This is a genomic window from Acinetobacter sp. TAC-1 (genome assembly GCF_029025845.1).
GTDB classification, from domain to species: Bacteria; Pseudomonadota; Gammaproteobacteria; order Pseudomonadales; family Moraxellaceae; genus Acinetobacter; species Acinetobacter guillouiae.
The window spans coordinates 1,556,361-1,669,874 of the sequence record NZ_CP118892.1; the positions used below are offsets into that span (position 1 = coordinate 1,556,361).

General features: G+C 37.6%; 132 protein-coding genes and 1 riboswitch (2 of these 133 running past the window's edge). Of the genes, 85 read left to right on the forward strand and 47 right to left on the reverse strand.

Annotation, left to right across the window (positions count from 1 at the left end; translation table 11 throughout):
- From PYV58_RS07140 to PYV58_RS07175, 8 genes are all read left to right on the forward strand, one after another.
- Positions 1-178, forward strand: the 3' portion of a protein-coding gene (locus PYV58_RS07140) for a LysR family transcriptional regulator (RefSeq protein WP_004724679.1). Its footprint begins 737 nt before the window's first position; 178 of the gene's 915 nt are visible here — the last part of the coding sequence; its start codon lies beyond the left edge, outside the window; the stop codon is at positions 176-178.
- Positions 179-659: 481 nt separating this feature from the next.
- A riboswitch (guanidine-I (ykkC/yxkD leader) is annotated at positions 660-761 on the forward strand.
- A 30-nt stretch (positions 762-791) separates the two neighbouring features.
- Entirely contained in the window at positions 792-1,547 is a 756-nt protein-coding gene (locus tag PYV58_RS07145) for an urea amidolyase associated protein UAAP1 (protein WP_034611830.1), read from the forward strand.
- 11 nt (positions 1,548-1,558) lie between these two features.
- Entirely contained in the window at positions 1,559-2,227 is a 669-nt protein-coding gene (locus tag PYV58_RS07150; RefSeq protein ID WP_034611826.1) for an urea amidolyase associated protein UAAP2, read from the forward strand.
- Between the two features lie 2 nt (positions 2,228-2,229).
- The gene (uca, locus tag PYV58_RS07155; protein WP_034611824.1) at positions 2,230-5,835 is read left to right on the forward strand and encodes an urea carboxylase; all 3,606 of its coding nucleotides are present in this window, start codon (positions 2,230-2,232) and stop codon (positions 5,833-5,835) included.
- A 331-nt stretch (positions 5,836-6,166) separates the two neighbouring features.
- Positions 6,167-6,292, forward strand: coding sequence for a hypothetical protein (locus PYV58_RS07160; protein WP_264673503.1), 126 nt, complete (start codon positions 6,167-6,169; stop codon positions 6,290-6,292).
- A 4-nt stretch (positions 6,293-6,296) separates the two neighbouring features.
- Positions 6,297-6,731, forward strand: coding sequence for a transcriptional regulator (locus tag PYV58_RS07165; protein WP_034611820.1), 435 nt, complete (start codon positions 6,297-6,299; stop codon positions 6,729-6,731).
- A gap of 12 nt (positions 6,732-6,743) precedes the next feature.
- Entirely contained in the window at positions 6,744-8,555 is a 1,812-nt protein-coding gene (gene atzF, locus PYV58_RS07170) for an allophanate hydrolase (protein ID WP_275059736.1), read from the forward strand.
- The gene (locus PYV58_RS07175; RefSeq protein ID WP_004822748.1) at positions 8,552-9,574 is read left to right on the forward strand and encodes an ABC transporter substrate-binding protein; all 1,023 of its coding nucleotides are present in this window, start codon (positions 8,552-8,554) and stop codon (positions 9,572-9,574) included. The genes atzF and PYV58_RS07175 overlap by 4 nt, the downstream gene beginning before the upstream one ends.
- Before the next feature lie 259 nt (positions 9,575-9,833).
- Here PYV58_RS07175 and PYV58_RS07180 read toward each other — a convergent pair whose 3' ends face one another.
- From PYV58_RS07180 to PYV58_RS07205, 6 genes are all read right to left on the reverse strand, one after another.
- Positions 9,834-10,163, reverse strand: coding sequence for a multidrug efflux SMR transporter (locus tag PYV58_RS07180; RefSeq protein WP_034611815.1), 330 nt, complete (start codon positions 10,161-10,163; stop codon positions 9,834-9,836).
- A 16-nt stretch (positions 10,164-10,179) separates the two neighbouring features.
- Entirely contained in the window at positions 10,180-11,067 is an 888-nt protein-coding gene (locus PYV58_RS07185; protein WP_034611812.1) for a hypothetical protein, read from the reverse strand.
- Positions 11,064-12,068: a 2OG-Fe(II) oxygenase family protein gene (locus tag PYV58_RS07190; RefSeq protein ID WP_034611809.1), complete on the reverse strand. Its 1,005-nt coding sequence runs from the start codon at positions 12,066-12,068 to the stop codon at positions 11,064-11,066. Before PYV58_RS07190 ends, PYV58_RS07185 begins: the two co-directional genes overlap by 4 nt.
- A 77-nt stretch (positions 12,069-12,145) precedes the next feature.
- Positions 12,146-13,027: an ABC transporter ATP-binding protein gene (locus tag PYV58_RS07195; RefSeq protein ID WP_034611805.1), complete on the reverse strand. Its 882-nt coding sequence runs from the start codon at positions 13,025-13,027 to the stop codon at positions 12,146-12,148.
- Positions 13,027-13,971 (reverse strand): ABC transporter permease, encoded by a 945-nt coding sequence (locus PYV58_RS07200; protein WP_034611802.1) that lies wholly within the window; start codon positions 13,969-13,971, stop codon positions 13,027-13,029. Before PYV58_RS07200 ends, PYV58_RS07195 begins: the two co-directional genes overlap by 1 nt.
- Positions 13,972-14,422: 451 nt before the next feature.
- Entirely contained in the window at positions 14,423-14,656 is a 234-nt protein-coding gene (locus PYV58_RS07205; RefSeq protein ID WP_004724652.1) for a hypothetical protein, read from the reverse strand.
- Positions 14,657-14,933: 277 nt separating this feature from the next.
- Between PYV58_RS07205 and umuD the strand changes: the two genes are divergently transcribed.
- The 9 genes from umuD (at position 14,934) to PYV58_RS07250 (ending at position 23,636) form a co-directional block, all read left to right on the forward strand.
- A complete protein-coding gene (gene umuD, locus PYV58_RS07210; RefSeq protein WP_004822739.1) occupies positions 14,934-15,545 on the forward strand; it encodes a translesion error-prone DNA polymerase V autoproteolytic subunit in 612 nt (203 codons plus the stop codon).
- A gap of 351 nt (positions 15,546-15,896) precedes the next feature.
- Complete coding sequence (gene rutD / locus PYV58_RS07215) at positions 15,897-16,697, forward strand: pyrimidine utilization protein D (RefSeq protein WP_034611800.1); 801 nt, start codon at positions 15,897-15,899, stop codon at positions 16,695-16,697.
- 731 nt (positions 16,698-17,428) lie between these two features.
- Positions 17,429-18,544 carry a pyrimidine utilization protein A gene (rutA, locus tag PYV58_RS07220; protein WP_034611798.1) on the forward strand — a complete coding sequence of 372 codons (1,116 nt, stop codon included), beginning with the start codon at positions 17,429-17,431 and terminating at the stop codon, positions 18,542-18,544.
- Positions 18,545-18,549: 5 nt separating this feature from the next.
- Positions 18,550-19,326, forward strand: a complete 777-nt coding sequence (gene rutB / locus PYV58_RS07225; RefSeq protein ID WP_155768675.1) for a pyrimidine utilization protein B — start codon at positions 18,550-18,552, stop codon at positions 19,324-19,326.
- Between the two features lie 88 nt (positions 19,327-19,414).
- Positions 19,415-19,798, forward strand: coding sequence for a pyrimidine utilization protein C (gene rutC, locus PYV58_RS07230; RefSeq protein ID WP_034611794.1), 384 nt, complete (start codon positions 19,415-19,417; stop codon positions 19,796-19,798).
- Between the two features lie 91 nt (positions 19,799-19,889).
- The gene (gene rutF, locus PYV58_RS07235; protein WP_081407363.1) at positions 19,890-20,459 is read left to right on the forward strand and encodes an NADH-dependent FMN reductase RutF; all 570 of its coding nucleotides are present in this window, start codon (positions 19,890-19,892) and stop codon (positions 20,457-20,459) included.
- Between the two features lie 24 nt (positions 20,460-20,483).
- Positions 20,484-21,842 carry a pyrimidine utilization transport protein G gene (gene rutG, locus PYV58_RS07240; RefSeq protein ID WP_034611791.1) on the forward strand — a complete coding sequence of 453 codons (1,359 nt, stop codon included), beginning with the start codon at positions 20,484-20,486 and terminating at the stop codon, positions 21,840-21,842.
- Between the two features lie 474 nt (positions 21,843-22,316).
- Positions 22,317-22,556 (forward strand): hypothetical protein, encoded by a 240-nt coding sequence (locus PYV58_RS07245; RefSeq protein WP_004724636.1) that lies wholly within the window; start codon positions 22,317-22,319, stop codon positions 22,554-22,556.
- A gap of 327 nt (positions 22,557-22,883) precedes the next feature.
- On the forward strand, positions 22,884-23,636 hold the full coding sequence (locus tag PYV58_RS07250; protein ID WP_034611789.1) for a class II aldolase/adducin family protein: 753 nt from the start codon (positions 22,884-22,886) through the stop codon (positions 23,634-23,636).
- Positions 23,637-23,718: 82 nt separating this feature from the next.
- Here the strand turns inward: PYV58_RS07250 and PYV58_RS07255 are convergent, their stop codons facing one another.
- Both PYV58_RS07255 and PYV58_RS07260 read right to left on the reverse strand, forming a co-directional pair.
- Positions 23,719-24,408 (reverse strand): pirin family protein, encoded by a 690-nt coding sequence (locus tag PYV58_RS07255; protein ID WP_034611787.1) that lies wholly within the window; start codon positions 24,406-24,408, stop codon positions 23,719-23,721.
- Positions 24,409-24,581: 173 nt separating this feature from the next.
- Positions 24,582-25,811 (reverse strand): L,D-transpeptidase family protein, encoded by a 1,230-nt coding sequence (locus tag PYV58_RS07260; protein WP_034611785.1) that lies wholly within the window; start codon positions 25,809-25,811, stop codon positions 24,582-24,584.
- 275 nt (positions 25,812-26,086) lie between these two features.
- Here PYV58_RS07260 and hemE point away from each other — a divergent pair, with 275 nt between their 5' ends.
- From hemE to PYV58_RS07280, 4 genes are all read left to right on the forward strand, one after another.
- Entirely contained in the window at positions 26,087-27,160 is a 1,074-nt protein-coding gene (gene hemE, locus PYV58_RS07265; RefSeq protein WP_275059737.1) for a uroporphyrinogen decarboxylase, read from the forward strand.
- Positions 27,161-27,181: 21 nt separating this feature from the next.
- Positions 27,182-27,988, forward strand: coding sequence for a DUF817 family protein (locus PYV58_RS07270; protein WP_034611783.1), 807 nt, complete (start codon positions 27,182-27,184; stop codon positions 27,986-27,988).
- A 143-nt stretch (positions 27,989-28,131) separates the two neighbouring features.
- The gene (locus PYV58_RS07275; RefSeq protein ID WP_004822723.1) at positions 28,132-28,602 is read left to right on the forward strand and encodes a DUF3015 family protein; all 471 of its coding nucleotides are present in this window, start codon (positions 28,132-28,134) and stop codon (positions 28,600-28,602) included.
- Positions 28,603-28,771: 169 nt separating this feature from the next.
- Positions 28,772-30,718, forward strand: coding sequence for a DUF4105 domain-containing protein (locus tag PYV58_RS07280; protein ID WP_034611782.1), 1,947 nt, complete (start codon positions 28,772-28,774; stop codon positions 30,716-30,718).
- Between the two features lie 101 nt (positions 30,719-30,819).
- Here the strand turns inward: PYV58_RS07280 and PYV58_RS07285 are convergent, their stop codons facing one another.
- Positions 30,820-31,653 (reverse strand): hypothetical protein, encoded by an 834-nt coding sequence (locus tag PYV58_RS07285; protein ID WP_034611780.1) that lies wholly within the window; start codon positions 31,651-31,653, stop codon positions 30,820-30,822.
- 309 nt (positions 31,654-31,962) lie between these two features.
- Here PYV58_RS07285 and eat point away from each other — a divergent pair, with 309 nt between their 5' ends.
- The 4 genes from eat to PYV58_RS07305 all read left to right on the forward strand — a co-directional run bounded on the left by eat (position 31,963) and on the right by PYV58_RS07305 (position 36,951).
- Positions 31,963-33,393 carry an ethanolamine permease gene (eat, locus tag PYV58_RS07290; protein WP_004822717.1) on the forward strand — a complete coding sequence of 477 codons (1,431 nt, stop codon included), beginning with the start codon at positions 31,963-31,965 and terminating at the stop codon, positions 33,391-33,393.
- 2 nt (positions 33,394-33,395) lie between these two features.
- On the forward strand, positions 33,396-34,778 hold the full coding sequence (locus PYV58_RS07295) for an ethanolamine ammonia-lyase subunit EutB (RefSeq protein WP_004724618.1): 1,383 nt from the start codon (positions 33,396-33,398) through the stop codon (positions 34,776-34,778).
- 15 nt (positions 34,779-34,793) lie between these two features.
- The gene (gene eutC, locus PYV58_RS07300) at positions 34,794-35,609 is read left to right on the forward strand and encodes an ethanolamine ammonia-lyase subunit EutC (protein WP_034611778.1); all 816 of its coding nucleotides are present in this window, start codon (positions 34,794-34,796) and stop codon (positions 35,607-35,609) included.
- A gap of 472 nt (positions 35,610-36,081) precedes the next feature.
- Complete coding sequence (locus PYV58_RS07305) at positions 36,082-36,951, forward strand: metal-dependent hydrolase (protein ID WP_004724615.1); 870 nt, start codon at positions 36,082-36,084, stop codon at positions 36,949-36,951.
- A gap of 170 nt (positions 36,952-37,121) precedes the next feature.
- Here the strand turns inward: PYV58_RS07305 and PYV58_RS07310 are convergent, their stop codons facing one another.
- From PYV58_RS07310 to PYV58_RS07395, 18 genes are all read right to left on the reverse strand, one after another.
- Positions 37,122-37,868: a hypothetical protein gene (locus PYV58_RS07310; RefSeq protein ID WP_034611775.1), complete on the reverse strand. Its 747-nt coding sequence runs from the start codon at positions 37,866-37,868 to the stop codon at positions 37,122-37,124.
- Positions 37,869-38,026: 158 nt separating this feature from the next.
- The gene (locus PYV58_RS07315; RefSeq protein ID WP_034611772.1) at positions 38,027-38,386 is read right to left on the reverse strand and encodes a cupin domain-containing protein; all 360 of its coding nucleotides are present in this window, start codon (positions 38,384-38,386) and stop codon (positions 38,027-38,029) included.
- Between the two features lie 76 nt (positions 38,387-38,462).
- On the reverse strand, positions 38,463-39,011 hold the full coding sequence (gene folE, locus PYV58_RS07320; protein ID WP_171064926.1) for a GTP cyclohydrolase I FolE: 549 nt from the start codon (positions 39,009-39,011) through the stop codon (positions 38,463-38,465).
- Between the two features lie 126 nt (positions 39,012-39,137).
- Entirely contained in the window at positions 39,138-39,839 is a 702-nt protein-coding gene (locus PYV58_RS07325; protein WP_034611770.1) for a Smr/MutS family protein, read from the reverse strand.
- 192 nt (positions 39,840-40,031) lie between these two features.
- The gene (trpC, locus tag PYV58_RS07330; protein ID WP_034611768.1) at positions 40,032-40,838 is read right to left on the reverse strand and encodes an indole-3-glycerol phosphate synthase TrpC; all 807 of its coding nucleotides are present in this window, start codon (positions 40,836-40,838) and stop codon (positions 40,032-40,034) included.
- Positions 40,839-40,856: 18 nt separating this feature from the next.
- Complete coding sequence (trpD, locus tag PYV58_RS07335) at positions 40,857-41,903, reverse strand: anthranilate phosphoribosyltransferase (RefSeq protein WP_004724601.1); 1,047 nt, start codon at positions 41,901-41,903, stop codon at positions 40,857-40,859.
- Between the two features lie 18 nt (positions 41,904-41,921).
- The gene (locus PYV58_RS07340; RefSeq protein WP_004724599.1) at positions 41,922-42,506 is read right to left on the reverse strand and encodes an aminodeoxychorismate/anthranilate synthase component II; all 585 of its coding nucleotides are present in this window, start codon (positions 42,504-42,506) and stop codon (positions 41,922-41,924) included.
- 122 nt (positions 42,507-42,628) lie between these two features.
- Entirely contained in the window at positions 42,629-42,901 is a 273-nt protein-coding gene (locus PYV58_RS07345) for a hypothetical protein (RefSeq protein WP_096735538.1), read from the reverse strand.
- Between the two features lie 169 nt (positions 42,902-43,070).
- Positions 43,071-43,613, reverse strand: coding sequence for a DNA translocase FtsK (locus tag PYV58_RS07350; RefSeq protein WP_275059738.1), 543 nt, complete (start codon positions 43,611-43,613; stop codon positions 43,071-43,073).
- Between the two features lie 49 nt (positions 43,614-43,662).
- Positions 43,663-44,280 carry a lambda exonuclease family protein gene (locus PYV58_RS07355; protein WP_275059739.1) on the reverse strand — a complete coding sequence of 206 codons (618 nt, stop codon included), beginning with the start codon at positions 44,278-44,280 and terminating at the stop codon, positions 43,663-43,665.
- Positions 44,258-45,070 (reverse strand): phage recombination protein Bet, encoded by an 813-nt coding sequence (gene bet / locus PYV58_RS07360; protein ID WP_275059831.1) that lies wholly within the window; start codon positions 45,068-45,070, stop codon positions 44,258-44,260. Before bet ends, PYV58_RS07355 begins: the two co-directional genes overlap by 23 nt.
- A 61-nt stretch (positions 45,071-45,131) precedes the next feature.
- Positions 45,132-45,584: a hypothetical protein gene (locus PYV58_RS07365; RefSeq protein WP_275059740.1), complete on the reverse strand. Its 453-nt coding sequence runs from the start codon at positions 45,582-45,584 to the stop codon at positions 45,132-45,134.
- A complete protein-coding gene (locus tag PYV58_RS07370; RefSeq protein WP_275059741.1) occupies positions 45,581-45,976 on the reverse strand; it encodes a hypothetical protein in 396 nt (131 codons plus the stop codon). Before PYV58_RS07370 ends, PYV58_RS07365 begins: the two co-directional genes overlap by 4 nt.
- Positions 45,977-45,988: 12 nt before the next feature.
- Positions 45,989-46,300 carry a hypothetical protein gene (locus PYV58_RS07375; protein ID WP_275059742.1) on the reverse strand — a complete coding sequence of 104 codons (312 nt, stop codon included), beginning with the start codon at positions 46,298-46,300 and terminating at the stop codon, positions 45,989-45,991.
- 3 nt (positions 46,301-46,303) lie between these two features.
- Positions 46,304-46,450 (reverse strand): hypothetical protein, encoded by a 147-nt coding sequence (locus PYV58_RS07380; RefSeq protein WP_004725032.1) that lies wholly within the window; start codon positions 46,448-46,450, stop codon positions 46,304-46,306.
- Between the two features lie 203 nt (positions 46,451-46,653).
- Positions 46,654-47,157 carry a hypothetical protein gene (locus PYV58_RS07385; protein ID WP_275059743.1) on the reverse strand — a complete coding sequence of 168 codons (504 nt, stop codon included), beginning with the start codon at positions 47,155-47,157 and terminating at the stop codon, positions 46,654-46,656.
- Between the two features lie 2 nt (positions 47,158-47,159).
- Positions 47,160-48,164, reverse strand: coding sequence for a hypothetical protein (locus PYV58_RS07390; protein WP_275059744.1), 1,005 nt, complete (start codon positions 48,162-48,164; stop codon positions 47,160-47,162).
- Positions 48,165-48,214: 50 nt separating this feature from the next.
- Complete coding sequence (locus tag PYV58_RS07395) at positions 48,215-48,883, reverse strand: LexA family transcriptional regulator (RefSeq protein ID WP_275059745.1); 669 nt, start codon at positions 48,881-48,883, stop codon at positions 48,215-48,217.
- A gap of 102 nt (positions 48,884-48,985) precedes the next feature.
- On the opposite strand from PYV58_RS07395, the gene PYV58_RS07400 reads away from it, so the two are divergent.
- The 47 genes from PYV58_RS07400 (at position 48,986) to PYV58_RS07630 (ending at position 81,245) form a co-directional block, all read left to right on the forward strand.
- The gene (locus PYV58_RS07400) at positions 48,986-49,174 is read left to right on the forward strand and encodes a hypothetical protein (RefSeq protein WP_275059746.1); all 189 of its coding nucleotides are present in this window, start codon (positions 48,986-48,988) and stop codon (positions 49,172-49,174) included.
- A gap of 8 nt (positions 49,175-49,182) precedes the next feature.
- Positions 49,183-49,503, forward strand: a complete 321-nt coding sequence (locus tag PYV58_RS07405; protein WP_151752088.1) for a helix-turn-helix transcriptional regulator — start codon at positions 49,183-49,185, stop codon at positions 49,501-49,503.
- A gap of 57 nt (positions 49,504-49,560) precedes the next feature.
- Positions 49,561-50,460, forward strand: coding sequence for a hypothetical protein (locus PYV58_RS07410; protein ID WP_275059747.1), 900 nt, complete (start codon positions 49,561-49,563; stop codon positions 50,458-50,460).
- The gene (locus PYV58_RS07415) at positions 50,457-51,107 is read left to right on the forward strand and encodes a hypothetical protein (protein ID WP_275059748.1); all 651 of its coding nucleotides are present in this window, start codon (positions 50,457-50,459) and stop codon (positions 51,105-51,107) included. Before PYV58_RS07410 ends, PYV58_RS07415 begins: the two co-directional genes overlap by 4 nt.
- Positions 51,104-51,856 carry an ATP-binding protein gene (locus PYV58_RS07420; protein ID WP_275059749.1) on the forward strand — a complete coding sequence of 251 codons (753 nt, stop codon included), beginning with the start codon at positions 51,104-51,106 and terminating at the stop codon, positions 51,854-51,856. Before PYV58_RS07415 ends, PYV58_RS07420 begins: the two co-directional genes overlap by 4 nt.
- Positions 51,853-52,251, forward strand: a complete 399-nt coding sequence (locus tag PYV58_RS07425) for a hypothetical protein (protein ID WP_275059750.1) — start codon at positions 51,853-51,855, stop codon at positions 52,249-52,251. The genes PYV58_RS07420 and PYV58_RS07425 overlap by 4 nt, the downstream gene beginning before the upstream one ends.
- Positions 52,248-52,499, forward strand: a complete 252-nt coding sequence (locus PYV58_RS07430; RefSeq protein WP_275059751.1) for a winged helix-turn-helix domain-containing protein — start codon at positions 52,248-52,250, stop codon at positions 52,497-52,499. Before PYV58_RS07425 ends, PYV58_RS07430 begins: the two co-directional genes overlap by 4 nt.
- Entirely contained in the window at positions 52,496-52,969 is a 474-nt protein-coding gene (locus PYV58_RS07435; RefSeq protein ID WP_275059752.1) for a hypothetical protein, read from the forward strand. The genes PYV58_RS07430 and PYV58_RS07435 overlap by 4 nt, the downstream gene beginning before the upstream one ends.
- On the forward strand, positions 52,966-53,196 hold the full coding sequence (locus PYV58_RS07440) for a hypothetical protein (RefSeq protein WP_275059753.1): 231 nt from the start codon (positions 52,966-52,968) through the stop codon (positions 53,194-53,196). Before PYV58_RS07435 ends, PYV58_RS07440 begins: the two co-directional genes overlap by 4 nt.
- Positions 53,189-53,572, forward strand: a complete 384-nt coding sequence (locus tag PYV58_RS07445; protein WP_275059754.1) for a hypothetical protein — start codon at positions 53,189-53,191, stop codon at positions 53,570-53,572. The genes PYV58_RS07440 and PYV58_RS07445 overlap by 8 nt, the downstream gene beginning before the upstream one ends.
- Positions 53,562-53,942, forward strand: a complete 381-nt coding sequence (locus PYV58_RS07450; protein ID WP_275059755.1) for an HNH endonuclease signature motif containing protein — start codon at positions 53,562-53,564, stop codon at positions 53,940-53,942. The genes PYV58_RS07445 and PYV58_RS07450 overlap by 11 nt, the downstream gene beginning before the upstream one ends.
- Entirely contained in the window at positions 53,929-54,324 is a 396-nt protein-coding gene (locus tag PYV58_RS07455) for a hypothetical protein (RefSeq protein WP_010117779.1), read from the forward strand. Before PYV58_RS07450 ends, PYV58_RS07455 begins: the two co-directional genes overlap by 14 nt.
- A gap of 9 nt (positions 54,325-54,333) precedes the next feature.
- Complete coding sequence (locus PYV58_RS07460; protein WP_275059756.1) at positions 54,334-54,768, forward strand: hypothetical protein; 435 nt, start codon at positions 54,334-54,336, stop codon at positions 54,766-54,768.
- 94 nt (positions 54,769-54,862) lie between these two features.
- Positions 54,863-55,435, forward strand: coding sequence for a GIY-YIG nuclease family protein (locus tag PYV58_RS07465; RefSeq protein ID WP_275059757.1), 573 nt, complete (start codon positions 54,863-54,865; stop codon positions 55,433-55,435).
- A gap of 259 nt (positions 55,436-55,694) precedes the next feature.
- Positions 55,695-55,886: a hypothetical protein gene (locus PYV58_RS07470; protein ID WP_275059758.1), complete on the forward strand. Its 192-nt coding sequence runs from the start codon at positions 55,695-55,697 to the stop codon at positions 55,884-55,886.
- 273 nt (positions 55,887-56,159) lie between these two features.
- On the forward strand, positions 56,160-56,375 hold the full coding sequence (locus PYV58_RS07475; RefSeq protein WP_275059759.1) for a hypothetical protein: 216 nt from the start codon (positions 56,160-56,162) through the stop codon (positions 56,373-56,375).
- A 57-nt stretch (positions 56,376-56,432) separates the two neighbouring features.
- Complete coding sequence (locus PYV58_RS07480; RefSeq protein ID WP_275059760.1) at positions 56,433-56,639, forward strand: hypothetical protein; 207 nt, start codon at positions 56,433-56,435, stop codon at positions 56,637-56,639.
- 57 nt (positions 56,640-56,696) lie between these two features.
- The gene (locus PYV58_RS07485; RefSeq protein WP_275059761.1) at positions 56,697-56,894 is read left to right on the forward strand and encodes a hypothetical protein; all 198 of its coding nucleotides are present in this window, start codon (positions 56,697-56,699) and stop codon (positions 56,892-56,894) included.
- Complete coding sequence (locus PYV58_RS07490; RefSeq protein ID WP_275059762.1) at positions 56,894-57,064, forward strand: hypothetical protein; 171 nt, start codon at positions 56,894-56,896, stop codon at positions 57,062-57,064. Before PYV58_RS07485 ends, PYV58_RS07490 begins: the two co-directional genes overlap by 1 nt.
- A 177-nt stretch (positions 57,065-57,241) precedes the next feature.
- A complete protein-coding gene (locus tag PYV58_RS07495; RefSeq protein WP_275059763.1) occupies positions 57,242-57,499 on the forward strand; it encodes a hypothetical protein in 258 nt (85 codons plus the stop codon).
- 306 nt (positions 57,500-57,805) lie between these two features.
- Positions 57,806-58,294 carry a terminase small subunit gene (locus PYV58_RS07500; RefSeq protein WP_275059764.1) on the forward strand — a complete coding sequence of 163 codons (489 nt, stop codon included), beginning with the start codon at positions 57,806-57,808 and terminating at the stop codon, positions 58,292-58,294.
- 12 nt (positions 58,295-58,306) lie between these two features.
- A complete protein-coding gene (locus PYV58_RS07505; protein WP_275059765.1) occupies positions 58,307-59,554 on the forward strand; it encodes a PBSX family phage terminase large subunit in 1,248 nt (415 codons plus the stop codon).
- Positions 59,555-59,561: 7 nt separating this feature from the next.
- Positions 59,562-61,019 carry a DUF935 family protein gene (locus PYV58_RS07510; RefSeq protein ID WP_275059766.1) on the forward strand — a complete coding sequence of 486 codons (1,458 nt, stop codon included), beginning with the start codon at positions 59,562-59,564 and terminating at the stop codon, positions 61,017-61,019.
- A 5-nt stretch (positions 61,020-61,024) separates the two neighbouring features.
- Positions 61,025-62,269, forward strand: coding sequence for a phage minor head protein (locus PYV58_RS07515; protein ID WP_275059767.1), 1,245 nt, complete (start codon positions 61,025-61,027; stop codon positions 62,267-62,269).
- Between the two features lie 55 nt (positions 62,270-62,324).
- Positions 62,325-63,239 carry a hypothetical protein gene (locus PYV58_RS07520; RefSeq protein WP_275059768.1) on the forward strand — a complete coding sequence of 305 codons (915 nt, stop codon included), beginning with the start codon at positions 62,325-62,327 and terminating at the stop codon, positions 63,237-63,239.
- Between the two features lie 12 nt (positions 63,240-63,251).
- Complete coding sequence (locus tag PYV58_RS07525; RefSeq protein WP_275059769.1) at positions 63,252-63,608, forward strand: hypothetical protein; 357 nt, start codon at positions 63,252-63,254, stop codon at positions 63,606-63,608.
- 9 nt (positions 63,609-63,617) lie between these two features.
- Positions 63,618-64,598, forward strand: a complete 981-nt coding sequence (locus tag PYV58_RS07530) for a major capsid protein (RefSeq protein WP_275059770.1) — start codon at positions 63,618-63,620, stop codon at positions 64,596-64,598.
- 8 nt (positions 64,599-64,606) lie between these two features.
- Entirely contained in the window at positions 64,607-65,041 is a 435-nt protein-coding gene (locus tag PYV58_RS07535; protein WP_275059771.1) for a DUF1320 domain-containing protein, read from the forward strand.
- Positions 65,042-65,043: 2 nt separating this feature from the next.
- Positions 65,044-65,544: a phage virion morphogenesis protein gene (locus PYV58_RS07540; protein WP_275059772.1), complete on the forward strand. Its 501-nt coding sequence runs from the start codon at positions 65,044-65,046 to the stop codon at positions 65,542-65,544.
- Positions 65,531-65,986: a hypothetical protein gene (locus PYV58_RS07545; protein ID WP_275059773.1), complete on the forward strand. Its 456-nt coding sequence runs from the start codon at positions 65,531-65,533 to the stop codon at positions 65,984-65,986. Before PYV58_RS07540 ends, PYV58_RS07545 begins: the two co-directional genes overlap by 14 nt.
- A 2-nt stretch (positions 65,987-65,988) precedes the next feature.
- The gene (locus PYV58_RS07550) at positions 65,989-66,153 is read left to right on the forward strand and encodes a hypothetical protein (protein ID WP_275059835.1); all 165 of its coding nucleotides are present in this window, start codon (positions 65,989-65,991) and stop codon (positions 66,151-66,153) included.
- A complete protein-coding gene (locus tag PYV58_RS07555) occupies positions 66,146-66,880 on the forward strand; it encodes a hypothetical protein (protein ID WP_275059774.1) in 735 nt (244 codons plus the stop codon). The genes PYV58_RS07550 and PYV58_RS07555 overlap by 8 nt, the downstream gene beginning before the upstream one ends.
- A gap of 63 nt (positions 66,881-66,943) precedes the next feature.
- A complete protein-coding gene (locus tag PYV58_RS07560; protein WP_275059775.1) occupies positions 66,944-67,498 on the forward strand; it encodes a hypothetical protein in 555 nt (184 codons plus the stop codon).
- A gap of 59 nt (positions 67,499-67,557) precedes the next feature.
- Entirely contained in the window at positions 67,558-67,842 is a 285-nt protein-coding gene (locus PYV58_RS07565; protein WP_275059776.1) for a hypothetical protein, read from the forward strand.
- Positions 67,843-67,844: 2 nt separating this feature from the next.
- Positions 67,845-68,396 (forward strand): hypothetical protein, encoded by a 552-nt coding sequence (locus PYV58_RS07570; RefSeq protein ID WP_275059777.1) that lies wholly within the window; start codon positions 67,845-67,847, stop codon positions 68,394-68,396.
- 163 nt (positions 68,397-68,559) lie between these two features.
- On the forward strand, positions 68,560-71,673 hold the full coding sequence (locus tag PYV58_RS07575; protein ID WP_275059778.1) for a tape measure protein: 3,114 nt from the start codon (positions 68,560-68,562) through the stop codon (positions 71,671-71,673).
- A 3-nt stretch (positions 71,674-71,676) separates the two neighbouring features.
- Positions 71,677-72,090 carry a hypothetical protein gene (locus PYV58_RS07580; RefSeq protein ID WP_034614464.1) on the forward strand — a complete coding sequence of 138 codons (414 nt, stop codon included), beginning with the start codon at positions 71,677-71,679 and terminating at the stop codon, positions 72,088-72,090.
- Positions 72,080-74,044: a hypothetical protein gene (locus tag PYV58_RS07585; RefSeq protein ID WP_275059779.1), complete on the forward strand. Its 1,965-nt coding sequence runs from the start codon at positions 72,080-72,082 to the stop codon at positions 74,042-74,044. The genes PYV58_RS07580 and PYV58_RS07585 overlap by 11 nt, the downstream gene beginning before the upstream one ends.
- Before the next feature lie 11 nt (positions 74,045-74,055).
- Positions 74,056-75,672, forward strand: coding sequence for a hypothetical protein (locus tag PYV58_RS07590; protein WP_275059780.1), 1,617 nt, complete (start codon positions 74,056-74,058; stop codon positions 75,670-75,672).
- 48 nt (positions 75,673-75,720) lie between these two features.
- Positions 75,721-76,932 carry a hypothetical protein gene (locus tag PYV58_RS07595; RefSeq protein WP_275059781.1) on the forward strand — a complete coding sequence of 404 codons (1,212 nt, stop codon included), beginning with the start codon at positions 75,721-75,723 and terminating at the stop codon, positions 76,930-76,932.
- On the forward strand, positions 76,925-77,284 hold the full coding sequence (locus PYV58_RS07600) for a carboxypeptidase regulatory-like domain-containing protein (protein WP_275059782.1): 360 nt from the start codon (positions 76,925-76,927) through the stop codon (positions 77,282-77,284). The genes PYV58_RS07595 and PYV58_RS07600 overlap by 8 nt, the downstream gene beginning before the upstream one ends.
- On the forward strand, positions 77,281-77,682 hold the full coding sequence (locus tag PYV58_RS07605) for a hypothetical protein (RefSeq protein ID WP_275059783.1): 402 nt from the start codon (positions 77,281-77,283) through the stop codon (positions 77,680-77,682). The genes PYV58_RS07600 and PYV58_RS07605 overlap by 4 nt, the downstream gene beginning before the upstream one ends.
- Positions 77,683-77,698: 16 nt before the next feature.
- Entirely contained in the window at positions 77,699-79,708 is a 2,010-nt protein-coding gene (locus PYV58_RS07610; RefSeq protein WP_275059784.1) for a hypothetical protein, read from the forward strand.
- Positions 79,701-79,931 (forward strand): hypothetical protein, encoded by a 231-nt coding sequence (locus tag PYV58_RS07615; protein ID WP_275059785.1) that lies wholly within the window; start codon positions 79,701-79,703, stop codon positions 79,929-79,931. The genes PYV58_RS07610 and PYV58_RS07615 overlap by 8 nt, the downstream gene beginning before the upstream one ends.
- 60 nt (positions 79,932-79,991) lie before the next feature.
- On the forward strand, positions 79,992-80,255 hold the full coding sequence (locus PYV58_RS07620; RefSeq protein WP_275059786.1) for a holin: 264 nt from the start codon (positions 79,992-79,994) through the stop codon (positions 80,253-80,255).
- The gene (locus PYV58_RS07625) at positions 80,239-80,745 is read left to right on the forward strand and encodes a lysozyme (protein ID WP_275059787.1); all 507 of its coding nucleotides are present in this window, start codon (positions 80,239-80,241) and stop codon (positions 80,743-80,745) included. Before PYV58_RS07620 ends, PYV58_RS07625 begins: the two co-directional genes overlap by 17 nt.
- The gene (locus PYV58_RS07630; protein WP_275059788.1) at positions 80,742-81,245 is read left to right on the forward strand and encodes a hypothetical protein; all 504 of its coding nucleotides are present in this window, start codon (positions 80,742-80,744) and stop codon (positions 81,243-81,245) included. The genes PYV58_RS07625 and PYV58_RS07630 overlap by 4 nt, the downstream gene beginning before the upstream one ends.
- A 61-nt stretch (positions 81,246-81,306) precedes the next feature.
- Here PYV58_RS07630 and PYV58_RS07635 read toward each other — a convergent pair whose 3' ends face one another.
- From PYV58_RS07635 to PYV58_RS07655, 5 genes are all read right to left on the reverse strand, one after another.
- Positions 81,307-81,612 carry a hypothetical protein gene (locus PYV58_RS07635; protein WP_275059789.1) on the reverse strand — a complete coding sequence of 102 codons (306 nt, stop codon included), beginning with the start codon at positions 81,610-81,612 and terminating at the stop codon, positions 81,307-81,309.
- 370 nt (positions 81,613-81,982) lie between these two features.
- Positions 81,983-82,771 carry a hypothetical protein gene (locus tag PYV58_RS07640; RefSeq protein WP_275059790.1) on the reverse strand — a complete coding sequence of 263 codons (789 nt, stop codon included), beginning with the start codon at positions 82,769-82,771 and terminating at the stop codon, positions 81,983-81,985.
- Between the two features lie 37 nt (positions 82,772-82,808).
- Positions 82,809-84,095: a Y-family DNA polymerase gene (locus tag PYV58_RS07645; protein WP_275059791.1), complete on the reverse strand. Its 1,287-nt coding sequence runs from the start codon at positions 84,093-84,095 to the stop codon at positions 82,809-82,811.
- 148 nt (positions 84,096-84,243) lie between these two features.
- Complete coding sequence (locus tag PYV58_RS07650; protein WP_275059792.1) at positions 84,244-84,963, reverse strand: hypothetical protein; 720 nt, start codon at positions 84,961-84,963, stop codon at positions 84,244-84,246.
- Entirely contained in the window at positions 84,960-86,183 is a 1,224-nt protein-coding gene (locus PYV58_RS07655) for a tyrosine-type recombinase/integrase (RefSeq protein WP_275059793.1), read from the reverse strand. Before PYV58_RS07655 ends, PYV58_RS07650 begins: the two co-directional genes overlap by 4 nt.
- A gap of 1,484 nt (positions 86,184-87,667) precedes the next feature.
- Between PYV58_RS07655 and PYV58_RS07660 the strand changes: the two genes are divergently transcribed.
- The 7 genes from PYV58_RS07660 (at position 87,668) to glnA (ending at position 94,235) form a co-directional block, all read left to right on the forward strand.
- Complete coding sequence (locus PYV58_RS07660) at positions 87,668-88,453, forward strand: hypothetical protein (protein ID WP_034611763.1); 786 nt, start codon at positions 87,668-87,670, stop codon at positions 88,451-88,453.
- Between the two features lie 142 nt (positions 88,454-88,595).
- Positions 88,596-88,877: a hypothetical protein gene (locus tag PYV58_RS07665; RefSeq protein ID WP_034611761.1), complete on the forward strand. Its 282-nt coding sequence runs from the start codon at positions 88,596-88,598 to the stop codon at positions 88,875-88,877.
- 162 nt (positions 88,878-89,039) lie between these two features.
- Positions 89,040-89,399 (forward strand): hypothetical protein, encoded by a 360-nt coding sequence (locus PYV58_RS07670; protein ID WP_034611759.1) that lies wholly within the window; start codon positions 89,040-89,042, stop codon positions 89,397-89,399.
- 116 nt (positions 89,400-89,515) lie between these two features.
- Complete coding sequence (locus PYV58_RS07675) at positions 89,516-90,157, forward strand: TonB family protein (RefSeq protein WP_034611757.1); 642 nt, start codon at positions 89,516-89,518, stop codon at positions 90,155-90,157.
- Positions 90,158-90,766: 609 nt separating this feature from the next.
- On the forward strand, positions 90,767-91,708 hold the full coding sequence (locus tag PYV58_RS07680; RefSeq protein ID WP_034611755.1) for a hypothetical protein: 942 nt from the start codon (positions 90,767-90,769) through the stop codon (positions 91,706-91,708).
- A 135-nt stretch (positions 91,709-91,843) separates the two neighbouring features.
- A complete protein-coding gene (locus tag PYV58_RS07685) occupies positions 91,844-92,377 on the forward strand; it encodes an ATP/GTP-binding protein (RefSeq protein WP_004724559.1) in 534 nt (177 codons plus the stop codon).
- 442 nt (positions 92,378-92,819) lie between these two features.
- Positions 92,820-94,235, forward strand: a complete 1,416-nt coding sequence (gene glnA / locus PYV58_RS07690; RefSeq protein WP_016539490.1) for a type I glutamate--ammonia ligase — start codon at positions 92,820-92,822, stop codon at positions 94,233-94,235.
- Between the two features lie 200 nt (positions 94,236-94,435).
- Here the strand turns inward: glnA and PYV58_RS07695 are convergent, their stop codons facing one another.
- The 5 genes from PYV58_RS07695 to PYV58_RS07715 all read right to left on the reverse strand — a co-directional run bounded on the left by PYV58_RS07695 (position 94,436) and on the right by PYV58_RS07715 (position 97,783).
- Complete coding sequence (locus PYV58_RS07695; RefSeq protein WP_004724554.1) at positions 94,436-94,843, reverse strand: DUF3106 domain-containing protein; 408 nt, start codon at positions 94,841-94,843, stop codon at positions 94,436-94,438.
- The gene (locus tag PYV58_RS07700) at positions 94,833-95,159 is read right to left on the reverse strand and encodes a hypothetical protein (protein WP_004822689.1); all 327 of its coding nucleotides are present in this window, start codon (positions 95,157-95,159) and stop codon (positions 94,833-94,835) included. Before PYV58_RS07700 ends, PYV58_RS07695 begins: the two co-directional genes overlap by 11 nt.
- Positions 95,152-95,766 (reverse strand): RNA polymerase sigma factor, encoded by a 615-nt coding sequence (locus PYV58_RS07705; protein WP_034611753.1) that lies wholly within the window; start codon positions 95,764-95,766, stop codon positions 95,152-95,154. Before PYV58_RS07705 ends, PYV58_RS07700 begins: the two co-directional genes overlap by 8 nt.
- Before the next feature lie 155 nt (positions 95,767-95,921).
- A complete protein-coding gene (locus PYV58_RS07710; protein WP_004822686.1) occupies positions 95,922-96,698 on the reverse strand; it encodes an RNA methyltransferase in 777 nt (258 codons plus the stop codon).
- A gap of 110 nt (positions 96,699-96,808) precedes the next feature.
- A complete protein-coding gene (locus PYV58_RS07715; protein ID WP_034611751.1) occupies positions 96,809-97,783 on the reverse strand; it encodes a class 1 fructose-bisphosphatase in 975 nt (324 codons plus the stop codon).
- A gap of 175 nt (positions 97,784-97,958) precedes the next feature.
- On the opposite strand from PYV58_RS07715, the gene PYV58_RS07720 reads away from it, so the two are divergent.
- The gene (locus tag PYV58_RS07720) at positions 97,959-98,144 is read left to right on the forward strand and encodes an NF038105 family protein (RefSeq protein ID WP_004724542.1); all 186 of its coding nucleotides are present in this window, start codon (positions 97,959-97,961) and stop codon (positions 98,142-98,144) included.
- Positions 98,145-98,223: 79 nt separating this feature from the next.
- Entirely contained in the window at positions 98,224-98,829 is a 606-nt protein-coding gene (locus tag PYV58_RS07725) for an SMI1/KNR4 family protein (RefSeq protein ID WP_034611749.1), read from the forward strand.
- 161 nt (positions 98,830-98,990) lie between these two features.
- On the opposite strand, the gene pal is transcribed toward PYV58_RS07725, so the two are convergent.
- From pal to PYV58_RS07765, 8 genes are all read right to left on the reverse strand, one after another.
- Positions 98,991-99,560 (reverse strand): peptidoglycan-associated lipoprotein Pal, encoded by a 570-nt coding sequence (pal, locus tag PYV58_RS07730; protein WP_034611747.1) that lies wholly within the window; start codon positions 99,558-99,560, stop codon positions 98,991-98,993.
- Positions 99,561-99,611: 51 nt separating this feature from the next.
- Complete coding sequence (gene tolB / locus PYV58_RS07735; protein WP_004724537.1) at positions 99,612-100,895, reverse strand: Tol-Pal system beta propeller repeat protein TolB; 1,284 nt, start codon at positions 100,893-100,895, stop codon at positions 99,612-99,614.
- 277 nt (positions 100,896-101,172) lie between these two features.
- Positions 101,173-101,619: a hypothetical protein gene (locus PYV58_RS07740; protein WP_034611744.1), complete on the reverse strand. Its 447-nt coding sequence runs from the start codon at positions 101,617-101,619 to the stop codon at positions 101,173-101,175.
- A gap of 67 nt (positions 101,620-101,686) precedes the next feature.
- Entirely contained in the window at positions 101,687-103,009 is a 1,323-nt protein-coding gene (gene tolA, locus PYV58_RS07745; RefSeq protein WP_034611742.1) for a cell envelope integrity protein TolA, read from the reverse strand.
- Positions 103,010-103,012: 3 nt separating this feature from the next.
- Positions 103,013-103,462: a protein TolR gene (gene tolR / locus PYV58_RS07750; RefSeq protein WP_004724530.1), complete on the reverse strand. Its 450-nt coding sequence runs from the start codon at positions 103,460-103,462 to the stop codon at positions 103,013-103,015.
- Positions 103,462-104,160, reverse strand: a complete 699-nt coding sequence (gene tolQ / locus PYV58_RS07755) for a protein TolQ (protein WP_004724528.1) — start codon at positions 104,158-104,160, stop codon at positions 103,462-103,464. Before tolQ ends, tolR begins: the two co-directional genes overlap by 1 nt.
- A 24-nt stretch (positions 104,161-104,184) precedes the next feature.
- On the reverse strand, positions 104,185-104,592 hold the full coding sequence (gene ybgC / locus PYV58_RS07760) for a tol-pal system-associated acyl-CoA thioesterase (protein ID WP_004724526.1): 408 nt from the start codon (positions 104,590-104,592) through the stop codon (positions 104,185-104,187).
- Positions 104,593-105,161: 569 nt separating this feature from the next.
- Positions 105,162-105,332, reverse strand: a complete 171-nt coding sequence (locus PYV58_RS07765) for a hypothetical protein (protein ID WP_155768674.1) — start codon at positions 105,330-105,332, stop codon at positions 105,162-105,164.
- A 59-nt stretch (positions 105,333-105,391) separates the two neighbouring features.
- On the opposite strand from PYV58_RS07765, the gene PYV58_RS07770 reads away from it, so the two are divergent.
- The 3 genes from PYV58_RS07770 to PYV58_RS07780 all read left to right on the forward strand — a co-directional run bounded on the left by PYV58_RS07770 (position 105,392) and on the right by PYV58_RS07780 (position 107,958).
- Positions 105,392-105,703, forward strand: coding sequence for a hypothetical protein (locus PYV58_RS07770; protein WP_034611739.1), 312 nt, complete (start codon positions 105,392-105,394; stop codon positions 105,701-105,703).
- 1,447 nt (positions 105,704-107,150) lie between these two features.
- Positions 107,151-107,399: a YrhB domain-containing protein gene (locus PYV58_RS07775; RefSeq protein ID WP_034611732.1), complete on the forward strand. Its 249-nt coding sequence runs from the start codon at positions 107,151-107,153 to the stop codon at positions 107,397-107,399.
- A gap of 34 nt (positions 107,400-107,433) precedes the next feature.
- Positions 107,434-107,958 (forward strand): tetratricopeptide repeat protein, encoded by a 525-nt coding sequence (locus tag PYV58_RS07780; protein WP_034611730.1) that lies wholly within the window; start codon positions 107,434-107,436, stop codon positions 107,956-107,958.
- Between the two features lie 216 nt (positions 107,959-108,174).
- Here the strand turns inward: PYV58_RS07780 and PYV58_RS07785 are convergent, their stop codons facing one another.
- Together PYV58_RS07785 and PYV58_RS07790 are read right to left on the reverse strand one after the other, a co-directional pair.
- Positions 108,175-108,744 (reverse strand): hypothetical protein, encoded by a 570-nt coding sequence (locus tag PYV58_RS07785; protein WP_034611728.1) that lies wholly within the window; start codon positions 108,742-108,744, stop codon positions 108,175-108,177.
- 558 nt (positions 108,745-109,302) lie between these two features.
- Positions 109,303-110,712: a TIGR00366 family protein gene (locus PYV58_RS07790; protein WP_034611725.1), complete on the reverse strand. Its 1,410-nt coding sequence runs from the start codon at positions 110,710-110,712 to the stop codon at positions 109,303-109,305.
- Positions 110,713-111,535: 823 nt separating this feature from the next.
- Here PYV58_RS07790 and PYV58_RS07795 point away from each other — a divergent pair.
- Positions 111,536-113,514, forward strand: partial view of a TonB-dependent receptor gene (locus PYV58_RS07795; protein ID WP_034611723.1) — the 5' portion only. Its footprint extends 214 nt past the window's final position; 1,979 of the gene's 2,193 nt are visible here — the first part of the coding sequence; the start codon lies at positions 111,536-111,538; its stop codon lies beyond the right edge, outside the window.

Here is a 113,514-nt window from a genome sequence, read left to right on the forward strand (position 1 = left end):
CAATGAATATGAGCAAAAGGGCTGGGTGGTTTCTCGCCGTTTAGATTGTGTCGCGCCTGAAGGTTTACGTCGAACCTTATATGCAGGTTATCGTGTAGAAGAAAAAGAAAAAGATTATTTTGATGGCTTTCTCAAGCAATTGGATAAATTCTCGAAAAAAAGAGCAACGTATTACTAAAATGTATTATTAATGAGTCATCGTGTAGTACCTACTTGCTAAGTACGATGAATCATTTTAGCACGCGCTGACTCAGGCTGGTTTTGGCCTGAATCAGTGCGTGTTTCTTATAGTGTGTTTCCGCTATATTCCTGAATTATCTTCTTAAGCAGAATATGAGCAAAAACAAAGCTTGGCTTTGTTTGCAGCGCAAGGTTTGGCATGCCCTACGCCAACCTATCGACGAACTTAAATATTTTTGCGCTGTGTTGTTTCTTCGACACGTTTCTTTTAGAAAAGGATTTTATTAGAGATGACTTTCAATTAGAGATCGTTTTATTTAGAACGGATTTTTATTTGGCGCATCGCCATTTTTTAGCTCATTAATAACTCATTTTTGCTTTCTATGTCCTGAAATGCACTCTTATCGCACAAAATTAGTATTACTAAAGCCTAAAAACGTAATACTCAATTGGCACATCCTTTGCATCAAATAAAATTATAAAAAGTGATCTAGGGTTCCGATACTTGTCTAAAAGAGTATGTCTGGACCGAGAGTTCGCGGTTCGAAAGAACTACACGGAGGGATAAAAGCCCGGGAGGAAGTCAATAAACTATCCGAACAGGAGTGGCTATGCATACGACAAATTATCATGATCAACAGGTCATTTGGTCTGAAAAGTTACCCGGTGGACATCACTGGTCAGGTCGCATTCCCAAAGGAAGCGTACTACGATTTAAAGCGTTATCTGCCGATGCCAATGTCTCTTTATTTTGTGTGAATGCCCATGACAGACTTGAGCGTTTTAATATGCCAGATAGTTTAAAAGGGCAACATACTGCTTTTTTAACTCAAGGTCATGTGTTGTATTCCGATTTGGGGCGGGTTATGGCCTCAATTATTCATGATGATCATGGCTGGAATGACGCTTTGTGTGGTCCAAGTCGTCCAGAACAAATCCAAGCTACTTTTGGAATAAAGACATTCCAAGATGCCCGAAATCAAATGATTCAAAATGGTCTAGATGGTTTGCTGATTGAAATGAGCAAATATTCACTTGGGCAAATCGACCTCAGCGCAACAGTGAATTTATTTTCAAAAGTGACCCCAGATGATGCGGGTGCATTGTCTTATATTGGCTCAGACAATACTGGGCAAATCATTGAACTGCGTTTTGAAATGGATTGTTTTGTATTCTTATCGGCTGCACCGCATGGCTTAGATCATTCAGCGCAATATGCCCCCGCTGATATAGAAATGGGTCTTTTTACCGCATTGCCCTTAACGGAAAACGATATTTGTCGAGACTCATGTCCGCAAAATCAACGTGCATTTGACAATAACCAGCGTTATTACGCGCTGAGTTCATCTCACAACACACGCATTTAAGGACAATCAGCATGAGCATTTTAACTTCAATCGAAAAACCTATTTTAGATCAAGCCTTGTTAAATGAAGTGTGTCCTGCGGGTGAAGCATGGATGGGCGAAGTAAAAAAAGGCCAATATTTCCGTATAGTTGATTTAGAAGGCAATCAAGCCGTCGATACCTTATTTATTTCAGCAGAAAACCCAGCAGAACGTTATAGCGCAACAGATACTCTGGCCATTAATCAACATGTTTACCTTGAAAAAGGGACAACCTTATACAGTAATTTAGGTCGTGCAATTGCGGTGATTGTCGATGATAACTGTGGTCGTCATGACACCTTAGGCGGTGCCTGTTCATGTGAAAGTAATACGGTTCGCTATGCACATAACACCTATCCGATGCACAGTTGCCGTAATAATTTTATGTATGCATTAGCCAAGCATCCGATTGCACAAAAACATCAGTTAAACGTTCGGCACATCGGCCCCAATATTAATTTCTTTATGAATGTGCCTGTCAGCTCGGATGGCCATTTAACCTTTGCTGATGGTATTTCTGCTGCTGGCAAATATGTGGAAATTCAAGCTGAGATGGATTTAATCGTACTGATTTCAAATTGCCCGCAATTAAATAACCCATGTAATGGCTATAACCCAACGAAAATTCAATTGCTGGTACACAACGGTATGGGAGCATAAATATGTTTAAAAAAGTTCTTATTGCCAATCGTGGTGCAATCGCTTGTCGTGTGATTCGTACACTTAAAAAACTTGGCATTGCTTCCGTTGCTGTTTATTCAGAAGCTGATCAGGATTCTTTACATGTGACTTTAGCCGACGAGGCATTTTGTATTGGTGCTGCACCAGCACAACAAAGTTATTTAAATATTGAAAAAATTCTTGAAATTGCCAAGCAAACTGGTGCTGAAGCAATCCATCCGGGTTATGGTTTTTTGTCTGAAAATGCGGAGTTTTGTGACCTATGTGAAAATCAGGGTATTGCCTTTATAGGGCCAACCTCAAGCCAAATGCTGGATTTTGGTCTAAAACATACGGCGCGCGAACTGGCGATTAAAAGCCAAGTGCCACTATTGCCGGGGAGTTCTTTGCTTTCAGGTGAACCAGAAGCAATCACCGAAGCAGCACGTATTGGCTATCCTGTGATGTTAAAAAGTACCGCGGGTGGTGGTGGTATCGGTATGCGTTTGGTTTGGGATGAAGCTGAACTCAAAGACGCTTATCAAACCGTTTCGTATTTGGCCCAAGCTAACTTTAAAGATGCAGGTTTGTACTTAGAAAAATTTGTGCAGCATGCTCGACATATTGAAGTACAAATTTTTGGTGATGGAAAAGGGCAGGTGTTGGCTTTAGGAGAACGTGACTGTTCTGTACAACGTCGTAATCAAAAAGTCATAGAAGAAACACCCGCACCGCATTTAACCGATGAGCAACGTGACTATATTCAAACTGTCGCGATTCAACTTATGCAATCTGTGAATTATCGTTCAGCAGGTACGGTTGAGTTTGTGATGGATACTGAAACCGAGCAGTTCTATTTCTTAGAGGTGAATACCCGTCTGCAAGTTGAGCATGGTGTGACGGAACAAGTCTATGCTGTAGATCTGGTTGAATGGATGGTGACTTTGGCCAGTGGTGATTGGACAGCACCCACTGAAAAATTAGCGTCAAAAGGACATTCGATTCAAGTTCGTTTATATGCGGAAGATCCGATTAAACAATTTCAACCCAGCGCAGGCTTACTGACCTATGTGCAATTTGATCAGAATGCACGGGTCGAAACATGGGTCGAAACCGGTTCAAATGTATCTTCATTTTATGATCCTATGCTTGCCAAAATCATTGTGACGGCGTCAGATCGAGGTGCGGCGATTCAAGCCATGCAATCTAGTCTGGCAGATACACAGATTGCAGGAATTGAAACCAATCTGGAATACCTACAAAATATTATTGCGGGTGAGGTGTTTAATTCAGGGACACAAACCACACGCTTCTTGAATAGCTTTGTATGGAAAACCCAAAAAATTGAGGTTTTACAATCGGGCATTCAAACCGCAATTCAGGACATTACTGGTCGGTTAGGGTACTGGGATGTGGGTGTACCACCATCCGGTGCAATTGATCCTTTAAGTTTAAATGTCGCCAACCAACTTTTAGGCAATCCATATAATACTTCTGGATTGGAATGTACCTTACAAGGGCCAAGTTTAAAGTTTCATTGTGATAGTCAAATTGTGATTACTGGCGGTGACATGCCATCTAAACTGGATGGCGTACTGGTTCCAATGTGGCAAACCGTAAATGTTAAAAAAGGTCAGGTGTTAAAGTGTGGAACAATGAGCACTGGATGCCGAAGCTATATTGGGATCAAAGGTGGTTTCCATGTTCCCGAATATTTAGGATCAAAAGCAACTTTTACACTGGGACAGTTTGGTGGGCATGCAGGGCGTAATTTATTAATAGGGGATATGCTTGCGATTACTGAATATTCATCTGATCAAAGCAAAAGTTTAGCCGCAGATCAAATCCCTAAATTTGCGCGTCATTGGGAAATTGCAGTGATGTATGGTCCGCATGGCGCACCAGATTTCTTTACCAAAAACGATATTGATAGATTTTTTAGTAACCAGTTTGAGATTCACTATAATTCCAGTCGTACCGGTATTCGCTTGATTGGCCCAAAACCTGAGTGGGCACGTGAAGATGGCGGTGAAGCAGGTTTACATCCATCAAATATTCATGATAATGCTTATGCAATTGGTGCGATTGATTTTACAGGCGACATGCCGATCATCTTAGGGCCTGATGGTCCAAGCTTAGGTGGTTTTGTTTGTCCAGCAGTGGTGATTCATTCTGAACTTTGGAAAATTGGTCAGCTTAAAGCAGGCGATAAAGTTAAATTTATTCCTGTCAGTTATGCGCAAGCAAAAGCCTTGGATCAAACATATCATCAAAGTGTTATTTCTTCTGACACAGATGAGGTGAATTTTAATCCTATTTTCCACGCGGAAAATGACACATTAGAAAATGCTGTTTTAGCTACACGCGTAGCACAAGCAGATTTACCGAGTGTGACTTACCGACCCGCGGGGAATAGCTATTTATTAGTTGAATATGGTGATCTGGTTTTAGACTTAAATCTACGATTCCGTATTCATGCTTTGATGCAATGGGTAAAAGAGCAGAATATCCACGGAATTATTGATCTGACTCCGGGGATTCGTTCATTACAAATTCATTTTGATTCAATTCAAATTGATCAACTTGAGCTCTTGGAAAAACTTCAACACGCGGAAGCGGAACTGCCTGATATACACAATATGCAAGTGCCTTCACGGACCGTGTATTTGCCACTGGCATGGGAAGATTCACAAACCCAATTGGCGACTGAACGTTATACACAAATTGTCCGTCCTGATGCACCGTGGTGCCCTGATAATATCGAGTTTATTCGTCGTATCAATGGCCTAGCATCAAAGCAAGCGGTAAAAGATGTGGTCTATAGTGCCAATTATCTAGTCATGGGATTGGGTGATGTCTATTTAGGCGCACCCGTTGCCACACCACTTGATCCGCGTCAGCGTTTGGTCACAACAAAATATAACCCTGCACGGACTTGGACACCAGAAAATGCTGTTGGTATCGGTGGGGCATATATGTGTGTTTATGGTATGGAAGGTCCTGGGGGCTATCAATTTGTGGGACGTACTACACAAATGTGGAGTCGCTATCGTAAAAATGCCAATTTTGAAACTGGCAAGCCGTGGTTATTACGCTTCTTTGATCAGGTTAAATTTTATGAGGTTTCAGAAGCAGAATTGCTACAGATGCGCGAAGATTTTAAAGCAGGGCGTTTGCAACTGCGTATTGAAGACGGTGTGCTTAATCTGAAAGAATACAATGATTTCCTTGCTGCAAATCAAGACAGTATTCGGGCTTTTAAACAGACCCAACAAGCCAACTTTGAAGCAGAGCGCCGTCGTTGGCATGCCGCAGGTTTACAAGAATATGTATCTGAAAGTTTAGATACTGTAGAGGATGGTGAAGCGGTCAGTATTCCCGAAGGTGGTTGTGCAGTTGAATCACATATGCCAGGTTCAATTTGGAAAATCGAATGTGCTTCTGGAGATATTGTTGAAGAAGGTGCAACCCTTGCGGTGATTGAAGCGATGAAAATTGAAATTCCGATTGTTGCACCTGAACGGATGAAGGTAGAAGCCATCACCATTGAAAAAGGCCAGACGGTTAAGACTGGACAAGTGTTGTTTACCTTGGCACCTGTAGCCTGATAAAAATCAATAAAGGAGCATCAGTGATGATGCTCCTTTTCTGTTTTAAACATAGATTAAATTTTTTCTATTTGCTTTACAGCCATAATTCGATGAAGTGTTATAAGTTATAAAGACTTAGCCGATTAAAATTAAAATAGCAAAGGCTTTACTGTAAAACCTATATAACGCTTCGCGCTATGCTTGTGCATTTAATTTATTTTTGCCCAAAAATCATCCATAAATACATGCTAAAACCAGCAAAAACTTGGTTAAAAACTGGCACATTTTCTGCATTGTTATAGCAGTAATACAAAAACCGAATTTGGTAATACTGAGATGGAGTTGTGCTATGAATCAGGTCAAAACAACAGTTAAAAAAACACATCCGCTTAAAGCATTTTTTGTTGATTTATTCAGTGTACGCGCAGGCCTGTATATCAAACAAAATACTTCTGTTAACAAGGTAAAAGGATAAGTTTGTGGCTAAACAAAAGTTGGCTCGAATCAGCATTACTGTACCTGAAGCAACGCTAAATGCACTCGATCAGAAAATTGTTGATCAGCACTACGAAAGTCGCTCTCAAGCGATTGTTGACATGATCAATAAACACCTGATTGCGGAAAAGGCACAGGCAAATGAAGTCATGGTCGGCACTTTGACCATTCTTTATGATGCAGGACAAATGCCGCTTCGAAATCAACTGATTGATTTACAACAACAGTTTTTAACACAAGTGATCAGTTCACTGCATATTCAACTTGATCAACAAAAAATCTTACAAGTCATGCTGATGCAAGGGGCAAGTTCTGAGCTTCGGCATATAAGCCAACAATTTACAGCACTCAAGGGTGTGATCAAAGGGCATCTGGAGCTGATGGATGCTGTGATGCCACCAATTCTGCAAAATGATTAAATCGGGAGTAGAGTGATGCAAGACTTATGGACGATCCAAGACTGGCAAAAGGCATATACCAGTCAGCAAATCAAGATTGAGAGTTTAATCGATTATGTTAAAACCATTCACAATGACGATCATGCTTGGATTGAAATCGCATCTGCCACGCAAATTCAGGTACAAATCGAAGCGTTAAAACAGCAAGATATAGCTGATTTACCTTTATACGGTGTGCCATTTGCTGTTAAAGACAATATCGATGTCGCAGGGTTCCATACCACCGCTGCGTGTAAAGACGTTGAATATTTAGCAACCACTGATGCTGTGGTGATTGCCAAGTTAAAAAAAGCTGGTGCTGTGGTGATTGGAAAAACTAACCTTGACCAGTTTGCAACGGGATTGGTTGGGGTACGTTCACCTTATGGTGCGGTCAAAAATAGTTTTAATCCAGAATATATCAGCGGTGGTTCAAGCTCTGGTTCATCGGTTGCGGTTGCAAATGGTATGGTGCCATTTAGCTTAGGGACCGATACAGCAGGTTCGGGTCGCGTGCCAGCAGGGCATAACAATATTGTTGGTCTTAAACCGACCAAAGGCTGGTTTTCAACCACAGGCTTAATGCCTGCTTGTAGAACAATTGATGTAATTTCTATCTTTGCATTGAGCAGTGACGATGCTTGGACGGTTGCCAGTGTTATGCAAGGTTATGATGAAACAGATGAATATTCACGCACTCACCCCGCCAATGTTCCGACTCAGTTTTCTAAAGGGAAAATTGCCATACCCGCACAGCTTGAGTTTTATGGCGATAGCGAAACTGAAAAAGCTTTCGCAATCGCTGTAGAAAGAATTCGATCACTCGGCTATGAAGTTGAAAGCATTGATTTTACGAATTTTAATGCACTTGCCAAAGCACTCTATAACGAGGCTTGGGTTGCTGAACGAACAGTAGCGGTCGAAAAAGTGGTAACACGCGAACAAGCACATCCTGTTATCGCTGAAATCATTGCCCAAGCAGATAGCTTTAGCGCCACCGATGCACTTCAAGCTGAATATAAACGCGCTGTATTGGCTCGAAAAATTAATTTGGCTTTACAAGGCTATGATGCATTGATGGTACCGACCTCACCCACGATTTATTCTATTGCTGATGTTGAAGCTGACCCCATCATAAAGAACTCACACATGGGGGCTTATACCAACTTTGTTAATTTTGCCGATTTAGCTGCAATAGCATTGCCCAATACAATTCGCGCAGATGGTTTACCCAGTGGAGTGACTTTTATCGCGCCTGCTTGGCACGATCAAGCTTTGGCAAATTTTGCCCAAAAATGGCAAGCACTGACTGCGCTTGCATTGGGGAAATCTCAGCAGCATTATCAAAAAACGCTTGAGATTACTTCGAAAAATTCAGTCAAGTTAGCGGTAGTGGGCGCACATTTAACAGCGATGCCACTTAATTTTCAGCTCACTACACGCCAAGGGACTTTATTAAACAAAACCTATACCGCTAAAAATTACAAATTATTTGCTTTGAAAAATACCAGTCCAGCAAAACCCGGTCTGCAATCTGATGCAACAGGAACGTCTATTGAAGTTGAGGTTTGGGATATTCCATTGGCAAATTTTGGGGCAATCGTTGCAGAGGTTCCAGCGCCGTTGGGAATCGGTAATGTACAACTTGAAGATGGTAGTTGGGTTAAAGGTTTTATCTGCGAGGGCTATGCAATCAATGACGCTATAGATATCAGTCATTTTGGGGGGTGGCGTGCATATATACAGTCGCTAAATCAAACCAATAAACAATTTAAAGGCGAAAAAACAGGGGGCGTTTCTGTATGATCCATAAATCTTTATTATCAGTATCACTATTGTCTGCGATGTTGTTCGCTGGTTGTGACAACACAGCAAAAATTCCAGAAGCGAAAGAAGCTACTCAAGCTTCAGCAAATGCGAAAGCAATCACCATCGGTTATAGTGATTGGCCCGGTTTTGTGGCATGGCAGGTTGCGATTGAAAAGGGCTGGTTAAAAGAAGCTGGTCTCAATGTTGAGTTTAAATGGTTTGATTATTCAGCATCACTCTCAGCCTTTTCAGCCAATCAATTAGATGCAGTATTTGTCACCAATGGCGATAACTTGGTGACGGCGTCAGGTGGTACCCAAGGCATGATGATTATGGCGACGGACTATTCTGCAGGCAATGATGTGATTATTGCCAAAGATGGGATCAATAGTATTCAGGATTTAAAAGGTAAATCTGTTGGCGTTGAAAAAGGTCTGGTCGATCATTTGCTCCTTGCAACAGCAATGTCAGATCAAAAAATCCCAATCAATGAAATCAAATTGGTCAATTCTGCGACCAATCAATTACCGCAAGTCCTATCCAGCCCCGATGTTTCAGCGATTGCAGTATGGCAACCTGTAGCCAGTCAGGCATTGAAAGCGGTTGCAGGATCAAAAATCATTTATACCTCGAAGGATAAACCCGGTTTAATTTATGACACCTTGACCGTAAATATGAGTCATTTAACTGCACATAAAGATGAATGGAAAAAGATCCTTCAAGTGTGGGACAAGACGGTGAAATACATCAATGATCCTGCGACTCATGCAGATGCTGTAAAAATTATGGCAATTCGTTCTGGGGTCGATCCAAAACAATACGAAACGATGGTGAATGGTACCCATTTACTTGATTTGGAAGCCAATCAAAAAGTCTTTAGTAAAGGCAATGGCTTTGATTCGATCTATGGCTCGTCGTATCACGTCAATAAATTTAACGTGGAAAATGGGATTTATAAAACTGAACAAAATGTCGATGGTCTGATTTATCCAACATTGTTACAAGAGTTGAAATAACGTTTTTTCAAAGAGTTGAATAGTTTGAAAATAGCCTAAGCATGTCTTGGGCTATTTTATTTTAGCTGCAAAAGTTTTATATAGAGCATAGAGATTAATCGCAAACTTTAAACAGATTTGAATGCTAGAGCCGCATAAGAAACTAAACAAATTTTAAAATTTTAACTTTAGTAGATTTGATAAAAAAATCAGCAAGTTAAGTTTAAATTGAATAACAAGGGCATCACTTCAATCACATTAAAATATAAATATCTATTGATTATATTTCTGTGCTTTTTGAAAAAAGATGAATAATTAAAATTCCAATAATCATAAATACCAAACCGATGATTGCAGCTAAATCTAAGTGTTGTTTGTAGTAAAAGAAGCCGACTAAAGACACTAAAATAATACCTGCACCCGACCAAAGCGCATAAGTAATACCAACAGGAATCGTTTTCATGGTCAGTGATAAAAAATAAATGGCAATCGCATATCCGATCACGGTGATGATCGATGCAGACAACTGACTAAAACCATCAGATGCTTTCATGGCAGAAGTCGCGATGACTTCTGCCACAATAGCAATGATTAAATATAAAAAAGACATTGCTTGGAAATATTCCTTATAAGGCTATTTTTGCATGATAGAAAAGGTGATTTTCTTCATGATCAAGCCAACTTTGGCTAGCAGTTGAAGTACCCGTCAGTGTTGTAAAGCAAAAATCTGGGTGAAATATATCGAGTGTGAAATATAAACGGCAATGTTCACCATCAATAATTCGCTGTTGTACCAGTGTGTTGTGATCAAGCTGTTGGAAATTTTCAAGATCAATCTTGCTTCCAACTTTGTTGGTGACGGTACTAAGATCAATGATCTGTTGATCAAAACTGATCGAAACCTCATAGTCTTGGATAGCTTCTAGACTGATCTGTTGCTTTGAAATAGCGTCTGTTAACGTCTCAGCAGATTTTAAAGCCTGTTGTATATCGGGATGTCGAGACTTGGCAAAGGCAATAAAATGATCACAAAGGATCAAGCCGCCATCCGTAGGATAACTGGTATTTAACTCAGTATTTTCAATTTTAAATAAACGTAAGCCAAGATATATGCCACGAGTCGCTTGTTGACGCCAATCCTCAACATAAGCATGGCTCGGTGAAAACTCGAGTATGGCATTGCCAATCGAATACAATTTTGCGGGTTCGGGCCATTGCACATGATTTTGATAATTACTGCTGAGACGCCATGAAAGCAATTGATTTTGAGCATCCCAAAGGGTATCGCCAACCCAACCTTGTCGTTCTAAAACGGGTGTTGATTGAGAGTCTTTTAAGCGTAAATCAATGGTAAATGTCTTGGATTGAAACCAATAGACGAGGGTGTTTTCATCGGTTAAACCATTGGCAAAGGTAATGCTCTTACGGCGAAAAGCACCCAATAAATATTGGGGCAATAAGCAGGTTGAGTCATCTGTTGGTTTAAGTTGCGTACAGAGGTCTAATAAGTTCATTTCGACTCCTCATTTTGGCTTAAACCAAATGAATAAAGCGGGCGGGCATTTTCAAGTTGAATTTCGCCCCGTGCCACTTTTTCTTTGAGATACTGAAAGGTTTGTGCGGTTTGATTAAAAAGATGTTCACCACCTTTTAAAGGCGCATATTGTGCAGGCTGATCTTTGATTAAAGGCTGAATTACATAGTCATAATCACAAGAGAAGAAAAACGGGAATGAATAGCGTTCTTCAGCCACTTTTTTTACACGATGTTTGGTTGCTAAATATCGGCCATTGGATAAAATTTCCATCATATCGCCAATATTCATGACCAATGTATTTTCAAGTAGGGGGATATCAATCCATTGCCCCGTTTTATCAAGCACTTGTAATCCGGGCGCTGTGGGTAAGAGCAAAGTAAAACATTCATAATCGGTATGCGCACCGATACCTTCTTTATCCTGAATTTCAGGATGGTAAGGATAATGAATCAGGCGAAGTTGGCTGGGAGCTTTGGAAATATGTGCATCAAAATAATGCTCATCTAGACCGAGTGCCAATGCAAAACTTTGGAAAATTTCATGCCCAACCGCTTTGATATGCTGATAATAGGCAGAGACTTGCTGCTTAAATATCGGGTCATCAGGCCACTGTGTTGGGCCAACCAAGGGGCGACGATCTGCTTGGCTCTGGTGATCATAATTGACATCATAGGCCTCTTTGAGATCATAACTTGTTTCAACAAAGCGTTCTTCACCGATCGGCACATAACCACTATGATTTTCTGATAAGCCAATATAATGCTGCATCTTAATGGCAGTATCTTGGGCAAAGTATTGCTGGGCAGTGTGATAAAGCTTTTGAAATAACTCAGGTTTAAATTGTTCTCCTGTTAAATATAAGAAACCAACATCTTTACATGCCTGATCTAAAGCGTGTGCGACCGTGAGTCGATCTTGAAGCTCAGGGCTGGAGAGTAGAGAAATGTCCACAAGCGGTAAAACATATGTGTTTGACATGAATATCACCAAGGTTGGCCGTCCAACAAAGAATTTAGCGATTTGGGTCGTCCCAAATGCTCTAAAAATCCGTCTGCTTATTGACCTGTACTGACTTGGGTCATACGCGGTATTTTGGGTAAGTCTTGTAGTGATGGATCAAGCTCATCTTCCTGAGCATGGACCAACTGATCCACTCGCGCTCTTAAATGTTGAAAAGCGAGCGTTGCCATAAGATCTAATGAACGCGGGCGTGGTAAATCTACTTCAATAATTTCTTTAATTTCACCGGGATTGGCTTTTAACGCGACAATACGGTCAGCTAATAAAATAGCTTCATCCATATCATGCGTAACAAAAATAATCGTGATATCAATGTTTTGCCATAAATCCATTAAGTGCTTTTGCATCTTCTGGCGGGTATGCGGGTCAAGCGCACCAAAAGGTTCATCCATCAATAAGATTTTTGGTTCATTAACCAAAGCTCGTGCAATAGCAACGCGCTGTTTCATTCCACCTGAAAGTTGATGTGGATATTGGTTTTCGTATTTGTCTAAGCCAATAATATTGATCCATTCTCGTGCATGGGCTTCCGCAGTCATTTGGCTGGCACCTTTCATTCGTGGGCCGAACATGACGTTTTCTTTAACCGTTTTCCAAGGAAATAGGGTGTATCCCTGAAATACCATGCCACGTTCAGGGCTTGGGCCTGTAATAGCTTCGCCATCGACCAAGATCTCACCACTATGGTATGGATCTAAACCTGCAATCACTCGGCTTAAGGTTGATTTTCCACAACCTGATGGACCGATCACACAAATAAATTCACGCTTATGGATTTTAAGATCCAGTTGATTTAAAACGGTTCGTTCAGTTTTACCATGTTTAAATACTTGACTGAGTCGTTTGGCCTCTAAGATGACAGGGCGTGCATAAATTTTTTGAAAATATTCAGCTGAATTAAAAGTTGAGTCATTCATTATTTTGCCCCTGCTTTCCATGCGAACATACGCTCGCCCAATTTCATTAATAACACATCGCAAACCAGTCCAATCACCCCGATAATCAAGATCGCAGCATAGACATTGTCAAAGTTTTGATAGCGTGCTTGTTGGGTAATAAACCATGTAATACCCGAGGTCGTACCAATCAATTCAGAGACAATCAAATAGGTCCACGCCCAACCTAGCAAGACACGTAAATCACGGTAAATATCTGGAAAAGCCGCAGGAATCACCACATTGAATAGGCTTCTAAGCTTATTGGTTCCAAGGGTATAGCCCGCTTCGATTAAGCCTTTATCGACCATACGGGTAGTATTGGCAATAATTAGGATTTGTTGAAATAGCGTTCCAATTACAATAATCGCAATCTTAGGTGCATCATTGATTCCGAGAATGGCAACAGCAAGCGCACCGAATGCAGGTGCAGGTAAATAACGGAAAAATTCAACAAAAGGTTCTGTAAGTAGCGATATTTTTTGTGAGAAACCACAAAGGATCCCCAGCGGAATACCAAAAATTGAAGAGATTAAAAAAGCGGAAAAAACGATTTTAATACTGTGCCATAAGCTTTGATGAAACCATGGTGTATCTGGTTGTTCTGGCGGTGTGGTAAATGCAGTGACCAAGGCTTTAGCCACTTCATGTGGTGCAGGTAAGTAAATGGGATTAACTAAAATACCTTGTGGTGGTGCAGAATGGTGATCAACCGCATTTTGTGCCTCACTATAGAACACACTTTTTTCAACACGGCTGCCAACTTGAAAATACGAGACACTACCAGAATTTGTAATTTGCACTTGAGGGTGCCAAATAAAAGGTAAATAACTGACCGCACACCAGAGCAAAATAGGGATCAGAAAAGAACACAAGCTCAGTAATAGCTTGTTCTTTTGACCAATTTCCTTTGCGACATAACCCATATTTACCGCCCTCATTTTAGCTTGAGTATTACGATTATTGAAAAACGTAATATTTATTAAGCAAAATAAGTGCCATGAATAAACAGGAGGGATTGGATTGATCTGCGTATTTCAGCAGCTCGTGAATACGAGGTGATCAATGATCTTTATAAGTGACTGATAAAGCGCTCAGTAGGGGCTCAACAAAAGGGCAAGATAATCAAGAAACGGATAAAGCAGGAATAACGAAAAAGGAATAATCAAACAAAAGATCATGGGTGGTAAGCAGTTGATTCACAAGTTCAGTGCTTAAGACAAACATCTAAATGCAATCGATAGCATGATCAATTGAAAATTAAATCGTCGTTGTATCGAGGGGAATACAACGACATTTTAATCACGAAATACATATCAAATCATAAACTTCAGTTGAATATTTAAGCAGATCCAATTTTATTAGGTTGGCATCCGCTTAAAGTGGAAGAGGTTCTAAACCTTTGACAATATCACTAAATTCAGAACCATTGAGCCAAAATGATTTCTTTAAAAATAATGTGGTCATGATACTTTCAGCGATATCGCTATTGGTATTTTCACAAAATAAACCATACTGGCTGCCTAACACATTATTGTCTTCAATCAAACGAATATAGTAAGCATGTTGTTCGTCTGCATAACCAAGAATTGCATCACGTTGAGTCGCCATTTTTATGTCTCCACATAGAAAATCAATCAATTAAGTGCTTAAGTGGGATCAGAGAACTTATTCAAAAATATCAATAAATTAACAAGATGTCTGTATTCTAAATTATTGATTTATGATAAGTATATTGATTATCTTTGTCGTCCTTGTTCAAATAGATGTATCAAAACTGATCGATAGAGTTATTGTTATTCAAAAAAAACTTGCCGTCAACTTGAATTTGTAACTTTTTCAAGCTATATTGATTTTACAGGCTTTTATGAAGCATATAGGATAAATAATGTCTAAGAAAGTAGAATTTGAACACGGAGGTGCGAGAGCCAATGCTGGGCGTAAGGCACAGTTTAGTGAGCCGACCAAAGTCATCCGTGTCCCAGAGTCACAAGTAGATTTTATCAAAAACTGGTTACTGAAAAATTTCAAAAACGGCCAGCTCAGTGATTTAAGCTCTAGCATAAATATCCAGACCATTCAGCCTAAGAATGATAAGGTTTATCAGATTCCGCTTGCGACAGAACGAGTCGCTGCTGGCGTGCCATTTTCTGTTCAAGATAGCATAGAACAATCATTGGATATGAATGAATATTTAATTCGAAATGAGAGTTCTACCTTTATTGTTAAAGCAAATTCGCTTTCAATGTTGGATGTTGGTATAGATATTGAAGACCCCTTGATTGTAGATCGTAGCATTTCTGCGAAATCTGGCGATATTGTCATTGCCCGTATTGATAATGATTTTACCGTGAAGCGCTTGATGATTGACAAGCAGTTTGATCCACCGAAAGTTTGGTTAAAAGCTGAGAATCCAGAATTTAAAAATATTTATATTGAAGAAGGGCAAGAATTTGAAATTTGGGGCGTTGTAACTTATAACTTAAAACGGATGCGTTGATTGAAACAATCTATACGGATAAGGCTGAAAGTCTTTGCTATTTTAAAGCAACATTCTTGTTGCTTTTTTTATGATACATTTAAAAGATTTGATTCAATGTCCAAATTTTAATAGGTAGGTCTATGTTTGGGATGTCGAATTATTTGAAAAAGATTCATTTCATCAAAAGTCTTTTTAGTTTTATGTCAAAAATATGCTGATGTTATGTTGAGCGTGTAAACGAATAGGATAAAAAAATCCGAACGTTAACATTCTTTATCAAAAGCCTCAAAAAAACCAACCTAAACATAACAAGTATTCGGCATATTTTTTGCTGTTATTAAATGAACAAATTAATAGAATGGTAAAACAATGAGCTATCGAATTTTTCCTTGTGTTACTCAGCAAGATGCTGAGATTGTCGTTTTATCTTCAGGTTTAGGTGGGCACGCCTCATTTTGGCAACCACAAATTGAAACGTTAACCCAATATTTTCAAGTACTTGTTTATGATCAAGAAGGTTGCCATGCGGATTCTGATGCATTGCCAACATCATACTCAATCAAAAATATGGCAAAACAAATTCTCGATATTCTGCATCAACAACAGATCAAACAATGCCATTTTATTGGACATGCTTTGGGCGCGGTCATCGGGGCAGAATTGGCGGTCTTGGTTCAGAACACAGATATATCATTAACCAGTCTTACTTTTATTAATGCTTGGGATGCGCTTGATCCGCATACACAGAAGTGTTTTCAGGCACGTATGACTTTATTAGAAAATGTAGGTGTTGAAGCTTATATACGGGTACAAGCTTTATTCCTATATCCGCCTGCCTATATTTCAAAACATATTCAAAAAATTCAGGATATTGAAAATTCTGGATTTGATGATTTTCCACCGATCAACAATGTATTGGTACGTATGAATGCATTGATGAATTTTAAAATTTTACCTGAACATGTCGCAGCTTTGGCGAAAACAGATGTGTATTATATTGCCAACAAAGATGATTTTTTAGTGCCATATCAAAAGAGCATCGATCTTAAAAAAGCATTGGGACATGGCGTATTGACACTGTTGGAAACAGGAGCACATGCATCCTCAGTAACGGAGAGTAAGACATTCAATCAGATTTTAATTCAAAATTTAGTAGAAGAGGTTTTATAAACCACAACCTAAATATGGATTCACATCAATAGGTCTTAGTAACCAGTCTCTCAATCGCTGGTTAGATAAGGAAACTAGCGCTGAACAAATTCAGTAGATTTATGATGTAGTAAAAATGGGGCCTATTTCTGCCAATCGTTGTCCTGTACGATTTATATTTTTTGACGATATTCTAGGTCAAAGTAAGATGAAAGCCAGTGCTTTCTTTAGAAAATGAAAGTTAGGAAAAAGCATAACAGCTGCTAATAGGATTATTAATATTGGTTATGGTGATCATAAAGAATATATGCAAGATTGCCTCGATTAGCTGTTGAGGATGCTTATAAAATATTATAAATATTGATTTTGTTATAGCTTTAATTGCGGTTTAAATTTTGATTTTTATTGGGTTATTTATTGTATTGAAATACTGGTTTATTAAAAGCCGATTGTTATTCCATCGAACCGCATTTTTATGCGGTTTTTTATTTTTTGTTAAATCAGATTTTAGAATTTTCAATGATCTAAAATGATGCATTTATGCACTATTTTAGTTTAATTTTTTTGCTTAAGAAATTCATAAATTTTACCAAAAGGTAAAATAAAAAATAATAATTAAAATTTTATCAATAAAAACAATGGTCTAAATTTAGTGGCATGCAGTATGCATTATTAATAATTATAATCTGAGTGAATTTTTAAATTTTTAATCAGATTTTTTTAGAATGTTTTTTGTCCAGTGAGGTTTAGCTATGAAAATTGGTGTGTTTTGTCCGATTGGAAATAATGGCTGGTTGCTTTCAGAAAATGCACCGCAATATAAGCCAACATTTGAGTTAAATAAACAGATTGTACAACGTGCAGAGCATTATGGTTTTGACTTTGCATTGTCGATGATTAAATTGCGTGGTTTCGGTGGTAAAACTGAATTTTGGGATTATAACTTAGAAACTTTTACATTAATGGCGGGTTTAGCTGCCGTCACCAGCAAAATTAAAATTTTTGCGACAGCCGCAACTTTGGTGATGCCACCAGCCATCGTGGCACGTATGGCATCTACGATTGATTCAATTTCAAATGGACGGTTTGGGCTAAATGTTGTGACGGGTTGGCAACCTCCAGAATATACCCAGATGGGGCTATGGCCAGGGAATGATTATTTCTCTAAACGTTATGATTATTTATCTGAATATGTCGAAATTTTACGTGAACTTTGGGCAACAGGAACATCTGATTTTAAAGGTGAGTTTTTCCAAATGGAGGATTGCCAAGTTAAGCCTAAGCCACAAGCTGATATGAAAATTATTTGTGCAGGCCAGTCAGATGCGGGCTTAGCATTCTCAGCAAAATATGCAGATTATAATTTTGTCTTTGGCAAAGGGTTAAATACACCAACCGCCTACGCTGAAATTAATGACCGTTTAAAAGTACATACCGACCAAACTGGAAGAGATGTACAAACCTATGTGCTGTTTATGGTGATTGCCGCAGAGACAGATCAACACGCCATGGCGAAATGGGAGAGCTATAACCAAGGCGCAGATCTAGAGGCGATTAATTGGTTAATGAACCAAGGCGGCAAAGATCAAACATCGGGTACAGATACCAATATTCGTCAAATGGCTTCAAGTGTTTCACCCGTCAATATCAACATGGGAACAATCGTTGGTTCTTATGAAAATGTAGCCAAGATGCTGGATGAAATTTCTACAATTCAAGGTACAGAAGGGATTCTTTTAACTTTTGATGATTTTATACAAGGGGTTGAGGATTTTGGACAACGTATTCAGCCGTTGATGACTTGTCGTGAGGAGGTTGTTGCAAGCTATCAAAAACCAGCTCAACCCGTTTTGGAGAAAAGCGCATGACTATGATGAATGACGCTAAAGCTGTAGAACATCTAGTCTGTACAGATTTTACCGCACATGCTGGAACCGGCAGAGTCTTAAAAGCAGAACCAGAATCAATTCAGCTTGCACCAGAACAAACGGCGCTTATCGTGATTGATATGCAAAATGCTTATACCTCAATCGGTGGTTATTTAGATTTGGCTGGTTTTGATGTTTCAGCCACTCAACCTGTGGTCGCCAATATTAAAAAAAGCATTGATGCAGCACATACCGCAGGCATCCAAGTGATCTATTTTCAAAACGGATGGGATGAGCAATATGTAGAAGCAGGTGGCCTAGGTTCTCCCAACTTTCATAAATCCAATGCCTTAAAAACCATGCGTAAAAACCCTGACTTACAAGGCAAGTTATTGGCAAAAGGGGGGTGGGATTTTGCATTAATTGATGAGTTAAGGCCTCAAGCTCAAGACATTGTGATCGAGAAACCACGCTATAGCGGTTTTTTTAATACGGCGCTGGACAGCATTTTACGTGCTCGTGGCATCCGAAATTTAGTTTTCGTTGGGATTGCCACCAATGTTTGTGTGGAATCAACCCTCAGAGATGGTTTTTTCTTGGAATACTTTGGTGTGGCGCTTAAAGATGCATGTTATCAAGCGGGTCCTCCAGCAGCGCAAGAGGCAGCCTTATATAACATTCAAACTTTTTTTGGATGGGTGTCTGACACAGCGTCATTTATAAAGACATTTAATACTCAACAGGCACAGCCAAATCACCTCACTTTCAGTCGAACGGCTTAATGGTTTTCAACAGGTTAAGTGTCTTGTGCCTTCTCTAGTATTGAAGTCTATGGCGAAGATGCTTTCAGGAAAAATAAAGGAATTCAAAATGTCGAAACAAGTTGTGATCCCAGCAGGTACGGCTAAGCCCCTTGCACCTTATGTGCCAGCAACCAAAGCAGACAATATTGTTTATGTCTCAGGTACGTTGGCTTTTGATGAAAATAATGATGTGGTGTGTGTCGGTGATGCCGCAGGGCAAACCCGGCATATTTTAGAAACCATTAAAAGCGTCATCGAAACTGCAGGTGGGACGATGGATGATGTTACGTTTAATTCAATATTCGTCAAAGATTGGGCGGATTATGCCGCAGTAAATGTGGTCTATGCTGAATATTTTCCCAATGATAAACCCGCTCGATATTGTATACAGGTCGGACTGGTTAAACCTGAAGCCTTAGTAGAAATTGCATCTGTAGCACATGTGGGATAGAGCATGTCTAGATTTGTCTATGCGTTTTAATCATTTTTTTCAAAAAGAATTTTAACCTCGATGAACATTTGCGCATTGGGGTGGGAGCGTCATGATGCAAATGATCAAACAGGAAAGTGCACTTGCTGGTGAAATAATTGAGTTTAACACGCCGTGTGAAGCCAATGTCCATTTAGAAATCGATCAAGCTATCTTTAGACAAGGTATGTCTAATCTGGGTGCAGCGGTCAATGTGATCACCACCAAAGGTGATGCAGGGCAGGCCGGTTTTACTGCATCTGCAGTGTGCAGTGTAACGGATTCACCTCCAACCTTATTGGTATGTCTCAATCGGGCTGCTTCGGTATATCACATTTTTTCTGAAAATAAAGTTTTGTGTGTCAATACATTGGGTTCAAATCAAGCCGAATTATCGAATCTCTTTGGTGGCAAAACACCGATGCAACAGAGGTTTGCACAAGCTGAATGGAGTGAACTGGTGACGGGTTCTCCCGTGTTAGATAACGCCCTAATCTCATTTGATTGTGAAGTGGTATCCAGTCAAGTGGTCGGCAGCCATGATGTATTGTTTTGTCAGGTCAAAGCAATTCGTCACAACCCAAGTTTAAATGCGCTTCTATATTTCAAACGCAGTTACTGTGAACCTCAAAATGTATGTTGATCTCTCAATATGGGGACTTAGAAAATGGCGACAAAAGAACCATGGTTTACATCATTTAAACCATACACAGGAAATTTAGATCAAACCCCTGTGCAAATTGATGAATATTTACCTGTCGGAAAAAGTATCGTTTTGGGCTTGCAACATGCATTTGCAATGTTTGGTGCAACAGTTCTCGCACCTTTGCTGATGGGCTTTGATCCCAATTTAACTATATTTATCACGGGTATCGGCACAATTTTATTCTTCTTGATGACGGGTGGAAGAATGCCGAGTTATCTCGGATCGAGTTTTGCATTTATCGGTGCTGTTGCAGCTGCAACGGGCTATGCAGGTGTGGGGTCAAATCCGAATATTGCCTTGGCTTTGGGGGGGACCATCGCTTGTGGTTTGCTGTATGCCGCGATTGGTTTAATTGTCATGAAGACGGGAACGGGTTGGATTGAAAAGTTGATGCCACCGATTGTTACGGGGGCAATCGTGATGATCATTGGACTAAATTTGGCACCCGTCACCATTAAAAGTGTTTCAGCAAATTCATTTGATACTTGGATGGCAATTCTAACCATTCTGTGTATCAGTGCGATTGCTGTATTTACCCGAGGCATGATGCGTCGCTTATTATTGTTGTTGGGTTTGGTCTGTGCATATGTCTTATATTTTATCCTTGCCAATGTAATGGGCTTTGGTAAAGCTATCGATTTTGCAGTCATCAGCAATGCTGCATGGTTAGGCCTACCACATTTTGTTGCACCTACGTTTAATGCCAATGCCATGCTGTTAATTGCGCCTGTGGCAATAATTCTTGTCGCTGAAAATTTAGGTCATTTTAAAGCAGTATCTGCAATGACGGGTCGTGATTTATCACCTTATATTGGACGTGCTTTTTTTGCCGATGGTGTATGTACCAGTTTATCAGCTTCTGTTGGTGGGACAGGGATGACCACCTATGCTGAAAATATTGGGGTTATGGCTGTCACTAAAATTTATTCAACTACTGTCTTTGTGATTGCTGGGATCTTTGCCATTTTGTTGGGCTTATCACCTAAGTTTGGAGCTGTGATCAGTACTATTCCTGTGGCGCTTTTAGGTGGTGCTTCAATTGTGGTGTTTGGTTTAATCACAGTGGCTGGTGCAAAGATTTGGATTGATAACAAAATTGATTTCACTAAAAACAGTAGCTTAATTATTGCGGCGGTCAGCTTGATCATGGGGGCAGGTAATTTTAGTGTACATATTGGTTCATTTGATCTCGGTGGAATCGGTACAGCAACTTTGGCCGCAATTTTATTAAATCTATTTTTAAATCGTGGAGAAAACCAGCCCGATGAGATCAAGCTAGAATCAAGTGATGCTGCAAAGTCCATATCACAGTCTTCTTAAGGCGAAGGGATAAGATTGTGACTTCAAATGATTAAACAGCAGATTTTACCGTGAAAAGGGTGGCATTTATTGGTTGTGGGGAATGGGATTGCGTATGACATCTCATTGAGCAAAATTTTGTACACGAGTGAAGGTATGAAATCGTGATTTTGCAAAGGTCAATCACATGCACAAAAATTGGGACGCTAGCAGTGAGTTTGTAAGAAGCGCTACAAGCAGAGGTGGGTTTTCCTTGTTTGACTATAAGTACGAGAACAGCATATAGGGGATGAATTCAAGCTTTAATATTGCAATTTTAAAGCGATTGTCGGGGGAAATTCTGATTCATATTTATGGATGAAATTTATACAGATATTACGAGTTTTTATGGTGATGCCCTATGCGACAAATTTTGTCGCATAGGGCATTTTTCTATCTAGCATTTAATTCTCCAATAAATATAATAGAACCTGTAAGCACGATGAGATTTAAAATATGAAAGACTGGATTAAGATACGCGAAATTTTAAAAAACATTCAAAATCGACAAAATAAAAATCAGGCTATTTACTTAGTCGGTATGGTCGACTTAAACGAACTGGATATTTCATGGTTGATTGATGAAGACTATATTGAAATTGATGATGCTATTTCTTACTTAGACAATAGAGATATTGTTTTTATTAAGGATTTAACTTTTAAGGGTAAGAAATTGCTCTATCAGCTCAGTATTTAAATCTATTTTTTATAACAACGAAAGAGGGCGTTTTATAACAATAATGAAGAATTAAAATAAATAATAATTTAATTTTTTAATTTAATAAAAATAAATAAAAGATAAAGCTTTATTATAATAATTTAATAAGTATAAATAATAATAAAAAATATGATAATTAATAATTTTAATCCAAATCAATATTCAATTATTGGTTTGGATTTTTTATATTCTGTAACTCCAAAATTGATGCTTTAGTCGCCATTCACGAATTAAAACTTGTTAATTTGTTGAACTCTCGTTAAAAGTAATGATGTTTTATACATTGGCAATAAAAAGGATTTTAGGATGAAACGTCCAAAGCATATTGATAAGGCTGAATGGGAAGCACGTTGTCAGTTGGCAGCACTATATCGTTTAATTGCACACTATAGAATGACCGATTTGATTGATACCCATATCAGTTTACGTGTCCCGCATGAGCCTGATCATTTTCTGATTAACCGCTATGGTGTGACATTTGATCAGATGAAAGCATCAGATTTGGTGAAGATTGATCATGAAGGGAATATTGTGGCCGATTATGACCAAGGGAAAATGGTCAATGTTGCAGGTTTCGTTATTCATTCTGCCTTGCACCATGCCAAAGATGATATTCACTGTGTTATTCATACCCATACGGCAGATGGGATTGCGGTGTCTGCACAAGAAAAAGGTTTATTACCTTTGTCGCAACATGCACTGAAATTTTATAATAATATTGCTTATCATGAATATGAGGGCATCGCTTTTTCCACCACAGAGCGAGAGCGTTTGGTTGAGGATTTAGGCAATTATCGTTGCATGATTTTACGTAATCATGGTTTGTTAGCCACTGGTAATAGTATTGCAAGAGCATTTCATGAAATTTATTTTTTAGAACGGGCTTGTCAAGTTCAGATCAAAGCCATGAGCAGCTCAAAACTGCATTATCCGAGTAAGCAAATATGTGAATATACGGTCAAGCAATTTGAAAGTGATGCTGCTGAACCAATTATTCAGGCCGCTTGGAATGCTGCTTTATCATTGATTAAAGCTCAGAAAAAAGATTATTGTGCTTAAACACTGCTGCTAACTTATTCAATAAGCTCGACATAAAAAAACCTCCATATATTACATACGGAGGTTTTTTATTGCATACGGATTAGCTGTTTAGATCAAACCAAATAAATTGGCTATCTTCATGTGCAGTAAGTGTTGAATCTTCGTCAAATAAATAAGCATCACCTGCTTTAACGACTTGACCGGCAATATCAATCTCACCTTCGATCACATGTACATAGTTAAATTTTTGGGTTGCTTTCACTTCAAGTGTGTGACCTTTTTCCAAATATGCCGCTTTAATTTCAGCATCTTGACGAATATGCATCGGCGCATTGTCATTTGGACCCACAATCAATTGCCATTCATTAGGTGATTTTTTAGGATCACGTTCAATTTGTTGATAATTCGGTTCAGCATCTTGAACATTTGGAATCACCCAAATTTGTAGCATATGAACGGCTTCATCACCTTGGTTGATTTCACTGTGTTGTACACCTGTACCTGCACTCATCACTTGCCATTCACCCGCATGGATATGACGTTCATTCCCCATACTGTCTTTGTGTGAAATGGTACCTTTAAGTACACAGGTCAAAATTTCCATATTGTCATGTGGGTGAGTACCGAAACCTTTATGTGCTGCAATGGTATCGTCATTGATTACACGTAAAGAACCAACACCCATATATTTAGGATCGTACCAGCTACCAAAAGAGAAACTATGTTTGGTGTCTAACCAACCCATTTTTACGTGACCACGGTTTTCGCTGTGATGTAAAAAAGTATTCATCTCAAGTCTCCAATTCTTTATTTTTTAACATGAGTAAATATTAATATTTAAGTAATTGGGATGAAATAGCAAAATAGCAACATGTTGTTTTGTTTTTGGAACGATAAGGTTTTTAGCTTTTGCAATAAAAAACCAGTGTATGCACACTGGTTTTCATTTCATCAAGTATAAGATTATTCTAAGAATTTAACCGTTACACCCGATTTAACTTTTTTACCTAAGTCATTGGCATCCCAGTTGGTCAAACGAATACAACCATGTGAAGCTGTTTTCGAAATTGCAGATGGGTTTGGCGTACCATGGATACCAAATGATTTCTTACTCAAGCCAATCCAGATGTTGCCTACAGGGGCATTTGGACCAGGTGGTAATGATAATGGTTTTAAGTTTTTGCCTTGTACAAAGTTACTTGGCGAGTAACTATACCAAGGGTTGCGAGCAACACCGGTAACTTTATACGTTCCTGTTGGCGATGGCGTATCAGAACTACCAATTGTGGCAGGGAATGAGCCGACCATTTGGTTTTGCGCATTAAATAAATACAATTGTTTCGCACCTTTATGCGCCACAATTAAATGGATATTTTCAGGCAATTCGTTACGGATATTGGTGACAACGATTTTTTCACCAACTTTGTTAAATGTTGCTTTAGGATTAAGTTTCTTTAAGAACTCTTCATCCATATGGAATTTTTCACCCAACATTTCGGTGACACGGGTGTAGTACAAACCTGGCATTTTTGCTTGTAAAGCATAATCACGCGGAATTGATTTTGCATAAGGACCTTTTAGATCTTCAGCCGTTATCGTGTATTCCACAAAAGCAGGTTTATTGCCTTGTTGAGACACTAATGCATCCCAAGTTTCTTTGGTCAGCTCACCTGTCGGTTTAATACCATTCATTTGTTGGAATGAAGCAATGGCTTTCAGCGTATTCATACCGCTTGAACCATCAATTGCACCAGGTGAAGCATGTGCATTATTTAACATGACATGGGCACGGGCATAGACAGGGAATTGACCCTTGCCAATATTTTCGTACCATTGTGCATTGTTGATCCCATCCAAAGTCCATGATGCTTTCGGTGCATTGGGATTGCTTGCCGTTTTTGCAGTCGTGGTCTGTGGAGACGATGGGGCAATAGCAGTACCTGAGTTTTTATCCTCAGTTTTTTCTAAATTTTGTAGCGTGTTTGCAGCTTTGTCTAAGTCTTGTTGCTCTTGCTGGCTTATCTGTGTTTCTACACTTGAAGCAGAACTGTCAATAGCAAGTGGATCAATAGGATCTTCAACGGGAGCAGCAACTTTTTTAGGCGTTAGAGGTTGCTCAGCTGTAGATGCAGCAAAAGCTGTACCTGTTAATAAACAGCTTAAACTCAAAGCAAGAATTGAGCGAACGAACATGTAGATCAACCTTAAGAATTATTCATAATTTATGACTAAAAATCTGTGTAAGTATTGCAGAAATTATAAGGTGTTGCAGTATTTGTTTTGTGTTAATCATTTTTTTCTATAGACATTTTCTCTGTCAGCTGGTTTTGTTTTATTTTCGTATACCAAACGAAATTTAAATCAAAGCAAGCAAATAAAACTTTATTGAGAAAAATTTTCTAGAAATGGTTATGTAGCAGGCCTTTTTGCTATGATGGGGCGAATTTAATTTTTGATTGGGAAAGTAAATGACGACCTTAAAAAATGATCGTTTTCTACGTGCCTTATTGCGTGAACCTGTAGATACGACTCCGGTTTGGATGATGCGTCAGGCTGGGCGTTATTTACCAGAATATCGTGAAACACGTGCGAAAGCAGGTGATTTTCTTTCTCTTTGTAAAAATACAGAATTTGCTTGTGAAGTGACTTTACAGCCTTTGCGCCGTTATGAGCTTGATGCCGCAATTCTATTTTCAGACATTTTGACTGTTCCCGATGCTTTGGGTTTAGGACTTTATTTTGAAACAGGTGAAGGTCCTAAATTCCATAAAACAGTTCGTACTGAACAGGATGTGGCAAATTTACCCAAATTCGATGCCAAATCTGATCTGGCTTATGTCATGAATGCGGTTTCAACCATTCGTTCAGCTTTGGGTGGTCAGGTGCCTTTAATTGGTTTTTCGGGTAGTCCGTGGACCTTGGCAACCTACATGGTGGAAGGTGGTTCAAGCAAAGACTTCCGTTTTACCAAACAGATGATGTATGCACAACCTGAAGTTTTACATGCTTTATTAGATCGTTTAGCCGATGCTGTAATTGACTATTTAAATGCTCAAATTGAGGCTGGTGCTCAAGCTGTACAAATTTTTGATAGCTGGGGTGGCGCATTGGCGCATCGTGAATATCTAGAATTTTCACTCAAATATATGCAGAAAATTGTTGCAGGATTAAAACGAGAGCATGAAGGGCGCAAAGTACCTGTGATCTTATTTACCAAAGGCGGTGGTCAATGGTTAGAGCCAATGATTGCAACAGGTGCAGATGCATTTGGCTTAGATTGGACAACCCCGTTAAACGTGGCGCGCCAAACCGTTAATGGACGTGCAGCGCTACAAGGAAATTTAGATCCAGCAACATTGTATGGTTTAGCTGATTCTATTGAAAAAGCAACCAAAGCCATGTTGGATGATGCTTATGCCAATGGTGAGAAAACAGGTTATATTGCCAACTTAGGTCATGGTATTACCCAATGGGTTGACCCTGAAAAACCAAAAGCATTTATTGACACTGTACACCAATACAGTGCCAAATACTTAGGTTAACTTATTGTTGTAAATGCATTTATGATCTATTTTAAATCATTATATGAATTTCTATTTAAGGCAGCATCGGCTGCCTTATTTGGTATTTTATTGCTGATTGCATTTGTCATTACGGCAAAGATGGGTAGCCATGAATTTTATGGTTTGTTTCGTTATGACTGCTTATTGTTTTATGCGTTGATCATTCAAGCCTGCTTATTGTATTTAAGACTAGAATCCTGGGCAGAAGCGAAAGTTATTGCTTTATTTCATATCATGGCCATGGGGATGGAAATATTTTTAACACACCCGCAAATTGCTTCTTGGCAATATCCGCAACCTGCCGTTTTTAAGCTTTTGACCGTGCCTTTATTTGCAGGATTTATGTATTCGGCAGTCGGTAGTTTTTTTGCACGTTCACTGCGTTTGTATCAGGTTTCATTTTTAAATTTGCCCAGTTTTGCCAATATGTTGAGTCTGGCACTATTGTCATATATCAATTTTATGAGCAAATTCTTTATTCCAGATTTTCGAAATGTACTGTTCATTTGGAGTGTAGTGATTTTTTGGAAAACAAAAATTCGTTTTAAACTACAACAGCATGAATTTCAGCTTCCGATGTTACCTGTATTGGTTGTTTTGGCATTTATAATTTGGGTTGCTGAAAATATTAGCACTTTTAATAAAATTTGGTTGTATCCAAGTCAAGTAGATGCATGGCATATGGTGGGGTGGGGTAAGCTAGGCTCGTGGTATTTACTGTTACTTTTAAGTCTGGTTTTGGTGCTTAAGATTCTTGGAGATCGTAATAAAAAGGGTGAATGGTCACTAAAAAAGTACAATAAATAATTTCGTAATTGTCACATTTAGATTTGCATATCTGAATTTATGTGATAAATCTAAATAGGTGTAATCAAACTTACACATAATGGAAAATAACAATTTACATATGTTGAATTAAAACAATGCATATGAAAATTCTGGAGAATTATATGTTAAAAAAAATCGCTTTGGCTGCTGTATTGGCTGCGGGTTCAAGTGTTGCTATGGCTGATCCAGATGTGGGTTGTGGTGTAGGTTCACAAGTTTGGGCTGGTCAATCTGGAAAAGTACCGAAAATTTTAGCGGCGACCACCAATGGTCTTTTTACTAACCAATTATTAGGTATTACGTTTGGTACTTTAGGTTGTAATGGCAATGGTAAAGTGACTGCGCAAGTTGTGACCTTTACCAATGAAAACTCAGAAGCACTTGCACGTGATATGGCTGTAGGTCAAGGTGAAAGCCTAAACGTACTTGCTTCATTGTTAAATGTTAAAGATGCAGATAAAGCACGTTTCAATGCTGTAGCGAAGTCAAACTTTGCAAGTATTTATTCAGCAGAAAATCAAAATTCTCTACAAGTATTAGCGTCACTTCAACAAGTGATGGCAAAAGACGAAGTGTTAAAAGCTTACGTTTAATTGCGTCAAAAACCCTGCCTTGTTGCAGGGTTTTTTTATTTAAATTTTATCAAATATACATTATTGAGAAATGAATCGAACATGAGTGAACATTGAGCGAACTCTTGTATTGAGCTGACATTTCTTAATTGCGCAGTTTTATAATATATCTATATAAATTGATGATTGAATGAAATATTTAGCACTTAGTTTAAGCTTACTCAGTTCATTGTTTACCGTTCATTTACATGCGGAATCCGCTTTAGAGAATCAGCACGCATTAGAAAATGCGTTAAAACTGGCGCAACAAAAACAATTAGCCGGTCATATCACCTGGAAACGCTTACTTTATGCAGAAGATGCCTCTGCTAAAGATTTAAATCACCATAACACTAGTCATAAAAGCACAAACCAAAGTGAAGTCAGTTATTCAGGTTATTTTTTTGCTCAAGATGGTCGCCAGAACATCCAAAATGAAATGAATGCAGATATCATTGCACTGTTTCAAGTCGCCGCTGCCAATCAATCCATTCGTTGTAAATTTCCTGCACGTAGCCAATGGTTGATACAACAACTAAATATTTCACAACAACAATTACCTGTTGTGTCCTGTCCTGAGTTTGATCAATGGTATGGACAAATCAAACCCTACCAAGTGACCTTGATTTATGCGACTGATTTTATGGGCAATCCAAGCTCAATGTTTGGACATACCTTGCTTCGTCTTGATCCTAAAGATCAAAAACAGCTCAACTTAGTTTCTTATGCTGTGAATTATGCAGCCACAGTAAACAGCGATGACAATTGGTCTTATGCATGGAAAGGGTTAGTTGGGAAATATCCTGGTGAATATTCTTTAATGCCTTATTATCGCAAAGTGAAAGAATATGGTGATTTTGAAAGCCGTGATCTTTGGGAATATGAACTCAATTTAAATCCTGAAGAGACCGCTTTTTTGGTAAAACATATTTGGGAAATGCAAAAGGTCAGTTTTCCTTATTATTTTGTCAGTGATAATTGTGCCTATCGTTTATTGGGGTTGATTGATTTAGTCCGTCCACGCTCGAATTTACGCAAGCAATTTACATATGCAGCGATCCCAATTGAAACCATTAAAGCCGTAGAGCAACAGGGATTAGTAAGAGAAGCGGTATATCGTCCAGCGTTAGAAACACAATTAAATTCACAGGCCAAACAACATGGTCATGCATTGGCAAAAAAAGCCCATGCAATTGCAGTATTAGAACCACAACAGATGCAAGCGGCTATCGCTGGTTATGATGATCAAGATCGTGCAAAAATATTAGAAATGGCCTATGACGATTTATATTTACAATTCGTTGCTCGTCAGGTCGATGCAAGCTTTACTCAACCGCGTTTTAGACAACTGCTAGGCTTACGTAGTCAAATCCCTATAGAGAAACAGCGTTTAGCACCTGTGCGTCCGAAAGTTGATCCAGTTAATGGACATGATTCACGTAAGTGGTCCGTGGAAGCAGGTGAGGTTCAGGGTGAAAAATTTGTACAAATTGGTCATCGTCAGGCCTATCACGAACTAAAAGATCCGCAGGGCGGCTTCCGTACAGGCACGCAATTGTTGTTTCTGGACGGTGCTGCGCAATGGCGAGATGATCGGCTTAAACTCGAACATCTCGATGTATTAACAGTAAACTCTTATAACCCCATCACCCCGTTTAAAATGCCAATAACCTGGGGTTTTACTTTAGGCTGGCAGCAAGAAGCCATTCAAAATGGACAATTTAGTGACCAGCAACAACATGGCGTAGTCAGTGCAAAAGCCCAATCTGGTTATACACTTGCAGATGATGATCGTAAGCATCTTTGTTATGCAGAACTACAAACACAGCTTCAAGCAGGTAGATCATTGGATAAAGGCTGGCGCGTTGGACTGGGACCAACATTAGGCTGCCAAAATGTATGGTCAGATCGTTTAAACAGTATTGTTCAAGTCGAATTACCCTATTGGCAAGATTCAAGTGAGTGGAATTTACGTATCCAGAGCACACTGCAATATTCGCTTAATCGTCAAAATTCATTAAACGTCAATTGGGAGTACCAACAACAAAACCAACTTGATTGGCAAAAAATTGGTTTAGGCTTTGTACATTATTTTTAAAGGTAGATCTGACAAATCGGATTTTAGAATGTTATTTCGAGAGTAGGGCTTTGAGAATGACATGTTGAGATAAGTATTAATCGATCGCAAGCCAAGGATGTTTATACAAGTAGATTATTGATCCTCATACTTAGAATCTGCTGCCAATTGTTTAGAAAAGGGCTTTTGGTTTTTATAAAGAAATGGCCTTGGTAGAGTTGTTTGACTGTATCAAGATAACCCGCATCGACAGCATCTTCCAACTCTTTAAAATCCGCATGAATTTCTGCCTGTATCTGATAAGTTCTTGCACAGATTAATTCACCCACCTTATTTTTTAAATAAGAAATCTCAGATTTAAGCGTATTTAAGCTGATCTGTTCATCGCCATAGAGATAAATATGTAGCTGTTCTAGGGTTAAGCCCAAAGGATTTAGAATTAAAATACAGATGATTTCAAACTGCCGTGGCGTTAAAAGGATCGACTGATCATTGATCATTATTTTCTGTGGGACTGAAAATGCATGGATAGTTAAACGATTAAAGGGCTGTGTATATAATTTTTGTGCAATGATCTCTGCACATTGCGTAACGGCCAATTGTCCAAAAATATTTGCTTGATTTAAGCTGTGAAATAAAACCACTTCACCACATGCTTCCCCTGATGTTAAATCAAGAATAGGCGCACTATAAATATAGTGATCTGGCTTTGTTTCCAAATTCTGATCTTGCTGGAATCCTGTGAATGGATCTGTATTGGCGGAACACCACAGTAGATTTTTTTGCAGATCTCTAATTTGTATAACAACAGCAGCGAGCAGCGCTGTGTTGAGTAAATCCTGCTGACATTGAATCAGTGCCAATTGTAAAGCTTGCTGGGAACGTGAGTTTGCTTGAGTAGGGTGCAAATTTTCATTTTTGATTATTGGCTTTTTAGCATGTGGTTTTGAGTCCATCGCATAATCCATTTATGCATATATACTAAATAATATCTTAAATTAAATAAACAAATAACAAAGTAAATAAAATATATAAATTTCATTATTTTTCTTTTAATTATTCAATTTTCAATAACTTTTTCCGATTCTCTAGTTTGGTGCTATTCAACTTTTCTCCTACCTTTGTTTGGTAGATTCATTTAAAAGCAGTTTTTAACAACTGATAAGACGTGATGTTCATGGGATTGAACAAAAAACATTGACGTCATCCAAGGAAAGGCACTTTTTTTGCTTATACAAAAGAAGGCAAATTAAAAAGGAACGATGATGGACGCTCGAAATGAACAATCAACTATCGTAAAAACAGAAGATTCCAAAGAATATTTTGCTCAACGAGAATTAAAAAAGGGTGCTGTTGGCTGGTTACTCTTGGTCGGTTTAGGGGTTGCCTATGTGATTTCAGGTGACTTTGCTGGATGGAACTTTGGTATCGCTCAAGGCGGTTGGGGCGGTATGTTTGTCGCAGTGATTTTTGCTGCGATTATGTATCTATGTATATGCCTCTCAATGTCAGAAATGTCGACCATGCTCCCAACAGCAGGTGGTGGATACAGTTTTGCCCGTATGGCTTTTGGACCATTTGGTGGTTATTTAACAGGAACAGCGATTCTGATCGAATACGCTATCGCTCCAGCAGCAATCGCGACCTTTATTGGTGCATATTGTGAATCCTTATTTGGAGTTGGCGGATGGTTAATTTATTTAATCTGTTATTTGGTTTTTATGGGGATTCATTTAAAAGGTGCAGGTGAAGCACTTAAAATCATGTTTGTGATTACTGCGATCGCAGTGGTTGCAGTGGTGGTGTTCCTTGTTGCGATGATTCCTCATTTTAACAGTGCTAATCTATTCGATATTGCAGTTGATTCATCTAAAGCCGGTGCGAGTAGCTTTTTACCCCAAGGTTATTTAGGGATCTGGGCAGCAGTTCCGTATGCAATCTGGTTTTTCCTTGCTGTAGAAGGCGTTCCTTTAGCTGCTGAAGAGGCCAAAAATCCAGCACAATCATTACCACGTGGTTTGATTGGTGCGATGTTGATCTTGGCTGCTTTTGCCATCTTGATTTTAATATTGAGTGCGGGTGCAGCAGGTGCAAGTGTACTTAAAGATTCAGGTGCACCTTTGGTGGATGCACTGGTTAAAGTATATGGGCACGGCATGTTGGCGAACTTTGTAAATTTTGTTGGCTTGGCTGGTTTAATCGCGAGCTTCTTCTCGATTATCTATGCCTATTCGCGGCAAATTTTTGCACTTTCTCGTGCAGGTTATTTACCGACGTCTTTATCATTGACCAACAAAAATAAATCGCCATATTTAGCCGTGATTATTCCAGGGATTATTGGCTTCTTATTGTCATTAACCAAACAGGGAGATTTACTGATTTTGATTGCGGTATTTGGTGCGACGATTTCTTATGTTTTAATGATGATGGCGCATATCAAATTACGTATTTCACAACCTGATGTATATCGTCCATATCGAACACCCGGTGGTATTTTTACTTCCAGTATTGCGTTGATCTTATCAATTGTCGCCGTGGTTGCGGGTTTCCTTGTTGATCCTAAAGTCTGGTTTATCGCTTTGGGTATCTATGTGGTCTTCATTGTTTATTTTCTTGTTTATAGTCGTCATCATCTGATTTCAGGCACACCAGAAGAAGAATTTGCCAGCATTAAGGCAGCAGAACAGGAATTATAATTATGAGTTATCGTTATAGCGTTGCTCAGCAACAATATATTTTCCAAGATTTAAAGACCTTAATGGCTAAGGCAACCCCATTACGTTCTGGTGATGAGTTGGCCGGTGTTGCAGCCAGTAATGCAACGGAACGTGTGGCAGCACAGATGGCTTTGGCAGAAGTCCCATTAAAAACTTTTTTAAATGAAACAGTCATCGACTATGACAAAGATGATATTACGCGTTTAATTATTGATGAACATCGTGCTGATTTATTTGCGCCAATTGCGCACTTTACTGTAGGTGATTTTCGAAATTGGTTGCTGAGTGAAGATGCAACTTCTGAAAAATTGGCCAATTTAGCCAAGGGTTTAACGCCAGAGATGGTTGCTGCTGTGAGTAAAATTATGCGTAATCAGGATTTAATTCTGGTTGCAAGTAAATGTGAAGTGGTGACACAATTTCGCAATACGATTGGTTTAAAAGGCCATTTATCAACCCGCTTACAACCGAATCATCCAACCGATGATGTATTGGGTATTTCGGCCAGCTTATTGGATGGCTTGATGTATGGTAATGGTGATGCTGTGATTGGGATTAATCCAGCCACAGACAACTTACATAATTTGTCGGAATTGTTAAAGTTACTTGACCATATTATCCAAGAATATGAAATTCCCACTCAATCTTGTGTGTTAACCCATATCAGTTCTGGGATTCAACTTGCAGAACGTAATATTCCAATTGATTTAATGTTCCAATCCATTGCGGGTACGCAATTGGCCAATGAAGGCTTTGGTGTTACCTTGGATTTACTTCAGGAAGGATATGAGGCGACTTTAGCACTTAATCGAGGGACAATTGGTCAAAATGTCATGTATTTTGAAACTGGACAGGGCAGTGCCTTATCCAGTAATGCGCATCATGGTGTGGACCAGCAAACCATTGAAGCACGAGCCTATGCCGTGGCACGTAAATACAATCCATTATTGGTCAATACTGTGGTTGGGTTTATCGGTCCAGAGTATTTGTATGACGGGAAACAGATTATTCGTGCAGGGTTAGAAGATCATTTCTGTGGCAAATTACTCGGTGTACCTATGGGTTGTGATATTTGTTATACCAACCATGCCGACGCAGATCAAAATGATATGGATGTGTTACTCACGCTATTTGGTGCTGCGGGAATTAACTTTATCATGGGAATTCCAGGTTCGGATGATGTAATGTTGAATTATCAAACCACATCATTCCATGATGCCTTATATTTACGTCAGTTAATGGGATTAAAACCGGCCCCTGAGTTCTCGGCTTGGTTAGATCAGCAAGGAATTTTGCACCAAGAACAACGGCAAATTCATTGGCCAAGCAGTATGCCAAAAAACTTTGCTAAATTATTATCATAAAAAGGAGAGTAAACCATGAAGCTCTCAAAACTTGAAACTTTTCCAAATGGTTTTCATGAAGATCCTTGGCATAAGTTAAAACAATATACTGATGCCCGAATTGCGATGGGAAGAGTAGGATGTAGCATTCCAACTCAGGAATTGCTTAAGTTTCAACTCTCGCATGCACAGGCCAAAGATGCTGTTTTTCACCAATTAGATACTGAAAATATGCAAGCTCGGCTTAGAGATTTAAAATTTGAAAGTCTCATTGTGGAAAGTAAAGCAACCGACAAAGAAGTATATTTAAAGCGCCCTGATTTGGGCCGTGAGTTATCGGAACAGGCTCAAACTCAACTCACGACTTATGTGCAACAGCACCCACAGCAATATGATGTATGTATCGTGGTTGGTGATGGCTTATCTGCACGAGCAATAGAAGAGAATGCCATTGCCTATATCGATTCCTTACGTGAACATATTGATGCTGAGGGCTGGAAACTGGCGCCGATTGTGCTTGCAACTGGGAGTCGTGTGGCATTAGGCGATGAAGTGGCACAAAGTTTTAATGCACCCTTATTGATTATGTTGATTGGCGAACGGCCTGGTCTAAGCTCACCTGACAGTATGGGGGTGTATTACACTTGGAAAGCGCGAAAAGGCAGTATGGATTCAAGCCGGAACTGTATTTCCAATGTACGACCTGCAGGGCTGAGTATTCAAATTGCCACACAGCGTTTAATGGCGTTGATGCGGAATTCATTTAAATTACAACTTTCAGGGGTCGATTTAAAAGATGACCACGTTGTTCCATTACAAAGCGATGAGCATCCTAAAAAATTATTATTCTAACGGCTAAATTTTTATATCTTGAACAAAGCAGTGCCTTGATGTTTAAGGCATTGCTTTGTAAATACTAGAGTATTTGTTCAAGCTTAAGTGTTGTGAAAACCTTTAAGTTTAAAAAATAAATCAAAAAACTAAATGTATTTCTCTGAAATATCTTACATTTAATTTCTGTTATGACTCGGCGTTTTTTATTGAATATGCTTGATGCAGCATTTCAGCAAAGCCTATTTTTGAACTGAAAAAGGCATTTGAACGACCCACTTTTTGCTCAATTTAGATCATGATGTTGATGGTATCGCAAGCATATATCGACATGCTTTGAGAGACTTATTCAATCAAAATATCATGAAATAGAGATGCAATGACATGTAAATGAGTCGAAATGACCTATGGAATTATACCCAGTTAAGTAAAATTCTAATAAGCGCACCAGCTAAATTAAAAAAATGATAATCAGCCAGAGGCAGGATCAACCATGGGCATTTTAAAAAAATTTATTAAATCGAGTGTGTATCATGAGCCATTACCTATTCGCCGTGATGTTAGATTTAATCTACCTGCAGAGCGAATCGCAGATTGGCATACCGCCGCAGGTCCAATTTTTACCGCATTGCTAAATACTTTTTCTATTGTCTTGCCTATTGGCGAACGCTTCTTTATTGATGCGGTAAGGGCACATCGTGATTTAGTCCAAGACCCAGAATTACAAAAAGCGGTGACGGCTTTTATTGGTCAAGAAGCAATGCATGGACGTGAGCATGAAGAATATAACCAAGCCTTATTTGCACGCTCACCGATTGCACCAAAATTTGAAGCATTGGTTTTAGAGATTTTTGGTCTGCTTAAACAACACTTACCTGCATATTTTTGGCTCAGTGGAACAATTGCATTAGAACATTTTACCGCTTTATTGGCAGATTCTGTATTACGGACACCTGAGTTATTTGAAGGGGCTGAAGAACATTATGCCAATATCTGGCGTTGGCATGCTTTTGAAGAAACAGAACATAAAGCCGTGGCTTTTGATGTATGGAATACTGCAATGGGGCATGGTCCTTATGCCTATGCTGTTCGTAGTTTTGGATTGGTGGTCGCAACGATTGTGTTCTGGGGCTTAGTGATCCCTGTATTCTTGACCATTGTTAAAGGAGAAGGGAAGTTAAGCGATTTATCCAGCTGGAAAAAGACCTATCATTATACCTTTGGCGGCATTGGTGTATTGAGAAAGCAATTGGGAAATTATATCGATTATTTCCGTCCAAACTTCCATCCGTGGGACCATGAGAACCGTCAATACATGCAACAAATGGAACAATTGATTTATCAATTGGCTGAAAAAAAATAATCAAATATCATATTTAAAGGATTGGCTGTGTGTTTGTGATATATCGCACAGCACATGATTTTGAACAGCTTATCGAGCAGTTCATCATGGTGATTTGCTCGACTAGCTTTAAATCTGTATGAATTAGAAAAAACTTGAGAAAAATGATTCAGCTCAATCATTGATACAAACTATTTAAATAATTTGCCTGCTTGCGAAAGGATCTTTTTGCCTTTTTGAGTGACTTCTAATGTGACATCTGGTGTTTCACTTGCACCTAAAACATGACGATAAACCACATATTGATATGTACCACTGTTAAAAATGTAGTGGTGATTGCCGCCTGAACCATCCATTTCAACACGACCTTGATTTAAAATCAGATCAGGTTTTGTCGCTTGCGACTGTTTTGTTCCCCAAGATGCATAACGGTATTTACCATTGGGCATAGCATCTATACGCACTTGAAATTTGGCGGTTTTAAACTGTAATTCAGGTGTTTTAAAATTTTTAAGTGATGAATGTAATTGAATTTTCTGTTGTGAAATCAATTGCGCTTTATATTTTTGTTCAGCATCACTACTGTAGTTGATGGCTTTAATTTTATGACCATCTAACCATAGTGTGCCACCATTGAGCATCACACCATGCCAACCCATACTTTCCCATTGTGATGGTTTTGAGTTGGCAATCTCTTGAATAAGTTGAGTATCAAACACTTGGTTAAAGCGTTGTTTCATCTGGGTTGCATTGGCAATACTTGGGATGGGTTCTTCACGATGTAAGGGGTAGGTAATGTTGTTTGAAATCGCGGTGATATTTTTATTTTTAAATAATTTAATGACACTTTGCACATCTTTTAATTCGTTGGCATTTAGATTGTCGGCAAAGGCGCTAGTGGCAGTTAACGCTGAAATCAAGATCAGTAAATTTTTCATTTAAAATAATGGTATAAGGCTGAGATAATTTAAATCATATAGTTTTAAGTGGACAGTAAGTGAGTGTTTTACAAATATAAGCTATAAGAAAGCAAAAAATATAAAAAAGCTTATATTTGAACCCGCTGATCATCAAAAAAGTCACAAGTTTTACTGGCTTAAACTTCAACCACAACAAAATATTTTTTAACTGCTTCAAGCACTTCAAATGTACCGATAAATGAAGGTGGGATAATTCCTGCTTCACCAGCTTTAATTTCTACAAATGATGATGTGTTTTTATCATGCAAACGTACAGAACCTTCAATCACCTGAAAAAATTCTTGTTTATTGTCTGCAAATTGAATATCCCATGCACCGACTTCGCATTGCCAAATACCACAATTCATATTGGGATGTTCATACAAATTTTGTGTGAGTCGTTTTGGATTTCCTTTAACCAATCGTTCAGCACGAGGATAATCGATAGTGGTTTCACTGTGCGTTAAACCATGACCTACCAACCAAATTAAAGACATTGTAAAACCCTATCGTAAAATAAAGCCTCAATAAAATGAGGCTTTGATATTTATATTGCTTACTGAATGATCAGTCTTAATGTGCTTCAGGCACGGCAGATAAAAACTCACGACGTGCTTCTTTATCTGTTTTAAAATCACCGACAAATGACACGGTACGTGTGGTCGATTCTTGTTTGCTGACACCACGCATCATCATACACATGTGCGCTGAATCAATGACCACGGCAACACCACGTGCTTGAGTAACTTCAGCCACTGCATCTGCAATTTGCTTGGTCAACTGTTCTTGAATCTGTAAACGGCGAGCAAACATTTCTGTGATACGAGCAAATTTAGACAGTCCTAAAACATTGCCAGAAGGGAGATAGGCAATATGTACACGACCATGAAAAGGCAATAAATGATGCTCACATAACGAATAAAATTCGATATTCTTTACCAAGACCATTTCATCATTATCAGAAGGGAAGACCGCATTATTGGTCACTTCTTCCAGCGTTTTGCTATAGCCAGACGTCAAGTACGAAAAAGCTTTAGCCGCACGCATAGGCGTATCTTTCAGACCAGGACGGTCTAAGTCCTCGCCAACGGCAGTTAAAATATTCGCGTAGGATTGCTGCATAGACATAAAACGTGTTCACTTATACGGTTTGAACAAGGACGGCATTGTATCAGAAAAATGAATAATATTTTCTAATTACAAGATAAACCGACACTTAAGAGAGTTTTGATCATTTAAAACAAATGATCATGGATTTCCATTTGATTTTGGATTTCTTTCAGCACGTTTCAGTAAAACCAAAACTGCGCCTGTGCCACCTTGTTTTTCAGGAGCACTGACAAAAGCTAAAACATCACGATGTTGACGAAGCCAGCCGTTCACATAAGTTTTGAGTATGGCTTCTGGACCTTTGCCATGGACAATTTTAATGACATTTTGGTTTTCATCTTTTGCCATTTGAATGATTTGCAATACAGCAGAGCGTGCTTCTTCAACAGTACAACCATGTAAATCAACAGCTTCAAACCAGCGTAGATTACCAGCTTTTAAGTCTTCAAAAACTTTATGTTGTAGTGTTGCGATGCGATAGCTTAAAGCCGCCTGACTTGCAACAGGATTTAAAATCGCTTGAGTATCTGACAATTCTGCATCATTAATTTCAAATGCACCTTCAGCCGCCGCGCGTTTGGCAAGGGTTTTTGCATCTGGTTTTTTGCGCAAATCACTACGCTCGATTTTGGCAATATTGCCGTTATCGAGTTTGGTTACACCGCCGAGTGCGGTTTTAAACAAATCAGCATCATCTAACTCTTCAGGTGCTGTTACTTGTGCATTCTTACTTTCAGGTTGCACTGCAACTTTTGAAGAATGCGGAGGAGTGATTTGTTTTTTGAATTGTTTTAATAAATCAAGCTGTGATTTAGAGAATGTGGAATCAGATTTACTCATAATTGCAAAAAACAGTAAATGGACGGTATTAGGCGCTCAGTATAGTCTGAATCTTGTCAAATTTGAACTGAATTGAATTCACACAGTTATATCTGCGTTGATCGTGACTTGAATGTTGGGAGTTGAAAAATTTATAGGGGTGATTGGGGAAATATGAAAACAGGGTGAGCGAACTCACCCTTTGACTTTTAATTACACTGTTTCAGGCAGACCAAACAACGCATTAAATGCATGATCAGGGCGTGGTTGCTTCATAAAGCTTTCACCCACAAGGAACGAATGAATATCGTGTTCTTGCATCATGCGCACATCATCTGGTGTTGCAATACCACTTTCAGTGATCAGTAAACGTGATGGTGGAAGTAACTTCTTCAAACGCAATGAGGTACTTAAATCGACATCAAAGGTTTTTAAATTACGGTTATTCACACCCAGTAAACAACGCTCTGAAAGTTGCAATGCACGTTCCAGTTCAGCTTCATCATGAACTTCAACCAAAACATCAAGGTTCTGCTCAAATGCGGTCTTTGACATTTCTTCAAGTTGTTGATCTGACAAACAAGCCACAATCAATAAAATACAGTCGGCATGTAAAGCACGCGCTTCGATAACGCCGTAAGGATTAATCAAAAAATCTTTACGTAGCGCAGGTAATTCACAGTGACTACGGGCGATCTGAATATTTTCATCAGCGCCTTGAAAGAAATCTAAATCTGTTAAAACAGATAAGCAGGCTGCACCGGCTTGCTGGTATTGTTGAGCAATTTCAGCAGGGTTAAAATTTTCACGAATGACCCCTTTTGATGGTGAGGCTTTCTTAATTTCAGCAATCACACCTGGGCGTTTACTGTATAAAGATTTTGCAAAACCACGCACAGGTGTTGCAGCTTGGGCAAGCGCCTCAACATCGTTTAAACTACGTTGTTTTAAACGTTGAGCAAATTCTTCGTATTTACGATCAACAATTTTACCCAACATTGTATTGGCAATATCCACCATGATAACGTCCTCTAATCCTTAAGCTTCATACTCTTTGAGTGTTTTGGTAAATTCAGACAAAATGCCCATTTTTTCTAAAGCTTGCCCACCATAGATAATATCATGTGCTAAAGCGACACCTTGTTTATAACTCTTGGTCAGACCTGAAACATAGATACCAGCACCTGCATTTAATGCCAGCATACTGGCTGCTTTTTCACCTTTTGCTGATTTCTTCTTACCGAGCGCGTCTTTGATTAATGCTAAGCTCTCAGCAGCACTATCAACAGAAAGACCAGTTAAGGTTTGAGATTCAATATCTACATCTTCTGGCTGAATCATCCATTCCGTGATTTCACCATTTTTTAATTCAGCAACATAAGTCGAGGAAGCCAAACTGATTTCATCTAAGCCATCTTTAGAATGAACCACCATGACGTGTTCAGCCCCCAGTTGTTTTAAAACTTCGGCCAGTGGACGACACAATTCTGTTGAAAATACACCAATCACATAGCGACGTACCCCAGCCGGATTCGTAAGCGGGCCAAGGAGATTAAAAATACTACGGAAGCCCAATTCTTTACGTGGGCCAGCCGCATATTTCATCGCTTTATGATGGTTTGGGGCAAATAAGAAACCAACCCCCATTTCACGGATGCATCGTTCTGTCTGGTGCATATTTAGATCAAGGTTAATCCCGGCCTGTTCTAAAAGATCAGACGAGCCTGATTTAGAAGAAACACCACGATTTCCATGTTTTGCAATAGTTGCACCTGCTGCCGCAATAACAAATGAAGAGGCAGTAGAGACGTTAAATAGGTTTTGTCCATCACCACCCGTGCCAACAATATCAATTAAATGCGGGATATCCCCCACATCAATTTTAATTGCAAACTCACGCATTACACGTGCGGCAGCGGTGATTTCGTCAATACTTTCACCTTTTAAACGAAGTCCCATCATAAATGCACCAATTTGGGCATCTGTGGCTTCACCACGCATAATGGTACGCATCACTTCCTCCATTTGAGGTTGAGTGAGTTCGATATTTTTAGTGATGTTATTTAAAGCTTGTTGAATATTCATTATCTTGTACTACGCATATTAAGCATAAATTTCTAAAAAGTTTTTAAAGATCTGATGACCATGTTGACTCAGAATGGATTCTGGATGGAACTGCACGCCTTCAATTGGCAATGTCTTATGTTTGACACCCATGATTTCTTCGATAGAACCATCTGCTTCATTGGTCCAGCAAGTGACTTCCAGACACTCAGGCACACTGGCTTGATCAATCACGAGTGAATGATAACGTGTTGCTGAAAATGGAGAAGGCAAGTTGCTGAAGATCCCTTGGTCACTATGATACATGTCAGATAAACGACCATGCATCACCGTTTTGGCACGCACAATTTCGCCGCCAAAAGCCTGACCAATCGCTTGGTGACCTAGGCACACACCGAGTGTTGGAATTTTTCCTGCAAAATGCTGAATTGCAGGGATAGAAATTCCTGCTTCAGAGGGTGAGCAAGGACCAGGACCGATCACTAAGTACTTTGGTTGCCATCGTTCGATATCCTCTAAGGTCACGGCATCATTGCGAACAACTTTAACGTCTTGGTTTAACTCGCCAAAATATTGGACAATGTTATACGTAAAGCTATCGTAATTATCGATCATTAGAAGCATATCAAACTTAACCTTTTGAAATATATCGCTTAATGTGTAGACTGGGTGTGAAGTTACTCACAATGTTACTCACTTTGCTAAGTGTCTATTTAAACAACAGCTTTTACAAAAAAAGCCGCTATCTAAGCGGCTACTTTAGCAGATTTTTTACATTTTGTGGCTACAGCTTCATTAACATAGCTATTTAGCCAAAAACTTAGCACACCATCCTTTTGTGGAGGGGTTAGGACGCCATTATTTATTCGATCCCAAAGGGTGGGTTCTGAATAGCCCATTCGTTGCGCAAACTCCTTCACGCTTACTCTGCGTTCATCCTTAATCGATAAAGATCGCTTTAATTCTTGCATCTCATTGAATATGGCTTGAAGCAGGTCATTGTCTCTTTCTGATTTCATTCAACCTTCCTCCTTTTCTTCTTTAATTTCCTCAAGCTGATAATATGAAGTACAAGCACAGCGCGGGCAGACCAGATCCGTAACTCCATATCCAAATTTTTTACTCGGCACTGATGTTCGCTCACTATGAAGATGTTTATTTCTGCATCTGCAGCATTTAACTAAATAATCAGTCATGACTTTGCTCCTGTGCTTCAATCATTGCTTGCTTGGCTTCATCATAGGTTTTAAAGATTTTAAATTTTCTAGATGTTCCATAGGTGGTTTCAATTTCACACCAAACACCATAAAACTTCTCTTTGGTTAACTCGGCTTGGGTGTATTTGTTCACAACCATTACTTCGCCTTCATCTAAACCATCACCAAGGTTGTCTAGATCTGCCTCATAGGTGCAAAAGTTCTCAGGCTCACTGTCATCTTGGTAAAAAGTGGAGATGTTTTCGGTCGGCACCAAAACAAACCCTTCAGGGGTGGCTTGGGATTTGACCTCTTGTAATTCCTTCCACAACTCATGCATTTCTTCAGGGTAAACATCACGACGACCAGATGCAGACATCGGGCTTACAATAAACTCGCTCTGCATACGATCTACAGCCGATGCCGCACGACAATAACCCCAGTTAAGTTTACGCTGAATGTTTGAAACACTACCGCTCAAACTTTTTCTGACTACTGCTACTGCTTTTTGGTAATCTTCTTCTTTAATATCCATCACAACCACCACGCCATTTGCCAAAGTTGAAAGTAAAGTTTTAGGAGGGTCATGCTGCGAGCTCCTTTTTATTAAGCTGAATAAAGGCGCTATCAATTACCCGGTTAAAAGCAATAACTGAGTTTTCAACACCTTGAATATCCAAATCTTTCGCATAAATACGCTTAATGAAAAGCTGCAAATGCTCAGGAAGTCGTGGATCGTAACTCACAAAATCACACCACTCGCGACGAGTGCAGGCCAATTGCCAAGTGATTTGTGGGATGTGTTCTTCTGGAACTTCTTGCATCAAAATCGTATTTAAATGCGTTGTGGTAGAAGGGCACTTAATCTCAAGTTGCCCATTTTTCCCAACCAATCCATCTGGACTGGCGCCACTCATTTTGATAGCAGGGTGATCTATTAAACCAACATCAGTGACAAATGATCCTGTTTCATTCTCATAAGCAATTACAGCAAATTGCTCTTGATCAATACCCCATTGCATCGGACCAGTGGTTTTGGTTTCTTCCTGAACACCTGTAAGGCGCTCAGAAAGAATAGTTAATGCTAAAGCGTTGTAGCACTTGCCTTTAGATGGTTTTGCGCCCATGTCTTTGATGCGTGATGCGGTAATTTTTCCGCATCGTTGAGCGTGCCAATCATCATTCCGCTGCAGAGTGTTCATAAACTTCCCCTTGTGGTTGATCGGCTTTTTGTGCAGCAGCCTTTAAAGATTCTTTATGCATGGTCCAGAAGTGTGAGCGACATTTACCTTTTGGTAATTCTGCATAACCAGTCTCAAGAGCTTCCATTCCTTCAAATGCCAATTCACGCATATTGTTTAAATGTGCTTCTTCAAACTCTTGATAACCATCGGGAATCAAATCGCCCGTTTCACCCTGAACAGTGCGAACTGTGCCACCATCTTGAATTCGTTCTGCTTCGTCCTGGTCATAAATTCCAACAAAGCCAAAGGCTAAACGTGCACATTGAATAGTCGCTTTGTGTCGTAAAAAACGAGAAGGGTGTGACTGCCATGGGCCAACCACATCGCCATATTTTCCTTTAAATGGTGGGCGATAGCATTCAGCCAAATATTCACGCACTACAGTTGGTCGCTCACGATCTTTTCGGTAAATAATGCAATCCACCCATTCAGGTGCAGCAACCTTTGCACCTTCCATGGTGACCATATTTTCAGAGTATTTAAATTCCAAGCCATCAAAATTAGGGCTACTATTTACGATGCGCGACCAGCCATCAACACCAACAACAGGGATTATCCCTTTATTTTTATCAGGGAAAGCATATATTTCTTTGGTCCACGGATTAAGCTTATATTGGCCTGCAACGATCAACAAAGAAGCCATTTGAGCGTCTGAAATTTCTTTATCACCATTATTAAAAGCAGTAGCAATTAATGTATTTTTTAATTCAACTGGATCAACATTACCAAGGCCTAAAAGATCTGCCATTTGAGTGATTTGAGCCGTTACAATCGTGCTGTGTTGTATAGGTGCATTCATCTTCTAATCCTTAATCTGTATAAGCTATAAACGAAAAGCGGTTTTCAGTAATCCACTCAAAGCGACCACCAAAAGTCCCATCAATTTCTTTTCTTAATTGTGTTCGATCCATTCCACGCGGATAGGCACCAATTTTTTTCATTGAGCTGTTCGAGTGTGATTCTGTTCTGTATTCAACTTTGTCAAATTCAACAGATCGATCATTTAACTGACTTAGGAATTCTTCACGTTTTTTCTTGAGTTCCTTATACCAATCAGATGGTTCTACTGGTGATTGTTGCGCTGGCTCAATTTCAGCTCTTGATTTCCAATCACACGTATCACACTGAACTTCACAATGGCAGTAGCTACAAGGTGCGCTGATGTGACAGCTACAACCTTGAGCATCGGTATCTTTAACAATGGTTCCTTGGCAACCATTACGACCACATGTGTCTTCTTCGCAAACTCCGTAATCACTCATGATTGCACCTGCTTTAATTCATTTACTTTTTCTTCTTCAAAATGCGCCTTAAGCATTTCGTTAAGTGCGTAAACTTGACTATTTGTCAATGCAAATTGAAGTCCATGAGCTGCCAAAATATCATCATAATCTTCAACAATAGGGCGGTGCCAGGTAGCCACTTCAAGCAAGTCATAATCCACATCAACATCGTTTTGTGGATCACTTGTATTGTTCCAAGCAAGCGAACTTCTTGTTTGATTTGCTTCAACAACAGCGGAAACATAACAATCACTGTAGTTTGGTACAATCAGCGAGAAGTAGACTTTTGAGTCTTGAATAACAAACTCATCAGCAACTACAAGATTTTGAAACGTAGGTGCTTCAGGAGCGTAATTAGAAAGCATATTCATTGTTGTGGCTCCTTAAACGCTAGAAATCTGGCAGTTATTTGGAAGTTGAGCTTGTAGCCGCTCAGGTACGTTCCCGATACACCAAAGATTATTTGTTGTTAATTCCTTGGATTGATATTGGATTTTAAGAAGTCGACCACCATGACCAAGCGATTTACCTTGAGTGTTTTCAACAAAACCGCCATCAACGTAAGCAACATTATTAAAAACATATACTTGTTGATCTTTACGAATAAAATGAAAACAAGAATTACACATTGATTCAGTTTTATTTGTGAACCAAGGATCATCAAATTCAATCTGGCAATTAGAGCAAATTTTCACAACTCACCCCCTTACCAAAGCGATATAGAACATCGCACCGATCAAAAAGATGATGATTGAGCCAAGGAGTAAGCTTTGAGCCTTATCCCATAAGCGACGATTCGAAATCTGTTCGATCGTCAGTAGACGTTGTGGTTTTTTGTGTGACATAATATTCTCACTCTTTGAGTAAAAGCACATTAGATTTAGCGGTCGGTGTGCTTTTTTGTTTTTGATGAGATTTATATTAACTATGGTTAATTTATTAGTCAAGAGAAAAGTTAACAATGGTTAACCTTTTTATTAATTGTAGTTTATGCTTTAATAGACAAAAGAAAACCCACACTGGGTGGGTTGGTTGGAGGTTGTTAGTATTACTTGTTGCTTAAAACTTTTGCTTTGGACTCTCTAGCATCCTTGCGATCTTTTAAGCTTTTTTCCAACATTGATATCTCTTTAAGATCACACCAAGCTAAGTAAAAGCTATAAATAGATGTAAATCCTACAGCTAGTATCAATGCCAACAAGTGCTTATCTGACAATAAGTTCAAAGTGCTTAAAACAAACATCACAAAAACAATCAGTACAAAAAGAATTGCCACATAAAGAGATGACTTACTTCTTATATCAACATTTGAGGTTAAACGATCTCTTTCTGATTGGTTTAAACCATCAAGTTTCAATGCATCCAACATCCCCTTATAAGCAAGATATATTTGGCTAAGAGGGAGTAGTAAAACAAATGAAAATTGAGTCAAACTCACATCAATATTTATGGTTAAAAAACTAAAAATTAGAGATAAAATTAAAAAAAGAGCTACTAGCACCAAGGCAATAAACCTAGGATTGTTGTAAAACTTTGAGTAGCGCTTGCTCATAGCTAATCACCAAAATTAATATTGGTTGTCATCCAATTATACAGCTGAACTTTAAGCCCGTCGTTATAAACTTTATTATTGATTGTTTCAACAGAAATCTTTCCGCTCATTTTTAAGTTGTCAGCTGTCACCTTTGTCCCATCCTCAAGAGTGATAACATAGTCATCATTATGCCTCATTGAAGATGCAACAGTATCAATTACTTTCTGTCCACTTTTGGAAGTTTTTCGATTATATGTAAGTGTAAGTTTTAATTTTAAATTTGCATCATCAAGGCTCTCTTCAAACTTCAAGCTGTCTAGATCCACACCGAAAGCTGTCTTTAAAACATCTATAACATTGTCTTCGATTTTATAATCAATTTTAGCTGGCACATTGGATTCAACATGATGTATTGGCTGTAGTTCAGTAGAACCAATCCCAGATGAGATAGAAATCGTTTTAGCAGGTGTAGATTCTAATTTTTCTTTAATTGCTGGGTTTGGTGCATCCTTTAAAATTAAGGCACTGTTATTAGGGAGTGCTTTTGCAGCTTCGCCCAAAAGCCAGCCCAAATATGATTCCAAAGTTCTAGCAGTTAGTGATCTTGATTGAATAATCGCAACATGATTATCAATAACACCGAAATACAAAACACTGTCTATAAACTCTTTTCTCTTAATCTCCTCCTGAGAATCACTTTCATCATCAGGCAAATCTTCAGTAAGATAGGTCTTTATAGGGAATTCCGTGGCATTATCATTATCAATTTTCAAAACAGCTTGAGCCTTTCCTGACTCAATAATAATTAACTCTCCAAAAAACATTGATTGATGAGAGCTTGCATGGTTTATAAGTATAAAATCATCTTGTGTCGCAGACACAAATTGCTGCCGATTTTTAGCTTTACTATAAAATGAATCCACTTCTAAAAGTTGCGCCTTTAATAACTGGCCCAAATTGGCACCCTTTAAAAAATCAACTTTTTTATAGTGTACAGTTTTTTCTTTAGTAGTTGTCTTGCTCATTACTTCCCCCTCCACCCGATCATTCTAAGGACTGCGTCGGGTTCGCAGTTTTATACTTCTCTGTTGTGCCGAACAACCACACCAATAATTGAAATATCTATTTGCAATGAATTTAGTGTTGGGAAGTCTGGGTTTAAAGGCACTAATTCAATAATATCAACACCAAATTCATTAACCCCAATTACTCTATACTTTTTAAAAGTTGTTCTTGCTACACCATGTTGAATTTCCTGAGCAATAACAAGTGAACCGGGTTTAGCTTCCAATGACCCATCAACAACCAATTCATCACCTGGCATAAAAGTTGGCGACATACTCAAGCCTTCAACTTTCAAGGAAAATACACATTCAGGTTTCGCGCCAATATATGTGGTCCATGAAGAGCCGATAGGATTTATTCCGTCGTAACCCACATCATGAAAGAGCCCTGCTTGCACATAATCCAATAACGGTATTTCTCTCAAAGGCGTGCTAATAAATGAGACATTACTTTCATGCTCAACAGAATTAACTTGTTTATTATCTCGTCCAAATAACAACCAATCATCAGTTACGCCTAAAAACTTTGCAATAACTTTTAAATTTTCAGCGGTGGGAACACTTACACCATCAAGCCACTTTTTAGCAGAAACAGGAGACTTCTTTGTAGCTCTTGCCAGATCAGCAGCTCTTAAATTTTTTTCTTCAAGCTTTTGTTTAATACGAGCATGTAAAGACATAAAAAATCCCCAAAAGATTAACTAATGTTAATACGAACTATTGAAACTATGGTTAACAAGTGTTAAATTTGGTTTATTAACCATAGTTAACTTGGTGTATCCGTGAAAATTAACGATTTAATGAATTACCACGATTGCAAGAATCGAAAAGAACTATCCCAAAAAATTGGATATTCAACTGTCACACTTTGGAAGTGGGAGAAATTTGGAATTCCTCTCACAACACAAGCTGTTTTGCAAATTAAAACAAATGGGAAGCTTAAAGCTGACCAACAAGCCTTAGTCGCTTAGGAACCACCATGAGCAAATTATTAATTGAGGAGAGTGCAAGCGCTAGCAATAACGCATCGCTCATTTTGAAAGCAATCAATTCGTGCAATCAGGGTGATGTAGCTAAACACCTAGGGGTGGATGCAAGCACTTTATCTAGAATGAAAAATGATAAGAAATCCAATAACTTGACTGATCTTGAATTTTTAGCAGGTCTATTGAGCGCCATTGGATTAAAGGTGGTGAATGCGAATGATGTTTATTGTTCACCTGAAATGGCAGAAGCAACAAGAGTGATGTTGGCTCATGCATTTACATCACCTGAGTACATGCGGATCTTATTTAAATAAAAACCGCTTCTACGGCAATAGAAACGGTCTGTAATTCATAACTAGATGGAAATGAATATGAAATCAAATTTAGCACATGAACCGCCAGAGCCGCAAGGCGTGTTGGTTTCATTTCCAAAGAAAGAGCGACAAGCTATGTCAGAGAAATTCTCACAAGGCTATGTGCAATCAAGCCAGCTTTACAGAAAGGAGGTCTATCCATTTCTTAGTGATGCAGCACGTCATGTTTATTTTGAACTTGAAAACCGTATTAATGGATTTCAAAAAGATTCTGATTTCGTGAGCTACAGCCAGTTGCAAGGCAATGCTGAATTAGAAGGGGCTAGAGTTGTTGCTCGTGCTTCAATTTCTAAAGGCTTAAAAGAGCTAATTGAGCATGGTGTAATTACAGTTTTAGCAACAGGAAAAAAGGGTAATAAATACCAAATCAATGAAGTCTCATTACTTGGCAAGCAGTACACTAAAAAGACTAGTTCACCTACTGAACTAGTTCACGTAGTAGACCAATCTAGTCTAGCTAGTAGACCGCAACTAGTTCACGTAGTAGACACACAAAAGAAAGATTTAAAGAAATATATTAAAGAAACACACACAATAGAAAATTCGCCTGAAATTCTCGACGATTCTTGGAAACCAAATCTTACTTTCTTAAAAACAATTTTGGTTCAAACAAAATTCAGTCAACAAACAGATCAGATTTTATCACTCACTGATTTCGATTTTCACTTGGGTAATTTCAATGCGCATTGGGAAAACAAAATCAATTTGACTGAAAACCAACGTACAAGAAAATTTGCTGCATGGTTGATTCAAGAATTTGAAAAACATTTGAACAAGGCTGAGCGAGCAACAAAGCAGACAGCCAAGCCAAATCTAAACGTCAACGATGCTTGGGATAATATCCCTCAATTCACTGGTCAAGTAGAGCATGTTGAAATACCTGAGGACTTCATATGAAAAACAGATTTTATCTGCCCTCATCTCATGGGAATCTTGGTTCAAATATGGTGTTTCATCGTCATGAAGGTAGAGGGTATTCAAGCGACTTGGATCAAGCACATGTATACACACTTGAAGAAGCTCAACAGGAGTGGGACTACGGTGATGAAGCTCCAGTATCAGCTGATCATATTGATTCAATGGCTGTTTGGAAGGTGGATCATCAATATATTCCAAACGAAACTCAATCTTTCAATGATATTCACAACACTTACGTTGCATTCAAAAAAGGGATGTGGGATGGAAATGATGTTTATTGGTTAAATACTGATAAATGCAATATATCGACTGACTTTGATAGTGCATCAGTTTTTGGCTATCCAATAGCTAAAAAATTAGACTCAAGTTATGTGGTTATACCATTCAACCTTGCTGACAAGGCTAAGCGTCGTACCTTTGATTTTATAAAATTAAATAAGCGCACCATGATTCAAGGCGCTGGGTTGCGTATGCCTGAAATTGTAAAAAAACAACGTCGCAGAGTTAACAATCCTATGACTCGTTTTAATTGTCCATCATGCGGTCGTATCTCATGGCAAGACAATCCTTATGACTTTATGGGGTGTTGTAATGTTCGGTGTGATGAGTGGGGTATGCACATATGAATGCTATGACCTCAATGGAATTTCAAAAGGTAAGTGCTTACTGCGCTGAACACAATTTTCAAAAGGTACAAGCAGGACCAAATCAAATTTGCCCAATATGTGCCAAAGCTTATGTAGATCAAGTGAACCAAGATCATCACAAAGAAGTTCACAAGATGGTTCGTGATAATCATTTTGCAGGTGCAATGATTCCTGATCGTCATCGAGATTCAGGATTTAAAAATTACAACGTAAATCCAGCATTACCAGGGCAAGAAAACGCTTTATCTCAAAGTGTGGCTTTTGCCAAGTTAATGATTGCAGGTGATAAGCGCAATTTCATCATGTCGGGCAAAACCGGGACAGGAAAAACTCATCTGAGTTGTGCAACGGCTAGAACACTTCTGAACAAGGGTATTTACGTACGCTACATCACAAGTGAAGTGATGGCTCAGAAGATCATGAACGCATGGGATAGAGACACTAAAGATCAATCAGAGCAATCATTGATTTATGAGTTCACTCAGTACGATTTACTCATTCTTGATGAATATGGATTGCATGATCGTGAGAAGCGCAAAGAGCTTGTTCATAAGGTTTTGTACGCTCGTTATGACGCAATGAAATCAACAATGCTGATATCAAATTTCACTCTCAAACAACTCAAAGAAGACTTGGGTGATCGTCTGTGGTCAAGATTCCAACAGGGCGGTTTAACTCTAGTTGAGTGCAATTGGGGTGATCAACGGATGCAAGGGGAGCAGGTATGAATGCGGTTGAGTTAGTAATTAAATTTATACAGCGTCATGGATTTGAAGACACTAAAAAGATTATTGAAAGCATTGATCTTGAGATGACTCATATTACATGTGATGGTCGCATGTTTATGAATGAGAACACTCGGAATTTAGAGAGTCATGTTGTAAATCAACTATCTGAATTAGTGGTGATCCATGAGTTAAAACGCCTTGTCGAGAGCTGGGAGCTGGTTATTGTTTGGCGCATGCCTGAGAGTTGGCGTGATGCATATGATGGAGATGTTTTGGGGCTTGAAGGTGCAAGAATGTATTTAGAGATGTTTGGAAATCATGAACTTACAGGCGAAGAACTAGAACGATTTAAACAAGCCATCGCAGACGTAGAAAGCGTAGGGGGTGGGGTGTGAGAAAAATCACTGAATGCTTTGATCAAATGTTGAGTGTTTTGATTTTCATCACATTCAATTCTCGTGCAGTGAACAGATACGATATTACTGAAAAAGTTTTGGATAAAGAGATCAGAACAGCACAACGGTATTTAAGAGATTTAGAGGAGCTTGGATTTATCCAAAGCAAGCGTCGTAAGGGATATAACACAACGATCTTTTATGAACCAACAGACAAGGCAAAAGAATTATTTAAGGTGGCACTATGACAACTATAAACAACCTAACAATTGAGCAGATGCGAGAGATTGTGAATAGCATTCCTGTTTGGGCACGAGAGCAAAATGGAAAACAAATTGAATATAGCCCAACACATCACAATCTTCATCCACATGCACAAATTAAATGGGTTTGGAATGATGGGTCTATAACTGCAATCTGTCTTATTGAGCAAAACCGACCTGAATATTGGATTGATCTTAACGACCTCCGCACCGCCATTACAGAGCATGACCAAGAGTTTAAGGTGGGGGATAAATATGTGATGCTAAAAATCAGCCATAGTGAACTAATCACTGTAAATGAAGGTGATATAGAACAACCGTTGTGGAACACTCGTATTATCCGCCACGCCACACCTTTAGAAATCAAAGCAGGTCACCGCATTGATGACAACACAGACCACGTCACAGACATTCGCAATCACGTTAGTCCGAGTACGAGAGTGGTGGATTTATGAAATTTAAAAATATGAAGATTGAAGTTACTCAAAATCAATCGGCTATAGCTGTTGTAAAAGAATTGGAAAAACAAGGGTATGTGAAACATCAGTGGTCAGAGAGCATAAATACTGGTGTGGTTTTGGTTTTTGACAATGGGTTATTCACAAACAATTCATATCACTACCCAATTCGGAATTTGCCTCTTTTTTCTTTAAGTGATTTGGAGTCAGAACGTCATGGATAAGTTTAAAGAATGGTTTGTAAGCCAGTATTTCTACTCAAACATGCGGTTTGTGCATGGTGATGCGTTGTTTGATAAAGATGGGGATTTCTTTCGAATATTGGCTGTTCAGATCGCTTGGGAGGCATGGCAATCCCGACAATCCGAATTCGACTCAATGACCGAAGCCCTCTTAAACCAAACTCAGTTGCTTGCTAAGCAAAAGGTGGAGGTTGATGAGAAAGACAAGCGGATTGAAGAGCTTGAAAGTGCACTAACTCAGATTAAATTATGGGAATCACACCCAAAAAATTATGAAACTAACTTTGGTTCATGGGGTTTAAGAGATTTTTACAGGGATTTGGCAGAAAAAGCGCTGCGAGGTGAGCATGAAGCTTAATACTTTGCAACGTGAAGAATTAAAAAAAATGTTCGATGGTCACTGTGCTTATTGTGGTTGCATGCTTGGTGAAAAATGGCATGCAGAACACTTGGAAGCTGTTAAACGAGACTTAAAAACAGGGAAGCCAAAAAGGCCAGAAAACGATGTTATTGAAAATTTAATGCCAGCTTGTACAGCGTGTAATTATAACAAGCGATCCATGCCATTAGAAGCATGGCGTGATTTGCTTGCTCATTATCGAGATGTTCAGATCATCCGCGATTGCCCTCAAGTTCGGCATTTAATGCGCTTTGGCTTGATTGAGTTTGTGCAAAAGCCTGTTGTATTTCATTTTGAGAAAGTGAGAGGCAACAATGCAAATTCCTAAAGGGTGGCAAACGCAGAGCAAACCAGTGGCTAGATCAGTTCTCAAGCCAAGACAAAAACATGAACCATCATTAGGTGAACGGCTCTTATGCCGTCACCTAGACGCTTTGAAAATTGAATATGTGCAAGAGTTTAAGTTTCATCCTGAGCGGAAGTGGAAGGCTGATTTTCGCATTGAGGGCTATCCAATTTTGGTTGAGGTAGAAGGAGGTGTGTTCTCAGGTGGTCGGCACACAAGAGGCAAAGGTTATTCAGCAGATTGTGAGAAATACAGTGCAGCAGCAATCCTTGGTTGGGTAGTGATTCGAGGTACTACAGAACAGGTAAAGAAAGGGATTGTCGTTGGTTGGATTGAAGAAGCGATTAAGAAGTTAAAAGTTTAAGGGGCAATTATGAACGCAGCGGTGAGAATTATGGATTGGTCTAAATACACAATTGATGGATGGCTTGAGCAATTTGGCGCTTGGTGTGAAACCGCTCGTTTGAAAGGTGGTGAATTGCCTGATGGTCTACATGTTAATCAGATTTATTGGTTGATTCGTGAAGCAGATAAAACGCCACGTAACTCGAAGTGTTATATCCGTTGTGAAATTAGTGACTTTGAGGCAGAGCAGGTACAGGCATTGCTGAGAAGTATTTTTAAAAGTGATTCAGTAGATTATCAGGCAAAGTATGCAGTGATGTGTTTGGTTAAGCATAAAGTGGAGAATCGTAGTCTTAGTGCAGTGGCTGAGATTACTAATCAGTCTAAAGGTCAGGTGAATATTGTAGTTGGTTGTGCTAGATATTTTTTACATGCTCACGATAAAAGATTAAAAATATCATGAGCTTAGTGTGTTTTATGGTATAATTATTGAGCGAACTTGAGAGGTGCTACCAACACCTTTCAAGCTCTAATCACATTGAAATTGAGGCTCCAAAATGACTGTGCGCAATAATACTTGTGCTGCAGATGCTATGCAACGTCAGCATGAAAACTTTATGAAATTATGTGAATTATCCTATGAGGGATTTGGATATGATTTTTCATTAACAAATTTCAAGTCAGGAATAAGGTCTGTCGTTGAGGTTGTTTGTCCCAAACATGGAGTATTTAGAACACGAGCTAAAAAACTGCTTGCGGGAAGAGGTTGTACTGCTTGTAATGATCAAAGCTTAATGGATCATGATGGAATGGTTTATGTAATTCGTTGCCAAGGAAATAACGAAATTTTCTATAAGGTTGGAATTACAACAAAAACACTAGAAGTTAGGTTTGGTGAAAGAAATTTAATGCCTTATGAATATGAGGTTTTAAGCTTATTTACTGGTGACCGCAAAAAACTTTACAAGTTTGAAGCAATTTTAAAAAGAAAGCTGAAGCAATTCTCTTATAAACCAAAGATTGATTTTGCAGGGAGTTCAACTGAGTGCTTTAGCTCAATTGAGCCAATAAGAGATAAAATTGAAGTATCTTCAATAATTAGTGTTGACTTGTTTAAACGCCACATATAGTATTCGTGTTATAGTGGACGAAGTTATGGTAATCCACACAGTTTAAATTTCATATACCCATCTATTCCAATACGTGGGTATTTTTTTGATCTTGTAGCTTATCCAGTTAAAGCAGGTAAACAATTACTTGGTGGAAACATAGAAACAAATTCCGAGTGGAAACCTTTAGTTTGGTGCAAGTCCAAGCCAAGATCCTCATTAAGCTCACTTTAGGTGGGCTTTTTTGTTGTCTGAGATTTAAGAAGCATGGGTAACACAGATGAACAAGAAGAAAGAATTAAAAATGTTTAAAAAGGCTTGTCCATCAGAGGTATTTGACCGAATCAAATACAATAAAGATGTTGATCGATTCTTTCCAAAGAAGAAGTATCATGATTCGCAACTCGAAACCAATGTTTCACATGAGATAACTTTTGCATGGGAAATGTGGAAGATTAGAGCTATTGCATGAAAACATTCATATGTATTCTCATTGGTGCTGTATTAGGTTTTATGCTTGCAATTATCAGTAAAAATTTCTATTTCATTATGCAGATGGTTATTTGTATTTTGTGCCTTAGATATCTATTTGGAAAGTTATAAGGAGAACAACATGCTCCGAATCAAACAAATCTTCTGCCGTAACGTTTGGGAATATTCAGATTTCTTTACGGTGAGAGAGTGTCGGAAGTGTGGGAAGGTGGTTGATGTGGTATAGTTTTCTAAAACAATTTGAGTGATTAAAATGATTTTAGATGACATCATGCAAGCAATAGCTTCCAAAGAAGAAAAACCAAATGTTATAAATATATCTAAAGATGGATATGAAGAGTTGTTGAGAGATGAGAGATCTCTTAATCAGCCGTATTTTGGTTCAGGTGAGCGACCACAATTATCAATTTTTGGTGTTATTGTTAAAGTAAATGAGAATCAAGATAAGCTTTATGAATTAAGCTATTAAATTCAATTAAATCAAGCCCCTCCCAAGGGGTTTTTTAATGCCTAGAGGAAAGTGAAGATGTCAGAAAAAACATTACAACCACATGAACAGCGTGTAGTTGAAGAAAAAGAGCAATTGAAAGAACGTCTAGATAAGTTGATGGACTTTCTTCAAAAAGGTCAGCCTAAATTCATTGATGATAAAAATTGGACATTGCTTCAAGAGCAGTGTGACGCAATGAATTGGTATTACACAATTCTAATCAGTCGTATCGAATTGTTTTAATCTTCCGCTACATTTCCTTTGCCCAGAAAGGGGTTTTATTTTGTCTTGGAGAAAGTCATGCGTTTAGGTTGGATTAACTTAGGAATAGTGATTTCTTCAATGCTTGGTGTTTCTACAGCGGTTAGTAGAGGTGCACTTAGAAAGGAAGAGTTCAATCACATTGCAAGTAAAATGCAAAAGAAAGAAGAAAAGACCAGTCACAATAAAATTTCTCAAGCCAAAAGACGTAAGTATAAACGTCAAGGTCGGTTGTGATGAATCGAGTCGAAGCACTAAGAAATCTCAAGCGATATGAATCAGAGATCAATAAATATCAAAGCTTATCTCGTGGACTTATGACTCGTGATGAAATGATTGTCATTGATCGAAAGATTAGTCAGTTAAAAGAAAGAACAAAAGCAATTAGAAGTATGTTGAGTGGCTGATGTTTATTACCAATAGAAAGTGTCTTTAAATATGTTTTAAATTTAAAATATTTATTACTATATATATTAATGGCTTAAGTTGAATTTTTGCATGAAATTTAAAGTCAAACTTTCTCCTCATTTTTTTTACCAATAGAATAATTTATTAAAACAAACTATTAAGGAGGTGAGAATTTTATGCTTATGATTTCCGCTTCTGAGGCCAATAGAATTTCAAATTCGTTGCACAAAAGTTTTTTATTTCAACTCAAATTTAATTTAGTTAGTAGCATTATGGAAAGCATAGGTCGTGGTGATAAATTTGCAAATGAATATCTTCCAAGTGAAATAAGTCGCTCTGAAATAGAAAATTTAACAAATGAATTCAAAGAAAAAGGGTTTAAAGTTAAAACCATACAGGTTGGAGTTGAATTAATTTTCTCAGTTTCGTGGTGATGTGTTTTTAATAATTAATTTATATTGCCTCCTTTGGGAGGTTTTTTATTGGGTGAAGAAAGTAATGCAGAAAAAATAAAAGCCCTCACGGGCTTTCTAAAAAAGATGCAACTGTTACCGCCTCATCTTTTAATCCTAATAAATTAGGGTTGGCGTCCTTCGTTCTTTAGGCTTCCCAAGGAGTTACCTTTGCGGAAGCAGACCAGTTTGAAACTGACCCAACGGCACGGACCCTGTGAAGTATAAATACAACCATCGGGAAGTCCTCGCCCACGCATTAATAATTATATATTAGGAGATTCCTTTATGGAAGATATAGAGCTTCCGAAAGGGAGTGAGCCACTAGCAAATCAGCAACATGAAAATTTAGCTCAAGCCTATGTTGAGACTGCAAATAAGAAAAAAGCAGGGGAAAAGGCAGGCTACACAGATAAATCAAACGCATTTCGAGCAATATTAAGACCTGATGTTCAAGAGCGTATTAAGTTTCTACAAGAAGAACGGGCGGAAGAGTTGGGCATTGATGCTTATTATGTTTTAAAAAGCCTCAAGTCTGTTGCTGATCGTTGCATGCAATCGGAAGAAGTTTTGGATCGTGATGGTTTCCCAGTTTTGGTAGAAGGTCCAGATGGCAGCGTGGCTCCACAATACAAGTTTGACCAGAGTGGTGCTAACAAGTCACTCGAGTTAATGATGAAGCATTTGGGCATGTTGAGCGACAAAGTGAAGCATGAGCATACTGGCGCTGATGGTAAGGATTTAGAAATCAAAGTAATTCGTGAGTTTATAGATTAGCAGGGGTATAACGTGGAGCTAAAAATTAAAACTCCACGTTGGGCTAAACCTTGGTTCAAAGTAGCTCGTTACAAAGGTGTGCATGGTGGACGTGGTTCGGGAAAGTCTCATTTTGTTGCTGAGCAATTAGTTGAAGAATGTGTAATTGATAAAAATTTACGTGCAGTTTGCATTCGTGAAATTCAAAAATCGATCAAATACTCCAGCAAACAATTAATCGAAGACAAAATTAAAGCACTTGGCGTTGAGCATTTATTTGATTGCCAAAGGGATTTGATTAAAAGAATCGGCGGTGATGGTGTAATTCTATTTCAGGGTATGCAAGATCACACCGCAGACTCAATCAAGTCTTTAGAGGGGTTTAAAGTAGCATGGATTGAAGAGGCTAATCGCTTATCAGCAAAGTCCTTGCGATTATTGCGACCAACAATGCGTGCTGAAGGGGCTCAAATCTGGGCTTCTTGGAATCCCGAATCAAAAGATGATCCTGTAGATGATTTTCTAAGGGGTGAATTTGCGCCTGAAAGCGCTGTTGTTATTGAAGTTAACATTACAGATAACCCATTTGCTCCACAAACATTACTTGATGAATATAACGAGGATCGCAAAAGAGCGATTCGTATGCAGAAGTCGGGTGATGAAAATGCTTGGGCTATGTTTGAGCATATTTGGCATGGTTCATATCTTGAGTTTAGCCAGGCAATTGTATTCTCTGGAAGTTATGTGGTTGATGAATTTGAACCAGACCCAAGCTGGACTGAAATCTATTACGGATCGGATTGGGGATTTGCACAGGATCCAACTACCTTAAATAGATTCTTTATCAACAACAGAAAATTATACATTCGGAATGAAGCGCATCAAATTGGATGTGAGATTGATCACTTGCCAAAACTTTTTGATGAGGTTCCCAATTCAAGAAAACACAAAATCCGAGCAGATTGTTCTAGACCAGAAACGATCAGTTATATGAAGCGCCAAGGCTTCAAGATTGAAGCTGCTTCAAAATGGGCTGGTTCGATTGAAGATGGTGTGACATTCATTAAAGGATTTGATCAAATCATTATTCATCCTGACTGCCCTGAAACAGCTAAAGAGTTCAAATTGTATTCATACAAGATGAACAAAGCAGGGGATATTCTTCCTGAAATCTTAGATATGAACAACCATCATATTGATGGAATTCGTTATGGCTTAGAACCTCTAATTAAGGGGAGAAGACGAGCAAAACCAAAGGGCGCAGGCTCAAGAACATATTGAGGAAATTATGGCAAAGTCAAGCAAAGACAAGGTAAAGAATAAGGCTTTGTCTGGTGGTTCTCTAAATACCCACGAGGCTGTAACTCAATTCTTTAATAATATCGGGCGTCTACCTGATATTGATAAAACACTTCGTAAGGCTGGCATTCAACGTCACAACCTTGATGTATTGCTAGATGATGATGAGATTGGGCAGGCGACTGAGACAAGATTAGATGCCTTGCTTGCTACTCCATTTCGCATTGAACCAAGTGATACACCTGAAACTGTATATCTCATGCAAGAGATGCAAGAGTGGTTTAGCGAGATTGCTACAAGCTCATTGAATGCCTTGTTTTATGGATACTCTGTTCAAGAAGCCAATTGGGATTATAAAGATGGCTACATTGGTCTTACTTGGATTGGTGAAAAGCCTATGGAGTGGTTTGAGCCAAAGAATGATGGACGATTAATCTATCGACCTGATTCAACAGGTGTAGAGCGAGAAATAGACCAAACTATTAAATTCTTTTTAACCCGAAGAAAGGCAACGTACAAACAACCTTATGGTAAAGCGTTATTATCTTCTTTGTACTGGTTGTTCTTTTTCAAACAAAATGGGTTTAAGTTTTGGGCCAAGTTCCTTGAGCGTTTTGGTACACCAATATTGCTTGGTAAGGTTGCTAGCAGTGGCTCTGATGATGATGGTGGTATTGATGCAATGAATGATGCATTGCTATCAGCGCACGCACAATCAGTAATTTCCATTGATGCTAGTGATGATGTCCAAATTCTAAGTAATACTCAAGGCAATGCTGGTGCAGCTTTTGATACTTTTCACACTGTAATTTTGAGACAAATTCAAAAGTTAATTCTGGGTCAAACGCTTACTAGTGGTACAGATGGGAATGGATCTAGAGCTTTAGGTTTAGTTCATGAGAATGTTAGAAAAGATAAACTAAAATCCGATATTCGACTTGTAACACCAACACTTCAAATGATTATTAATGCAATGTGCACCCTGAATGAATGGTCACACCATAAAATCATTATTGGTGATGATAAGGCGCTCAATGAAGCACAGGCAAAACGAGATGTTGATCTTAAAAACGCTGGTGCTGAATTTACAAATCAATATTGGACTCGTGAATATGGCTTGCAAGATGGTGATTTGAAAGAGTCACAGCAGCTACCAAGCCAATTCACAGCTATTCCGAAAACAGCCTTTAGTTTCGCAGCTACAGTCAATAAGACTAATCAAGGCCAGCAAGAAATTGATAGTTTGATTAAAGCTCAAAGCTCTACGCTATTGAGTGATTCAGATATCGAAAAGATTGTTGAAAATTCAAACTCCCAAAATGAGTTGATGCAAAATCTCTACTCAGCAAGTAAAGGCGCAACTTTAGAAGAGTTTGAAATCAATCTTGCAAAGGCTTTGTTTAAAGCTGATGTAATTGGGTATGTGCAGGCAATCAAAAAGGGGTAGCTGTGGTGGATTATAGTTCTTCTCTAGAGTATGCCAGAAATCGCAAAGTAGTATTGCCTGATGAGTTTTACACCATGGATCTTCACGCAAGATCCAATGCTGCCACAATTAGTCGATTGGCTTCACTTGAGCAGATTAAAACAGTGCTTAACTTAGCAACCAAATCCATTGAAAGTGGCGGTACATTCAATGATTTTAAAAAGCAAGTTGAAGAGCAGGGTATTGAGCTTTCTGATCATCATTTAGCAAATGTTTACAGAACCAATATTCAGAATGCTTATGCCTATGGTCGGTGGTTGGAGCAGCAAGGAAATAAGGAATCTCGTCCATATTTGCGTTATTCAGCCATCATTGATAGTCGTACTCGACCAACTCATTTAGCATTGAACGACATAATTCGTCATATTGATGATGAATTTTGGAATAAACACTATCCGCCGAATGGTTTTCAGTGTCGTTGCACAGTTGAATCATTGACTGAAAAAATGGCTGATCGAATTGGAATTACACCAGATGATCAATTGGTTGATTTGCCTCAAAACAAATATGATTGGGATTATCATCCGTTTAAGCAAAATACTTATTTAAATGAGGTGATTGATCAGAAATTAGATGATCCATTTATCAATCATACTGAAGCGCAAGAGCTCTTAAAGATTAGAGAGGATGCGGTCATTGAGCAGTCTGCTAATAAATCTGTAATTGATGCCTTAAAGCCACTTGATGCTTCAAATAAAAAGATTTTGGATGAAGCTATTTCTAAGCTTGATGTAAACCCGAGTGATGCACGTATTACATTTGAGTTTGCGCAGAATGATGAGTCATTGTCTGAACTAGCAAAAGAAGTTTTAATTCGAAAGACACATGACAAGAAATCGAACTCCATTTGGAACAAGATTTCTAAGGCCTTTGATTCTATTTTAAGTAAGGCTAAAAGCTTAAAGAATAAGCTTACAGGTAACTCTATCAAAGGTTTTGATTCGTTCAATTTGCAGAAGGGTAATGTGATCGGTATTCAAACACCTACCTTATTCAAAACTGCAGAGAGTGCAGGCAAAACGATCACTATCTTAGATATGAAAGGCCATGCGATTGATCTATCTAAAATTCAAGGTTTAGATGGTGCACTATTGGCACCTGATTTAAATTTACAAGTCGTTGATGTGACCAGTGAATCAATCATACTTAAGCGCACTGAAGAGAAAGCGACTCGGTTATTTATAGCCCGAAATACAATATACAGTGTTTAAATTATTGAAAATTCAAGACCACCTTAATAGGTGGTTTTTTATTGGAGCATGAAAAATGCAACAGGAAGAAAACGAAAGCACCAAGTTTCAATTTACGGCCTTAAATACAGCCATATCTATAAATGGTGAAGATGAAAAAAGCCGACGCAAGTTTGATGCTGAAGTGTATAGCGGTGGTCGGATAGATAACCACTATTACTGGGGGCGCAGCGGTGTTGTTATTGATCTTCAGAACATTCAACTAAAGCCAAAAATTGGTTTGGTTGAAGAACATTTTGGTGGTCTACGCATTGGTGTTGCGACCTCATTTGATATTTCTAATAAGTTTCAGGCTCAAGGTTATTTTCTAAAAAATAAGAAAGCCCAAGAAATTGTTGCAGATATTGATGATGAATACCCATTCCAAATGTCTTGGTGGGCTGACCCTGAAAGCATTGAAGAAATTTCAGCAGGTAAGACTGTATTCGTGAATGGGCAAGAGTTTACTGGTCCATTGCATGTTTTCAGAAATGTTCGCGTGCACGAAATCACTATCTGTGGAATTGGCGCAGATACTCAAACATCAATCCAAGCCTTTTCAGCTAAATCAAATTTAATTCAACAAGAGGACACAAATGTGGACTTAGAACAAGCCAAAGATCGCATTGCTGAGCAAGATATTGAAATCGCAGCTCTCAAGCAACAAGTAACTCAGTTTGCAGCAGATAAGCGTAATGACGCGATTGCAGCACTTGCCAAAGATGTTGGTAAAGAATTTACAGATGACGAAGTAAAGGAAATGAAGGAGCTTGATGAAAAAGCTTTTGCATTCTCTGCAACTCAGCTGCGTAAATTCTCAACAAAAACTGAACCACAAAAACAACCACTTCCAACTTGGATGAAAGAACATCAAGCGGATGGTGGTAATCAAAATCAATTCAATGCAGGTCAGCCTAAAACATTAGCTGATATGGCAGCATCTCGAAAATAAGGTGAATACAAAATGGTTAAAACAGTAGAAAAAGCTGGTGCGACATCTGACTGGTTGGCTTGGGAACTTGAGGGGAATCATCTTCCAAGTCGTGAAAATGTAAGCGTAGCAGCTAGCCAAGACATTAAAGATGGTCAGCCAGTATCTTTCAATGCTTCGGGCGATGCGATTGCCTTTACGGGTGAGGGTGCAGTGGTTGGTATTTGCATTGGTGGGGTTAAGACTGCTGCAGAAAAGGGCAAAGGCGTAATCCTTGCACATCTATCTCGAATTGTGCCTGAAAAACTCACAAATGTTGAAGCGGATGATTTAGCAACAGTTGTTGCAGGTCTTAAGACACTTGGTATTACAGCTGTTCGTTCAGCATAAGGTGAAAAAATGGATGAAATGATTTTTACAACAGAAGAATTAAGCGCTGCAATTACTAATTTGCCAACACGAATAGGTAATCCGAATGACATTAATTTGTTCCGCAGCATTCCAGGCACTACAAAAAATTTCTCTGTGGAATTCTATGCAGAAAGTTCGATTTTAGTACCAACAACTGAATGGGGTGGTGTTGCGCCTAAAAACTCAAGTGGAAAGCGCACAGCTAAGTCTTGGGTTATTCCACACATGCCACTTGAAGACACAGTGCTTGCATCTGATGTGATTGGTGTGCGTGCATTCGGTTCAACCGCTGCAGAAACAGTTCAAGGCAAAGTGCTTGATAAACTGCAAATGATGAAAAACAAAATCGACACTACACTTGCTTATCGTCGCACTAAAGCAAAACAAGGTATTGTCTTGGATGCCGATGGTACAGTGATTGTTGATTACTACGCCGACTTTGGTGTTACAGGTCAAACAGTAGATTTCGAACTTGGCACAGCTACCACAAACGTATTGGCGAAGTGCCAAGATGTAATTGACCTCATTGAAGATGGTTTAGGCCAAGAACTTTATTCAACAGTAGAAGCTGAAGTGGATCGTCAATTCTATGATGCATTAACTTCACATAAAAACGTAAAAGAAGTCTTCTTAAACTGGTCTGCTGCTGAACAGCGTTTAGGTAAATCTAACACTTCAGGCTTTGAATTTGGCGGCATCAAATTCATAGTGAATCGTCATAAAGTTGGTACTGTGCCTTTAATTGGCGTGAAAGAAGGTCATGCTTATCCAACTGGTACTCAGGATGTATTCTTGAATGCTTTGGCGCCAGCTGATTTCAATGAAGCAGTGAATACCTCTGCTTTGCCATATTACGCAAAACAAGACACCAAAAAGTTTGATCGTGGTTTTGATTTGCATGTCCAGTCCAACCAATTGCCTGTGGTTGCTAAACCGAAAGCTTTGGTGAAATTAACCTCAACAAAATAAGGTGTGTTATGTACGCAAGCCGTGATGACATGGTGTTGCGTTACGGCTTGAATCACATCACTCAATTAGAAAGAAACCTTACTGAAAATGAATCAGTAGAATCCTACATACAAGATGCAACCGATATAGCTGATGGCTTCATTGGTGTGATGTATATGGTTCCGCTTGAGTCACCGCCTAAAAATATAACTATTTATATCTGTGATATTGCTCGTTATCTTCTTCATCGCCAAAACCCAAATGAAGAAATAAGAAAGCGATATGAGGATGCTATTAGTTTTTTAAAGCGGGTTTCAGAAGGCAAAGCAACACTTCTAATTAAGAGTGAAGTGACACAGGAAGTAACACGACCCAAAAAGATCAAAGCATCTGCACCAATAGGTACTACTTATCGTGGTGGTGTATTTGGTGACGATGTTTTGAATAACATGCCGAGTATTTAACTATGGCGGACTCAATCCAAATGCATGGTCAGGAGAAGTTGCAAGAGTTTATGCGACGAGTCCTTGATCGTGTAGAAGACCCATCAAAGCTATGGCATGACATCTCAGACCTACTTGTTTTTAATGTTCAGCAACGAATAAAAACAGGCATTGGTACTGATGACAAGCCTTGGCAAAAGTCATGGCGGGCGAAGGTTCAAGGTGGACAGACTTTACGAGACACTGGGCGTTTGTATAATTCAATTTTTGCAAAAGTTCAGGGTAATAAAATCTCTGTTGGCACAAATGTTAAATATGCACCTATCTTACATTTTGGTGGAACCATTAAGCCAAAATCAGGAAAGTATTTAGTATTTAGAACACCTATGGGTGGTTGGAGAAAGATCAAAGCTGTTTATATCCCACCTCGCCCGTATATGGGAATTTCTGTCGATGATTCACAAGAAATACTCTTTGAAATTGAAGAATATTTATACAAGGTTTTAACTGATGCAAAACATTGATAATTATTTTGCGCTAGAAGACGATATTTTGAAACGTATCAAAGCGGAAATACCAGAGGTTGAGGAAATCGTTACGCCATTCAGCGTGGATGATCTCTTTGAATCTATTGTGGGTGATGTGGGAATTGGCATTATTTATGTGGGTGATCGCATCTCTGATACATCGGGAGATGGCAAGGCAAATGCAATCTATCAACAATGGCTAATTGCGCTTGGTGTTTCAGATGCTTCTGCTCAGCAAAGCGAGACAATGTCTATTCGTCAACTAGCTGACCCACATATCAGAAAAATTCTTAGAGCAATGCAAGGCTATCAACCAGATATAGTGGGCTATAAACGCTTTCTGCGGGTTGATGCTGGTGTACCTGTTGGAAAATCCACAGTGTCAGGTCGTGCATTCTTCCCATTCTTATTTGAAGCACAAATGATTAAATCATGGTGACTATGAAAACATATATAGCATTACAGCCTGTAGGTCGCTTTGAAAAAGGCGATATTGTGGGCGGTCTATCAGATGACCAAATTAAGCGATTAGAAGCAGATAAGATCATTGAAGAAGTGAAGCCATCTGCGCAACCAAAACCAAAAGAGGTCAAAACAGATGGCTAAAAAATATATTTCGCTTCAGGGTAAGTTTTACTTATCTGAAATTGCGAATGGTGTTGCTGGCGCTATGCGTCATCTTGGAAACGTACCTGAATTTGAGCTTGAAATCACAACAGATCAGGTTGAACATCAAGAAAGCACATCAGGACAACGCACTACAGATTTTGTATTAACCAAGACAACAGGTGTTAATTTCAAAGGGCAACTTGAAGAAGTAGATGAAGCCAATATGCAATACATCTTGTCAGGTATGAAATCTGAGGTTGCCAGTGTTACAGTTACAGACCAAGTACTTGGAACAATCAAAGTAGGTCAAGAAATCAAACTTGATGGCTACAACTTAACTCAAGTATCTTTTAAAACGGGATCTACGACGATCGCAGCTGATAAATATACGCTTGATGCAATATTTGGTACGATTACATTTAATGAGTTAATTGCGGACCCAGTAACAGCCAGCTTTACCACTGGTGCGGTTAGCCATACAACTATCGCAAGTGAATTCAATAAAGAATACGAGTTGTTCTTTAAGGGAATCAATACTGCAACAGGTGAAAATATGGCTGTACGATTATGGCGTACTAAAAAATCTCCAGAAACTACTTTCCCATTGATTCATGAAGAGCTAGGTCAATATGAAATCTCAGGACAGGCACTTTCTGATACTGAAAATGGTTTAGATCCTACACTTGGTTTATATGGACATGTTGTGACAATTCCAGCAGCATAATTAAGACAACAGGCACAGGGGCGCATAAGCGTCTTTTTTTGTGCCTGCTTTCGAGTAATCAAAATGAATGAGTTTTTTCTAGCTTCGAATAGATATGCATTTAAAGATGAAATTGAAATCCGACAAGTTCTGATGAAAGATTTTGATCAGTGGTCCGAATTTGCTGAGCCAATTAGAATTATGTTCAATAATAATTTTAGTGATGAAGTATTTGTTGATGTTTTTAAAAAACTAAAATTTCAAGTGATCATGGTTGCGTCTTTAGCAACAAATGTCTCAGACTTAGATCCTAAATTATTGGAAAATGAAGGTGAATTACTTGAGTTATTTAAGAGTCTAGTCGAAGTAAATCAAGCATATTTCAATCAAGAAAATAATAATAAAAACGATACCAAGGATAAATACACATGGTTTGATTCATTTCAATTTTTAATTAGTAAAGGGCACAGACATTCGGATATTTTAAATTATAGCTTTGGAGCTTTTAAAGAGTACCTTAAGGCGGCACAGCGAAATGAAAGAAATACATTGTTAAGCGTGGGGAATAGCTTGCGTGTTGCATATCATGCTGACAAAAATGGATATAACAAATATATCGATAGTATGAATAAAGGGTAATTTCACATTGCACAACATCAAAGCAATATATATTCTGTTCAAATAATGAGGGGAATATCATGAAAAAATTATTTTTAGCTTTCATATTTTTAGCTTCTACCAATATATATGCTGCTACTGAAGCACAAAGTGTTAGATCATCAAATAGTTTTGTTAGTAAAGGTGATTCTCAAGGCAATATGATTCAAACACTGGGTAATCCTGAATCTTCCTATGAATATAAAACAAGAGATGCAAACGGGCGTTTAGCTTTTGCTACAGATTACAGCTATACGATTGATAGCGTAAGATACACGCTTACAGTTATTGGTGGAGTTATAACTAGAATTGTTTGGGAGCGTTGATTGTGAAATACCTTGTAGGTGCTCTAATTATTATTGTTTTATTTGTTGGTTATTTTATCAACAAAAGTAATAAAGAGGATATGGCACGATTAAAGCAAGCTGAGGTTGATCAACAGCAAAAAATTAAGAATGAAAAATATACAGCTGAACTAAATCTTAAAATAAAAGAGATTCAATCAAAAATCGATATTGATCAAAATGAAGCAAAGAAGATAATTGAATCTGAAAAAATTTCTAGCGAAGGTAGAAAGTTCTATTCAGATTTAGCTGGACGTTGGGCTGATGCAGTTAAGATCGCAGCATCTACGCCTAGAATGGCTTTGGCTCAACCTGTTAAGGAATTACAAAATATACGAAGAGATTTAGAAGTTAGACAAACTACCAATTATTGTGATGAGACTATTAAGCAGAACCTCTATAAGTCGTTTGACTATGGCGTAGATGGATTCATAGATTTTATGCGAGACAATAAGTTTAAATCAGAAATGAGTAGCGAGTTAAGTTCAAAGTACATGAACAATTCTTTAATCTTAACTGAGTATTGTTATAAGTAGCACAAATGATGATGAGTGCCCCATTTTTTTAAGTATTTTAATTTAATACTTAAAATACACCTACTTGTATATTTACCTATCCTATTTGATACGTTTTTTATACATAAAAACAATAACCACCTTCGGGTGGTTTTTTATTGCCTGCTAAAAAGTTGAGGAATATATGGCTTTAGGATCAATGGATTTTCGCTTAAACCTGTTAGCCAATACTACTGGCTTACAGCAGGGAATGAATGGTGCTAAGTTCGCTGTAAATGCATTGGTTGCTGCAATGGCTGCTGTGGGAGTTGGACTAAGTGTACAAGGAATAGCTCAGGCTGCCGATTCATATACAAGCTTATCAGCACGTATAAATATTGCCACTAAAGATAGTGGTAACTTTAACCAAGCAATGGCTGGTGTCCATCAAGTTGCTTTAGCTACCAATTCAAATCTGACCACAACAGCTGATTTATTCACTCGTTTAAACACTGTGGGTAAAGATATGGGGATGACGCAACAACAAGCGTTAGAACTAACAAAGACGGTTACCCAGGCGATTAAGATTGGTGGTGGCACAGCAGAAGCTGCAGATGGTGCAGTCACTCAATTTATTCAAGCGATGCAAGGTGGTGTTCTTCGAGGTGAAGAATTTAACAGCATCATGGAAGGTGGTTATGGATTAGCTGAAGCTTTAGCTAGAGGCTTAGGTGTAACTACAGGTGAGCTTCGCAAGATGGCTGAAGCTGGCGAACTTTCTTCTGAACGTGTAGTAAAGGCGCTTCAAAGTCAATCCGTATCAGTGCAAGCAACATATGATAAATTCCCAACAACGATTAGTAATGCTTTACAACGAATATCTACAAGTTGGGAGATTCTAATTGGTCAAATGGATCAGGCAAATGGTGCTTCATCTACCGTGGCCCAGTGGCTTGTAATACTTGCCGATAATATTCAAGATCTAGATGTTGTGCTTTATGACATTGGGGAGGGATTTGTCTGGGTTGGTGATCAACTTAAGAAAATTGACCCTGCAACAATTGAGGCACTAAAAACTGCATTGCTTTCAGCTTATGAAGCATTAAAAAACATAGGAAGTGTTTTAGGCAGCACTTTTGAAGTCACCTTTGATTTACTTAATACGGCACTTTCAAGTGTGTTTGATTTCGAAAGTGGTGTTGATGGTTTAACTGATAAAACCAACGGTCTTACAAAACTATTTCAAGCATTAAATGTCGTAATTGGCTTTATTAGTGATGGATTTAGTGGGCTAAAAATTGGTATTAGTTTATTGGCTGGTGCTGTATATGATGTGGCTGCTGCATTTACCTATTGGAAATCTAAACTTCTTTTTGGTGAATACAAAGATGCAGCTTTAAAAGAATATGAAGAATTATCTCAAAAAGCCCAAGGCTATTATCAAAAAGCTTCAGAAGGAGCGCTAGAATTTAAATCCAAAGGAATTGAAGCTCTTGAGTCAATTTCTAAAACTCAAAAAGAAAAAGATGCTGAAATTGTTGCTTCTTCAAAAGTGAAACTTGATCAAATTCTAGCAGACCAACAAACTGAAACGACAGCTAAAAAAGCAAGTGAGGATGAAAAGCTAAAAGCTGTTCAAACATATGCTGAAGCAGCCATTCAAGCCAACAAAGGCGTAATGGATGGTGTATTGCAAGCTGATCTAATTAGTAAAGGTTACATGGTGACTTTAGAGGCATCAGGTAAAGTTGTAGTTACATCAATGCTCGAGGCAAAAAAGGCAACTGAAGATAATGCAAAAGCTATCGAGTTAGCCAAGAAACAATCAATTAAAGCTGAGGAGGATTATCAAACTTTTGTTAAGAGTAGTGCTGCCGAAAGAATTAGCTTAACAAAGCAATTTGAAGAAGCTAGAAAAACTGGGGATTTAAATGCTTTAAAATCTGCGCAAGATGCATTGGCAGCTATAAACACAAAGGAAGAAGAATTAAATATAGCTCGAAAATCGCGATCAGCCGAGGTTGCATCAGGTTTGAAATCTTCCGCTGATGTTGCAAGGAAAGCAGCTACTGCTCTAGATCTAGATTTAGATATTCTATTGAGTAGAATTTCAGAAAAGTTCAAAGCTGGGGAAGTAAATGTTGTTAACTTCTCAAAAAATCTCACAGCTTTGGGAGTTCAGGGCAAGCAAGCTGGTGAAGTCACATATCAAGCGTGGGTAAAATGGTTAGAAACAGCAAAGTCACAAACTGAAATTGATTATGCAAAATCTAAACTTCAAGAATTTGGTGTACAAGGAAAGCTATCTACTGAACAGGTCGCAATGGGAATGCAAGCCATCCGACAAGTTGTTCAGAAATTACCAGATGATCTTAATCCTGTTGAGCAAGCATTTGAACGTCTGGGGATTAAAACTAAAGAGCAGTTAAAGCTTGCAGCCCAATCAGCTTTGGCAGATTTTAATACCATTCAAAGTAGTGGCCAAGCGACCGCTGAAAGTTTAAGACAAGCTTATGAAAGAACCATTCAAGCAGCGATTGCTTCAGGTGATCAAGCTGTAATTGCTCATACTCAAGCAAAAGCTGCATCACTTGGGTTATCTGTTCAAGTTGATGATACAGGAAAGGCAGTTGTACAGTCTTATGATGAAATGAATAAAGCAGCTTCGTCTCATGCTTCGACTGTTTCAAGCGGTGTAACAACTGCCTATCGTGAAATGGGTGCGGTTGCAAGAGAAGAGGCTCAAAATTCAATTGATGCATGGAATGAGGCTTTAAGTGCAAAATCTGAGGCAGAGGCCAGAACGAAAGAGGAAAAATCCAAAAAATCAAATGCCGTTTCAAGTACATCATATACGAAGAGTTATGTACGTGATGAGCTTAAAAAAATGGGTTATGACGATGCTCAAGCAGAGTCAATTGCTCAAAGTATTTTTGGTACCGCACTCGCAAAAGATCAAGATGTTTTGCAAAAGAATCGCAGTCTTGGTGGGCTTACGGATATTTCAGGCATGTTATATCAAGAGCTAAGAAAGAAAGGGTTAGCTGGCTATGATGGTTCAAGATACATCGAACAGGCATTACAGCGTTATTCTGACGGAAAAGGGCAATCAACAATGCAATCATTAGCGCCAAATGTTTATGCAGAAACTCAGAAGAATACTTCAACTGCACTTTCAAGCAATTCTGATCCAAGTAAGACAGTTAAATATAGTTTTAATTTTAATGGGCAGAATATTTCCTTGACGGGAAATGCGAGTCAAGAAGGCGCACTGAACGAACTGTTTAGACAGCTTGAAACAATTAAAAAGAGTAGTTAAACCATGAAATTAAAACGTATATCTACACAAGAAACCGTCACACTATCTGACGGTTTTTTATGGTCTGATGAATTTGATTGGAATCCAATTGAACAGAAACAAGATCGCGCAGTAGATGGAGCCTTGATTATTCAGGAGGGTAAGAAGAAATCGGGGCGTCCGATTACTTTGACAGCAGATAAAAATATGGCATGGCTCAAAAGACATATTGTTAGCAAATTAAAAGACTGGTCAATTCTTCAAGAAAAATTTGAACTTCAATTTAACTATTTTCATGACAAGCGCACGTTCAAGATTGTTTTTAATCATCAAGATAAGGCAATTGAAGCAAATCCTGTGCTTGAGCATCCGACTGTTTCTGAAGATGACGAATATAACGTGACACTAAGATTTTTGGAGATAAGCGATGCCAATTGAAACTAAAGATTTGGTGATTTATGAGCCCGAACGACTTACTGATAATGATGATGGTGGTGGAAAATATAATGGTGAAATCATTGTTGATGGTTTAAGTAATAATCTTTTTGATGATATTTCAGAATTAGACCGAACCATGGGAAATGTATCTTTAAGAAAGATTTTTCCAGCTGTCACAACTGCTGACACAGATAAGCTTATGGGCGCCACGGTATTCGTATCTGAATTGCCGAAAGATCCAAATGTATCAGCACTATTGTTTAGTACAAAGAGTTGGACAGATCAACGCAAGTCAGCGCAGAACCGCATTGAAAATTATTTGGCTAAAGGTGGTCAAATGGCTGGCATCCCACAGGATACACACTATCAGGGTATGAAGACTCTTCAAGCAATTATGTTTCCGCAAGAAGTAGAGTCATCTGTGGGTGATACGATTGTACTCGTATCGAATGAAGGTAAAGCACTGCAACATGAGCAATATGTGCGAATCACTAAGGTTGAAACTCGTATTGCAATCATGATTGTAGATAGCAAACAGGTTGAATATAAGATTGCCACTTACTTATTAAGCGATCCACTTGATCAAGATTATGTTGGACTTTCTGTTAAACAATGGTATTCAGGTGAAAAGAGTCAAACAATTATACGTGACACCCTTGTTGCTGATACAGGATTGTATTATTCATCCAAAAAACTAAAGACAGACGCGCAATTAGGTGAATACACAGTCAATGTTGGCGATGTGTTTACTCAGCTTATTCCATCAGCGCAAACAGAATCACCAATTGTCGATGTGAATGCTGCAGGTGAGAGTGTGGTTTTAGTACCAGGTAATTCAGGCGCAATTTCTGCTAATTTTTCTACAACAATTGGTACAAGCCAAAACCTTTACATTGGTTCCAGCGTAATGCCTTCAAGTGTTTCATTCACTTTATTTGGTCAGCAAGTTATAGACCAAGGCGGATTGCTTAAGAATGTGCAAGGTGCTCAGGTTGGAACGATTGATTATCAACGTGGTTTAATTCAATGGTCAGCATCCGCAGGGACTGGAAGCACAACATTAGTTATTACATTTACACCTGCTGTTGCGCCTAGCCAATATTTTCAAAGCTATTCCATTCCAGTTACTCAAAATAATCAAAGCACAAACTGGACAGGGGTTTTAGTACCAATTCCTGCACCGGGTAGCTTATCCATTTCATACATGGCTCAAGGTAAGTTCTATGAATTAAAAGATGATGGCTCTGGACAATTAAAAGGTTCGAGCACATCGTTTGGTTCTGGACGAATTAATTATGAAACTGGATCTTGGACACTGACAGCTGGTGCTTTGCCTGATGTTGGCTCACCAATTCTGCTGCTTTGGGGCACACCAATTGTTACTTTCGTACGCTCTGGATTGCCAGTCAACAAAGCTGTATTTGCATTTCAGTTAGATAAAGACAGTATTGCACCAGGTGTAACAGTTGATTGGTTATTAGAAGGTGTTGCAAAAAAAGCAATCAGTAATGCTCAGGGAAAATTTACAGGAGATGCGACAGGCTCAATTAATTACACAACAGGTATTGGTGAAATCATTCCTTTGAAATTGCCTCAAATGAATACTGCTTTTGTTGTTACTTATAATTATGGAACAGCCCAATCGCAAACAGTTTCGAATGTTAATCCAGATACAAGTCAAAAATTAACTTTCACAATTGGTACAGGCTCAACACTCCAACCTAATAGCATATCTCTAAAGATTCCTGTCGAATCTACAGATAAAGCAGTGACGGATTTCGTAACCCTTACTGATGTGCCCATTACTTCAACATTGGGAAATCTAGTGGATAGCCAATCCAGAGTTCAAGGTTCAATTAACTATTCAACAGGGCTTGTGGAAGTTACACCAATATTAACCAGAAAAGAATTCGTGTTGGTTTATACAACAACATCTGTCTTTGGTTCAAATTAAAGCGAGGAAATATGGCATTTTACTCTCCACAAACATCCAGTATTGATGATAAAGATATTGAGCTCAAGGCATACACCTCTGTGAATGTTCAAGTTGTATATCGTGATACTTCCGGTTTGAATGCTACGACAGAAAATGTGATTGCCGAGAAAGTTAAGTTTGATCTATCTTCAGGATATGATGAACAAATTTTAAATGGATCAGTCCGTTTCAAAATAGGAAATGATACTTTTCTTGATCGCACAGGCACTTTATATCGAAATGTAGATCCAGCGACAAATAGTGGTATTGCTTCTGGTGTGATTTATTATGGCAATGGTGTTGTTGAACTCGATACGTGGACGCCAAACATCGACAATACTGTTGTGCTTCAATCATTAACAACGACAACCGATCTACCACCAGTTAATAAGCTCAGTTTCAGAACGCCAATCATTCCACTTCGCCCACAATCTTTAACTGTTGTAATTTCTTCATTGGATTTTGGTCAGATGACTTTAACAGCAAATGAAAATGGAGTAATTGAAACAAGTAGGGCACATGGAAAGATTAATTATAATACTGGTTTTGTAGAGATTTATTTTTACACTAAAACTGAAATCACTGTAGCGAATCGACCTGAAATCGAGGCTAAACCTTGGTATGACCCACTACTTGAATATGAAGAGTTAGCTAAAACATATCTGAATGTGCCTGTGTGGATTGATGCATCATCTGCGCGATATAACGCTGTAGCTTATACCTACATTCCCTTAGATGCTGAAATATTGGGTCTATCAGCAACTCGCTTGCCGCTTGATGGTAGAGTACCAATCTTTAGAATTGGGGGTATTTGTGTTGTTAGTGCGAGTAAAGATTATGTAATGCCAGATCATGTAGCAGGTAAAACTTATCAGTTGCCTGAACTTCGTATTTCTTGGTGTGAATTGACTGATTCAAAAGGGGTTAAAGTGCCATTTGATCAATATGTAGTTGATTATGATTATGGCAAATTTACGCTTTCAGGTGACTTTGCGATAAATGCTCTTACACCACCTTTGACTGCTCAATATCGTTATCAAGATATGGGGTTATTGCGTGACGTTCAGATCAATGGGCAACTTACATTTACTAAGCAACTCACACATCACTATGATGCAGAAAATACCATTGTAGGCTCAGCTCTAGTTATTGATGAGATGCAAGCACGTTACACTCAAAAGTTTGTTCAACAGACCTGGAATAATGTTTGGGCAGATGAGGCATCAAGTGGCGTAATTTCCGCAAATTATAATGATGCAATTTATCCTATCCAAATGACGAATAAAGGTGCGATTCAAGAGCGATGGGCGATCGTGTTTGTAAGTGGTACAACTTTCAAATGTATTGGTGAATATTCAGGTGAGGTTGGTACAGGAAGCACAAATACTGATTTTGCCCCAATCAATCCAATTACTTTAGTCCCATACTTTGTAATTAAAAAGGAAGGTTGGGGAGCGGGTTGGGCGAATAGCAATGTTTTACGCTTTAACTCAATCTCTGCAATGTACCCGATCTGGACAATACGCACTGTTAAACAATCAGAACCAACTGAACTGACCGATCAATTCCAAATCATGCTTCGTGGTGATATTGATCGAATTATCTAAACACATTCTACAGAGACCGTATTAGCGGTCTTTTTTATAGGCACAATAATGATGAAACAAACTCAAACAAAACTTATGGAATTATCAGATGTAGGCCTAGATTTTTGTGCCGGTTCTAAAAATTTATTTCCTGATCGCTTCAAGAAAATGTTGGCCACTGGATACAATACTCAAACTGTTTCTTCAGTGGTGGTAAATGGAAATCAAGTTGTCTTAACTTATGGGGTAAATCATGGTTATGTTGCTGACCGGGTGCTTAAAATTAATTCACCTAGTATATTAGGTGAATATGTGATTGATAGTGTTACAAGTAATACGGTCACCTTAACCATTGATAATGCGCCAAATAATATCACAGGTGGATTTACAACATATGTCGCGCCTCTTGGTATGCAAATAGTTTACGAGCAAACCAATATTCATATTTATAAAATCAAAGCATTGGATGAGTCTGAATATTTTATGCGAGTGGTATTTCAGACTGCTTTAAGCCAAAGAAATAGAATCGGTATTTCTATAGGTAAAACAGCTGATCTTTCAACTGGAAAAATTACTGATACAAATGCTAGTCAGGATTATGTAAGCCTAAATACAGCATCAGCCCCATTCGCTCTTGAGTTTGGTGGTGCAGCTTCCAGTGCAGCAAATGATTTTACCTATACTCAGGGTTTTTCCACTTATGGGAAATGGGTGGTGGTTGGAAGTCCTTATCATTTTATTATGTCTGGAAAAATTGGTGTTGGGGGATATGTGAATAGATTTAATGCAATCTTGCCCGTATTCAATATTGGTTATAGTTCGCTAAATTCTCACATTGTTATAGGGGAAATAAGTTCACAGCCCCTAACAAGTTCTAATGCTGGTGATGGGCAGAACGAGGGTGCTCGAGGAGCAGCATATCTTGGAAAATTCAAGGTTGCTTTGAGGGAGTTTGGAGCAATTGACTATACAAGCCAAATATTGGGTATTACAGACAATGCGATTTCAAGTTTTTTACCCGAATCAATTGATACATTTAATACTTCAACTGCAAAAAATATTTTCGTTTACGATGTTGGAACAGGACAAAATTTAGGAGTCGTATCTGGTGGGGCATATGTTGTCTATACTAAAAATACAAATGCACCTTCAAAGGACACTCTGCCAGCATTAATCTCAGAAATTGATTTGAGCACAAAAATTTACTTGTGTGGCATGGCGGGTGGTAATGGAGTTAATAATTACTTTGCTGCTCCTATTGAGGAGATCAAAATTGTCTAACATTAGAATATTACGATGTTTTTATGGAGGGTACATCCCTAATTATCAAAAGTTGAAACAACTCGGTTATCGAGTAGTTAAACAACCAAAACTTATAATGTTGTTTTTAAATTCAGATCAAGGCTTCGGGCAAATCAAGGGGACAACTAAAAAGCTAAATGTGATTTATCCAGGTGTAGAGGTTTGTGTATTTAAGCGAAGTAATAAACAGCTTTTATGGACCACCTTATCTAAGTCAGACGGATCATATACTTTTAGAAACCTAGCTGTCGGACTTGAATGCTTTATAACTGCATTTGATCCTAAGCGAGAGTATAACGCGGTAATTGCTGATGGAGTAAAAGCGAAATGAGTGCAGTAATACCATCAATTGAAGCTGGGCTTACGCAACTTCAAGCTCTGACAAACTATATTGATCAAGGTAGCGAAAATGCTACCTTTGTTTTTTATAGTAGTACTAAGCCAGCAAACACCACTATAGAAGCTGATGAATCAAAGCGTCTGGTTACAATGACATTGCCCAAGCCATGTTTTAAGAAATTAAATGCAGACAGCATTGAACTACAACAAACTGATGCAGCAATCGTGCTGAGAAACGGTACTGCTATTTTTGCTCGTTTATTTTCAGCTGCAGGCAAAGCGGTTGCTGATTTTGAAGTGGGTTCTCATATCACTTTAAACAATCCAACTTTGGTGGCTGGCTCAACATTAATGCTCAATTCCATTGTTTTAAAACCAACACTTCAATAATAAAAGGGGTGTAGATGTGCCAAACTATACGCCACCTGATCCACTGCAAACCAACCTTAATTTTAAAGATGAACTTCAGAGCGTTGATGCTCATAATCTTGTTTTAAATTTTGGTTTAGACGAGATACAAGTAGTCTCATTAATTGCTGAAATTTGCACAGCATTTAATTCAGAAATTTTTGCTGAGAGCTTCACTTTAAATCTTCTTGATGCCGAATTGCAGACGGGCTTTAATGCTGAAATTGAAGTGCTTCAAGGCCAGTTTAGTCAGCTGGTGTGTGAAGTTTCATCAAGTTTTATTGCAATAATTGAAGCCACTAGAATTGATCAGTTCTGCACAATTGAGGCTGACTTTAATACAAGTTTCTCCCCAAGCTTAAATGCACAATTTGATATTAATTTTAATCTAGGAGTCTTTGCTGAACTTAGTGCAAATTATCAACTGACCAAGCAAATCTTTAGAAATAATGGACTAAAGTTTTCAAAACCCATTCTTAAGGCGCTCAATAGTGCCTTTTTTTATGATCATGGTTTAATCATTATTCATGAATCAAAGATTAAACACGATCAAGCATCAAGTCTAAGCCATTCTATTAAGTTGATCATTGAAGAATCTACAGGATTGAAATCAGATTCATGTATTGCTTGGCAAGATAATCAACGAATCAAAATAACGAAATCTTTGGTTTTTAATGAGTCCAATAAATTACATGTTCAACGGTCTATAGATTGGGTTGAATTGGTTCGTAAACGTAAGCAGTTTACTTATAATTTTGAAGTCGCACAGCACTTTGAAAGGCAATATCAAATCGATTGGGATAAAGGCTTGGAGCTAGTTACGACTTGTGACTTTGCTTGGGATAAAGCCAAGCCAGTACATTATAGAAAACACTCTATTACACCTTGGCCAGAACCTGAAAAACCGCAGTTTGAGGGTGATACAGATTTTAATTTTGTTTGTGCTTGCACTGATTTTGATGCTTACAATCTCATATTAAATTTTGGTGTTGATGAATGTATTCCCTCAATTGTTAATAAAAATTGGTGGTATATCGTGAATGAAGTATCGATTGTTAATACACGTACAAATGAAGAAATTAAGGTGCTTAATGGCTCTTACAGCACTGATCGTAGTCGATGGTGTTGGTCATACAGCCTGACAGTTACAGAGCCTGAAATGACAAAACTTGAAAAAGGAGATGTATTGAAAATTAATGTGAATGGGAATATTCACATGATGATGTATGAAGAATATTCAAAATCTCAAAAGTTTGCTGATATTACATACAATTTAACTGGACGAAGTCAAACAGCACTTCTTGAAAGTAAATATTCACCTGTACGCTCTTATTTACAAGAAAATGAGCGAACTTCAGTGCAACTTGTTCAAGCTGAATTAGATCGAGTGAACAGTGAGACTGCATTGAATTGGCAGCTTATTGATGAGCTTGGCTGGATTGTTGAAACCGAAAGCTTGAGCTATACAAATCTTGCGCCAATTGATGCGATTAAGCTTATTGCTGAAGCTGGGGGTGGCTTTGTATATAGTGAAAAGGGAAGTAATACACTTTCAATCAGACCACTTTATAAAAAGACTTTTTGGGATACTCTAAATTTAGATGACTATGATCGAAATTTACCCGAAAGCATTGTGATTCAACATGGCGATAGTTTTGATGAGTTGCTGGATTTTAATGCAATCACATTAACAAATCCTAGAAATGGCAATGTTGGTCAGATCCGCAGACGCAACACTGCTGGTGATATTTTATTAGAGCCTGTAAGTAATCCTTTATTCAATGCTGTAAGCATGGGGGGATTTGGTAAATCTAAACTAGCCAAATCAAGCAATGTTGAATCTCATGATTTTGATTTTCCAATTACTCGTGAAATTGGTGAGTGTGTACCGGGTGAAATCTTGGCATTTAATGGTGAGTGGTGGGGCACAGTTGATGCAGTAAGTGTTTCATTTAATTATGCTGTTGTGAGCCAATCAATTAAGGTGGAGCGCACAGTCAATGAGTAATGCACTAAAACGATTAATGGATTTGATGCCTAAAACACCAGAATTTGTAGGTGTAATCACCTCATCAAATCACCCAAATTACAAAGTCTTGGTTTCTGACAATTCAGGTCTAGTGATGTGCACCAGTTCTGTTGAATACAAGACGGGTGATCGAGTATTTATCTCAAATAATGAAATCAAAAGATCTGCACCGCAGGGCACTGTGGTACAGATAGAAGTTTGAATTATCTATATATGGGCACCCAACCGGGTGCTTTTTTATTGCCAAAAATAGGGGGTATCAATGGCAGATAATCAACAAATTGTAGAGGCTTCAACTGGTGTGGTAGCTGGCAAAGTTATCACATATAGCGGCAGTGCTGGCGGTGCTCTAGCTTGGTTCGCCTCATTGGATATAGCGTTTTGGTTCAGTATTTTGATTGCGATTGCAGGCTTAATCATGAACTGGTATTACGCGCGTAAGAAAGATAAACGCGACGAACTAGAGCACAAGGCCTATATCGCATCACTTCAAATCAAGGGGAAGATTGATGTCAAACAAGACTAAAATCATAGTAACAACATTAAGTGCATCAGCGCTTTTTTTTACATCTTTAATTGGCTATGAGGGGTACAAGTCAAAGCCATATTTAGATAGTGCTAAAGTGGCAACGATCGGTATCGGTTCTACTCAGTACGAAAATGGCACTAAAGTCAAAATGACTGATAAGCCCATTACAAAGGAACGTGCTGTTCAAATTGCCAAATCTCACATAGCTAAAGACGAAGTAGCATTTCGCAAGTCATTATCAGGCGTAAAACTCACTCAAACTGAATATGACGTGTACTTAGACTTCGTTTACAACTATGGTCAAGCAAATTGGAATGGCTCATCAATGCTTAGAAATCTTAAAGCAGGGCAGTATAAGCAAGCCTGTTCATCATTGCTGAAATACAAATACGTTGCAAAGCGTGATTGCTCTATTCGTTCCAACCGTTGCTATGGCGTTTGGACACGCCAACAAGATCGATATAACAAGTGTATGGGGGTGCAATGATGCAGGCATTTTTGGCAAAGTTCTATGAAACCGTCATTATCGCAATGGCGGTTTTTTTATTGTTGGTCATAACTGCGTTAGGCATTCAATCATGGCGTGTAAATCATTTTAAAAGTGAATTTACATTGCTAGATGCAAAATACAAAACCGATGTTGCTGAAGCTAAAGCACTGGCAGAACAAGCCAAAGCCTTAGCCGCAATCAAAGAGAAACGATGGTTTGAACAAAAGTTAAAAGCGGAGCAAAACTATAATGCCAAAATTAAAAAAATTGAGTTTGATAGTCGCCTTGCTAATTCCAGCGCTAACAGCTTGTCAAAGCAGCTCAAAATTGCAAGCAGTCGCTTGTCCAGCGCTTCCAAAGAAACCATCATTGAATACGTCGATACCAGCAATGACTTATTCGAAAAGTGCATCACTGAATATCGAACAGTGGCAGAAAAAGCTGATGGACACGCAGCTGATGCAGAAAGATTGAGGGAGGAGTGGCCCTCTGAGTGAGGGCGAATTCGCATAATCCCCATTACATATTAAATAGTACCCTTAAATTAATAGTTTATAACTACTTTTGATAGTCATAAATAAAAATCTTTTTCGATAAGATAGAATCAAGTTGTACATATTTTATCTTATGGCACTTAGATGGCTGCTTATCTAAAGATTCATAAAAGTCACGCCATGTTAAACCAGATGGAAAAGCTTTATGACGAATTCTTTGGGTATCATAAATATAGTTATCAACATTAAGGTAGTAACCTGAACCATTTTTAGATTTACTTTCCCCTCTAAAATATGCACAACTTTCAATGATATTTTTAGGATTATTTAATTTATATTTTAGTATAGCGTTATAGCCCCATACATTCATAAAGAAGTTAATGGAGATGAGCGCAATACAACCATAGACTATCACTTGATACAGTCTAGACTGAGACTTTATGTGGTGATAATAGTTTCTCAATAGATTTCTCTTATCATTAGTTTTAAATAGAATTACTTATAAGTTAAACTTTTCTAAAGTTATCTTAATACAACTTATTGGAAAATTTAAATATTTTTTTTATCATAATGCCACCTTGCCCTAAACTCCTCAAATTGGAATCAGGGCAAGGCAAAGAAATTACTCTTTGGATTATTGATACAGTTGCAAAATACAATGAGTGTAGCGCTTTGAATGAAGCGAAGAATAAAGCACTTATTTGAGGGGAATTTTCCAAATAAATAATACAGGAAAGAAACTAATAATCATTTGGTTGTATATTTTTAGCACAATATTTGTGGATTTCATTATACAACTCAATAGTTTGTTCTAGCCAGTCATTAAAGCTAACTTTTTCTTCAACATTATTAGTTTTTGCAACAAGGTCACTTCGTGTGAGAAAGTTTAAGATATCTTCAATATTTTTTTTGGTTTCGTCGCTAAGATTTTGCATATATGCATTATTAGCATCAATTTTAAAATCACGCCCTGCACTAGGATATACCTCATTGAGATATTTATAATAATATTTTTGATATTTTTTGGAAAATAATTCCACATAAAAATCTTCTAATATGTAGCATTTTTTATCAAATTTATTATAAAAATCAATTAGTGAGTCATCATTTGTTATATCGCAATAAAGCCTAATGTCTGGATACAGACCAATTATACTATCATACATATTAAATTGATTATGATATAAATAAGTGGTTTTCAGGATGGCAAAATTTTCAACATCACCAAGTTGATGGGCATCGTTCTTAATATTCATAAGTTGTAAGAATATTGGGCTTAGATTTTGAATAATACTTGCCAAGTATTTGCTTTCCAAATCATATCTCTTTTCATCTCGCCAGTTATTATAAAGTTTAGTTGCTATATATGCTGCAAAAAAAGTTCCGCTAGCTGAAAGAATAGCTCCAAATGCTGAAATAAATGAAGAATCATGTTTGAACATTACTTTTAGTGTGAAATAGCTCAAAACTGCGACCGAATAAGCCACTATTCCCCAAAGCAATATTGATAGGAAGGTTTCTTTTTTCATATTTTATACATTTTAAAGATAGTTTATTAATTTTAAATTAATCACTTACAGTCAACAACCCATCCCACGAAAAATAATTCTGTGTCAATTTTTCTCTGTTCATACTCCACTTACGATCTCTCAGCAAACATGGGCCAATAGCTAGTTTCTTGCTGAACTTCTCATTTACTTGTTCAAGCGCAGTTTGAAGATTGTCATTCCTTTGAATAGCATCATAATCTGCAAGGAGATCGGGTATATATCTAGACTTCGATTCAATACAAGTCAGAATCACACCACACTTTTTGAAATCCACACCTTCTTTATATACTTGATCCATTTGTCTAAGGATGTGTTTAATGATTACCGCTGCGCTATCAGTTGGCTCAGGAAATGAAACACTCACTGAAGCTTTATAGAAAGGCTGCTTAGTATCAAATGGGTTTGAATGTGCAAAAGCTATAACGCATCCAGTCAATCCATTTTGTCGTCTCAATTTTTTAACTGCAGCTTGAATATAACAACTCATAGCTTCAGACAGAGCATCTTTATCTGTCACACGCTGCCCGAACGATCTTGAACTAACAATTTGCTTTTTATCAGGTGCAACTTCTTCTAATTCAATACATGCTGTACCTTGTAGCTCTAAAACAGTCCTTTTTATCACAACAGAAAACTGGCTTTGTATAAATGCTGGATCTGCGATAGCTAAATCAAAAACAGTCTTGATATTCAGTGAATAAAGCTTTTTACAATGTTTTCGACCGACTCCCCAAATCTCACCAACATCTATATTTTGAAATAATCCCTCTTTAGAACATGGATCCATTTCAACTAAATTGCAGATTCCTTGAAAGTGTTTATTCTTTTTAGCAATATGATTTGCCATTTTTGCTTCTGTCTTTGATCTACCAATACCAACACATACAGGCAAGCCAAGCCACATCAAAAGGGCATCTTTGATTTTTCCTACAAGTACATTTAAATCTTGATTTGCATAGCTTGTAAGCTCAACAAACGTTTCATCAATCGAATAAACTTCAACATCTTTTTCACTGACAAATGATTTTATGGTTGCAGTGAATCTATGTGACATTTCTTCATAGACTGCATAGTTGCTTGATAGAACAACTACATTGTGCTTCTCAACTATGTCTTTGATCTGAAACAGGGGAACACCCATTTTTATGCCTAAGTCTTTTGCCTCTTGGGAACGAGCAACAGCACAGCCATCATTATTACTGAGTACAATGACTGGCCTATTGTTTAACTTGGGCTGAAACAAGCGCTCACACGACACATAGCAATTATTAATGTCGATGAGCGCGATAATCCTTTCTTTCATGACTTGATATCGTTACATAATCAAATTCATGATAATTTTCTAGTAATTTAAATTCAAATTTATAAACTGTGGATAATCAGGGGTGCGTCAGAATAAGACGTTTTGTTTATGCTTATTTGATGATTAATATTAACCAGCAAAGTATTACTTAAACATACGAGAATAATTGCCTTGCAGCTATCAGGGAGTCAATTGGTTTGTTTAAGTTAATAATAATATAAATATTGAACTCAGAAAATTGCGGATAACCCTCACTATCCAAATAATTAATTTTAATCTTATCCTCAAGCTCCAGGTATCCCTCAATAGGTAATTTTGTTTTATCAAATCTAATTTTTATTAACATATTTGATTGATTTTTAATATCTTTTTTTGATGTTGATAGGGTTGTTGAATTTTTATTTAATCTATATGAGAAATTAAATTTGGAAAGCTCGTTAAGTTCTGAAAGGTGAACCTGCATAAGATCACATGGCGCTATAAGTTTGATGTCAAAAAAAATACTATTTTCATCAGTAGGATGAATTTGGCTAATCTTTGAAACTGAGCACTTTGGGTTATCAAATATAACCCTTAATGCTTTTCTCTTATTATCTCTCTCATCCAACAATAGTTGCAATTGATCTTGAGATACTTTAAGGCCTTTAGCTTGCAATTTGAAATTAAGGATTAGCCATAAAAACGCAAGTGGAGAAAATATTCCAGCTAATAAGCTTCCGAATCCTCCAAAATCAATAGGATCTGTTTTGATAAACACATTTCCAAATAAGAGCTGATCAGGTTCTGCGATAAAACATATATAAATCAGATATGCTAAAAATAATCCAGTGACAATATACACTGCCAATTCAATAGGGTCTTTTTTCATTTTAAATCTTTCCAACTATCTACAATATTCGCCCAATCTTGAATCATTTTTCTTCTTTCATCTAAGTTTTGAGCATGATTATAAGTACCACGTACAATGTTTTTATCGACATGAGCAAGTTGCATTTCAATCCATTCTGAACTGTAATTTTTTTCATGCAAAATAGTGGATGCTGTGGCGCGGAAGTCGTGAGCTGTGCAATTCAAGCCCATTGTTTTTAAGGCCTGATTAATTGTACTTTTGTTCATTACTTTAGACTTATTAAAAACCGAACAAAACACATATTCATCGTTAGATTGGATTTTTTGGTTTTTAAGAATCTCAATCATCTGTCTACTTAAGGGAACCAAGTGTTGACGGTTCATCTTAATATTTCGCTCACCTGCAAGAAGTTGATCTCTAGATGCCGGTGGGATAACTATTAATTCCTTTTCAAAATCAACCCAATCCCATCTTAAACGACATATTTCAATAGATCTCAACATCGAGTACATAAGTAATCGAATTGAGTTTTTAACCATCTCTGTGCTTTTTGATTTAGATAATGCAGCATTAAACTTTGCACGATCTTCCATAGATAAAGGCTGAGCAGTTTGTTTAGGTGGTTTTTCGACAGTTTGTCCAAGAGATATAGCTGGATTATCTTCACACCTTAAATTAGCTATCGCGTAATTAAAAATTGAGTTCACATACTGTCTATTTCTAATTGCAGTTGTTTCACCAGTGCCATGATTCATCTGTTTGCTTATACGTGCGATAGTGTCCTTTTGCATTTTCAGAACATCATAAGGCGTAATAGATCGAATACTTTTATGTCCAAAGGCAGGGAATAGGTCTCTTTCAAAAGCTTTTTCAACATCGCGTCTAAACGACTCTGATCTTTTGCTTTCTTTGGTGCTATACCATTCTAATGCAATTTCTTTAAAGGTGGATTCAGCTGCAAGTTTGGCCCTTTCTTTTTCTTCTAGTTTATATTTTGAAGGATCAATATTTTTATCAAGCAAAGCTTTTTGTTCATTTACTTTTTGTCTAGCTTGGGCAAGAGTTACAACAGGGTATTCCCCCAAACTCAACATAGATGCCTTGCCAAGAAATCGAAATCTATAACGCCACAATTTAGAGCCATTCGTACGCACTTCCAAGCACAAACCGGAGTGGTCTGCGACTCTATACATTTTATCTTTGGCTTTTAATTGCTTGATTTTAGTATCACTTAGCATGCTTGTGAGTAACTTTATTAAAATAGCTGTTACTCACTATCTTACTCACAAACCCTATTAATGTCACTTAGACCTATTTAATGCTATTTTATAGGATGGAGCTCTTTAACATTTTGATTAAATTGTTATTTTTATTCTATTTAATAGTATTTTATGAAATTGCTTCTTTTCGATCATTAGAAGCATGTTGATACTAACCTATAGAAATTTATCAATTTATTTTGTTTAGTGGTTTTGGATACCCGTTAGGTTACCCGTTTTGAAAAAAGTACCTAGTTACAGCACAAAATAAAAAAAGCCTGCTAGGTGCAGGCTATGATATCAGATTCTTGTTTAAATTCTTCCACTTTTTGCTTTACATAGGACTTATACTAGAACACATCTTTTTCGGAAATTCGATTCCGTTGTTTGATATTTCCTTACTTAATTTCAGAGTAAAATTTTTTCTGGCCATATCCGCCCAGTCTTCAATATATTGACCATACATTTTTTCAAGTGATTTGTAGTTAGTTCAGTTAAAAATCATTGGCTTTTGCATTGCTTAGACAAGCTACAGCATATCGGGTGTACTTAATTGCTTCAGATTAAATGGGGGGCAGATTAACTCTAATATTAATAAGCAACGGCAGTTGACTTTAGATGTTGAACCTTACAAATGGCAAACTGCGAAGGATGATTAAATTAAGCAAGTCTTGATTTAATATCAAAGTTTGCTTTATAAACAGATTTACATATTTTGGGTTAGGGAGGCTATTTATTGGATGAAATATATATTTTTCTTAGCAATAATAGTGTCACTACTCATAATTATCTATAAACCTAGTATTCCCTCAGAAAATAAAGAAAGTAAAGAATTTCATAGACTAGGGACAGTACTAACTGAATGCCAGGGCATAGACCCACCCAAAGAGCTGGATAAGAGAAAGTATTACGATTATTGTAAATGCGTTAAGAATCCTGTTGATGCACGTAACAAGGAAGAAAAAGAGGAGAGTTGTATTGAAGATTTAAGAGGCGCGAATTAGTCGGGATTTTTGTTTTATTTTTGGAATTCTTTATATAAGAATTATGAGTGTAGAGTAAAAAGTATGCTCATTGCACGACAATAAAGCTAAAGGATATGAGGGCGGGCGATCCAAATTTTTCGTCAGGATTAAATCAAATTATATTAATTTGGGCTTGAACAATAATTTTACTCATTTTATTAAATCCAAACTTCCTTCGAGAGAACTTTTAATAGGTGATATCAATGGAAATTAAGCAATTGTAACCGATTTATTCAGGCTCTGAATATTATTGTTTTTATTTGGACTAAGCATCTCGGTCTATACTTCGAAAGCCTTCTATTCTCCATTTTGTTAGATTGAACAATAGAGCGTGTATATTTGAAGTTGAGGACATTGGGAAAAATAGGCTAAATTAAATAAGATGAAAGTTTTTTATGACATAATTCTTTCAATGAGAACAACTTTTAAGAAATCAGTATGACAAGACTTCACATCGAAAATAAAAAAAATGCTCATTTAACAGATGAGGCTCAAGAGTTGATTTGCTTTGCAAAAATTTGTGATATTAAATCTTGGGAAGAAGTCCTGAATCAGTATGTAGAACTAAAAGAGAAAATTGCTCCCAAAAAAGTTTTATTGCTGTTAGAAGATATTGGACAATGTAACTATACTTCGATGCATGCTTCTATGGGTGATGGGCTTTACTTTGATGTATCAGAATATATTGAAGAAGGTGAAAACGAAGATGCCAGTTATGAGAATGCTTTACCTTTTGGAGTTCAGTATCATATTGAACAACTCTTAAAGCCAGAGAATCATGTAAGTATTCGTGACTTGCATGGAAAATTCAGTTATAGCCATCAAGATCTCTCTACTTTAATGCAGATTAATATGCATCCTGAGAAAATTTTGGATGAATGTGTAGAGGTAAAAGTATTAAGGAATACAACTGAAACTCAAAAGTTTGCAGCACAGCTAAATGGCTATTTTAGTTGCGATCTCAATCCATTTGAGTCTTTTAGCTTAATTCAATTTTTAGATAAAAATTTTGGCTTAGAGTACATTGGGTTAGGTGCAAGTTTATTATTCTTTATTAAAACACCAAAGTTTACAGCAAGTAGTTTAGATGAACTATTTAAAGAGTTGGATAAAATTTATAGTTTTAATCAAACTATGAGTACACAGTTGAAAGAACATTTTTTAGTTCATGATTATATCATTTTACCCTATGTAGAATCATTGGAAGTATTTGTTTTAGATTAAGATAGTTGCTGGATATGATCGCTCAGTACAATATACACAGTTTGAAAAATCACAATTAAATGTATAGCCAAACCTCCCTCAGGAGGTTTCTTTTTAACCCTATTATTAGTATCTTGGTCTAAATTTATAATTTAGGATAGGTATGAAAAAACTAATAATATATCTCTCTACAGGATTTTTGTTACTTTCTAGTATATCTAGCTTGTTTTATAGTCTTGATTTGTTTGAAAATTACCATTCAAAGGGAAGAGAATTGCCAGATAAAATATATTCTGTACCCTTAGATAGCCATGGCACAGTTCAATATGTATCCAAAGATCAAAATAATAGAATCAATTCCTTTTTTTACATCGCAGGGCTTTGTTTTATATTTTCTGCTGGAGGATTGATTTGGATTCAAAAAAATAAAGTTGGCGGTATTTGAACTGGAAAACTTAAACCAGAATGCCTGAGATATTCTTAAAACAGTATAATCATAAGCACTGGAATAGCTTTTTGCATAGACGGTTTTTGTGCATTCTTCTTAGACTGGTTCCTTTTTATCTAAATTATTAGTATCTTAATCTCATTAATTTAGGGGCATCCCATGAAAAGAATAATTTTAATTTCTGGTTTATTGATTTCAAATTTTTGTTTTGGAGCTAACTGGATAGAGGTTGAGAATAAAGAGGGGAGTTCAGTACAAGTAGATATAGACTCAGTTAAATCTATATCTAGTCAAAAAAAATTGGCATGGACTAGGGTGATAAAAAATGAAGATAATGATTTGATAAACTCGACTATGAACGTTGAAGTAGATTGTTCAAATAAAACTCTTAAAAATAAAGAATTAATTATTCGTGCAAATGAAGAAGTAGTTTTCCAAAATAGTAAAATGAATAATAAAACGTATACTCCAAAGCCTGATTCGGGTGCTGGGTTAATTCTAAAAACTTTATGTTCATAAGCATCGAAATGCATTAGTGCATTGACAATTATGTAACATTCTAAGCCAGTGGTTTTACACCACCTAAAATGTTAAATTTTATCTATTTATAAAACACTAGTTTAAGTGAACTTTATATGAAAATTTTAAATATAATTTTAATTGCATTTTTATTTTGTCTTGGATCGAATGTTCAAGCTCAAGAAGGGCAAAAAATTACAAATGATACAACTTTAGCTAGGTGGATGAGAGCACCAAAAGTTTCGTTTAAAAATGAATTATTAGAAGGCTATGACAGGAATGTTGTAATCTCATTTAAAACTGACGCGAGTGGCAGGGTTGAACACGCTGAAGTGTTTAAAAGTAGTGGATTGGAAGAATTAGATCATAAAGTATTAAGGGCTGTTCAAATGTCTAAATTACGAGTTTGGAATGAAGGAGAAGAGAAAACCAATTATCCTGCTCGTGCAAAGCAACCTTTTCAATTTAATGTTTCAAGAGAAGCTAAATTCAACTATGAACCAAGAATCGCTGTAAAAAAATCAGATTTGGAGGGGGAAAATAGATCAATAACAATCTACTCAGAAGCTGATGACCATGGGAAACTTACCAAAGCAGAGATTACTAAAAGTAGTGGATTAACTAAATTAGATAATTACGTATTAAATGAATTTCGAGAAAAAGCAAGCTTTCAACCATTAAATATTAACGGCAAACCTTATCCAATTAAAAATAAAAAGGAATTTTATTTTTCTTTAGATTCTGCTAATGAAGGGTAGACTGTTTCTTTTCTGCAAAATTTAGTAAAACGAAACCCACTCTCCCGAGTGGTTTTTTATATTCTAAATCCTCAACAATTGCCATTAGTTAATTTTTAAAATTTTTGATAGTTTTCTAATATTAAGTCAAATAAAATAATAGAAACATAAGGGGGAATAAATAAAAAAACTAATTTTATTAGCAACTTTATAGCTAGCGCAAAGCAATACACGCTAAAAAAATCAATTGGGATGCATAGCAATATAAGATTAATTGATCAAATGAAAACAAATTTATTCATGTTATCGATATTAATATACAAATGTTATTAATATTTTTTAATAAAACATTTAGTTTTATTAAAATTGATTGGCATTATTACTCAGCTAAAATATCACTTGCTTAGCTTGATTTTAAATTAAATTGTTGAAATTTAATAACATATTTTATTTGTGTTATCTGGGTTAAATTTTACTTGAGATTTTTTTTAATAACTATTCTTGTATTTTATACGCTTAATAGTATATTAAATTTGTACAAAATTTTTACAGCAAATATAGTGTTTTGTATTTTATTTCTAAATAAAAATGATAAACTGTTCACACTCTATATGGGGCCATGGGGGCTAAATGAAAGAAGAAATAAAAATCGCTATATTCGGTTTGAGTTTAAATGTGCTCGATGCAATTAAGCAGAAAATACGATCTATGTATGATGACTCACTTCAAGTAAGTTGGGCGAATATTGCTGACCCTCATTTAGATATTCTTCTTGTGAATGATATGTTTTTTAGTTCACCAACAATTCAAAATTTGGTCGGTGTCAAAAAAGTCCCTTATTTACGTCTGGTCAATAAGAATGAAAAATCAGGGCAAATAGAAGGAGATAAATTATATTTACCTTTTTCACCCTCAGATGAAATTCGAAAATGGTTTAAAGATCGCTATTTACATGTACCTGTCAGTGATAAAACCGTCAATATTGTCAATCAGATTTCTAAAAAAGCCGATTTAACCAAGGTGGTTCCTGAGCTTTTTAATGAGCGAAATGGCAATGTTCAAGTATTCGACTCAAAAGGCAACATCGCATTAGTTAATATTCGCACACAACAAGTTTGGATAGATCCGCTACGAAAAGTACAAGGGACGGATGTTTCTTTAAATTTTACTTATGCAACTATGCAAATGGCACAGTCTGTGAGTACTTTTCAAGGTATAGAACTTAGATCTTGGGTGTGGAATTTATTGTGGTATTCAGATGATGTCAATATTCCAATCAGTTCTAACGATTGTTATAAACTGCTAGATTGGCCACAACCGAATCATCAAAATGAACGGCAAATGGTTTTTAAAATTGCAGCGTGTTTTGAATTGGGAGCAAGTGTTTCCCAAGTGGCTCAGAAAACAGGCTATAGCAAAGAACAAGTCGCTAAATTTGTTTCAATTGGTGTGTTGACCAATTCACTAAAAAAAATAGCGCTTGAAGATGCAAAACTGCATACTGAGGAAAAACAATCTTCAGGCATTTTACGTGGGTTTTTTGGTAAGTTAAGGAAAAAATTAGGGCTTTAAGTGTCTAAAAACATACAAATCAAATAAGGCTTGTAAAAATTAACCCTTAAATCAAGTTTGTTTAAACTGACACGATAAGCAAATCTATATCCAGTTTATATGATGCAGTGATAAGTTTAAAAAATAGGTGATGATGTGATCTTACAAAAGTATAAAATTGTTTTTGGCGGTAAAATGGGTGCTGGTAAAACAGAAGCAATCAAATCATTATCTGAAATTTCAGTCTTATCTACAGAAGCACAAAATACAGATGAGCAAGCGCACAGTAAGGCATTGACCACTGTCGGGATTGACTATGGTGAAATCAAATTAGATGAAGGCGTTATTGTTGGATTATATGGTACGCCAGGGCAGGATCGCTTTGATTTTGTTTGGTCAGTGATATGTAAAGGTGCAATCGGCGCGGTGGTGTTGATTGACCATACGCAAAAAGATGCACTTGAAGATTTAAAATTTTATTTTCAAAGTTTTAAAGAACATCTCAACAATATTGTGGTTGGTGTGACCCATATAGATGAAAATCCGCAGCACCTATTAAAACCGTATAAAGATTGGATGCAGTTAAATCAATTGACCATGCCAATTTTTGCAGTAGACGCCAGAAAAAAAGATGATGTATTGATCATGGTTGAAGCACTTATTGCAAGAGCCGAAGTCGAATTTGGCTAATTGTCGATATAGGAGATCGTAAATTATAAAATCAAATTACTTTATTAAAGGCTGTATAGAACAATGTTAAAGGCGTATACATACTGAATACGCCTTATTTTAATGCTTTTGAAATAAAAAATTGCCATCATCTTAAAAAATAGTCGATAAAAAGTGTTGTTCGCGTAATATAAGCACCAAGATAAAACATTTTATTCAGTTTGCACAAAAATAGTGCGTTAAAATTGTGCGTAATAATTTTAAAACGAGAAGTGTGTTTGAATATGGTGCAATTCTATTTGCACTCAGTATAATAGATGGAATTTAATTGTTGCTAAGCTTATTTTCTGATAAGAAATTCAATATTTTAGCAATTATTTTAAAAGTTGGTATGCTACTTGCTATATAAATACCAACTACTAACACGCACTTCACAAGTGCAACAAAAATTCATTGGAGCAAAATGAGCATGGCGAACAAGGTCCTTCAACTCATACAAGAAAGTGGCGCAAAATGGGTCGATTTTCGCTTTACTGATACTAAGGGTAAAGAGCAGCACGTAAGCTACCCATCAGACACTATCGATGAAGATACTTTTGAAGATGGTAAAATGTTTGATGGTTCTTCAATTGCTGGTTGGAAAGGCATTGAAGCATCTGACATGATTTTACGTCCAGATCCTGAAACTGCTTTTCTTGACCCGTTCTTTGCTGAAGCAACCATCGTCGTTACTTGTGATGTTATTGAACCATCTACTGGTCAAGGCTATGACCGTGATCCACGTTCGATTGCTCGTCGTGCGGAAGAATACCTAAAATCAACAGGTATTGGTGACACTGCATTCTTTGGTCCAGAACCAGAATTCTTCGTTTTTGATGAAGTTAAATGGGACATCGATATGTCTGGCGCTCGCCATACATTAATCGCAGAAGAAGCTGCTTGGTCTACAGGTAAAGACTACGAAGCAGGTAACTCTGGTCACCGTCCTCGTGTTAAAGGTGGTTATTTCCCAGTTCCTCCAGTAGATTCTTCACAAGATATGCGTGCTGAAATGTGTGCACGTATTGAAGACATCATGGGCCCTGGTCGTGTAGAAGTGCACCATCATGAAGTTGCATCTTGCCAATTAGAAATTGGTGTAAGCTTCAATACGATGGTTCGTAAAGCTGACGAAGTTCAACAGTTCAAATATGCTGTATGGAACGTTGCGCATCAATATGCGAAAACTGCGACGTTTATGCCTAAGCCTATGGTTGGTGATAACGGTTCAGGTATGCACGTTCATATGTCTATCTCTAAAGATGGCAAGAACTTGTTTGCTGGTGATGAATACGCTGGTCTTTCAGAAATGGCGCTTTATTTCATCGGTGGTATCATCAAGCATGCGCGTGCATTGAATGCGATCACAAACCCTTCTACTAACTCGTATAAGCGTTTGGTTCCTCACTTCGAAGCGCCAATTATGCTTGCTTATTCTGCACGTAACCGTTCTGCTTCGATTCGTATTCCATACGTTTCTAGCCCTAAAGGCAAACGTATTGAAGCGCGTTTCCCAGATCCAATGATGAACCCATACTTAGGTTTTGCGGCATTATTGATGGCTGGTCTTGATGGTATTCAAAACAAGATCCACCCAGGTGAAGCAGCTGACAAAAACTTATATGATCTTCCTCCTGAAGAAGAAGCTAAAATCCCAACAGTTGCGCATAGCCTAGATATGGCGCTTGAAGCACTTGAAGCGGATCATGAGTTCCTTCTTAAAGGTGGTGTATTCACAAAAGAAATGTTGGATGCATACATCGAGCTTAAAACTGAAGATGTACGTCGTTTAAATACGACGACTCACCCAGTTGAATTTGATATGTACTATAGCTTGTAATTCGTTTTCGAATTTAAGTGATAAAAAACCTGCCTTGTGCAGGTTTTTTTATGCCTGAAAATTAGAAATTCAGCATTTTAATTTTAAAATTATGAGAGGGGGAGAATTGTCAGTGATGGTGTGTTTAAATTTTGACGATGTTAAGTTTAATGGAAAAAGCCAGTTAGATAACTGGCAATGAATGAAATTTAAAAATATGCTTAATGTGAACCCGTGATATTCTGTTGATATTTCACCATATATTGTTCACGAATTTCATTGCGCTCATCAGATGTTGATGCTTTTTGCATTTTTTTACGCATTTCGTTGCGTTCAGCGGTGCTCATTTGCTGCCAAACTTCACGCATTTTTTGCTTTTCTTGTTCAGGAAGCTGAGTAAACCAATCCATGCGTTGTTGCAGTGCTGCACTTTGATCAGTCGGAATTTCTTTTAAATTTTGATAGCGCTTAATCAGTGCCTTTTGCTCATCCTCAGAAAGGGCATCCCATGTTTCATTGACTTGACTGTTCGCATCTTTAGAAAAAATCCAAAAACGTTCAAATCCAGCAAAACTTGTTTGTAGAAAACCAATAGCACAAAATGCCAAAGCTAATTTTCTAGCTGCCATGAGAATTTTTATCCTCACCAAATACCGATAACATGTCTAAATCTTCCATCATTTGAGGTGAAAGTTTAGGGCTAATCACCACTTGTTGTGGAACTTGCGATTCTGGAGATATATCAAAAGCATTGGGAATCACAACAAAACCAGTAATTGCCGCTGCAAGTGCAAAACCAGTCATTTTCCAGTGACCAAAACGTGAGGTTTGTTTATCTTGGATATGATCAAGCACATTGTTCATCACCACTGCTTTATTGCGGTGATGACGTGCAGCTTCATCCAGTTTTGCCGTCACTTGTTTGGTGAAATCATCATTATTCATGTGATGAACCTCCATACGGATTTAAATGTGAGAGCGAAGTTCTTAGTCCTTGAATAGCTCTGTGATAATGGGTTTTTACACTACCTTCTGTACAGTTCATAATAGATGCAGTGGTTTGAGTATCAAATCCTTCCCAAGCGCGTAACATAAATGCTTGTTGCTGGCGTACAGGGAGGCGGCTAATGGCTTCTTGAATTTCCTCAACGGTGACATCTTGATCTAGAAATTGAAGTGGATTAGGTGTGGATTCATCCACAATTTCCATGGCCTCTTCATCATCAGAATCTAAATCAATTTTTCGAAATAACGAAAATGGAGAAGCGCGTCGTGCTTCTTTGCGTCGCCAATCTTGTAATTTGTTATTTAAAATTGTATAGAACAGTGGATACCATTCATCGGTAGATTTCTCAGCATAAGATTTATGTAAGGAAATAAATGCTTCCTGTACCAAATCCATCGCAATCCCATTGTGACCTTGGGTTGCATTTTCCATCATCACTAGGGCACGACCCGTCACGTCCTGCATAAAAAAACGCAGGCGCTGCTCGCTCGTACTCGTTTGAGCACTTGCTGTTTCAGACTGTGACTTCTTTGGTGCTAAGTCCATAGAGATGGAAAATCCCGTCATGGGTACCCACCATTATTTTAAATTCATATCTCTATAACGTTAAAAAAATGGTTTGGGTTGACATGTAAATCAATTATTTTTTTCAGTTTAAATGATTTTTTCCAATAACGGGCAATATTTAAAATAAATTAACCTTATAGTCGTTGTCTAACCATTTCAAAGAAACAAATCGAGCCTGCAACTGCAACATTGAGGGATTCTTGACCACCGGGTTGCGGAATAGATACCGCTTCTGCACGTTTAAGGGCGAAATCTGAAACACCTTGACCTTCATTACCTAAAATCCAAACACATTGTTTGCGCAGGTTTTTAGTGTAAAGGCTTTCTGCCTGATGTGAACTAGTCACATACACAGGAATTTTAAATTGCTTGAGCAGGTCTTCAAGGATCACGTTTTCATATGTGTGTAATGAAAAATGCGCACCCATACCGGCACGTAATACTCGTGGTGACCATAATGATGCAGAACCTTTGGTACAGACAATTTGTTCAATACCCGCAGCTGCTGCTGATCTAAGTAATGTACCTACATTGCCTGGATCTTGGACATTTTCAAGAATTAGCGTGTCTTCAGTAAAATTCAGTGCCTGAGTTGAACTTGGTAAATCTACAATGGCTAGACATGCAAGGCTGGTCCCAAGGGTACTTAAATCTTTGTATAAAGATTCACCGACTACAAACACGATACCTTGATATTGGTCAAGGATACTGCCTAAATCTTCATGATCTAAGGCATGTTCAGTGGTGAAAATTGAATTAATTTTTCGACCTTTTTCTAACCATGCAAGCGTAAGATGGGTTCCCTCAAGTACAGTTTGTCCTTGTTTTTTACGGTAAGCATTTTGTTCAATTAAACCTCTGAGGTGTTTAATTTTGGGATTGTCTTTTGATTCAAGGAAAATTGTAGGCATGGGAGAGTACGTCCAAAAAATTAAGTAGGGTCTGTGATCATTCTATAAAGAAATTGCAACAGACCCTAGCTGGCGTTACTCCCTAAATAGAGAGTAAGAAAAGAGAAGAATTAGTTGTGGTAGCTGGTCACAAGCTCAACTTCATTCTTAGAACCAATGATAACAGGAACACGTTGATGTAACTCAGTCGGTTGAATCTCTAAAATACGTGTACGACCTGTAGTCGATGCGCCGCCAGCTTGTTCCATTAACATACTCATTGGGTTGGCTTCATACATTAAACGTAGACGACCTGCTTTTTTAGGATCTTTGGTATCGTATGGATATAAGAAAATACCGCTACGACATAAAATACGATGAATATCACCTACCATACACGCCACCCAACGCATATTGAAATCTTTTTCACGTATAGATGTTTTACCTGCTTGTAGTTCTTCGATATAACGTTTTACAGGTGCTTCCCAATGACGTTGATTTGATGAGTTAATCGCAAACTCTTTGGTATCCGCAGCAACTTGAATATTTTCAGAAGTGAGTAAGAATTGCTTTTCTTCAGGGTCGTAAGTGAAGAACACAACGCCCGCACCAACGGTCAAAGCCATCATTGTCGATGGGCCATAAAGCACATAACCTGCTGAAACTTGTTGAATCCCTGCTTGCATGAAGTCTTCAGCTTGCGTTACAGCATTTTGCGCAGGAAGGATAGAAAAAATTGTTCCTACACACATGTTAATGTCAATATTGCTTGAACCATCTAATGGATCAAATAAAACCAAATATTTGCCATTGTCTTGAGCTGGGGTAAATTCATCTAATTCTTCAGATGCGAGTCCGCCTACATTTGGATTGGCTTTTAAAGCATCAATCAAATAGTCATTTGAAATCACATCAAGTTTTTTTTGCTCTTCACCTTGTACATTTTCATGTTGTGCACTCCCCAAGACACCAGCTAAAGCACCTTTTTGTAAAGCCTGATCGATGGTTTTGCAGGTATTGGCAATTGTTTCAATCACATTGGCAAGTTCAGGTGTTAAGTTCCCTTGTTGTTGTTCTAAATATTGGGATAGGGTGCGATATGACATATCAGAGGTGCTCCAAAAGCGATAAATTTTTACAAACCAAATAATGGAGGCTATTTTAGATGAGTTCAGCACAAAATAGAAATTATCCTGTGTTATTTGTCGTGAAATTACCCTTGAAAGTATTTTAGAAAGTGTTATGTTGAATATACGTACAATAGCGTATAGGAGCACTGACATGACAACGACAAAGTTTGAAGCGACTCCGACTCCAAATGAAAGCATTGATTTAAAAGATATTAGTGCTGAAAAAGTGAAAGAAGCATGGAAGAATTACGAAGCTAAGCCTGAATTCAAGGAATTCAATAAGCATGACATGATTGAATCTATGCAAAGCCCCAAGCCAGATGAGTCAAAGGCTTAATCAATAAAAAGCGTTCATTGCGATATGAGCGCTTTTTTCTATTCATATATTTTATATTAACCCCGAACAATAACGCTTCATGATAGAAATTGATCACAAAACAGACATTATCATTCCGTTTAATAAAATTGGTGAACCGGAGTGGGATGTTAAGACTCGCCTAATTTTAGAATCTCTTGCTGATTTAAATGATGATGAGATTGCACCTGCAATTGATGATGAGCAAATTTTAAAACTCGAACAGGGTTTAAATTGTCGCTTACCTGAATCTTTAAAGATCTTCTATCAACACTTTGGGATTGCTGATATTGGTGAACAATTGCAGCAATTTGATGATATTGGCTACTTAAAAGATATTTGGGCAAATGCACCGCAATATGCGCCTGAATTTAGTCAGGCCGATTTAGCAGTTTTACCTCATCTGATTACATTTAGTGATTATCTTGGTAATGGCAATATGTTTTGCTTTCATGACATCAGCAAAGAAATCTATTACTTTGATCATGACGACACGCCTTATTTAAGTAAAATATTGGACTCTGTGGATGACTATATTAAAGGTTGCCTGATTTTAGTACAGTCTGAGTTTTTTGCTGAAGCGCATCCAGATGAGGTGGATGAATGGGTAGAGGAACGGTTTATTGCGTTATTTAATGAGCAAATACTCAAGAAATGGCGTTATTAATATAAATTACCTTGAACATGCTAAGCAGTTTCTTATTTTACTGTACTAAATCAAAATTTTATCTTGAAATAGGAAAGCGCTGAATAAGAATAAGCTCTGGTAAAAATGCCCAATTGAATTGGGCATTTTTTATGGTCTATTTTAATAATGCAACTTTGGCATTATTTTAAAAGAGGAGGAACGGCTTCGTAGTTGATTTCAACACGGCGGTTTTCTTTCCAAGCCGCTTCATCATGACCAGTATTGATCGGCATTTCTTTACCGTAGCTTACTGCTTCTAATTGGTTTGCTTTAACACCATTGGTGATCAGGTAGCTTTCAACAGCTTTAGCACGACGCTCACCTAAAGCCATGTTGTACTCACGCGTACCACGTTCATCTGTATGACCTGTTAATGCCACTTTAGAGTTGGCATTGGCAATCAAGAACTGTGCATGTGCTTGTAGTGTTTGGTAGTCATCATTGGAAAGATCACTACTGTCATAATCAAAATGTACCACACGTTTTGCTAAAAATGCTTTATTGGCTTCAGTCACGCCTTTAGATGAAGCACCATTTAAATTTTGTGCATTTAAAGCAGCATCTTCACTTAAACCACTGGTATTTACTGTCGTCGCACTATTTGGATTGGTTCCTGACTCTACAGTGGCAGCAGGTTTACGGCTTGCACAACCTGTCATCACTAAGCTTGCTGCTAATAAGGGTAAAGCTAGATATTGAATTGACTTCATGTTGATCTCCGGTATTTCAATTTTAAATAAGTGATTTACATCTTGATTAAATTATTTAGGGGCCCAAGCAGGTTCACGTACTTCACCTTGTTCGCTTGGTAAGTTCATGCGGAAGCGACCATCTGTAGACATGATCGCCAATAAGCCACGATTACCCTCACGTGTTGCATAAACCACCATTTGCCCATTTGGAGAAAAGCTTGGTGATTCATCTAAACTTGTTGGTGTCAAAATATTGGTGATACCCGTAGAAATTTCCTGAATGGCAACTTTGTAGTTACTACCAGAAGGGCGGTGTACCAATGCTACATATTTACCATCGGCACTTAATGTACCGCGTGCATTAAATGCACCACGGAAAGTTAAACGCTTGGTCGAGCCATCATCAAAACTATAACGGTAAATTTGTGCTGATCCACCACGGTCAGATGTGAAAATAAATGATTTTCCATCTGGAGCATAACGTGCTTCTGTGTCAATTGCGCTATCGTTGGTCATGCGCTTCACTTGGCGTGAATCTAAATCCATTTGATAAACTTCAGGATTTCCATGCATTGACGCAGTAAACAGCATTGATTTACCATCAGGAGAGAAACTTGGTGCACCATTTAAACCGCGAAATGCAGCGAGTTTTTCTCGTGCACCTGTGGCTAAGTCTTGGATATAAATAGCAGGGCGCTTGGTTTCAAATGAAACATATGCAATTTTTTTCGCATCTGGCGTCCAAGCAGGTGAGAGAATAGGATCTCTTGAACTTAATACCGTTTTAGGCTGCTCACCATCGGTATCTGCAATTTGTAAGGTATAACGAGTCTCTGGTGTTGCAGGGTTACGTAACACATAAGCAATACGTCCTGTGAAGTCGCCTTGAATCCCTGTAAGCGCTTGATAAATTGCGTCACTGATCATATGTGCCGCAGAACGCACACGTGATGCTGGGATTGAGAGCAATTCATTTAATAGGAATTTTTGCTTTTCAACATCATAGAGTTGGTAATGTACTGCCAATGAACCATCTGCATTGGTTTTAGAGTCACCTAAAACCACATAAGGAACCCCAGCCGCTTTCCATGCTTCTGCATTTATATTGTTTATGTTTGCAGTTGCAGGAAGATTTTTTGATGAACTGGTAAAGCGCCCAGAACGATTTAAATCTTGTTCAACAATAGGGTAGATAGATTGATCATTACTAAATGGAATGATGGCAATTTTAGGTGCAGATTCAGGTGCTTTGGCAATTTCTAATTGCAATTGTGCATATGATGTGGTGATCAATGCTGGACTAAATGCAACAATAATTGCGAATCCTAATAGATGTTTAGGCATGATTTTCATTGGACTTCATGTACTCAAATATCAATTTTTAACTATGCTTAGCTTTGTAGCACAAAGACATGATTTTAATCTATATAAAGCATGTAATTGTGAACAAAAGATTATCATTGAACAGATTTACTAAAAAAATTAAATTCAAATTTATTACACCAATGAATTTCGGCTTGATCTTTGGGTATTTTAAATGGTGCAGCTGTAAAAATTACTTTTTTATAGATTTGACAACAATGCCATTTTTGCTGTCATTAAAATATATTATCTCGTGTTGAATAGAGACTTATTCAGCACGGAATTTGATGCGAATCACTTTTAATAATTGATTGAGCGATGACTGTTTAGACATTTCAAAAGGTGCTGTTTGCTGAATCGCCGTTTTGATTGCGTTTGAAAACGCTTCGCTGTCTTGTTCTGTGATTAAAATATCTTTTATATTCCCGCTGTCATCTAAGTAAATAATAACATCGGCATTTTCTTGGATAATTGTTAAATTTTTCAACTTTTTAACAATCCGATTGACTCTAGCGGTATTTATCCGCTGAGCCATTTGACTTTGTTGAAGTAATGCTTCTGTTGTTGGTACAGACGGTTTGTTTTCGTATGATGCAGAAGGTGGGTGTTGTTGCGTATTTACTTCAAGTATTTTTTCTTGCTCGATATTTTTTGCAAATAATAATGTAGTTGGAAAAAATAATGAAATTGCTACAAATATGGGTTTAACTCGCATTTGATTTTTCCGAGTGATTGTTCTTGTATTAAATTACACCCTGCCAAGACAGGGTGTAATTTTAAAATTATTTCACTGTAAAATTTGCACTAAAACTTCGTGCTTCGCGTCTGGCATCTGGATCAGATGGCATTGGGAAAGGTGCAGCATTGCGAACTGCTTGTTCCACACTTGCTTTTACATCTGGGTCTGATGCATTGACAATGATCGAGGCCACAGAACCGCTATCCGTTAGTGTAACACGAGCTGTTGCCTTTTGACCTGTTGAGCCAGCTGGCATACGCCAAGCATTCCGAACTTTACTTTCGAAGTCCTTTTTCGCAGAAGATGCAACTTTTCTCGCTTCTGCCTTTTTATTTGCAGCAGCTTCTTTGGCTTTTTCAGCAGCAGAGGCTTTTTCTTCATCTAATTCGCGTGCTAGATCAGCTTTACGTTTTGCGTCCGCATCCGCTTTGGCTTTTGCAGCAGCATCTGCTTTAGCCTTTGCTGCAGCATCTGCTTTGGCTTTTGCAGCAGCATCTGCTTTAGCCTTTGCAGCAGCGTCCGCTTTGGCTTTTGCATTAGCATCTGCCTTGGCTTTTTCAGCAGCGTCTGCCTTGGCTTTTGCAGCAGCATCTGCCTTAGCCTTTGCAGCAGCGTCCGCTTTGGCTTTTGCATTATCATCCGCTTTAGCCTTTGCAGCAGCGTCTGCTTTAGCTTTTGCATTAGCATCCGCTCTGGCTTTTTCAGCAGCTTCTGCCTTAGCTTTTGCAGCAGCATCTGCCTTGGCTTTTGCATTAGCATCCGCCTTGGCTTTTGCAGCAGCATCCGCTTTGGCTTTTTGAAGCGCCTCTTGCTTGGCCTTAGCTGCTGCATCTGCTTTAGATCTTGCTTCAGCTTCAGCCTTAGCTTTCTCAGCAGCATTTTTAGCCTGCTTTACTTTTTCAGCTGCCTCTTGTTTGGCTTTTTCAGCAGCATCTGCTTTAGCTTGAGAAAGTTTTAAGGCTTTTTCTTGTGCTGCTTTAGCCGCTGCCATAGCCAATTGCTGTTCTAATGCGGCTGCCTTGGCCTGTTCGGCAGCTTTTTGTGCATCTATCGCCTTGGTATCTGGTGTGTTATTTGCTTCAGTTGGAATTTCTGGTGCAGTTTGATCGGGTTCCGCTGTTTGCTGAGTATTTTCTGCAACCTTGCTATCTGCCGTTTCAGTGGCATCAGTTTCTACTAAAGGCTTGGGTTCAGGCGGTGGTAAATCTTCAGGCTTAATTAAAACGGTTTTAATTTGCTTGGGTGGCTCAGGTGGTTGACTTAAACCGAGAAAAAGTAAGCCAGTAATCGCCACCACATGAATACCTAGGGTAAATCCAAGTGCAATCGCTTTTTCTTTAGATTGTGGCTTTTGAATATTTTTCATAACTTACTTTACAGACTCTGTCAGTAAACCCACTTGGCTTAAACCAGCATCTTGTAGTGTAGACATGAGTTTCATGACTTCACCATAAGGGCGTGATTCACTACCATTGATCAAGACACTCAATTGCTTGTTATTTGCTTGTGCCTGTTGCTGGTTTTCTGTAAGTACTGTTTTTAACTCATCTAAAGTTAAAACCTCATTTTTATGGTTTTTGTCTTCAAGTTTAATCGTACCATCTGCTTCTAAAGTCACGATGGCTGGTCGGTCTTCAGATTGAATCGGATTATTGTTTGCTTGAGGTAAATCAACTTTAACACCCGTGGTTATCATGGGTGCTGTCACCATAAAAATAACCAATAAAACCAACATGACATCGATATATGGAACGACATTCATATCACTTTTTAAAGGTTTTTTGACGCGTTCAAAACGTCCAGAACGTTGGATTGTCATTATTCATCTTCCTGTGTAGTTCCCACAGACTGACGTTGTAATAGCGCCACCATTTCTTCTGCAAATAATGCACGATCTGAATAAATTTCTTCGCCTTTTGCAGTGTAATGGTTAAATGCTAGTACCGCTGGTATTGCAGCAAATAAACCAATCGCAGTTGCAATCAATGCTTCAGCAATACCTGGTGCAACAGTGGCTAAGGTAACTTGTTCAACCTGAGCTAAGCCAATGAATGCACTCATAATGCCCCAAACAGTACCAAATAAACCAATATAAGGTGCGACAGAACCGATACTGGCGAGAGAGCTTAAGCCTTGCTCTAAACGGCCTTGGTCACGACTGAGTCCTACACGCAAGATACGTTCAGTACCTTCAATCATCGATGCAGTTTCAGCATGACGTTTTTTAAGTTTTAAAAACTCACTTAAACCTTGATAGAAAATATCTTCTAAACCGCTTCGCTTAGAATTAAGCTGAGCATTGTTATATAAGGTATTGAGTTCAGCACCAGACCAGAAGATTTTTTGGAAATGCTCATCGCCTTGATGTGCTTTCTTATAGCCCATATGCAACTTGGCAATCAAATACCAACTAAAAACGGATGCGAGTACTAAGATTAGCATCACCAATTGAACCACAGGGCTCGCTTGTAAAATTAAATCAGAGATGTGTAAAGAAGATTCTAGTTGTGTTGCCATAGTTACATGTGCCAAAAGTATTTTTTATTCGTGGGCTAATTCTCGAAGAATTAAATCACGGATTTCGTCAGGAATTCTACGAGGTTTCATATCTGTACTTAAACATGCCAATTCCACCTCGCCAGAAGCAAGCATGATTTCACCACGATATATATTCTGTTGCAACACAAATGACGAAGCTTTACATGAAACTACACTTGCTGTAACAGTAATAAGATCGTCCATGAGTATAGGGCGAGAATATTTCAATGCAATTTTATGCACGACAAAATTGTAATCTTTTTGATGCCAATAGTGGTCAATACCGGATGCACGTAGCCATTCTGTCCGTGCGCGTTCCATAAAGCGGATATGATTGGCATGGTATACGATACCGCCTGCATCTGTATCTTCGATATATACACGGATTTGGAATTCGAATTTATTACTCATGTTGCTATGCATTCCTGTGTTGTTTATTGCATATCTATCAATTGCTTGCCAGTATTTACTTGCACTGATTCAATTTCAAATCATTCAGTTGAAAAAACAAGAACTTTATCTTGCTGATCTGATTGCTTGATTGAATTTTACAATATTTATAAGGGAACCTATCAACTACGCCAAAAGCATCTATGAGATGTTTTGAGAGAAACGGAAATCTACATGAACAGCGGACTAGTTGCTTGAACAGTACGTGTATATAAGCTTTAGAGGCTATATTGTAGAAAAGTAAATTGATTTACCCCACTTATAAATTTGCACAAAAGTTTAACCCTGACTTTGGCGCGAATTTTAGCACAAGGCATGCTTTCTCAAATGGCACAAGATTACAATCAGAATGAGTAGAGTTGGGATAACGGCGATTAGCTTGTGGATTCTGTTAATGAAGTGGTATCACTGAGTACTGTATTATCCTCACGACCATACTCAAAAGTTAAATTACAAAATATCGCGCAATGGTAAAGCAGCTGATACAGAAAGATTGATTGAAGCATAGACTTCTGAGTGAGGACGATCACTTAGATGCCCCAGTTTTTATGTGATGTAAACATTTTTGCTATTGCAAACATTCCAAAAACAACAACGACTGCTTCAACACCAGTTGTTTGATGTGTCTCATTTACTAAGATCGCATATGTAGCTAAAAATAATGCAATTGCATATATTAAAAAATCTATTATATTTGCCATTTTAGACATCACTTATTAATATAAATTAAAAATATCATACAAATTCTAAGAGCAAAAATATGAAATTTAAAATTCTATTACTTTTATTGTTAAGTTCTTCTGCTTTCGCAAATGAAGCTGATGAATGCAAAATTGTTGAAGAGACAGCCGACATGATCATTCAAATGCGCCAAGGAGGGATTGATTTAAAGAAAGTATTTGATGATACAAAGGATGGGTTAATGGAACATCAAGTTCAATTATTAGAGGACATGATTGCTGATGCGCTATCTAAGCCCGTGTATGTAACAATGCTAGGGCAGCAGAAGGTCATAAATGAGTTTGTCACTGGCTGGAAAAAATCGTGCTTAAAATCAAATAACGGTAAATAACTCATCCCAACTAAAATAATTTTGAGTAAATTTACCAAAGTTCATTTCATCATTTTCATGTTGTTTTTGAGCATGTTTATACTAATAGGTTGAAAACAATTATTAATATTCCTTATAAACTTACAAAGAGAGAAATATACATGTTTAGAAGAATAGTAATTTTCCTAGCTTCCTTATTATTTTTATTGAATTCAGCATTGGTTAATGCTGTAACAATTAATGGATGGAATCTATTAAATCCAACTGCTGTTGGAGGATCCATCTTATATAATGCGACAAAAGGCCCAGTTATGTCGTCAGTTTTAATTACTCCAAACGCATCGCAAGTTGCTAAAGTTTTACGTGGTGGCTAGCTGGATATGCGCTAACTTTTGCAGTAGAGCAATTATGAGGTGTTGTTGATCGGGTGTTGGATCCTGCGAATAATTCTGTTAAGTATTATCCAAAACCTGAAACATGTACATCTTCAAATTGCTCTAACATCAACTGTATAAAGATTAGAACAAGAAATTAGGTTACGTAATCCTAACTATGATAATTCTCGGATAGTTCTAACAGGGCAACTAACATTCACAATGCAAGAGGTGTATCGAGTACAGCGAATGCTTAATGACCTTACTAAACAAAATAACAACTCAATCGAAAGGTTGTAAGGAGGGGTGAGACAAGAGCGTTTTACAATGAATTGGCAATCTACAAGTCTTAGTAGAACAGTTAGACAATTTGCAGGTAGTAACCCTCGAGTTTATAATAGTACAAATAGAGAAAAAATATTTTGAAAATCCAACAACTGCTATGAGAGTTATTTATGAGATCTTTCAGGGAATTATTTTAGAATAGAGAACACTAATATTAATTCGACAAGGCGGTTTGTGAGATTGAACAGAGAAAGTCTCAGTAATAAAACATTACAAAATGGTAAGCAGATAGGGTGTATAGGCCCTGAATATCAAATGGTATCACACTTTAATGCTTTACCTTAAGAGAATTAAATAATGCTTTATTTTATAGTACCGCATAATCAAGATGCTGTTGAAAAAGACAATTACGGTGTTTTTGATCAAGAAATAATGACTATTGTTCCTTTAGAGGAAAAAAATTAGCTATATTGTGGAGAATAGGTTACTTCAATGAATTAAATAAAAAATTTGATTTTTTGGTGAGTGAATCTGAAGAGGAGATTATCTCTGGACAAAAATGTTTAGAGGATATTTTTCAATTTACAATAGCATATATTGAAAAATATCCTGATGTTGAGTATTTGCATTTGATAAAATCTTTATTAGAAGAAGCGATTATGTATAGAACTCAATTGAATCTATATCTTTAATTTAGTTAATCAAGAAAAAATAATTAGATTTTATGATGCTCAGAAAAATAATTCTATTACGGGTTATTCAGTAAATACGACTGGGTTTATTTATTATCAGTTAATGAGGGAAAATATATGATTGATTTTGAGTCAGCAAAACTTTTAGTAGATAATGAGTTGAATGAAATATCACAAGATAATGGTATGGAATGTATGATTTATAGCATTAAGGGTGATATTGAGACAGGATGGATATTTACCTACAATACAGTTGAGTTTTTGAAAAACCAAAACTTAACGTATGCTCTTGCTGGAAATCTACCTTTATTCGTTTCTAAAGATGGGTTGTTAAGCTATATTCCATCGAATGATGAAAGTAATTAAGTGAAGAATTATACTTATTAAGAATATCTCATATATGAAATTTTTGACTCAAATTAGTTTAACAATATGTTTGTTTGTATATTTACCAAATGTATTTGCAGAAGAATGCCCTAAAAACGATGAAAGTAGAACTGCTGAAATTATTGATGGCATAATAATTCTTGATCTAAAATTAACAAGAGAGTGTGCAAAAAAGGGAAATATACGTGCACAAAAAGATTTAGCCTTAGCATATGCAAGTGGTAGGTATGGAATCGCTCAAGACCGAGATGAAGCATTAAAATGGGAAAAAAAAGCTGCTTTACAGGGCGATCCAGAAGCACAATTTGATGTAGGTCTATCATATGAAATAAAAGAGGACTACAAAAAAGCGATGGAGTGGTATTTAAAAGCTTCTGACCAAAATTACGGACAAGCACAGCTTTATATTGGAATGTTATATGCTTATGGTAACGGTGTATCACGTGATGTTGATACAGCTATAGCCTGGTACAGAAAAGCGGCTGAAAATGGAAATATATCAGCTCAGATGACTTTAGATACTATTGAAAGTAAATAATTTTTTATTTGATATTAGGTTAAGCTATATAAAGTTAAAATTTGGATTTTTAATTAGCCTTGCCCCAAACTCCTTAAATTGGAGTTAGGACAGGGTAAAGATATATGGTTTTGGATTATTGATACTGTTGCTAAATACAATGATTGTAGTACTTTGAATGATGTGAAGAATAAAGCCCTCACTTGATTGAGGACTTTGGTTTTAAATTTTTCAAGGTTATTTAATTAATTCAATATTAGTGAGAGGTTTTTCACTCCCATCTAATTGATATTCAAATATTTGGTAAATGCAACGTCTATTGTCTTTACGAATATAAGTACCATAATTTTTATTTGCCTCAAAATTGACTTTATAAATTCTTTTCCTGCAAGATGTTGTCACATTAACATTTCCTTGTAATTCTGAATATGAATAATGCAGACTTATTATAAAAGGACGTCCTGCTGGAACTTTATATTCAGCAAAAATTCGCTGGTTAGATGGAGTAAATGGCATACCAATAATTTTGGCCTCATAGTCAATAGACATAAGTCCCGAATTAAATCGCTTTGTAGCAACTGAACCACCATTTTTATCATTTCTTATATCAGCTAATTTTTTTGAGTTCGGATAAATATTTACTCTAGATGCATCACTATAAAATGCACGTAAATTAGCTGTTTCGCCTGTTGTTGGTTCTTGATATTTAGATTTAGTGTTAGCAATTACATTATGAACACTTTCCATAGCGATGCACCCACCCATAAATGGCATAATAGTCAAAGGAAGGTATTGAAAGAAACGCATTTACAACCTCTTTAAATTAAAATTTTTTTATTAATACGTATTTTTAATAAAAATATAATTATAAATTAAAGAGTTATGTTTAACAATAAGTATCTTGATTAAATAAATGCACATTAGCGGCCACACAATTCAAATACTCTTTTTCAACTTGGGTGATTTCCAAAATAGTTGGATTCTGTACCACTACACTATCCAGTTGCTAATTCTAATAATTAAGGATAACTAAAAAAGTAGATCCATAGTTGACCAAAAATAAACTACTAAATATTGCTTAATAGTGATAATGATTTTAAATATATAGATATGAAGTCTTTATTTTCTATTATTACTATATTTTCATTAATTTTTCCTACAAGCTTATAGGTTTAGATGTAGCGGCATCATCAAAAAATATCTCAACTAATAAGTTTGATCCGCGAAAGATTCTAATTTTTTAATTAATTGCTTGATGCTTTTACCGAGTGTTACCCACTTTGAAATTTTTGATTATTTATATCAATACTTAGTGGTCGCCTTACCCTAAATGCTAGAATCAGGGCAAGGAAGAAATATTACATCCTAAAAAGTAGGTGGCATATACGTTAAGGTACGTCCAAGAATCCACAATAAGAATAAAACTAAAGGTAAATGGAAGACAAGCTGGGTAACTGTAAACCCAATGACATCTTTAGCTTTTAACTTTAAAATTCCCAGCATAGGTAACATAAAGAATGGATTAATTAAGTTGGGTAAAGCTTCTGCTGCATTATAAATCTGAACAGACCAACCCAAATGTACTTTCAGATCGTGTGCCGCCTGCATGACATAAGGTGCTTCAACAATCCACTTACCACCCCCAGATGGAATGAAGAAACCTAAAATAGCTGAATATAACCCCATGACAATTGCAAAGGTTTCTTTGGATGCAATCGATACAAAAAATTCAGCAATATAATGAGATAGAGATAAATCCTGTGCGTTCATAGCACTTGTCATAATAAAAGCAATACTTCCATAGAGTGGAAATTGAATCAGTACGCCAGAAACCGCAGGGACAGCTTTAGAAACGGCATTTAAAAAATTTCGAGGCGTTCCGTGTAAAGCAATACCGAGCATTAAGAAGATAAAGTTGTAAGTGTTTAAACTGGAAATGGCAATAATCGGATTGCTTTTTGTAAATTCATTAAACATCCAGATCAGACCTAAAACCACAATTAAAATGCTCAGAATAGGGGAGTTTTCCAGCCAGTCACCTGGGCGTTTTTGGCTTTGAACTTCGGTCTTTTCATCTTCAAAATGAATATCAAATTCATCAATGGTTTTTATACTATTCCCTTTAGGTGCAGACCAGAATGCAATGGCAATTGATACGATAATCAATACGGCAGTCATAATCATAGACTGTGGTAAAAAGATCGTTTCAGTAAAAGGAATGATGCCTGTTAAGTTATAAAGTGGTTCAGGTAAGCTCGCTTTGTTTGCCTGTAACTGGGCAGCGGAAGAACTAATACCCAGTGCCCAAGTTGCTCCCATACCAATAATAGCCGCGGCGGCAGCTGCACGATAATCCATATTCAGCTCTTTACGCTTGGATAGTGCAATCACCAAAAGGGCAGTTAAAACTGTGCTCATGGCCCAGTTAATCAGTGAAATCAACAGGCTGACGGTCGCTACAAAAACAATAGCATTCCTTCCAGATGTTGGAATCTGAGCCATTTTTTGGATCAGCATTTCGACGGGTTTAGATACTGAAACCACATAACCAACGACAATCAACATACACATTTGCATCGTAAATGGAATCAAACTCCAGAAACCATTGCCAAATGAAATTGCGACATCTTGAACAGAAGCTCCTATTCCAATCGCAGCTATGGCGACAATGATGACGCCTAACAGGGCAAAAATATAGGAATCAGGAAACCATTTTTCTGACCAATCACTGACTTTTATTGCAAATTTTTGTAATATATTCTGAGTGTTATCCATATTTAAATATCCTATTTATTCGATTATGAAACCAGTACATCCATGTTGAAAATATTGATTTTCGGGCGATAACGATCAATATCAGTGAGTTTGAATATTTATATAAAAGACTCTCGAATGAGCTTTAGGGATATGCACTGTTAAATTTTTTCTAAACTCACATTCCATGCAAGTTCACTCAATTTGATTCCTTTTTTGTGTTGCTCAGTCAAAATTAGCAACTGTCCTTTTATTAAATTATTAACATTGAATTGGCTTTTTTATAAATTTAAAGTTTTAAACGTACAATAAGAAAAACTCATTAATCAAAAGAGTACGCAATCTGTATTTGCTGCGTGAGATAAATGATGGCAATTGAATATCCGTTCGATATTTCATAACTTCAAATCTCGACAAACCCGTTTATTCCAAAATTATTTTTTTGTAATTGTTTAAATAACCAGCATGGTTATATGATACTTTAGTGTTTTTTTTTAACTTTAAACTACTTATGAGCAGCCAATTGAGTGTAGGAGTTTATATCCAGAGCTGAGTGAAAAGGATGTATCGAGGATAATTTTATAAAATAATAAAATTAAATATTAACAATAACTTATTGGTCTTAAATAACAAATTTTTAATGAGATCGATGTAATTAAATCAGTCTATTAAAACCAACAAAAGTTTTTTATTAAGTTTTAGTTAAAATAATGTGTAATAACTCTTTACTATGCTTGTTATTTTTTGTATGCTTTTTATTGCAAATGATAATTCTTATCATTCATATTTAGATGTTTTATTTGTTTTCAATTGTTTATGTCGTCCATCTACTGGAATTCTATTTATGAGTAAGTTTAACCTTCGTCCTATTACAATCGCACTTTTAGGAATTACAACAACTTCAGCCTTTGCAAATAGCAAGGTAGAATCCGATGCTACACAACAACTTTCAACGATTGTTGTTTCTGCTGCGGGTTATGAGCAAAAACTAAAAGATGCACCGGCAAGTATTACTGTGATCACCGCACAAGATCTAAAAGGCAAACGTATAAACTCTATCGCAGATGCTTTAGTTGATGTAGAGGGGGTTGATGTCAGTCTTATGGAAGGAAAAACCGGGGGATTAAATATTCGGATTCGTGGTATGAGTGCAGAATATTCTCTGGTTTTGATTGATGGTCGCCGTCAGAACAGTACTGGAGATATTGCACCAAATGGTTTTGGTGAGTCAAATAACAGTTTTATTCCTCCAATCTCAGCAATTGAACGAATTGAGATTATTCGAGGACCAGCTTCTACATTGTATGGTTCTGATGCCATGGGTGGCGTGGTCAATATCATTACAAAAAAAGTTTCAAATGTATGGACAGGCTCTATCACATTAGAAGGGACGTTACTGCCAAACAGTTCTGATTTTGGTAACCATCGTGCAGCAGATGCTTTTCTTAGTGGACCCATTATTCAGGATTTATTGGGAGTGCAGCTTCGTGCACGAAAGGCTCAACGGAGTCAGTCCAATGTGGGATATCTCGATGTAAATGATAATTCAGTAGAGCTAAACAGGGGTGATAATCCAACCAAATCAGATTTAGAAACTATAGGGGCACGTGTAACATTTACCCCAACTAAACAACACGATCTTTCGGTAGAATATGAAAAAACTGAACAATGGTATGACAACAGTAAGAGTCAACTTGGTACGCTTGGTGCAAATGGTGGTTATGATAAATCGAAAGAATTTAATAGAGATCGACTAACACTTGTACATACATGGCGCAATAAAATAGGGACCTTGGAATCAAGTATTAGTAATACTCAAACTGAAACCATTGGTCGCCTTATTCCAGCACGTGCTCAAGCAGGTTCAAATGTGATCACACCGCGTCTTTTAGAAAGTGAGGATACGATTTTTGATACTAAATTGGCCACTCAATATTTTAAAGGACACAATATTACCCTTGGTGGGCAATGGTGGGATGCAAGTATTAAAGACGGATTAAGGGTAAATAAGGAGGTGTCGTTTCAGCAATTGGGTCTTTTTGCTGAAGATACATGGGCACTTACCCCAGATCTAGCTTTAACAACGGGTTTACGTTTTGACAATCATGATACATTTGGTAGTTTTTGGACACCTAGAGCATATTTAGTTTGGAATGCAAATGACAATTGGACATTTAAAGGTGGCTATAGTGAGGGCTATAAAGCGCCTCGCTTAGAGCGCCTGACCAATGGGATTTATAATGTTGGCGGACAAGGACGAACTCCTCTTTTTGGTAGCCCAAATTTAAAACCTGAAACAAGTAATAACTTTGAGCTGGGTACTTATTTTAATAATGGTTCTAATTTTGATGCCAACATCACAGCATTTTTCAGTCAGATTAAAGATAAAATAATTAATGGACCAGTGGAAAGAACCTGTGATGCCAAGGATCTTAAGGTAAAAGCTGACTGTGAAAAAGAAATGGCAAGACTTGGTACACCATGGCTAATGCAAGCTGGAGATACTGACAAACGTGCTTGGAATATTACTCGTCCGATCAATGCTCAAAAGGCAGAAAGCTATGGTATTGAAACAGGCTTAAATTGGGAGTTTGTACCGACTTGGAAATTTGGCCTAAATTATACATGGACGGAAGCAGAAATTAAGGACAAAGCAAGTGGAAATCCACCTCTAAACGATACACCTAAACATATGGTCAATGCATCATTAAAATGGCAAGCGGATGATAAAATTCAATTATGGGCGCGAGGCGAATACCGGAGTGAACGTGCGCGTTTTACACCAGACTACTATAATAGTCTACCTGTAGTGAACCAAGACGT

What these genes read in the sequence shown, in the direction of transcription:
- PYV58_RS07145 (WP_034611830.1), top strand. Translation starts at nt 792, where the DNA reads ATGCATACGACAAATTATCATGATCAACAGGTCATTTGGTCTGAAAAG.
- PYV58_RS07150 (WP_034611826.1), top strand. Translation starts at nt 1,559, where the DNA reads ATGAGCATTTTAACTTCAATCGAAAAACCTATTTTAGATCAAGCCTTG.
- uca (WP_034611824.1), top strand. Translation starts at nt 2,230, where the DNA reads ATGTTTAAAAAAGTTCTTATTGCCAATCGTGGTGCAATCGCTTGTCGT.
- PYV58_RS07160 (WP_264673503.1), top strand. Translation starts at nt 6,167, where the DNA reads ATGAATCAGGTCAAAACAACAGTTAAAAAAACACATCCGCTTAAAGCA.
- PYV58_RS07175 (WP_004822748.1), top strand. Translation starts at nt 8,552, where the DNA reads ATGATCCATAAATCTTTATTATCAGTATCACTATTGTCTGCGATGTTG.
- PYV58_RS07180 (WP_034611815.1), bottom strand. Translation starts at nt 10,163, where the DNA reads ATGTCTTTTTTATATTTAATCATTGCTATTGTGGCAGAAGTCATCGCG.
- PYV58_RS07185 (WP_034611812.1), bottom strand. Translation starts at nt 11,067, where the DNA reads ATGAACTTATTAGACCTCTGTACGCAACTTAAACCAACAGATGACTCA.
- PYV58_RS07190 (WP_034611809.1), bottom strand. Translation starts at nt 12,068, where the DNA reads ATGTCAAACACATATGTTTTACCGCTTGTGGACATTTCTCTACTCTCC.
- PYV58_RS07195 (WP_034611805.1), bottom strand. Translation starts at nt 13,027, where the DNA reads ATGAATGACTCAACTTTTAATTCAGCTGAATATTTTCAAAAAATTTAT.
- PYV58_RS07200 (WP_034611802.1), bottom strand. Translation starts at nt 13,971, where the DNA reads ATGGGTTATGTCGCAAAGGAAATTGGTCAAAAGAACAAGCTATTACTG.
- PYV58_RS07205 (WP_004724652.1), bottom strand. Translation starts at nt 14,656, where the DNA reads ATGGCGACTCAACGTGATGCAATTCTTGGTTATGCAGACGAACAACAT.
- umuD (WP_004822739.1), top strand. Translation starts at nt 14,934, where the DNA reads ATGTCTAAGAAAGTAGAATTTGAACACGGAGGTGCGAGAGCCAATGCT.
- rutD (WP_034611800.1), top strand. Translation starts at nt 15,897, where the DNA reads ATGAGCTATCGAATTTTTCCTTGTGTTACTCAGCAAGATGCTGAGATT.
- rutA (WP_034611798.1), top strand. Translation starts at nt 17,429, where the DNA reads ATGAAAATTGGTGTGTTTTGTCCGATTGGAAATAATGGCTGGTTGCTT.
- rutB (WP_155768675.1), top strand. Translation starts at nt 18,550, where the DNA reads ATGAATGACGCTAAAGCTGTAGAACATCTAGTCTGTACAGATTTTACC.
- rutC (WP_034611794.1), top strand. Translation starts at nt 19,415, where the DNA reads ATGTCGAAACAAGTTGTGATCCCAGCAGGTACGGCTAAGCCCCTTGCA.
- rutF (WP_081407363.1), top strand. Translation starts at nt 19,890, where the DNA reads ATGATGCAAATGATCAAACAGGAAAGTGCACTTGCTGGTGAAATAATT.
- rutG (WP_034611791.1), top strand. Translation starts at nt 20,484, where the DNA reads ATGGCGACAAAAGAACCATGGTTTACATCATTTAAACCATACACAGGA.
- PYV58_RS07245 (WP_004724636.1), top strand. Translation starts at nt 22,317, where the DNA reads ATGAAAGACTGGATTAAGATACGCGAAATTTTAAAAAACATTCAAAAT.
- PYV58_RS07250 (WP_034611789.1), top strand. Translation starts at nt 22,884, where the DNA reads ATGAAACGTCCAAAGCATATTGATAAGGCTGAATGGGAAGCACGTTGT.
- PYV58_RS07255 (WP_034611787.1), bottom strand. Translation starts at nt 24,408, where the DNA reads ATGAATACTTTTTTACATCACAGCGAAAACCGTGGTCACGTAAAAATG.
- PYV58_RS07260 (WP_034611785.1), bottom strand. Translation starts at nt 25,811, where the DNA reads ATGTTCGTTCGCTCAATTCTTGCTTTGAGTTTAAGCTGTTTATTAACA.
- hemE (WP_275059737.1), top strand. Translation starts at nt 26,087, where the DNA reads ATGACGACCTTAAAAAATGATCGTTTTCTACGTGCCTTATTGCGTGAA.
- PYV58_RS07270 (WP_034611783.1), top strand. Translation starts at nt 27,182, where the DNA reads ATGATCTATTTTAAATCATTATATGAATTTCTATTTAAGGCAGCATCG.
- PYV58_RS07275 (WP_004822723.1), top strand. Translation starts at nt 28,132, where the DNA reads ATGTTAAAAAAAATCGCTTTGGCTGCTGTATTGGCTGCGGGTTCAAGT.
- PYV58_RS07280 (WP_034611782.1), top strand. Translation starts at nt 28,772, where the DNA reads ATGAAATATTTAGCACTTAGTTTAAGCTTACTCAGTTCATTGTTTACC.
- PYV58_RS07285 (WP_034611780.1), bottom strand. Translation starts at nt 31,653, where the DNA reads ATGGACTCAAAACCACATGCTAAAAAGCCAATAATCAAAAATGAAAAT.
- eat (WP_004822717.1), top strand. Translation starts at nt 31,963, where the DNA reads ATGGACGCTCGAAATGAACAATCAACTATCGTAAAAACAGAAGATTCC.
- PYV58_RS07295 (WP_004724618.1), top strand. Translation starts at nt 33,396, where the DNA reads ATGAGTTATCGTTATAGCGTTGCTCAGCAACAATATATTTTCCAAGAT.
- eutC (WP_034611778.1), top strand. Translation starts at nt 34,794, where the DNA reads ATGAAGCTCTCAAAACTTGAAACTTTTCCAAATGGTTTTCATGAAGAT.
- PYV58_RS07305 (WP_004724615.1), top strand. Translation starts at nt 36,082, where the DNA reads ATGGGCATTTTAAAAAAATTTATTAAATCGAGTGTGTATCATGAGCCA.
- PYV58_RS07310 (WP_034611775.1), bottom strand. Translation starts at nt 37,868, where the DNA reads ATGAAAAATTTACTGATCTTGATTTCAGCGTTAACTGCCACTAGCGCC.
- PYV58_RS07315 (WP_034611772.1), bottom strand. Translation starts at nt 38,386, where the DNA reads ATGTCTTTAATTTGGTTGGTAGGTCATGGTTTAACGCACAGTGAAACC.
- folE (WP_171064926.1), bottom strand. Translation starts at nt 39,011, where the DNA reads ATGCAGCAATCCTACGCGAATATTTTAACTGCCGTTGGCGAGGACTTA.
- PYV58_RS07325 (WP_034611770.1), bottom strand. Translation starts at nt 39,839, where the DNA reads ATGAGTAAATCTGATTCCACATTCTCTAAATCACAGCTTGATTTATTA.
- trpC (WP_034611768.1), bottom strand. Translation starts at nt 40,838, where the DNA reads ATGGTGGATATTGCCAATACAATGTTGGGTAAAATTGTTGATCGTAAA.
- trpD (WP_004724601.1), bottom strand. Translation starts at nt 41,903, where the DNA reads ATGAATATTCAACAAGCTTTAAATAACATCACTAAAAATATCGAACTC.
- PYV58_RS07340 (WP_004724599.1), bottom strand. Translation starts at nt 42,506, where the DNA reads ATGCTTCTAATGATCGATAATTACGATAGCTTTACGTATAACATTGTC.
- PYV58_RS07345 (WP_096735538.1), bottom strand. Translation starts at nt 42,901, where the DNA reads ATGAAATCAGAAAGAGACAATGACCTGCTTCAAGCCATATTCAATGAG.
- PYV58_RS07350 (WP_275059738.1), bottom strand. Translation starts at nt 43,613, where the DNA reads ATGGATATTAAAGAAGAAGATTACCAAAAAGCAGTAGCAGTAGTCAGA.
- PYV58_RS07355 (WP_275059739.1), bottom strand. Translation starts at nt 44,280, where the DNA reads ATGAACACTCTGCAGCGGAATGATGATTGGCACGCTCAACGATGCGGA.
- bet (WP_275059831.1), bottom strand. Translation starts at nt 45,070, where the DNA reads ATGGCAGATCTTTTAGGCCTTGGTAATGTTGATCCAGTTGAATTAAAA.
- PYV58_RS07365 (WP_275059740.1), bottom strand. Translation starts at nt 45,584, where the DNA reads ATGAGTGATTACGGAGTTTGCGAAGAAGACACATGTGGTCGTAATGGT.
- PYV58_RS07370 (WP_275059741.1), bottom strand. Translation starts at nt 45,976, where the DNA reads ATGAATATGCTTTCTAATTACGCTCCTGAAGCACCTACGTTTCAAAAT.
- PYV58_RS07380 (WP_004725032.1), bottom strand. Translation starts at nt 46,450, where the DNA reads ATGTCACACAAAAAACCACAACGTCTACTGACGATCGAACAGATTTCG.
- PYV58_RS07385 (WP_275059743.1), bottom strand. Translation starts at nt 47,157, where the DNA reads ATGAGCAAGCGCTACTCAAAGTTTTACAACAATCCTAGGTTTATTGCC.
- PYV58_RS07390 (WP_275059744.1), bottom strand. Translation starts at nt 48,164, where the DNA reads ATGAGCAAGACAACTACTAAAGAAAAAACTGTACACTATAAAAAAGTT.
- PYV58_RS07395 (WP_275059745.1), bottom strand. Translation starts at nt 48,883, where the DNA reads ATGTCTTTACATGCTCGTATTAAACAAAAGCTTGAAGAAAAAAATTTA.
- PYV58_RS07405 (WP_151752088.1), top strand. Translation starts at nt 49,183, where the DNA reads ATGAGCAAATTATTAATTGAGGAGAGTGCAAGCGCTAGCAATAACGCA.
- PYV58_RS07410 (WP_275059747.1), top strand. Translation starts at nt 49,561, where the DNA reads ATGAAATCAAATTTAGCACATGAACCGCCAGAGCCGCAAGGCGTGTTG.
- PYV58_RS07415 (WP_275059748.1), top strand. Translation starts at nt 50,457, where the DNA reads ATGAAAAACAGATTTTATCTGCCCTCATCTCATGGGAATCTTGGTTCA.
- PYV58_RS07420 (WP_275059749.1), top strand. Translation starts at nt 51,104, where the DNA reads ATGAATGCTATGACCTCAATGGAATTTCAAAAGGTAAGTGCTTACTGC.
- PYV58_RS07425 (WP_275059750.1), top strand. Translation starts at nt 51,853, where the DNA reads ATGAATGCGGTTGAGTTAGTAATTAAATTTATACAGCGTCATGGATTT.
- PYV58_RS07435 (WP_275059752.1), top strand. Translation starts at nt 52,496, where the DNA reads ATGACAACTATAAACAACCTAACAATTGAGCAGATGCGAGAGATTGTG.
- PYV58_RS07440 (WP_275059753.1), top strand. Translation starts at nt 52,966, where the DNA reads ATGAAATTTAAAAATATGAAGATTGAAGTTACTCAAAATCAATCGGCT.
- PYV58_RS07445 (WP_275059754.1), top strand. Translation starts at nt 53,189, where the DNA reads ATGGATAAGTTTAAAGAATGGTTTGTAAGCCAGTATTTCTACTCAAAC.
- PYV58_RS07450 (WP_275059755.1), top strand. Translation starts at nt 53,562, where the DNA reads ATGAAGCTTAATACTTTGCAACGTGAAGAATTAAAAAAAATGTTCGAT.
- PYV58_RS07455 (WP_010117779.1), top strand. Translation starts at nt 53,929, where the DNA reads ATGCAAATTCCTAAAGGGTGGCAAACGCAGAGCAAACCAGTGGCTAGA.
- PYV58_RS07460 (WP_275059756.1), top strand. Translation starts at nt 54,334, where the DNA reads ATGAACGCAGCGGTGAGAATTATGGATTGGTCTAAATACACAATTGAT.
- PYV58_RS07465 (WP_275059757.1), top strand. Translation starts at nt 54,863, where the DNA reads ATGACTGTGCGCAATAATACTTGTGCTGCAGATGCTATGCAACGTCAG.
- PYV58_RS07470 (WP_275059758.1), top strand. Translation starts at nt 55,695, where the DNA reads ATGAACAAGAAGAAAGAATTAAAAATGTTTAAAAAGGCTTGTCCATCA.
- PYV58_RS07475 (WP_275059759.1), top strand. Translation starts at nt 56,160, where the DNA reads ATGATTTTAGATGACATCATGCAAGCAATAGCTTCCAAAGAAGAAAAA.
- PYV58_RS07480 (WP_275059760.1), top strand. Translation starts at nt 56,433, where the DNA reads ATGTCAGAAAAAACATTACAACCACATGAACAGCGTGTAGTTGAAGAA.
- PYV58_RS07485 (WP_275059761.1), top strand. Translation starts at nt 56,697, where the DNA reads ATGCGTTTAGGTTGGATTAACTTAGGAATAGTGATTTCTTCAATGCTT.
- PYV58_RS07490 (WP_275059762.1), top strand. Translation starts at nt 56,894, where the DNA reads ATGAATCGAGTCGAAGCACTAAGAAATCTCAAGCGATATGAATCAGAG.
- PYV58_RS07495 (WP_275059763.1), top strand. Translation starts at nt 57,242, where the DNA reads ATGCTTATGATTTCCGCTTCTGAGGCCAATAGAATTTCAAATTCGTTG.
- PYV58_RS07500 (WP_275059764.1), top strand. Translation starts at nt 57,806, where the DNA reads ATGGAAGATATAGAGCTTCCGAAAGGGAGTGAGCCACTAGCAAATCAG.
- PYV58_RS07510 (WP_275059766.1), top strand. Translation starts at nt 59,562, where the DNA reads ATGGCAAAGTCAAGCAAAGACAAGGTAAAGAATAAGGCTTTGTCTGGT.
- PYV58_RS07520 (WP_275059768.1), top strand. Translation starts at nt 62,325, where the DNA reads ATGCAACAGGAAGAAAACGAAAGCACCAAGTTTCAATTTACGGCCTTA.
- PYV58_RS07525 (WP_275059769.1), top strand. Translation starts at nt 63,252, where the DNA reads ATGGTTAAAACAGTAGAAAAAGCTGGTGCGACATCTGACTGGTTGGCT.
- PYV58_RS07530 (WP_275059770.1), top strand. Translation starts at nt 63,618, where the DNA reads ATGGATGAAATGATTTTTACAACAGAAGAATTAAGCGCTGCAATTACT.
- PYV58_RS07535 (WP_275059771.1), top strand. Translation starts at nt 64,607, where the DNA reads ATGTACGCAAGCCGTGATGACATGGTGTTGCGTTACGGCTTGAATCAC.
- PYV58_RS07540 (WP_275059772.1), top strand. Translation starts at nt 65,044, where the DNA reads ATGGCGGACTCAATCCAAATGCATGGTCAGGAGAAGTTGCAAGAGTTT.
- PYV58_RS07545 (WP_275059773.1), top strand. Translation starts at nt 65,531, where the DNA reads ATGCAAAACATTGATAATTATTTTGCGCTAGAAGACGATATTTTGAAA.
- PYV58_RS07550 (WP_275059835.1), top strand. Translation starts at nt 65,989, where the DNA reads ATGAAAACATATATAGCATTACAGCCTGTAGGTCGCTTTGAAAAAGGC.
- PYV58_RS07555 (WP_275059774.1), top strand. Translation starts at nt 66,146, where the DNA reads ATGGCTAAAAAATATATTTCGCTTCAGGGTAAGTTTTACTTATCTGAA.
- PYV58_RS07560 (WP_275059775.1), top strand. Translation starts at nt 66,944, where the DNA reads ATGAATGAGTTTTTTCTAGCTTCGAATAGATATGCATTTAAAGATGAA.
- PYV58_RS07565 (WP_275059776.1), top strand. Translation starts at nt 67,558, where the DNA reads ATGAAAAAATTATTTTTAGCTTTCATATTTTTAGCTTCTACCAATATA.
- PYV58_RS07575 (WP_275059778.1), top strand. Translation starts at nt 68,560, where the DNA reads ATGGCTTTAGGATCAATGGATTTTCGCTTAAACCTGTTAGCCAATACT.
- PYV58_RS07580 (WP_034614464.1), top strand. Translation starts at nt 71,677, where the DNA reads ATGAAATTAAAACGTATATCTACACAAGAAACCGTCACACTATCTGAC.
- PYV58_RS07585 (WP_275059779.1), top strand. Translation starts at nt 72,080, where the DNA reads ATGCCAATTGAAACTAAAGATTTGGTGATTTATGAGCCCGAACGACTT.
- PYV58_RS07590 (WP_275059780.1), top strand. Translation starts at nt 74,056, where the DNA reads ATGGCATTTTACTCTCCACAAACATCCAGTATTGATGATAAAGATATT.
- PYV58_RS07595 (WP_275059781.1), top strand. Translation starts at nt 75,721, where the DNA reads ATGATGAAACAAACTCAAACAAAACTTATGGAATTATCAGATGTAGGC.
- PYV58_RS07605 (WP_275059783.1), top strand. Translation starts at nt 77,281, where the DNA reads ATGAGTGCAGTAATACCATCAATTGAAGCTGGGCTTACGCAACTTCAA.
- PYV58_RS07615 (WP_275059785.1), top strand. Translation starts at nt 79,701, where the DNA reads ATGAGTAATGCACTAAAACGATTAATGGATTTGATGCCTAAAACACCA.
- PYV58_RS07620 (WP_275059786.1), top strand. Translation starts at nt 79,992, where the DNA reads ATGGCAGATAATCAACAAATTGTAGAGGCTTCAACTGGTGTGGTAGCT.
- PYV58_RS07625 (WP_275059787.1), top strand. Translation starts at nt 80,239, where the DNA reads ATGTCAAACAAGACTAAAATCATAGTAACAACATTAAGTGCATCAGCG.
- PYV58_RS07630 (WP_275059788.1), top strand. Translation starts at nt 80,742, where the DNA reads ATGATGCAGGCATTTTTGGCAAAGTTCTATGAAACCGTCATTATCGCA.
- PYV58_RS07635 (WP_275059789.1), bottom strand. Translation starts at nt 81,612, where the DNA reads ATGAATGTATGGGGCTATAACGCTATACTAAAATATAAATTAAATAAT.
- PYV58_RS07640 (WP_275059790.1), bottom strand. Translation starts at nt 82,771, where the DNA reads ATGAAAAAAGAAACCTTCCTATCAATATTGCTTTGGGGAATAGTGGCT.
- PYV58_RS07645 (WP_275059791.1), bottom strand. Translation starts at nt 84,095, where the DNA reads ATGAAAGAAAGGATTATCGCGCTCATCGACATTAATAATTGCTATGTG.
- PYV58_RS07650 (WP_275059792.1), bottom strand. Translation starts at nt 84,963, where the DNA reads ATGAAAAAAGACCCTATTGAATTGGCAGTGTATATTGTCACTGGATTA.
- PYV58_RS07655 (WP_275059793.1), bottom strand. Translation starts at nt 86,183, where the DNA reads ATGCTAAGTGATACTAAAATCAAGCAATTAAAAGCCAAAGATAAAATG.
- PYV58_RS07660 (WP_034611763.1), top strand. Translation starts at nt 87,668, where the DNA reads ATGACAAGACTTCACATCGAAAATAAAAAAAATGCTCATTTAACAGAT.
- PYV58_RS07665 (WP_034611761.1), top strand. Translation starts at nt 88,596, where the DNA reads ATGAAAAAACTAATAATATATCTCTCTACAGGATTTTTGTTACTTTCT.
- PYV58_RS07670 (WP_034611759.1), top strand. Translation starts at nt 89,040, where the DNA reads ATGAAAAGAATAATTTTAATTTCTGGTTTATTGATTTCAAATTTTTGT.
- PYV58_RS07675 (WP_034611757.1), top strand. Translation starts at nt 89,516, where the DNA reads ATGAAAATTTTAAATATAATTTTAATTGCATTTTTATTTTGTCTTGGA.
- PYV58_RS07680 (WP_034611755.1), top strand. Translation starts at nt 90,767, where the DNA reads ATGAAAGAAGAAATAAAAATCGCTATATTCGGTTTGAGTTTAAATGTG.
- glnA (WP_016539490.1), top strand. Translation starts at nt 92,820, where the DNA reads ATGAGCATGGCGAACAAGGTCCTTCAACTCATACAAGAAAGTGGCGCA.
- PYV58_RS07695 (WP_004724554.1), bottom strand. Translation starts at nt 94,843, where the DNA reads ATGGCAGCTAGAAAATTAGCTTTGGCATTTTGTGCTATTGGTTTTCTA.
- PYV58_RS07700 (WP_004822689.1), bottom strand. Translation starts at nt 95,159, where the DNA reads ATGAATAATGATGATTTCACCAAACAAGTGACGGCAAAACTGGATGAA.
- PYV58_RS07705 (WP_034611753.1), bottom strand. Translation starts at nt 95,766, where the DNA reads ATGGACTTAGCACCAAAGAAGTCACAGTCTGAAACAGCAAGTGCTCAA.
- PYV58_RS07710 (WP_004822686.1), bottom strand. Translation starts at nt 96,698, where the DNA reads ATGCCTACAATTTTCCTTGAATCAAAAGACAATCCCAAAATTAAACAC.
- PYV58_RS07715 (WP_034611751.1), bottom strand. Translation starts at nt 97,783, where the DNA reads ATGTCATATCGCACCCTATCCCAATATTTAGAACAACAACAAGGGAAC.
- PYV58_RS07720 (WP_004724542.1), top strand. Translation starts at nt 97,959, where the DNA reads ATGACAACGACAAAGTTTGAAGCGACTCCGACTCCAAATGAAAGCATT.
- PYV58_RS07725 (WP_034611749.1), top strand. Translation starts at nt 98,224, where the DNA reads ATGATAGAAATTGATCACAAAACAGACATTATCATTCCGTTTAATAAA.
- pal (WP_034611747.1), bottom strand. Translation starts at nt 99,560, where the DNA reads ATGAAGTCAATTCAATATCTAGCTTTACCCTTATTAGCAGCAAGCTTA.
- tolB (WP_004724537.1), bottom strand. Translation starts at nt 100,895, where the DNA reads ATGAAAATCATGCCTAAACATCTATTAGGATTCGCAATTATTGTTGCA.
- PYV58_RS07740 (WP_034611744.1), bottom strand. Translation starts at nt 101,619, where the DNA reads ATGCGAGTTAAACCCATATTTGTAGCAATTTCATTATTTTTTCCAACT.
- tolA (WP_034611742.1), bottom strand. Translation starts at nt 103,009, where the DNA reads ATGAAAAATATTCAAAAGCCACAATCTAAAGAAAAAGCGATTGCACTT.
- tolR (WP_004724530.1), bottom strand. Translation starts at nt 103,462, where the DNA reads ATGACAATCCAACGTTCTGGACGTTTTGAACGCGTCAAAAAACCTTTA.
- tolQ (WP_004724528.1), bottom strand. Translation starts at nt 104,160, where the DNA reads ATGGCAACACAACTAGAATCTTCTTTACACATCTCTGATTTAATTTTA.
- ybgC (WP_004724526.1), bottom strand. Translation starts at nt 104,592, where the DNA reads ATGAGTAATAAATTCGAATTCCAAATCCGTGTATATATCGAAGATACA.
- PYV58_RS07765 (WP_155768674.1), bottom strand. Translation starts at nt 105,332, where the DNA reads ATGGCAAATATAATAGATTTTTTAATATATGCAATTGCATTATTTTTA.
- PYV58_RS07770 (WP_034611739.1), top strand. Translation starts at nt 105,392, where the DNA reads ATGAAATTTAAAATTCTATTACTTTTATTGTTAAGTTCTTCTGCTTTC.
- PYV58_RS07775 (WP_034611732.1), top strand. Translation starts at nt 107,151, where the DNA reads ATGATTGATTTTGAGTCAGCAAAACTTTTAGTAGATAATGAGTTGAAT.
- PYV58_RS07780 (WP_034611730.1), top strand. Translation starts at nt 107,434, where the DNA reads ATGAAATTTTTGACTCAAATTAGTTTAACAATATGTTTGTTTGTATAT.
- PYV58_RS07785 (WP_034611728.1), bottom strand. Translation starts at nt 108,744, where the DNA reads ATGCGTTTCTTTCAATACCTTCCTTTGACTATTATGCCATTTATGGGT.
- PYV58_RS07790 (WP_034611725.1), bottom strand. Translation starts at nt 110,712, where the DNA reads ATGGATAACACTCAGAATATATTACAAAAATTTGCAATAAAAGTCAGT.